At 77.0% G+C, this 115102-nt stretch carries 94 protein-coding genes, 2 pseudogenes and 2 riboswitches (2 of these 98 only partly in view); of the genes and pseudogenes, 50 read left to right on the top strand and 46 right to left on the bottom strand.

Going from position 1 to position 115102, the window contains the following annotated elements:
• Window positions 1-614, top strand: the 3' portion of a protein-coding gene (locus tag LO771_RS12490) for a 2-hydroxyacid dehydrogenase (RefSeq protein ID WP_230651394.1). It extends 358 nt beyond the left edge of the window; the window shows 614 of its 972 coding nt (coding positions 359-972); its start codon lies beyond the left edge, outside the window; its stop codon occupies window positions 612-614.
• Between the two features lie 217 nt (window positions 615-831).
• Here the strand turns inward: LO771_RS12490 and LO771_RS12485 are convergent.
• Together LO771_RS12485 and LO771_RS12480 are read right to left on the bottom strand one after the other, a co-directional pair.
• Window positions 832-1770: pseudogene (locus LO771_RS12485) on the bottom strand (DNA-3-methyladenine glycosylase); the annotation flags it as partial.
• Window positions 1713-2372 (bottom strand): helix-turn-helix domain-containing protein, encoded by a 660-nt coding sequence (locus tag LO771_RS12480; protein ID WP_308188894.1) that lies wholly within the window; start codon window positions 2370-2372, stop codon window positions 1713-1715. The gene LO771_RS12480 and the pseudogene LO771_RS12485, both read right to left, overlap by 58 nt.
• 86 nt (window positions 2373-2458) lie before the next feature.
• Here LO771_RS12480 and LO771_RS12475 point away from each other — a divergent pair, with 86 nt between their 5' ends.
• Window positions 2459-3706: a benzoate/H(+) symporter BenE family transporter gene (locus LO771_RS12475; RefSeq protein WP_230651391.1), complete on the top strand. Its 1248-nt coding sequence runs from the start codon at window positions 2459-2461 to the stop codon at window positions 3704-3706.
• Between the two features lie 120 nt (window positions 3707-3826).
• The gene (locus tag LO771_RS12470) at window positions 3827-4501 is read left to right on the top strand and encodes a hypothetical protein (RefSeq protein ID WP_230651390.1); all 675 of its coding nucleotides are present in this window, start codon (window positions 3827-3829) and stop codon (window positions 4499-4501) included.
• Between the two features lie 53 nt (window positions 4502-4554).
• On the opposite strand, the gene LO771_RS12465 is transcribed toward LO771_RS12470, so the two are convergent.
• The gene (locus LO771_RS12465; RefSeq protein ID WP_230651645.1) at window positions 4555-5085 is read right to left on the bottom strand and encodes an MOSC domain-containing protein; all 531 of its coding nucleotides are present in this window, start codon (window positions 5083-5085) and stop codon (window positions 4555-4557) included.
• 581 nt (window positions 5086-5666) lie between these two features.
• On the opposite strand from LO771_RS12465, the gene LO771_RS12460 reads away from it, so the two are divergent.
• From LO771_RS12460 to LO771_RS12420, 9 genes are all read left to right on the top strand, one after another.
• Complete coding sequence (locus tag LO771_RS12460) at window positions 5667-7442, top strand: 3-hydroxyacyl-CoA dehydrogenase family protein (protein WP_230651387.1); 1776 nt, start codon at window positions 5667-5669, stop codon at window positions 7440-7442.
• A 164-nt stretch (window positions 7443-7606) separates the two neighbouring features.
• Window positions 7607-8542 (top strand): TetR family transcriptional regulator, encoded by a 936-nt coding sequence (locus LO771_RS12455; protein WP_230651384.1) that lies wholly within the window; start codon window positions 7607-7609, stop codon window positions 8540-8542.
• A gap of 346 nt (window positions 8543-8888) precedes the next feature.
• On the top strand, window positions 8889-10226 hold the full coding sequence (gene ccrA / locus LO771_RS12450; RefSeq protein ID WP_230651381.1) for a crotonyl-CoA carboxylase/reductase: 1338 nt from the start codon (window positions 8889-8891) through the stop codon (window positions 10224-10226).
• Between the two features lie 15 nt (window positions 10227-10241).
• The gene (locus LO771_RS12445) at window positions 10242-12299 is read left to right on the top strand and encodes a protein meaA (RefSeq protein WP_230651378.1); all 2058 of its coding nucleotides are present in this window, start codon (window positions 10242-10244) and stop codon (window positions 12297-12299) included.
• A gap of 35 nt (window positions 12300-12334) precedes the next feature.
• A complete protein-coding gene (locus LO771_RS12440) occupies window positions 12335-13297 on the top strand; it encodes a CoA ester lyase (RefSeq protein WP_230651375.1) in 963 nt (320 codons plus the stop codon).
• 32 nt (window positions 13298-13329) lie between these two features.
• On the top strand, window positions 13330-13848 hold the full coding sequence (locus tag LO771_RS12435; RefSeq protein WP_230651372.1) for a MaoC family dehydratase: 519 nt from the start codon (window positions 13330-13332) through the stop codon (window positions 13846-13848).
• 160 nt (window positions 13849-14008) lie between these two features.
• Window positions 14009-15211, top strand: coding sequence for an acyl-CoA dehydrogenase family protein (locus LO771_RS12430; RefSeq protein ID WP_230651368.1), 1203 nt, complete (start codon window positions 14009-14011; stop codon window positions 15209-15211).
• A 496-nt stretch (window positions 15212-15707) separates the two neighbouring features.
• Entirely contained in the window at window positions 15708-16400 is a 693-nt protein-coding gene (locus LO771_RS12425) for a phosphatidylserine decarboxylase (protein WP_230651365.1), read from the top strand.
• A complete protein-coding gene (locus LO771_RS12420; protein ID WP_374228156.1) occupies window positions 16387-17268 on the top strand; it encodes a phosphatidylcholine/phosphatidylserine synthase in 882 nt (293 codons plus the stop codon). Before LO771_RS12425 ends, LO771_RS12420 begins: the two co-directional genes overlap by 14 nt.
• Before the next feature lie 75 nt (window positions 17269-17343).
• Here LO771_RS12420 and LO771_RS12415 read toward each other — a convergent pair whose 3' ends face one another.
• From LO771_RS12415 to LO771_RS12390, 5 genes are all read right to left on the bottom strand, one after another.
• Window positions 17344-18417, bottom strand: coding sequence for a trans-aconitate 2-methyltransferase (locus tag LO771_RS12415; RefSeq protein ID WP_230651362.1), 1074 nt, complete (start codon window positions 18415-18417; stop codon window positions 17344-17346).
• A gap of 126 nt (window positions 18418-18543) precedes the next feature.
• Window positions 18544-19689: an amidohydrolase family protein gene (locus LO771_RS12410; RefSeq protein WP_230651359.1), complete on the bottom strand. Its 1146-nt coding sequence runs from the start codon at window positions 19687-19689 to the stop codon at window positions 18544-18546.
• A 3-nt stretch (window positions 19690-19692) separates the two neighbouring features.
• A complete protein-coding gene (locus LO771_RS12405; protein ID WP_230651357.1) occupies window positions 19693-21093 on the bottom strand; it encodes a glutamine synthetase family protein in 1401 nt (466 codons plus the stop codon).
• Window positions 21094-21465: 372 nt separating this feature from the next.
• Window positions 21466-22803: a hypothetical protein gene (locus tag LO771_RS12395; RefSeq protein ID WP_230651354.1), complete on the bottom strand. Its 1338-nt coding sequence runs from the start codon at window positions 22801-22803 to the stop codon at window positions 21466-21468.
• A 585-nt stretch (window positions 22804-23388) separates the two neighbouring features.
• The gene (locus LO771_RS12390; RefSeq protein WP_230651351.1) at window positions 23389-24501 is read right to left on the bottom strand and encodes an alpha/beta hydrolase; all 1113 of its coding nucleotides are present in this window, start codon (window positions 24499-24501) and stop codon (window positions 23389-23391) included.
• Between the two features lie 332 nt (window positions 24502-24833).
• Here LO771_RS12390 and LO771_RS12385 point away from each other — a divergent pair, with 332 nt between their 5' ends.
• Window positions 24834-26243 carry an FAD-binding oxidoreductase gene (locus LO771_RS12385; RefSeq protein WP_230651348.1) on the top strand — a complete coding sequence of 470 codons (1410 nt, stop codon included), beginning with the start codon at window positions 24834-24836 and terminating at the stop codon, window positions 26241-26243.
• Window positions 26244-26359: 116 nt separating this feature from the next.
• On the opposite strand, the gene LO771_RS12380 is transcribed toward LO771_RS12385, so the two are convergent.
• The 3 genes from LO771_RS12380 to LO771_RS12370 all read right to left on the bottom strand — a co-directional run bounded on the left by LO771_RS12380 (window position 26360) and on the right by LO771_RS12370 (window position 29250).
• Window positions 26360-27421 (bottom strand): trans-acting enoyl reductase family protein, encoded by a 1062-nt coding sequence (locus LO771_RS12380; protein ID WP_230651345.1) that lies wholly within the window; start codon window positions 27419-27421, stop codon window positions 26360-26362.
• Between the two features lie 236 nt (window positions 27422-27657).
• The gene (locus LO771_RS12375) at window positions 27658-28878 is read right to left on the bottom strand and encodes a YihY/virulence factor BrkB family protein (protein WP_230651342.1); all 1221 of its coding nucleotides are present in this window, start codon (window positions 28876-28878) and stop codon (window positions 27658-27660) included.
• Window positions 28879-28980: 102 nt separating this feature from the next.
• On the bottom strand, window positions 28981-29250 hold the full coding sequence (locus LO771_RS12370) for a DUF4235 domain-containing protein (protein ID WP_230651340.1): 270 nt from the start codon (window positions 29248-29250) through the stop codon (window positions 28981-28983).
• 244 nt (window positions 29251-29494) lie between these two features.
• On the opposite strand from LO771_RS12370, the gene LO771_RS12365 reads away from it, so the two are divergent.
• The 7 genes from LO771_RS12365 to LO771_RS12335 all read left to right on the top strand — a co-directional run bounded on the left by LO771_RS12365 (window position 29495) and on the right by LO771_RS12335 (window position 40693).
• Window positions 29495-29770 (top strand): hypothetical protein, encoded by a 276-nt coding sequence (locus LO771_RS12365; RefSeq protein WP_230651338.1) that lies wholly within the window; start codon window positions 29495-29497, stop codon window positions 29768-29770.
• A 141-nt stretch (window positions 29771-29911) separates the two neighbouring features.
• Window positions 29912-30042: riboswitch (cobalamin riboswitch) on the top strand.
• A 116-nt stretch (window positions 30043-30158) separates the two neighbouring features.
• Window positions 30159-31109, top strand: a complete 951-nt coding sequence (locus tag LO771_RS12360) for a cobalamin biosynthesis protein (RefSeq protein ID WP_230651335.1) — start codon at window positions 30159-30161, stop codon at window positions 31107-31109.
• Window positions 31106-32611 (top strand): cobyric acid synthase, encoded by a 1506-nt coding sequence (locus LO771_RS12355; protein ID WP_230651332.1) that lies wholly within the window; start codon window positions 31106-31108, stop codon window positions 32609-32611. Before LO771_RS12360 ends, LO771_RS12355 begins: the two co-directional genes overlap by 4 nt.
• Window positions 32612-32802: 191 nt before the next feature.
• The gene (gene cobN, locus LO771_RS12350; RefSeq protein ID WP_230651639.1) at window positions 32803-36525 is read left to right on the top strand and encodes a cobaltochelatase subunit CobN; all 3723 of its coding nucleotides are present in this window, start codon (window positions 32803-32805) and stop codon (window positions 36523-36525) included.
• The gene (locus tag LO771_RS12345; protein WP_230651328.1) at window positions 36522-38696 is read left to right on the top strand and encodes a putative cobaltochelatase; all 2175 of its coding nucleotides are present in this window, start codon (window positions 36522-36524) and stop codon (window positions 38694-38696) included. Before cobN ends, LO771_RS12345 begins: the two co-directional genes overlap by 4 nt.
• A gap of 4 nt (window positions 38697-38700) precedes the next feature.
• The gene (cobO, locus tag LO771_RS12340) at window positions 38701-39297 is read left to right on the top strand and encodes a cob(I)yrinic acid a,c-diamide adenosyltransferase (protein WP_230651324.1); all 597 of its coding nucleotides are present in this window, start codon (window positions 38701-38703) and stop codon (window positions 39295-39297) included.
• 10 nt (window positions 39298-39307) lie between these two features.
• Window positions 39308-40693, top strand: coding sequence for a cobyrinate a,c-diamide synthase (locus tag LO771_RS12335; protein ID WP_230651321.1), 1386 nt, complete (start codon window positions 39308-39310; stop codon window positions 40691-40693).
• Window positions 40694-40772: 79 nt separating this feature from the next.
• On the opposite strand, the gene LO771_RS12330 is transcribed toward LO771_RS12335, so the two are convergent.
• The gene (locus tag LO771_RS12330) at window positions 40773-42011 is read right to left on the bottom strand and encodes an esterase family protein (RefSeq protein WP_230651318.1); all 1239 of its coding nucleotides are present in this window, start codon (window positions 42009-42011) and stop codon (window positions 40773-40775) included.
• A gap of 379 nt (window positions 42012-42390) precedes the next feature.
• Window positions 42391-42540, top strand: a riboswitch (cobalamin riboswitch).
• A 178-nt stretch (window positions 42541-42718) separates the two neighbouring features.
• Here LO771_RS12330 and cobI point away from each other — a divergent pair.
• From cobI to cobC, 6 genes are all read left to right on the top strand, one after another.
• The gene (cobI, locus tag LO771_RS12325; protein ID WP_230651315.1) at window positions 42719-43456 is read left to right on the top strand and encodes a precorrin-2 C(20)-methyltransferase; all 738 of its coding nucleotides are present in this window, start codon (window positions 42719-42721) and stop codon (window positions 43454-43456) included.
• The gene (cobM, locus tag LO771_RS12320) at window positions 43453-44319 is read left to right on the top strand and encodes a precorrin-4 C(11)-methyltransferase (protein ID WP_230651312.1); all 867 of its coding nucleotides are present in this window, start codon (window positions 43453-43455) and stop codon (window positions 44317-44319) included. Before cobI ends, cobM begins: the two co-directional genes overlap by 4 nt.
• A gap of 54 nt (window positions 44320-44373) precedes the next feature.
• A complete protein-coding gene (gene cbiE, locus LO771_RS12315) occupies window positions 44374-45702 on the top strand; it encodes a precorrin-6y C5,15-methyltransferase (decarboxylating) subunit CbiE (RefSeq protein ID WP_230651310.1) in 1329 nt (442 codons plus the stop codon).
• Window positions 45703-45881: 179 nt separating this feature from the next.
• Window positions 45882-47684, top strand: coding sequence for a precorrin-3B C(17)-methyltransferase (gene cobJ, locus LO771_RS12310; protein WP_230651307.1), 1803 nt, complete (start codon window positions 45882-45884; stop codon window positions 47682-47684).
• A 46-nt stretch (window positions 47685-47730) separates the two neighbouring features.
• Window positions 47731-48699 carry a sirohydrochlorin chelatase gene (locus LO771_RS12305; protein ID WP_230651305.1) on the top strand — a complete coding sequence of 323 codons (969 nt, stop codon included), beginning with the start codon at window positions 47731-47733 and terminating at the stop codon, window positions 48697-48699.
• Window positions 48689-49744, top strand: coding sequence for an Rv2231c family pyridoxal phosphate-dependent protein CobC (gene cobC, locus LO771_RS12300; RefSeq protein ID WP_230651302.1), 1056 nt, complete (start codon window positions 48689-48691; stop codon window positions 49742-49744). The genes LO771_RS12305 and cobC overlap by 11 nt, the downstream gene beginning before the upstream one ends.
• A gap of 200 nt (window positions 49745-49944) precedes the next feature.
• Here cobC and glnII read toward each other — a convergent pair whose 3' ends face one another.
• From glnII to LO771_RS12270, 6 genes are all read right to left on the bottom strand, one after another.
• On the bottom strand, window positions 49945-50964 hold the full coding sequence (gene glnII, locus LO771_RS12295; protein ID WP_230651299.1) for a glutamine synthetase: 1020 nt from the start codon (window positions 50962-50964) through the stop codon (window positions 49945-49947).
• 245 nt (window positions 50965-51209) lie between these two features.
• Window positions 51210-52220 carry an SCO1860 family LAETG-anchored protein gene (locus LO771_RS12290; protein ID WP_230651636.1) on the bottom strand — a complete coding sequence of 337 codons (1011 nt, stop codon included), beginning with the start codon at window positions 52218-52220 and terminating at the stop codon, window positions 51210-51212.
• A gap of 262 nt (window positions 52221-52482) precedes the next feature.
• A complete protein-coding gene (locus LO771_RS12285; protein WP_230651296.1) occupies window positions 52483-53160 on the bottom strand; it encodes a uracil-DNA glycosylase in 678 nt (225 codons plus the stop codon).
• Between the two features lie 165 nt (window positions 53161-53325).
• The gene (locus tag LO771_RS12280) at window positions 53326-54414 is read right to left on the bottom strand and encodes an amidohydrolase family protein (protein ID WP_230651294.1); all 1089 of its coding nucleotides are present in this window, start codon (window positions 54412-54414) and stop codon (window positions 53326-53328) included.
• Between the two features lie 87 nt (window positions 54415-54501).
• Window positions 54502-55815, bottom strand: coding sequence for an SGNH/GDSL hydrolase family protein (locus tag LO771_RS12275; protein WP_230651291.1), 1314 nt, complete (start codon window positions 55813-55815; stop codon window positions 54502-54504).
• A 118-nt stretch (window positions 55816-55933) separates the two neighbouring features.
• The gene (locus LO771_RS12270; protein WP_230651288.1) at window positions 55934-57286 is read right to left on the bottom strand and encodes a GDSL-type esterase/lipase family protein; all 1353 of its coding nucleotides are present in this window, start codon (window positions 57284-57286) and stop codon (window positions 55934-55936) included.
• Between the two features lie 385 nt (window positions 57287-57671).
• Here LO771_RS12270 and LO771_RS12265 point away from each other — a divergent pair, with 385 nt between their 5' ends.
• A complete protein-coding gene (locus LO771_RS12265) occupies window positions 57672-58772 on the top strand; it encodes an alanine--glyoxylate aminotransferase family protein (RefSeq protein ID WP_230651633.1) in 1101 nt (366 codons plus the stop codon).
• 63 nt (window positions 58773-58835) lie between these two features.
• Here the strand turns inward: LO771_RS12265 and LO771_RS31635 are convergent.
• The 3 genes and pseudogenes from LO771_RS31635 to LO771_RS12250 all read right to left on the bottom strand — a co-directional run bounded on the left by LO771_RS31635 (window position 58836) and on the right by LO771_RS12250 (window position 61207).
• Window positions 58836-59778, bottom strand: a pseudogene (locus LO771_RS31635) (phosphorothioated DNA-binding restriction endonuclease).
• A gap of 131 nt (window positions 59779-59909) precedes the next feature.
• Window positions 59910-60536: a phosphatase PAP2 family protein gene (locus tag LO771_RS12255; RefSeq protein WP_230651282.1), complete on the bottom strand. Its 627-nt coding sequence runs from the start codon at window positions 60534-60536 to the stop codon at window positions 59910-59912.
• Window positions 60533-61207, bottom strand: a complete 675-nt coding sequence (locus LO771_RS12250) for a DedA family protein (protein ID WP_230651280.1) — start codon at window positions 61205-61207, stop codon at window positions 60533-60535. Before LO771_RS12250 ends, LO771_RS12255 begins: the two co-directional genes overlap by 4 nt.
• A gap of 111 nt (window positions 61208-61318) precedes the next feature.
• Here LO771_RS12250 and LO771_RS12245 point away from each other — a divergent pair, with 111 nt between their 5' ends.
• From LO771_RS12245 to LO771_RS12195, 11 genes are all read left to right on the top strand, one after another.
• Complete coding sequence (locus LO771_RS12245; protein WP_230651277.1) at window positions 61319-61756, top strand: BlaI/MecI/CopY family transcriptional regulator; 438 nt, start codon at window positions 61319-61321, stop codon at window positions 61754-61756.
• Window positions 61753-62718 carry a M48 family metalloprotease gene (locus LO771_RS12240; RefSeq protein WP_230651274.1) on the top strand — a complete coding sequence of 322 codons (966 nt, stop codon included), beginning with the start codon at window positions 61753-61755 and terminating at the stop codon, window positions 62716-62718. The genes LO771_RS12245 and LO771_RS12240 overlap by 4 nt, the downstream gene beginning before the upstream one ends.
• 88 nt (window positions 62719-62806) lie before the next feature.
• Entirely contained in the window at window positions 62807-63901 is a 1095-nt protein-coding gene (locus LO771_RS12235) for a carbohydrate kinase (protein ID WP_230651272.1), read from the top strand.
• A gap of 471 nt (window positions 63902-64372) precedes the next feature.
• The gene (locus tag LO771_RS12230; protein ID WP_230651268.1) at window positions 64373-65359 is read left to right on the top strand and encodes a hypothetical protein; all 987 of its coding nucleotides are present in this window, start codon (window positions 64373-64375) and stop codon (window positions 65357-65359) included.
• Window positions 65360-65540: 181 nt separating this feature from the next.
• Complete coding sequence (locus LO771_RS12225; RefSeq protein WP_230651630.1) at window positions 65541-66836, top strand: TerD family protein; 1296 nt, start codon at window positions 65541-65543, stop codon at window positions 66834-66836.
• Window positions 66837-66959: 123 nt separating this feature from the next.
• Window positions 66960-67526, top strand: a complete 567-nt coding sequence (locus LO771_RS12220; RefSeq protein WP_230651628.1) for a Uma2 family endonuclease — start codon at window positions 66960-66962, stop codon at window positions 67524-67526.
• Window positions 67527-67568: 42 nt separating this feature from the next.
• The gene (locus LO771_RS12215) at window positions 67569-68120 is read left to right on the top strand and encodes an RNA polymerase sigma factor (protein ID WP_230651265.1); all 552 of its coding nucleotides are present in this window, start codon (window positions 67569-67571) and stop codon (window positions 68118-68120) included.
• Window positions 68117-68992 carry a zf-HC2 domain-containing protein gene (locus LO771_RS12210; RefSeq protein ID WP_230651263.1) on the top strand — a complete coding sequence of 292 codons (876 nt, stop codon included), beginning with the start codon at window positions 68117-68119 and terminating at the stop codon, window positions 68990-68992. Before LO771_RS12215 ends, LO771_RS12210 begins: the two co-directional genes overlap by 4 nt.
• Window positions 68989-69852, top strand: a complete 864-nt coding sequence (locus LO771_RS12205) for an ABC transporter ATP-binding protein (protein ID WP_230651260.1) — start codon at window positions 68989-68991, stop codon at window positions 69850-69852. The genes LO771_RS12210 and LO771_RS12205 overlap by 4 nt, the downstream gene beginning before the upstream one ends.
• Window positions 69849-70829, top strand: a complete 981-nt coding sequence (locus tag LO771_RS12200; protein WP_230651258.1) for a hypothetical protein — start codon at window positions 69849-69851, stop codon at window positions 70827-70829. Before LO771_RS12205 ends, LO771_RS12200 begins: the two co-directional genes overlap by 4 nt.
• Complete coding sequence (locus LO771_RS12195) at window positions 70826-71587, top strand: ABC transporter (RefSeq protein ID WP_230651255.1); 762 nt, start codon at window positions 70826-70828, stop codon at window positions 71585-71587. The genes LO771_RS12200 and LO771_RS12195 overlap by 4 nt, the downstream gene beginning before the upstream one ends.
• Here the strand turns inward: LO771_RS12195 and LO771_RS12190 are convergent.
• On the bottom strand, window positions 71473-72534 hold the full coding sequence (locus LO771_RS12190; protein WP_230651252.1) for a helix-turn-helix domain-containing protein: 1062 nt from the start codon (window positions 72532-72534) through the stop codon (window positions 71473-71475). The two genes, LO771_RS12195 and LO771_RS12190, sit on opposite strands and share 115 nt — an antisense overlap.
• Before the next feature lie 273 nt (window positions 72535-72807).
• On the opposite strand from LO771_RS12190, the gene LO771_RS12185 reads away from it, so the two are divergent.
• Window positions 72808-73437 carry a hypothetical protein gene (locus LO771_RS12185; RefSeq protein WP_230651249.1) on the top strand — a complete coding sequence of 210 codons (630 nt, stop codon included), beginning with the start codon at window positions 72808-72810 and terminating at the stop codon, window positions 73435-73437.
• Between the two features lie 117 nt (window positions 73438-73554).
• Here the strand turns inward: LO771_RS12185 and LO771_RS12180 are convergent, their stop codons facing one another.
• Together LO771_RS12180 and pruA are read right to left on the bottom strand one after the other, a co-directional pair.
• A complete protein-coding gene (locus LO771_RS12180; protein WP_230651247.1) occupies window positions 73555-74484 on the bottom strand; it encodes a proline dehydrogenase family protein in 930 nt (309 codons plus the stop codon).
• 342 nt (window positions 74485-74826) lie between these two features.
• A complete protein-coding gene (pruA, locus tag LO771_RS12175; RefSeq protein ID WP_230651244.1) occupies window positions 74827-76452 on the bottom strand; it encodes an L-glutamate gamma-semialdehyde dehydrogenase in 1626 nt (541 codons plus the stop codon).
• Between the two features lie 277 nt (window positions 76453-76729).
• Between pruA and LO771_RS12170 the strand changes: the two genes are divergently transcribed.
• Window positions 76730-78403, top strand: coding sequence for a CdaR family transcriptional regulator (locus LO771_RS12170; protein ID WP_230651242.1), 1674 nt, complete (start codon window positions 76730-76732; stop codon window positions 78401-78403).
• 36 nt (window positions 78404-78439) lie between these two features.
• Here LO771_RS12170 and LO771_RS12165 read toward each other — a convergent pair whose 3' ends face one another.
• The 4 genes from LO771_RS12165 to LO771_RS12150 form a co-directional block, all read right to left on the bottom strand.
• Complete coding sequence (locus LO771_RS12165; RefSeq protein WP_230651240.1) at window positions 78440-79900, bottom strand: alkaline phosphatase PhoX; 1461 nt, start codon at window positions 79898-79900, stop codon at window positions 78440-78442.
• 301 nt (window positions 79901-80201) lie between these two features.
• Window positions 80202-81326, bottom strand: a complete 1125-nt coding sequence (locus tag LO771_RS12160; RefSeq protein WP_230651238.1) for a hypothetical protein — start codon at window positions 81324-81326, stop codon at window positions 80202-80204.
• 262 nt (window positions 81327-81588) lie between these two features.
• On the bottom strand, window positions 81589-83268 hold the full coding sequence (locus LO771_RS12155; protein WP_230651236.1) for a hypothetical protein: 1680 nt from the start codon (window positions 83266-83268) through the stop codon (window positions 81589-81591).
• Window positions 83269-83514: 246 nt separating this feature from the next.
• Window positions 83515-84948 carry an alkaline phosphatase family protein gene (locus tag LO771_RS12150; protein ID WP_230651232.1) on the bottom strand — a complete coding sequence of 478 codons (1434 nt, stop codon included), beginning with the start codon at window positions 84946-84948 and terminating at the stop codon, window positions 83515-83517.
• A 462-nt stretch (window positions 84949-85410) separates the two neighbouring features.
• Here LO771_RS12150 and LO771_RS12145 point away from each other — a divergent pair, with 462 nt between their 5' ends.
• Window positions 85411-86712, top strand: coding sequence for an MFS transporter (locus tag LO771_RS12145; RefSeq protein WP_230651229.1), 1302 nt, complete (start codon window positions 85411-85413; stop codon window positions 86710-86712).
• A 125-nt stretch (window positions 86713-86837) separates the two neighbouring features.
• Here LO771_RS12145 and LO771_RS12140 read toward each other — a convergent pair whose 3' ends face one another.
• From LO771_RS12140 to LO771_RS12100, 9 genes are all read right to left on the bottom strand, one after another.
• Window positions 86838-87374: a DUF4870 domain-containing protein gene (locus tag LO771_RS12140; RefSeq protein ID WP_230651226.1), complete on the bottom strand. Its 537-nt coding sequence runs from the start codon at window positions 87372-87374 to the stop codon at window positions 86838-86840.
• Between the two features lie 208 nt (window positions 87375-87582).
• The gene (locus LO771_RS12135) at window positions 87583-88023 is read right to left on the bottom strand and encodes a metal-sulfur cluster assembly factor (protein WP_374228154.1); all 441 of its coding nucleotides are present in this window, start codon (window positions 88021-88023) and stop codon (window positions 87583-87585) included.
• 19 nt (window positions 88024-88042) lie between these two features.
• The gene (gene sufU, locus LO771_RS12130; RefSeq protein ID WP_230651224.1) at window positions 88043-88486 is read right to left on the bottom strand and encodes a Fe-S cluster assembly sulfur transfer protein SufU; all 444 of its coding nucleotides are present in this window, start codon (window positions 88484-88486) and stop codon (window positions 88043-88045) included.
• A gap of 24 nt (window positions 88487-88510) precedes the next feature.
• The gene (locus tag LO771_RS12125) at window positions 88511-89770 is read right to left on the bottom strand and encodes a cysteine desulfurase (RefSeq protein ID WP_230651222.1); all 1260 of its coding nucleotides are present in this window, start codon (window positions 89768-89770) and stop codon (window positions 88511-88513) included.
• The gene (gene sufC, locus LO771_RS12120) at window positions 89767-90531 is read right to left on the bottom strand and encodes a Fe-S cluster assembly ATPase SufC (protein ID WP_230651219.1); all 765 of its coding nucleotides are present in this window, start codon (window positions 90529-90531) and stop codon (window positions 89767-89769) included. The genes LO771_RS12125 and sufC overlap by 4 nt, the downstream gene beginning before the upstream one ends.
• Window positions 90532-90537: 6 nt before the next feature.
• Window positions 90538-90870: a bifunctional 3-phenylpropionate/cinnamic acid dioxygenase ferredoxin subunit gene (locus LO771_RS12115; protein ID WP_230651216.1), complete on the bottom strand. Its 333-nt coding sequence runs from the start codon at window positions 90868-90870 to the stop codon at window positions 90538-90540.
• Window positions 90867-92099 carry a Fe-S cluster assembly protein SufD gene (gene sufD / locus LO771_RS12110; RefSeq protein WP_230651213.1) on the bottom strand — a complete coding sequence of 411 codons (1233 nt, stop codon included), beginning with the start codon at window positions 92097-92099 and terminating at the stop codon, window positions 90867-90869. Before sufD ends, LO771_RS12115 begins: the two co-directional genes overlap by 4 nt.
• Window positions 92100-92155: 56 nt before the next feature.
• Window positions 92156-93568, bottom strand: coding sequence for a Fe-S cluster assembly protein SufB (sufB, locus tag LO771_RS12105; RefSeq protein WP_230651209.1), 1413 nt, complete (start codon window positions 93566-93568; stop codon window positions 92156-92158).
• Complete coding sequence (locus LO771_RS12100; protein ID WP_230651206.1) at window positions 93565-94377, bottom strand: metalloregulator ArsR/SmtB family transcription factor; 813 nt, start codon at window positions 94375-94377, stop codon at window positions 93565-93567. Before LO771_RS12100 ends, sufB begins: the two co-directional genes overlap by 4 nt.
• A 230-nt stretch (window positions 94378-94607) precedes the next feature.
• Here LO771_RS12100 and LO771_RS12095 point away from each other — a divergent pair, with 230 nt between their 5' ends.
• From LO771_RS12095 to LO771_RS12085, 3 genes are read left to right on the top strand one after another with little or no spacing between them, the layout of a single operon-like run.
• On the top strand, window positions 94608-95546 hold the full coding sequence (locus LO771_RS12095) for an ABC transporter ATP-binding protein (RefSeq protein WP_230651203.1): 939 nt from the start codon (window positions 94608-94610) through the stop codon (window positions 95544-95546).
• 56 nt (window positions 95547-95602) lie between these two features.
• Window positions 95603-96322, top strand: a complete 720-nt coding sequence (locus LO771_RS12090) for an ABC transporter permease (protein WP_230651622.1) — start codon at window positions 95603-95605, stop codon at window positions 96320-96322.
• A gap of 57 nt (window positions 96323-96379) precedes the next feature.
• Window positions 96380-97381 (top strand): heme A synthase, encoded by a 1002-nt coding sequence (locus tag LO771_RS12085; RefSeq protein WP_230651200.1) that lies wholly within the window; start codon window positions 96380-96382, stop codon window positions 97379-97381.
• Window positions 97382-97531: 150 nt separating this feature from the next.
• On the opposite strand, the gene LO771_RS12080 is transcribed toward LO771_RS12085, so the two are convergent.
• Both LO771_RS12080 and LO771_RS12075 read right to left on the bottom strand, forming a co-directional pair.
• On the bottom strand, window positions 97532-97876 hold the full coding sequence (locus LO771_RS12080) for a hypothetical protein (protein WP_230651197.1): 345 nt from the start codon (window positions 97874-97876) through the stop codon (window positions 97532-97534).
• A 259-nt stretch (window positions 97877-98135) separates the two neighbouring features.
• Window positions 98136-99083 (bottom strand): heme o synthase, encoded by a 948-nt coding sequence (locus LO771_RS12075; protein ID WP_230651195.1) that lies wholly within the window; start codon window positions 99081-99083, stop codon window positions 98136-98138.
• Between the two features lie 421 nt (window positions 99084-99504).
• Between LO771_RS12075 and tkt the strand changes: the two genes are divergently transcribed.
• The 5 genes from tkt (at window position 99505) to pgl (ending at window position 106388) form a co-directional block, all read left to right on the top strand.
• Window positions 99505-101604, top strand: a complete 2100-nt coding sequence (tkt, locus tag LO771_RS12070; protein WP_230651193.1) for a transketolase — start codon at window positions 99505-99507, stop codon at window positions 101602-101604.
• Window positions 101605-101740: 136 nt separating this feature from the next.
• Complete coding sequence (gene tal / locus LO771_RS12065; protein ID WP_230651190.1) at window positions 101741-102862, top strand: transaldolase; 1122 nt, start codon at window positions 101741-101743, stop codon at window positions 102860-102862.
• Window positions 102863-102904: 42 nt separating this feature from the next.
• Window positions 102905-104452: a glucose-6-phosphate dehydrogenase gene (gene zwf, locus LO771_RS12060; RefSeq protein ID WP_230651188.1), complete on the top strand. Its 1548-nt coding sequence runs from the start codon at window positions 102905-102907 to the stop codon at window positions 104450-104452.
• Complete coding sequence (opcA, locus tag LO771_RS12055) at window positions 104449-105612, top strand: glucose-6-phosphate dehydrogenase assembly protein OpcA (protein WP_230651185.1); 1164 nt, start codon at window positions 104449-104451, stop codon at window positions 105610-105612. Before zwf ends, opcA begins: the two co-directional genes overlap by 4 nt.
• On the top strand, window positions 105609-106388 hold the full coding sequence (pgl, locus tag LO771_RS12050) for a 6-phosphogluconolactonase (RefSeq protein ID WP_230651182.1): 780 nt from the start codon (window positions 105609-105611) through the stop codon (window positions 106386-106388). Before opcA ends, pgl begins: the two co-directional genes overlap by 4 nt.
• A gap of 175 nt (window positions 106389-106563) precedes the next feature.
• Here the strand turns inward: pgl and pgi are convergent, their stop codons facing one another.
• The 4 genes from pgi to LO771_RS12030 all read right to left on the bottom strand — a co-directional run bounded on the left by pgi (window position 106564) and on the right by LO771_RS12030 (window position 111958).
• The gene (gene pgi, locus LO771_RS12045) at window positions 106564-108222 is read right to left on the bottom strand and encodes a glucose-6-phosphate isomerase (RefSeq protein WP_230651179.1); all 1659 of its coding nucleotides are present in this window, start codon (window positions 108220-108222) and stop codon (window positions 106564-106566) included.
• 354 nt (window positions 108223-108576) lie between these two features.
• The gene (locus tag LO771_RS12040; RefSeq protein ID WP_230651176.1) at window positions 108577-108969 is read right to left on the bottom strand and encodes a DUF742 domain-containing protein; all 393 of its coding nucleotides are present in this window, start codon (window positions 108967-108969) and stop codon (window positions 108577-108579) included.
• Window positions 108966-109394, bottom strand: coding sequence for a roadblock/LC7 domain-containing protein (locus LO771_RS12035; RefSeq protein ID WP_230651173.1), 429 nt, complete (start codon window positions 109392-109394; stop codon window positions 108966-108968). The genes LO771_RS12040 and LO771_RS12035 overlap by 4 nt, the downstream gene beginning before the upstream one ends.
• Window positions 109391-111958: an ATP-binding protein gene (locus LO771_RS12030; protein WP_230651170.1), complete on the bottom strand. Its 2568-nt coding sequence runs from the start codon at window positions 111956-111958 to the stop codon at window positions 109391-109393. Before LO771_RS12030 ends, LO771_RS12035 begins: the two co-directional genes overlap by 4 nt.
• 482 nt (window positions 111959-112440) lie before the next feature.
• Here LO771_RS12030 and LO771_RS12025 point away from each other — a divergent pair, with 482 nt between their 5' ends.
• Window positions 112441-113859, top strand: a complete 1419-nt coding sequence (locus LO771_RS12025; protein WP_230651167.1) for a histidinol-phosphate transaminase — start codon at window positions 112441-112443, stop codon at window positions 113857-113859.
• A gap of 230 nt (window positions 113860-114089) precedes the next feature.
• On the opposite strand, the gene LO771_RS12020 is transcribed toward LO771_RS12025, so the two are convergent.
• From LO771_RS12020 to tpiA, 3 genes are all read right to left on the bottom strand, one after another.
• Entirely contained in the window at window positions 114090-114377 is a 288-nt protein-coding gene (locus tag LO771_RS12020; RefSeq protein WP_230651620.1) for an RNA polymerase-binding protein RbpA, read from the bottom strand.
• 284 nt (window positions 114378-114661) lie between these two features.
• Window positions 114662-114895 carry a preprotein translocase subunit SecG gene (secG, locus tag LO771_RS12015; protein ID WP_230651165.1) on the bottom strand — a complete coding sequence of 78 codons (234 nt, stop codon included), beginning with the start codon at window positions 114893-114895 and terminating at the stop codon, window positions 114662-114664.
• A 98-nt stretch (window positions 114896-114993) separates the two neighbouring features.
• A protein-coding gene (gene tpiA / locus LO771_RS12010) for a triose-phosphate isomerase (protein ID WP_230651162.1) crosses the window boundary here: on the bottom strand, window positions 114994-115102 show its 3' portion. Its footprint extends 686 nt past the window's final position; the window shows 109 of its 795 coding nt (coding positions 687-795); its start codon lies beyond the right edge, outside the window — the gene reads right to left on this strand; it ends in the stop codon at window positions 114994-114996.

Raw genomic sequence — 115102 nt, 5'->3', positions numbered from 1 at the left:
TGGCCAAGCAGGTCGTCCCCGCGCACACCGCCCTGGCCGCCGGCGAGTGGGCCGCCCGCCGGCTGCAGCCCGCCCTCACCGAACTGACCGGCAGGACCCTCGGCCTGGTCGGCTTCGGGGAGATCGGGCAGCAGGTCGCCCGCCGGGCCGCCGCCTTCGACATGACCGTGCTGTACACGGCCCGCACCGCCCGGCCGGAGGCCGAGCAGCGGTACGGCGCCCGGCGGGTGGGGCTGGAGGAGCTGCTGCGCAGCGCCGACTACGTCTCCCTCCACCTGCCGCTGACCCCCGGGACCCGGCACCTGCTGGACGCGGGGCGGCTGGCGATGCTCAGGCCCACCGCGTTCCTGGTGAACACCTCCCGCGGGGCGCTGGTGGACCAGGAGGCACTGGCCGACGCCCTGGAGGCGGGCCGCCTCGCCGGGGCCGGCCTGGACGTCTTCGACCCGGAGCCGCCCGCCGCCGGCCTGCGGCTGCTGCGGGCGCCGAACACCGTCCTCACCCCGCACATCGCCGGGGTGACCCGCGAGACGCTGGTCCGCATCGCCCTGGCGGCGATCGGCAACGCCGCGGCCTGGCTGGAGGGCCGCACGCCGCGCGACGTGGTTTCCTGATGGACCGTCGGATCCCCGCCGGCGCGTCACCGCCGGCCGCGCCCCGGCCCCCGGCCCCCGCCCGCCGGTGCAGGCCCGGGGCGCGCGCCGGACGCACCGGCGCGGGCACCGCCGTCCCGGCGGCGCGTCACTCCGCGGACGCCCCGCGCCCGCGCCGGGCGCGGCGCCCTTCCGGGGCGGGCCGGGCGGCGGGCGCCGCCCCGTCCGGCGCGGGTCCGGGGAGGCGGGTGGCCGCGTGGCCGCCGGTCGCCCAGAGGTACTGCACGGCGTAGGCCCGCCACGGCCGCCAGGCCTCGGCCCGCGCCGCGAGGGCCGCGGGCGTGGCGGGGAGGCCGAGCCGGACGGCCGCCTGCCGCACGCCGAGGTCGCCGGGGAGGAACGCGTCCGGGTCGCCGAGCGCCCGCATCGCGACGGTCTCCACCGTCCACGGCCCCACGCCGGGCAGGTCGGCGAGCTGCTGCCGGGCCCGCCGCCGGTCGGCCCCCGGCGACAGGTCCAGCCGCCCCCCGGCCAGGGCCGCCGCCAGGGCGGCCAGCGTGGCGCGCCGGGCACGCGGCAGCGCGAGGTGCTCCGGGTCCAGGGCGGCCAGCGCCGCGGGCGCGGGGAACAGGCGGGTGAGCCCGCCCTCCGGGTCCTCGACCGGCTCTCCGTACCGGTCCGCGAGGCGGCCCGCGTGGGTGCGCGCCGCCGCCGTGGAGACCTGCTGCCCGAGGACCGTGCGGACGGCGAGTTCGGCGCCGTCCACCGCGCCGGGCACGCGCCGGCCCGGGGCCGCGCGCACGACCGGGGCCAGGACGCCGTCCCGGAGCAGGAGGCCGTCCACGGCCGCGGGGTCGGCGTCCAGGTCGAGGAGCCGGCGGCACAGGGCGGCCGCGGCGGGCAGGTCGCGCGGGTCGGCCAGGAGGAGCCGGCAGCCGACGCGGCCGGGCTCCGGGCGGAGCGCGGCGACGGCCGGGCCGCCCGGCAGGCGCAGCGTCCGCCGGTAGGCGCCGTCGCGCCACTCCTCCACGCCGGGGACGGCGGTGGCCGCCAGGTGGCCGAAGAGGCTGCCGGGGTGAAGGGGGGCCCGGAAGGGGAGCCCGAGGGAGAACGCGTGCCTCACCGGCCCCGCTCCTCCCCCGCCGGGCCGCCGGGCCGGGCCGGACCGCCGGGGCCGGTCGGACCGTCCGGGCCGCCGGGGCCGGCCGGGCCGTCCGCGGGCGGGGCGTGGTGGCGGATCAGCAGGGAGGCGGCGACCTCCTCGCCGCCCAGGGCCTCGTAGACGTGCGGCACGTCCGAGACCCAGCGCGCGTGGCCGCCGGGCGGGACCGTGACGGGCGCGCCGGCCGGGCCGACGCGGGCCGTGCCGGAGAAGACGGTGAGGTGCTCGGTGGCGCCGAGCGGGTGGGCGGGCGAGGTCTGCACGCGGCCGGGGCGGATACGCAGCCGGTACAGCTCGGTGGTGACCGGGCCGTCGGCGAAGGTCTCCAGCAGGACGGCGGAGACGGCCGCGCCGTGGACGGGGGCGGGGGGCTCCGGGGCGCCGCCGGGGCCGCCGGGGCCCGTGAGGACGGCGGCGAGCGGGACGTGCAGCTGGGCCGTGACCGCGTAGAGGGTCTCGATGGTCGGGTTGCGGGTGCCCGCCTCCAGTCCGGAGAGGGTGGCCTTGCCGACGCCCGCACGCAGGGCAAGCTCCGACAGGGACAGGCCGCGTTCGGCGCGCAGCCGCCGCACGCGGCGGCCGACCTGGGCGGCGAAGGGCTCCGGGTTCTCCTCCACGGGACCAGTATCCGTGATGGCGTTCCGTTTTCGGAACGGCCCGCCTAGACTTCCGTTCCGTTTACGGAACGAAGGAGGGGTGCGGAGTGGAACGCGTCCTGCAGCCCGTCCTCGCGGGCACCGTCCTCGCCGTGGTGGGCTTCGCGAGCTCGTTCGCCGTGGTGCTCGCCGGGCTGCGGGCCGTCGGCGCCGACGAGGAGCAGGCGGCGTCCGGCCTGCTGGCGCTCTGCCTGGCGATGGGCGCCACCGCGATCGTCCTCGGCCTGCGGTACCGGATGCCGCTCAGCATCGCCTGGTCCACGCCGGGCGCCGCCCTGCTGGCCGCGTCGGGCCACCGGCAGCACGGCTACCGCGAGGCCCTGGGCGCCTTCCTCGTCACCGGCCTGCTGCTGCTCCTGGCCGGGCTGTCGCGGCGCTTCACGCGGCTGCTGGAGGCGATCCCCGCCCCGCTGGCCTCCGCCATGCTCGCCGGGGTGCTGCTGCCGCTCTGCCTGGCACCGGTCCGGGCCGTCGTGGAACTGCCCGCCGCGGCGGCCCCGGTGGTCGCCGTCTGGGCCGTCCTGCACCGCCTCGCCCGCCGCTGGGCCGTACCGGGCGCCCTGGCCGCCTGCGCCGCGGTCCTCCTGCTCACCCGGCACCACCCGGCGCACGGGACACCGCTGCTCCCCTCCCTCACGGCGACGGCGCCCGCCCTCTCCGCGGGCGCCGTCGCCGGCATCGCGGTCCCGCTCTTCGTCGTCACCATGGCCTCGCAGAACATCGCCGGGGTGAGCATGCTCGCCTCCTTCGGCTACCGGGCGCCGCTGCGGCCGGTCCTCGCCACCACCGGGCTCGCCACCATGGCCGGCGCGCCCTTCGGCGCGCACGCCGTCAACCTGGCCGCCATCACCGCCGCACTCGCCGCCGGGCCCGACGCCCACCCGGACCCGGACCGGCGCTGGATCGCGTCCGTCACCGGCGGCGCCGTCCACCTGCTGCTCGGCCTCGGCGCCGGGGTGACCGTGTCGCTGGCGGCCTCCTCGCCGCCGCTGCTCGTCGAGACCGTCGCGGGCCTGGCCCTGCTGGGCACCCTGGGCTCGGCGCTCCGGGCCGCCGTCGCGGACCCGGCGGTGCGGGACGCCTCGGTGGCCGCCCTGGTGGTGACCGCCTCCGGCGTCGCCCCCCTCGGCGCCGGGTCCGCCCTGTGGGGGCTGCTGGCCGGACTCGCCTTCCACGCCCTCCTCGGCGGCGGGCGGCGGCGGGCCGCGCCCCCGGAGGAGGGGGCGGCGGAGGGGAGGGCGACGGAGAAGGGGAGGACGGAGGAGGGGACGACGGAGCTCGGCGCCAGGCCGTGAGGGGTTCGCCGGGGCCGCCGGCCCGCGGCTCGCACGGGCACCCGGGACCGCCGCGCACACGGAACCCGGCGGCCCCGGCCCCCGTCCCATGCGCACGCCGTCGAGACAGGGGTTCCCCACATGACGCTCCGCCGCTCCGCAGCCGCCGGCCTCCTCGCGCTCGCCCTCGCGCTCTGCGCGGGCTGCACCTCCGGACCCGACCTGCTCCGGACCCGCACCTCGCCGGGCCCGCTGCCGGTCGACCCGCCCCGGTCCGCCCCGCCTTTGCCCGGCAGCCCATTGCCGGTCGACCCGCCCCGGTCCGGCGCACCCGGGACCGGCCCCACGCCGGCCGATCCGCCCGGCCTGGACGCGGCCGCCGCGGCCCTCGACGAGGAGGGCCGAGTCCGCTTCGCCGACACCTACGGCTCGGTGGCCGTGGACGCTCCGCACCGCCGGGTCGTGCTGTACGCCGTCGACGCGGAGCGCGGGCGGCAGCTCGTCGCGGCCGTCCGGCGGGCGCACCCCGCCACGGCCCGCACGGCGGTCGCGGTGCGGCCGTGCCGGTACGCGGAGCGGCGGCTGGAGGCGGCCGTCGACGCGCTGCTCGCGGCGGCGAAGGCCCACCGGCTGCCCTACGACCTGTACACGATCGCCCCGGCGCCCGACGCCTCCGGCCTGCGGGTGGAGGCGCCCGCCGCGGCCGCGGCGTCGGACTCCTTCGCCCGGGCGCTGCGCGCCGCGGCCGGCGGGGTGCCGGTGGCGGTGGCCGCGGGGCGGCAGCCGGAGGCGGCCGCCGCGTCCGCCGGCGGCTGACGCGGCGGGCCGCGGGGGCCGCGGGGGCCGGGCCGCCGCGGACCGGCGACGGCTCAGACCGGCGCGAGGGGCCGGCGGGGCTCCGGCGGGAGCTCGACGGCGACGGGGTCGCCGGGGCGGACCTCGCCCCCGGCGAGGACGACGGCCATCACACCGGCCCGGCGGACCGGGCGGCCCCGCTCGTCGCGGCCGAGGACGGCCCTGAGCAGCCCAGGCCGGTAGCCGTCGATCTGCGGGCAGGGGTTGCGCAGGCCGGTGACCTCGACGACGGCGTCCGCGCCGAGGCGCAGCCGGGTGCCGGCGGGCAGGCCGAGCAGGTCGACGCCGAGGGTGGTGACGTTCTCGCCCATCCCGCCGGGCGGCACGTCGAAACCGGCCTCCCGCAGCTCGGCGTGGAGCTCGGCGTGGAGGAGGTGGACCTGGCGGAGGTTGGGCTGCGAGGGGTCCCGGGCGACCCGGGAGCGGTGCTGCACGGTGGTGCCGAGGTGGGCGTCGCCCTCCACGCCGAGCCCGGCGAGCAGCCGGATGCGGTCGCGGGACGGCTTGCTGAAGGCGTGCCCGGCACCGCTGCTCACGGCGGTCACGGTCGGGGCTGCGGTCGGGGCTGAGGTCGGGGCTGCGGCTGCGGTCACCGGGGACGGCCTCCCTGCGCGGACGGTACGGGCGGTCCCCGCATCGTCCCGGCCCGGCGGGGGCCGGAGCAGGGGGACGGCCGTCCCTGGCCCCGCCCCCCGGGTTCGGAACCGGGCCGGGGACGGGACCGGGGGGTGCGCTGCGGCCCGCCGCGGATCGCCGCGCACCTCTTCCTACCGGGCGGTAACCGGGGCTACAGTGGCGGGAGCACCACCGCCGGGCCTCGGGAGCCGCACCGGCGGGGTCCCGTCCGCCGCGCCACCGCGCGGCCCAGGGCGGGTCGGCGTGCCTGCTCCCGTCACCGCCTCCGCGGTCCACCGGGGGCCCCGCCCCCGGCCCCGCCTGTTCGCGGGCTTCCTGCGGCGGGACGACAGCACCGCCCCCGCACCACGTCACCACCGGGTTCCGGCCGGAGCGGAACGGCCTCCCGGTGGGGTGCGGCAGCCGTCACCCTCCCCTTCCCCCGTCGCCCGCGACCCTCCTCCCCGTGCCGGGGAGCGCGCCGCGCGGGGCCACCCCGAGGAGCCAGGACATGGACCGTCCCTTCCCCACCGTCGCCGTCGTCGGCCTGGGCACCATGGGTGCCGGCATCGCCGTGGCGGCGGCCCGCAGCGGCCGCCGGGTCGTCGGCATCGAGCTGGACGGCGCCGCCGCCGAGGCCGCCCGGACCCGCATCGAGGAGTCCACGGCCCGCGCGGTGGCCCGCGAGCGGATCACCGCGGAGGAGCGCACCGCGCTGCTGGGGCGCATCGCGTACACCGACCGGCTGGCGGACGCCGCCGCCGCCGACCTGGTGGTGGAGGAGGTGCCGGAGGACCTGGAGCTGAAGCGGGAGGTCTTCGCCGAGCTGGACCGGGTCTGCCCGCCGGGGACGGTGCTGGCGACCGGGACGACCGCGCTGTCGGTGACCCGGATCGCCTCGGCCACGGCCCGCCCGGAGCGGGTGCTGGGCCTGCACTTCTTCAACCCGGTGCACTCCATGAAGCTGGTGGAGGTGGTCCGCACGGTGCTGACCTCGCCGCAGGTCGCCGAGGAGGTCGCGGAGTTCGCCCGGGACCTGGGGAAGACGCCGGTGGCGGCGGGCGACCGGGCCGGGTTCATCGTCAACGGGCTGCTCTTCGCGTACCTCAACCAGGCCGCCGCGATGTACGAGTCCCGGTACGCCACCCGCGAGGACATCGACGCGGCGATGCGGCTGGGCTGCGGCCTGCCGATGGGCCCGCTGGCGCTGCTGGACCTGATCGGGATCGACACGGCCCGCACGGTGCTGGAGGCGATGTACGCGCAGTCCCACGACCGGCTGCACGCGCCCGCGCCGATCCTGGGCCAGCTGGCGGCGGCGGGGCTGCTGGGCCGCAAGACCGGCCGCGGCTTCTACACCTACGAGGCGCCCGGCTCCTCCCACCTGGCGGCGGGGTCCTCGCCGGCCGCCGCGGCGCGCGTGCCGGGCCGCGGGGTGCGGTCGGTCGGCGTCTGCGGCTCGGGGACGATGGCGACGGGCATCGCCGAGGTGTTCGCCAAGGCCGGGTACGACGTGGTGCTGGTGGCGCGCAGCCAGGAGAAGGCGGACCGGGCGAAGGCCGCCCTGGCGCGGTCGCTGGACCGCTCGGTGGCCAAGGGCCGCCTGGACGAGGCGGCCCGCGACGCGGCGCTCGGCCGGGTGGTCCCCACCGGGCTGCTCACCGACCTGGACGCGGTGGACCTGGTGCTGGAGGCCGTCGCGGAGGACCTGGCGGTCAAGCGGGAGCTCTTCGCCTCGCTGGACAAGATCTGCCGGCCGGGCGCGGTGCTGGCCACCACCACCTCCAGCCTGCCGGTGGTGGAGTGCGCCACCGCCACCTCCCGGCCGCAGGACGTGGTCGGCATGCACTTCTTCAACCCGGCCCCGGCGATGAAGCTGGTGGAGGTGGTCTCCACGGTGCTGACCGCCGACGACGTCACCGCGACCGTGCTGGAGGTGTGCGGGAAGGTCCGCAAGCACGCGGTGGAGTGCGGCGACCGGGCCGGGTTCATCGTCAACGCCCTGCTCTTCCCGTACCTGAACGACGCGGTGCGGATGCTGGAGGAGCACTACGCGACGGTCGACGACATCGACACCGCGATGAAGCTGGGCTGCGGCTACCCGATGGGGCCGTTCGAGCTGCTGGACGTGGTGGGCCTCGACGTGTCGCTGACCATCGAGAAGGTGCTGCACCAGGAGTTCCGCGAGCCGGGCCTGGCGCCGGCGCCGCTGCTGGAGCACCTGGTGGCGGCGGGCTGCCTGGGCCGCAAGACCGGCCGCGGGTTCCGCGACCACGCGCGCCGGTGACCGGGACCGGGGGCGGCCGGCCGTCCGTCGGCGCCGGGGCGGTGGCGTCCCGGTGGCCGCGGCCGGCCGTCCGGCCCGACCAGCGGGTTCCGGCCGCCGGACGGGACGCCGGGCGGCCCACCGGGCCGGACGCCGGGCGCGCCGGGGCGTGTAGCGTTCCACACATGGATCGGGAGCGTGCCGCGGGGCAGCAGGAGACGGGTGGGGGCGGGGCCGCCGGGGGCGGCCACGGGACCGGCGGCCACGCGACGGGCGGGCGCCGGGCGACCGCCCAGCGGCAGCAGATGCGGCAGGACCTGGCGGGCGCGGCGATGGAGCTGTTCGCGAACCAGGGGTACGAGGAGACGACGGTCGACCAGATCGCCGCCGCGGCCGGTGTGGCGCGGCGGACCTTCTTCCGCTACTTCCGGTCCAAGGAGGAGGCGATCTTCCCGGACCACGACGACACCCTGGTCCGGGTGGCCGACCTGCTGGCCAGCGCCGACCCCGAGGAGCACCCGCTGGACGTGGTGTGCCGCGGGATCAAGGAGGTGCTGCGGATGTACGCCTCCACCCCGGCGGTGTCGGTGGCCCGCTACCGGCTGATCCGCCAGGTGCCGACGCTGCGGGAGCGGGAGATCGCGGTGGTGGCCCGCTACGAGCGGCTCTTCACCCGCTACCTGCTGGGCCGCTTCGACGCGGCGGCCGAGCTGTCGCCGACGTGGGAGCGCGGCGGGGACGACGACCCGATGCTGGCCGAGGTGTCGGCGGCGGCGGTGGTCGCGGCCCACAACCACGTGCTGCGGCGCTGGCTGCGGGCCGGCGGTCGGGGCGACGTGGAGGCGCAGCTGGACCACGCCTTCGACGTGATCCGGGAGACCTTCTGGGCGCAGGCCCCGGCGGCCGCCCGCCGCCGGGGAACCCCGCTGGCACCCAGTGCCATGCAGGAGTCCCAGGCGGCACTGGAGCACGCGGTGGGGAGCACGGTCAGTGCCACGCCCGGGGGTGAGGTGCTCATCACAGTGGCGCGCACGGACGCCCCGCTGGAGCAGGTGCTGGACGCCGTCCGGACCGCGCTCGGCCGCCCGGCCGAGGGGCGCCAGGACGCACAGTCCCACTGAAAGACCAGGTCGGAGCCTTACCAGGGGCCCGTTCCGCAACCGCGGGACGGGCCCCTGCGCGTGCGTGCGGCGGGGACGCCCGGGGCCCGTGTTGCGGGGGCGTGTCCGCGGGGTGACGCTGGACGAAACTGATGGCACGCGGTGTCTTTACGAGTGGCACAGCGTGCCAGTACGGTGAGTCCACCGGTCGCGGCGCCGCGGCTCCCCACCTCGGCGCGCCGTTCCCGGACGCCGTCCCCGCAACCCGGGGACGACAGCTCCACCCCGACCACGAACAAGCCGGTGTCCGCTCCCGGCTCCCCCAGACGCCCTGCGCCCTCACGCAGGTACGCCTTCGGAGGCAGCCTTGAAGGAAATCCTCGACGCGATCCTCAACCCCGGCACCACGGCCGCGGACTTCGCCGCACTGCCGCTGCCGGAGTCCTACCGGGCGGTGACGCTCCACAAGGACGAGGAGGAGATGTTCGACGGCCTCGACAGCCGGGACAAGGACCCGCGCAAGTCCCTGCACGTGGACGAGGTCGCGGTCCCCGAACTCGGCCCGGGCGAGGCCCTGGTCGCCGTCATGGCCAGCGCGGTCAACTACAACACGGTGTGGAGCTCGATCTACGAGCCGGTCTCCACCTTCTCCTTCCTGCGCCGGTACGGGAAGCTCTCCCCCCTGACGGCCCGTCACGACCTGCCGTACCACATCCTGGGCTCCGACCTGGCCGGCGTGGTGCTGCGGACCGGACCCGGCGTCAACGCCTGGAAGCCCGGCGACGAGGTCGTCGCCCACTGCCTGTCGGTGGAGCTGGAGAGCGCCGACGGCCACAACGACACCATGCTCGACCCCGAGCAGCGCATCTGGGGCTTCGAGACCAACTTCGGCGGCCTCGCCGAGATCGCCCTGGTGAAGACCAACCAGCTCATGCCCAAGCCGAAGCACCTCAGCTGGGAGGAGGCCGCCTCCCCGGGCCTGGTCAACTCCACCGCCTACCGCCAGCTGGTCTCGCGCAACGGCGCCGGCATGAAGCAGGGCGACAACGTCCTCATCTGGGGCGCCAGCGGCGGCCTCGGCAGCTACGCCACCCAGTACGCCCTGGCCGGCGGCGCCACCCCGATCTGCGTGGTCTCCAACGACCAGAAGGCCGACATCTGCCGCGCCATGGGCGCCGAGGCGATCATCGACCGCAGCGCCGAGGACTACCGGTTCTGGAAGGACGAGCACACCCAGGACCCCAAGGAGTGGAAGCGCCTCGGCGCCCGCATCCGCGAGCTGACGGGCGGCGAGGACGTCGACATCGTCTTCGAGCACCCCGGCCGCGAGACCTTCGGCGCCTCGGTCTACGTCACCCGCAAGGGCGGCACCGTCGTCACCTGCGCCTCCACCTCCGGCTACATGCACCAGTACGACAACCGCTACCTGTGGATGTCGCTCAAGCGCATCGTCGGCTCGCACTTCGCCAACTACCGCGAGGCGTGGGAGGCCAACCGCCTGATCGCCAAGGGGAAGATCCACCCGACCGTCTCCAAGGTGTACTCCCTGGACGAGACCGGCCAGGCGGCGCTGGACGTGCACCGCAACGTCCACCAGGGCAAGGTCGGCGTGCTCTGCCTGGCCCCGCAGGAGGGCCTGGGCGTGCGCGACGCGGAGCTGCGCGAGAAGCACCTGCCCGCCATCAACCGCTTCCGGAACGTCTGAGCGGGGGCCGCCGACATGACCGAGTCGAACGGGCAGCAGCCCAGGCCGCAGCGGGACCGGCCGTGGCTCATGCGGACCTACGCGGGGCACTCCTCCGCGAAGGAGTCCAACGCGCTCTACCGCCGCAACCTCGCCAAGGGCCAGACCGGCCTGTCGGTGGCCTTCGACCTGCCCACGCAGACCGGGTACGACGCCGACCACGTCCTCGCCCGCGGCGAGGTCGGCCGGGTCGGCGTCCCGGTCGGGCACCTGGGCGACATGCGCACCCTCTTCGACGGCATCCCGCTGGAGAAGACGAACACCTCCATGACGATCAACGCCACCGCCATGTGGCTGCTGGCGCTGTACCAGGTGGTCGCCGAGGAGCAGGGCGCGGACATCGCCCTGCTCACCGGCACCACCCAGAACGACATCGTCAAGGAGTACCTGTCGCGCGGGACGCACGTCTTCCCGCCCGGCCCGTCGGTGCGGCTCACCACCGACATGATCGCCTACACGGTCGCGCACATCCCCAAGTGGAACCCGATCAACATCTGCAGCTACCACCTGCAGGAGGCCGGGGCGACCCCGGTGCAGGAGATCGCGTACGCGATGTGCACGGCGGTCTCGGTCCTGGACGCCGTCCGCGACTCCGGCCAGGTGCCGCAGGAGCGGATGGGCGAGGTGGTCGCCCGCATCTCCTTCTTCGTGAACGCGGGCGTCCGCTTCGTCGAGGAGATGTGCAAGATGCGGGCCTTCGCCCGCCTCTGGGACACGGTGACCCGCGAGCGGTACGGCATCGCCGACCCGAGGCAGCGCCGCTTCCGGTACGGCGTGCAGGTCAACTCGCTGGGCCTGACCGAGGCCCAGCCGGAGAACAACGTCCAGCGGATCGTCATGGAGATGCTGGCCGTCACCCTCTCCAAGGACGCCAGGGCCAGGGCGGTGCAGCTGCCGGCCTGGAACGAGGCACTCGGCCTGCCCCGGCCCTGGGACCAGCAGTGGTCGCTGCGCATCCAGCAGGTGCTCGCCTACGAGTCGGACCTCCTGGAGTACGGCGACCTCTTCGACGGCTCGCACGTCGTCGAGGCCAAGACCGCCGAGCTGCTCGCCGGCGCCGAGGCGGAGATCGCCAAGGTGCTGGGGATGGGCGGCGTGATCCCGGCGGTCGAGTCCGGCTACCTCAAGGCGCAGCTGGTGGCCTCGCACGCCGCCCGCCGGGCCCGCATCGAGTCCGGCGAGGACAGGGTGGTCGGCGTCAACTGCTTCGAGACCACCGAGCCCAACCCGCTCACCGCCGACCTCGACGCCGCGATCCAGCAGGTCGACCCGGCCGCCGAGCGGGCCGTGCTGGCCTCGTTGGAGGCCTGGCGCGGGCAGCGCGACGAGGCCGCCGTCAAGGCGTCCCTGGAGCGGCTGAAGGCCGACGCGGCGGCCGAGGGCGTCAACCTCATGGCGGCGACCCTGGAGTGCGCCCGCGCCGGGGTCACCACCGGCGAGTGGTCCTTCGCCCTGCGGGACGTCTTCGGCGAGTACCGGGCGCCCACCGGTGTCGGCGGCGCCCCGGTGGCGGTCGCCGCCGAGCCGGGCGGCGAGCTGGCCGCCGTGCGCGAGGCCGTGGCGGCCACCGCCGAGGAGCTGGGCGCGGGCAAGCTGCGGATGCTGGTCGGCAAGCCGGGCCTGGACGGCCACTCCAACGGCGCCGAGCAGATCGCGGTCCGCGCCCGCGACGCCGGCTTCGAGGTGGTCTACCAGGGCATCCGGCTGACCCCCGAGCAGATCGTGGCCGCCGCGGTCGCGGAGGACGTCCACTGCGTGGGACTGTCGATCCTGTCGGGCGCGCACGCCGAGCTCGTCCCCGACGTGCTGCGGCGGCTGCGCCGGGCCGGGGTGGAGGACGTGCCGGTGATCGCCGGTGGGATCATCCCGGCAGCGGACGGCGAGGCGCTGAGGGCCGCCGGGGTGGCCGCGGTGTTCACCCCGAAGGACTTCTCCATCACCACCATCATCGGCCGCATCGTCGACGAGATCCGCCTCGCCAACCGGCTCCGGCCCTGGCGGGAGGCGGCGGACCCCGCACCCGCCGCCCGCTGACGACCCCACCCTCCGGGAAGGACGAACCGAACCCCATGACCGCTGTCAACCGCCTGCGCCCCCGCCGCTCCTGCCTGGCCGTGCCCGGCAGCAACCCGCGCTTCCTGGAGAAGGCGCAGGGCCTGCCCGCCGACCAGGTCTTCCTGGACCTCGAGGACGCCTGCGCGCCGCTGGTCAAGGAGAGCGCCCGCCACACCGTCGTCGACGCCCTGAACAACGGCGACTGGAGCGGCAAGACCCGCGTCGTGCGGGTCAACGACTGGACGACCCACTGGACCTACCGCGACGTGGTCACCGTCGTCGAGGGCGCCGGCCCCAACCTGGACTGCATCATGCTCCCCAAGGTCCAGGACGCCACCCAGGTGAAGGCGCTGGACCTGCTCCTCACCCAGATCGAGAAGACGATGGGCTTCGAGGTCGGCCGGATCGGCATCGAGGCCCAGATCGAGAACGCCAAGGGCCTGGTGAACGTCGACGAGATCGCGGCCTCCTCGCCCCGCCTGGAGACGATCATCTTCGGCCCGGCCGACTTCATGGCCTCCATCAACATGAAGTCGCTGGTCGTCGGGGAGCAGCCGCCCGGCTACCCGGCCGACGCCTACCACTACATCCTGATGCGCATCCTCATGGCGGCCCGCACCCACGACCTGCAGGCGATCGACGGCCCCTACCTGCAGATCCGCAACCAGGAGGGCTACCGGGAGGTCGCGCAGCGCGCCGCCGCCCTCGGCTTCGACGGCAAGTGGGTGCTCCACCCGGACCAGGTCGCCGCGGCGAACGAGGTCTTCTCGCCGACGCAGGACGACTACGACCACGCCGAGCTGATCCTGGACGCCTACGACTGGTGCACCTCGGAGGCCGGCGGCGCCAAGGGCTCGGCCATGCTCGGCGACGAGATGATCGACGAGGCGTCCCGCAAGATGGCCCTGGTCATCGCGGGCAAGGGCCGTGCCGCGGGCATGCAGCGGACGTCCAAGTTCGAGCCCCCGCAGTCCTGACCCCGGCCCTCCCACCCCCCGAGGACACCACCATGCAGTTCGGACGCACCTACGAGGAGTTCGAGGTCGGGGCCGTCTACCGGCACTGGCCCGGCAAGACGGTCACCGAGTACGACGACCACCTCTTCTGCCTCCTCACCATGAACCACCACCCGCTCCACATGGACGCGAACTACGCGGAGCGGACCACCGACTTCGGCCGGAACGTGGTGGTGGGCAACTACGTCTACTCCCTGCTGCTCGGCATGTCGGTCCCCGACGTCTCGGGCAAGGCCATCGCCAACCTGGAGATCGAGTCGCTGCGGCACGTGGCGCCGACCTTCCACGGCGACACGGTCTACGGCGAGACGACCGTGCTCGACAAGTGGCCGTCGAAGTCCAAGGACGACCGCGGCATCGTGCACGTGGAGACCAAGGGATACAAGCAGGACGGCACGCTGGTCTGCGTCTTCCGCCGCAAGGTGATGGTGCCGACGGAGAAGTACACCGCGGCGCGCGGCGGCGAGCAGCCCGGCCGCCCGGAGCTCCGCGAGCCGGAGCCCCGCGCCTAAGCCGTCCGACGCCGCCCGGAGCCGCTCCGGGCCGCCCGGACCCCGGCAGGGGCGGCCGCCGTCATCGGCCGCCCGCCGCCGGACCCCGGGGCCCCGCGGAGACCACGCCCGCGGGGCCCCGCCCCCTCACCACCCTCTTCACGTGATTCGGAGCCGCGCCATGGGACGCCTCGCACAGACCGACGGCCTCACCGAGATCCAGCGGGACATCCTCGCCACGGTGCGGGACTTCGTCGACAAGGAGATCATCCCGGTCGCCACCGAGCTGGAGCACCGGGACGAGTACCCGGCCGAGATCGTCGAGGGCATGAAGCAGCTCGGCCTTTTCGGCCTCACCATCCCCGAGGAGTACGGGGGCCTCGGGGAGTCGCTGCTGACCTACGCCCTGGTGGTGGAGGAGATCGCCCGCGGCTGGATGTCGGTGTCCGGCATCGTCAACACCCACTTCATCGTCGCGCACATGATCAACGCGCACGGCACCCAGGAGCAGAAGGACTACTTCCTGCCCCGGATGGCGGCCGGCGAGGTCCGCGGCGCCTTCTCGATGTCGGAGCCGGGCCTGGGCTCGGACGTCTCCGCGATCCGGACGAAGGCGGTCAGGGACGGCGACGACTACGTCATCAACGGCCAGAAGATGTGGCTGACCAACGGCGGCACCTCCACCCTGGTCGCGGTGCTGTGCCGCAGCGACGAGGGCCACGACGCCCCGCACCGCAACATGACCACCTTCCTGATCGAGAAGGAGCCGGGCTTCGGCCCCAACCCCAAGGTCCCCGGCCTCACCGTGCCGGGCAAGATCGAGAAGATGGGCTACAAGGGCGTCGACACCACCGAGCTGGTGCTGGAGGACGTCCGCGTCCCCGCCGACCGGGTGCTCGGCGGGACCACCGGCCGCGGCTTCTACCAGATGATGGACGGCGTCGAGGTGGGCCGGGTCAACGTCGCCGCCCGCGGGTGCGGCGTGGCACGCCGCGCCTTCGAGCTGGGCATCCGGTACGCGCAGCAGCGCCACACCTTCGGCAAGCAGATCGCCCAGCACCAGGCGATCCAGTTCAAGCTGGCCGAGATGGCGACCAAGGTCGAGGCGGCCCACCAGATGATGGTGATGGCGGCCCGCAAGAAGGACTCCGGGGAGCGCAACGACCTGGAGGCCGGCATGGCGAAGTACCTGGCCTCCGAGTACTGCAAGGAGGTCGTGGAGGACTCCTTCCGCATCCACGGCGGCTACGGCTTCTCCAAGGAGTACGAGATCGAGCGGCTGTACCGGGAGGCCCCGATGCTGCTGATCGGTGAAGGCACTGCGGAGATCCAGAAGATGATCGTGGGCCGCCGGCTGCTGGAGGAGTACCGCATCGCCGACTGACCCCCGGGCGGCCCCGGGCGCCGCAGGCGCGCCACCGGGGTGCCGCGGTCGGCGGTCGGCTGACCGCCGACTGGTCGAATTAAGCCTGATTGCGAAGATTTCCAGCCACCGGAAGAGCCGGCCGGGACGTGCGGGTCCCGGCCGGACGGCCCCCCTCCCGACACCGGCGGGAGGGGGCCGCGGCGGCCGCAGGAGCGCACGTCGCACCGCCGGGGCTCCCGGCGCGGTGCCCGCGCCCTGCGGCCGCCGCCACACCCCCGCACACCCGCCGGAACACCCCTGAGACGCGCCTCACGCCCTTTCACCTCCCACTTGGGGAACCGGCGGGGCACCCGCTACGGTCGTACACAGAGCAGGGGTAGCGCAGCGAGGGGCAGGCGGGTTCCGGATTCCGGCGCTTGCCCACTCACCACCTGCTGCCGATAGCATCCACCGGGACAGCTGCCGTCCCCCGTACCACTCGTCCCCGCGGTGCCCCCCGCGACAAAGGTCTTCGATGCCCTACAGCCCGTCCCCCCAGCCCTCCGCAGCGGACCGCGATGCCCACGGCTCCCCGGAGAACGCCCGGCGTCCCCGCGCGACCCTCGCGCGCGGCGCCTCGCCCTGGCTCCTCCCCACCGTGGCCTCCGCCGCCGCCACCGCCGCCCTCACCCGGCGCAGCGGCCGCTGGGCCCTGGCGGCGGTGCCGCTGTCCGCGCTGAGCGCGGGCATGCTGTGGTTCTTCCGCGACCCCGAGCGCGAGATCGGCGCCGGACGCGTGATCTCCCCTGCCGACGGCGTGGTGCAGTCCATCGACGCCTGGCCGGACGGCCGCACCCGCGTGGCGATCTTCATGAGCCCGCTCAACGTCCACGTGAACCGCGCCCCGCTGCCCGGCACGGTCACCTCCGTCGACCACGTCCCCGGCGGGTACGTGCCGGCGTTCAACAAGGACAGCGACCGCAACGAGCGCGTGGTGTGGCACTTCGACACCGAGCTCGGCGACATCGAGATGGTGCAGATCGCGGGCGCCGTCGCCCGCCGCATCGTCCCCTACCTGGAGCCCGGCGCCAAGGTCGAGCAGGGGGAGCGGGTCGGCCTGATCCGCTTCGGCTCGCGCGTCGACACGTACCTGCCGGCCGGCGTCGAGGTCGGCGTCGAGGTCGGCCAGAAGACGACTGCCGGGGTGACACGCCTTGACCGTGACTGATCCTGAGACACTGGGCCTGGAAGAGGACGCCGAGACGGCGATCCGCCGCCGCCGCTGGGCGCGCGACCGCGAACTGCGGGCGCCCCGCTCGCCGCAGACGCTCTCCACCGCGGACTTCCTCACGCTGGGCAACGCCGTCTGCGGCTTCCTGGCCATCTACTCCATGACCACCGGCGTGCTGATCCCGCACATCACCGGGGACGGCTCCGCGCCCACCAACCGGCACAGCGCCGCCATGGCGGTCACGCTGCTGCTGCTCGGCTCGATGTGCGACCTGTTCGACGGACTGGTCGCGCGGAAGCTGCGCAGCTCCGCGCTGGGCGCCGAGCTGGACAACCTCGCGGACCTCACCAGCTTCGGCATCGCGCCGGCGTACTTCGTCGCGGTGTGGGGCATGGTGTCGCCCGACGGCGACCAGCGGGTGTCGGCGTTCATCGCGCTGACCGTGCTGCTGGCCGTGGTGCTGCGCCTCGCCCGCTTCTCGGCGGTCAAGATGCGGCCGGGCGTCTTCCAGGGCATGCCGTGCCCGATGGGCGCCATGACGGTGATCGCCATCGTGCTGCTGGACCCGCCGTTCATCCCCGCGATGATCGCGATCTTCGGCGTGGCGTACCTCATGGTCAGCCGCATCGAGTACCCGAAGCCGCAGGGCCTGCTCGCCACCGCGACGCTCTGCTGGATCGTGGTCTCCATCGGCTGCCTGGGTGCCTGGGCGGCCGGGGTCCCCGGCGGCGACGTGCTGCTGCACGTGGGCGCCACCGCGCAGATCGGCCTGGCGGCCATGGCGCCGCTGCTGGTCATCCGCCGCAAGGTCAACCAGAAGGTGTGCGACGTGCGGGCCCGCCGCGCGGAGTCCCGCCTCGGCTGAGCACGGCAGACGCCCCGGAGGGGCCCGGTCCACCGCGGACCGGGCCCCTCCGGCGTTCCCGGCCGGCGCCCCGGCTCAGACCCGGACCTCGTACACCAGGTTGGTCGGCGTCCCGGCGGCGCGCCGGAACCGGCGGAACCCGGCCTCCTCCGCGACCGCCCGGGTGGCCGTCTCGCCCGCCTGCGCGCCCAGCGCCAGGCCGACCTCCTGGGCCTGCGACACCGGGGTGCAGATCAGCGTGGAGGCCGTGTACATGAGGCGGCCGAGCGGGTTCAGGTTCTCCTCCAGCGTGTCCTCCGCGTACGGCTCGACCAGCATCACCGTGCCGCCGGGGGCCAGCAGCCCCCGGGCGTGGCGCAGCGCGCCCACCGGGTCGCCCATGTCGTGCAGGCAGTCGAAGTACGCCACCAGGTCGTAGGGGCCGCCGTCGAAGTCCAGGGCCGCCGCCGGCCGGAAGGCGACCCGGTCGCCCAGACCGGCCGCGGCGGCCTGCCTGCGGGCCGCGTCCACCGACGGGGCGTGGGAGTCGAACCCGGTGAGGCGGGCGGCGGGGAACGCCTGCGCCATGAGGAGCGTGGACAGGCCCAGGCCGCACCCGACGTCGGCGACCGCGCCGCCCGCCTCCAGGCGCTCCACCACGCCCTCCAGGGCGGGCAGCCAGTCCTGCACGAGGTGCGCGGCGTACCCGGGCCGGAAGAACCGGGCGGTGCCCGTGAACAGGTCGGGGTGGTGCTCCCCCCAGTCGAGGCCGCGGCCGTCCCTGAAGGCCCGCTCCAGCAGGCCGCGGGTGTCGGGGCGCGCGGCGGCCGTCAGCAGCTGGAAGCCGCCGGCGACGAAGGCCGGGCCCTGCTCGTCGGCGAAGGCCGCCTCCTGCTCCGGGTCGAGCCGGAAGACGCCGCCGTCGTGCGCCACGTAGCCGCTCGCGGCCATCGCCGCGAGCCACTCCCGGACGTTCCGCTCCACCGTGCCGGTGCGCCGCGCCAGCTCCGCCGGGGTGGCGGGGCCGCCGTCGGCCAGGGCCCGGAAGAGGCCGAGCCGCTCCCCCAGCACCACCAGGGTCCCGGCGCCGACCGCGCCCAGGTCCGCGACCACCCTGCCGAGCAGCTCCTCCAGCCGGGCCTGGTCCACCGTGGTCATGTCGACAGTCATCCCGCACCTCCGCGTCGGTGCCCGGCCCCCTGTCCCCCTTGCCGCCCGTCCCCCTGCCGGCTGTCCCCCGCCCCCAGCATCCCGCGGGGCGCGGACCCCCACAAGGCGGGAGGGGCGCCGCACCGGTCAGGGCGCGCGGAGGCCGTAGAGGCGCCGGGCGTTGCCCGCGGAGACCATCGCTGCCACCCGGTCGGCGTCGGCGGCGCACCAGGAGCCGTCCGCGGTCCAGCCGTCCAGCAGGGACGCCAGCGCCCCGCGGAAGAGCGCGGCCCCGACCAGGTACAGCTCGGGCAGGCCGTAGGCGTCGGTGGAGAAGAGCACCTTGCCGAAGGGCACCGTCTCCAGGACCTCCGCCAGCACGGCGCCGGCCCGCGCGCCGGTGTGGGCGAGGGCGAGGCCGACGTCCGCGTACACGTGCGGGTACACCGCGGCCAGGTGCGCCGCCTGGCGGTGGTACGGGTAGGCGTGCAGCAGCACCAGCGGCACCCCGTACGGCTCGGCCGCCCGGACGAAGCCGGTGAGCAGCGACGGGTCGGCGCGGTGCAGGGTCAGGTCGGGGTCGCCGAAGCCGGTGTGCAGCTGGAGGGGCAGCCGCAGCTCGACGGCCGCCCACAGCAGGTGGCGCAGCAGGACGGGGTGGGTGAGCCGGGGCGGGCCGCCGTGCCGGTCCAGGCGGGCCAGCCACTCCCCCGCGGCGCGGGCCGTCTCGGCGGCGGACGGCGGGCGGGGGTCGACGTCGAGGCCGTGGCGGTAGGCGAGGACGGACTTCACGGCCACCGCGTCGCGGTCGCGGACCGCCTCGGCGAGGGCCCGGACGCAGTCGTCCGGGTAGGAGCGGGCGGAGACCCGCCCGGCGGCCACGCGCTCCGCGACGGACTCCAGCCGCACCACCTCGCGGACGGCGGCGCCGGCCGCCGCCGCGAGGTCGGGCAGCGGCAGCAGCGGCCCGGCGCCGGGGATGGCCTCCAGCCCGGTGTCGACCAGCAGGGTCTCCAGGCCGGCGGCGCGCAGCAGGCGGCGGACGGCCTCGGGCGCGCCCAGGTCGCGGCGGCGGGCCAGGTACTCCCCGGGCGGGCAGTGCGGCTCCAGGCCGAGGACGGGGGCGCAGTGGCGGCGGACGGCGAAGCCGAGCTGGCTGTCGAGGAAGGAGGTGCCGGGGGCGGCCGGGCGGTCGGACTCGGTGAGCAGCGCGGCGAAGGCGCCCGCGTCGAGGTCGCGGCCGAGCACGCTGTGGCAGTGGTGGTCGACGAGGGCGTGCCCGGCGGCGGCCACCGGTCAGTACCGCCAGCGGGTGGCGGCGGCGACCTGATCGGGGGCGGCGCCGGCGAAGAGGCGGGCCTCGGCCTGCCGGACCGCGCGGAAGGTGTCGTGCAGGACCTCGCCCATGGCCTCCCGCAGCACGGCGGAGTCCTCGAAGCGGGCGAGCGCCTCGGCCGCGGTCTGCGGCAGGCGTTCGGGGGCCGGTCCGGAGCCCGGCTCCGGCGGTGCGGCCGGGTCGCCGCGGACCTCCGGCGGCAGGGTGAGCCCGGCGTCGGCCCCGGCGAGGCCGGCGGCGATCACCGCGCCGACCGCGAGGTAGGGGTTGGCCGAGCCGTCGAAGCACTTGACCTCGGCGTTGGCCGCCTCCGCCTCCTCGCCCGCCGAGCCGGTGACCAGGCGCAGCGCGGCCTCGCGGTTCTCCCGGCCCCAGCAGCGGTAGGCGCCCGCCCAGCGGTCGGGGACCAGCCGCAGCGGGCTCGCCGGGCCGGGTGCGCCGACCGCGGTGAGGGCGGGCAGCTCGGCGAGGACCCCGGCGAGGAACGCCTCCCCCTCGGCGGTGAGCCCGTACGGCCCGGGGCCGCCGTGGCAGAGGTTCGCACCGTCGCGCCAGGGCGAGAGGTGCAGGTGGCCGCCGTTGCCGACCCGGCCGGCCTCCACCGCGGGGGCGAAGGAGACCCGCAGGCCGTGCCGGGCGGAGACGGCCCGCACGGTCTGCCGGACCAGCACGCAGGTGTCGGCGGCGGCCACCGGGTCCTCCGCGGCCACCGACAGCTCGTACTGGCCGGCGGCGTACTCGGGGTGGAGCTGGTGGACGGCGACGCCCTGCTCGTCCAGGGCCCGCAGCAGGTCCCGCAGGCAGTCGGAGAGGCCGATGACCCGGTCCATGCCGTAGGCGGCGCCGGGGACGGGGGGCACCGGGTCCTCGTCGGGCGCGCCGGCGAGGGCGGCGACCCACTCGACCTCGAAGGCGCAGCGGAGCTCCAGGCCGCGGGCCCGTGCCCGCTCCGCCATGCGGCGGGCGAAGAGGCGCTGGCAGCCGGGGTGCGGGGTGCCGTCCTGGTCGTACCGGTCGACGGGCGCCCAGGCCCAGCCGGGCTGGGCGGCGAGCGGCACGGCGCGGTCGAGGTCGGGGAGGAGCCGCAGGTCGCCGACGGGGCCGCCGAGGAAGCGTCCCGAGGTGGCGGAGTCGTCGACGAGGAAGACGTCGAAGACCGGGGAGGCGCCGACGCCCCAGGCGGCCGCGTGCTCCAGCCGGAGGGTGGGCACGCCCTTGACCCGGGTGACACCCGCGTTGTCGACCCAGGTCAGCAGCACCCCGCCGGCGCCCTCGGCGTGCAGCCGCGCGGCGGTCTGCCGCGCCTCCTCGGCCCGGGCTGCCCGGTCGCGCGGGCGGAGCTCCTCGTCCACGGCATCCATGGCACCCGGTGTCCCTTCGCCGGTTCGGGGGTCCCTGCCATGGTTTCCCGCCGGGCCGGGTTCCGGAACCCGCCCAGCGGGTGATCACGCGGACCGGCGGGGTGCGGCCGCCGGGGCCCGGCAGGCCGGCCCCTGCCGGACGGGACCACTGGCGGACGGGACCACCGAGGGACGGGACCGCGGAGCGGCGGGGTGCGGCTGCGCGGGGCCCGCGCTCGGCCGGGTGGCCCCGGCGGGCACCGCGGGGGCGGCCGGGGCCGGGCGGACCTGCCCGGCCCGGCCGTCGGGCGGTCCCGGCGGTCGGTTGTCCCGGGCGGTCCGGGCGGCCTGGGTTGTCCGGGCACCCCGGGCGGCCTGGGCGGGTCCGGGTGGTCAGGCGCCGCCGTCGTGGACGCTGAAGGCGGAGCGGCGGGCGGCGCGGGCGACCGCCGGGTCGGGGTGGGTGGCGGCGACGGCGGTCAGCACCGACGCGGCCCGCGGGTGCCCGGACTGGCGGGCCCGGGCGAAGAGCCGCACCGGGTCGCCGGCCGCGGCGGCCTCCACGTGCCCGGCGAGCAGCGCCGTGTCGGCGTGGTCCAGCACGGCGGCGCCGGTGTCCACCCACAGCCAGGCGGCGTCCTCGCGGCTGAGCACGTCGGCGGGGACCACGCCGCCCTCGTCCGACTGCTCGGCCAGCCACAGCAGGGCGTACGGGCGCAGCACCGGCTCCTCCGCGGCGGCCCGCACGGCCTGCTCGGCGGTGCCGCCCGCCACCCGCAGCGCCTCGAAGGCGAGGCCGCGCAGCAGGGCGTCGTCGCCGCGGGCGGCCTCCAGCAGCTCGGAGACGGCACGGTCGGCGGGACGGGCCGCGACCCAGGCCCGGTACTCGGCGCGGGCCGGGCCGGGCGAGTAGCGGGAGCAGGCGGTGAGGAGCTCCCGGGCGCTCTGCTCGATGTGCCCGGCGGCGGTCTGCGCGACCGTGCAGATCTCCTCCAGCTTCGCCCGCACGGCCCAGTGGCCGAGCGGGGAGAGCCGCACGGACGGCTCGGCGGCGCCGGGCTCGCGGACGACCGCGCCGACCGCGAGCAGCCCGTCGACCATCCACTCCAGGACGGCGGCGACGTCGGACGGCGCGGGGGGCGGGCTGTCGGCCTCCGGACCGTCGGCGGTGCGCGGCCCGCTGCCGCGCACGGCGGAGACGGCGGAGGCGGCGTGCGGCACCGGGGAGAGGGCGGCCAGGCCGGCGCCGGCGCCGTGGCGGCGCTCGTCCAGGCCCCGGCGCAGCAGCTCCATGAGCTCGCCGTCGGGCACCGGCCCGTCCACCAGGTGAAGGAAGGAGAGCAGCTGCGGCGCCTGGTCGACGGCCTGCCCGGCGAGGACGGCGAAGACGCCGCGCAGGGCGGCGGGCGGCACCGGGGCCAGCAGGGTCCAGGCGTCGAAGAGCGCGGCCCAGCCGCGGACCACGGCCTCGTCGTCGTGCTCCCAGGCGTGGAGGCGCCAGCCGGGTCCGGCGCCGCCGTCGCGGAGTTCGACGAGGCCGGTGAGCAGGGCCTGGCCCCAGGCCTTGGCGGCGGCGCCGACGGTCATCGCCAGGGCGCGGCCGGCGGCGCGGGCGTCCTCGGGCAGCAGCTCGCCGCGCTTGCCGACGCGGCCGAGCTCGCCGGCCCAGCGGGCGACGCGGACGGCGTCGGCCAGTATCCGGCGGGCCAGGGGGGCGAGTTCGGCGGGCACCGGGAAGCCCTCGGGGACGGGGGCGCGGGTGCGGCCCCCGGGGCGGCGGGCGGGGGCCTGGCGCCCGGGCCGGTCCGGGGGGCCGGCGACGGGGCGGCGGGGCCCGGCGGCGCCGGGGAGGCGGGTGACGGTGGCGCCGGTGCGGCGTCCGGGGGCGGACGCGCCGGGGCGCCCGGCGGGGGCGGGGGACGCGGCCGGCCGGGCCGGTCCGTCGCCGGCCGCACCGGGGCGGACGGCGGCCCGGTCGCCGGCGGCCGGTCCCCCCGCGGGTTCCGCGGCGGGGCGTTCGGGCCGGCGTGCTGGGGGAAGCGAAGCATCACGGTCGCGCGGGTTCCGAGACGTCACGCCGTGCAGTCTTCCCCGTGGACACGCCTTCTGTCACATCGCCCGCGTCGCACCGCCGCCGGGGGGCGGCGTCCCGGTAGGCAAAGGATGACGTGTAGGGACATATCAACCACTCCTGGGCGGTGTCGCGCCTGCGGACGGCCCGGCCGGGCGGACCGTGCGGGCAGGACGGGCGGGCCGGACGGGCAGACCCGGCCGACGGGGGAACCGTTCGGGCGCGCGGGACGGGCCGGGCCGCCCCTACACGAGCGGGGTGAGGAACCGGCGCAGGGCCTCCTCGTACCCGCGCGGGTCGGCGTTCCACAGGACGGCGTGCTCGGCGCCCGGCACGGTGTGCAGGGTGACCAGGTCATCGCGGGCGTCGGCCAGCCGCTGGGAGGCCCGCAGCGGCGCCGCGGTGTCGTCCGGGCCGTGCAGGACCAGGGCGGGCACCTCCAGGCCCTCGCCGCGGCCCAGCCGGGCGAACGCGTCGAGGTCCACGCCCGAGCGCCCGGCGGCGGCGCGCACGCCGAGCTCGGCGAGGGGCGAGGGCACGCCGCGCCGGACGGCCTGACCGCGGACGGTGGCGTGCCAGTCCAGGACCGGGGAGTCGAGGACCAGGCCGCGCACCGCGTCGCGCCAGGAGGAGCGGTCCGCCGCCTGCAGGCACATGGTGGCGCCGAGCGACCAGCCGTAGAGCAGGACGTGGGCGGCGCCGGCCTGCAGGGCCAGCCGGATGGCCGCCTCCACGTCGCGCCACTCGGTCTCGCCGAAGTGCCCGATGCCGTCCGGCGAGCGCGGGGCGCCCTCGTCGTTGCGGTAGGTGACCGCGAGCACCGGGAGCTTGAAGGAGTGCAGCAGCGGCAGGACGGGCAGCACCTGCTGCCGGTCGGCGCCGGGGCCGTGGACGGCGACCACCCACAGGTCGCGCACGCCGGGCAGGTACCAGGCGGGCATCGGGCCCAGCTCGCCGCGCACCCACGCCTCGGTGAAGTCCAGGCCGAGGGCGGTGCGGGGGTCCCCGGTGAGGACCCGCGGGGTGAGGGCGACGCGCTCGCCCGGGACGGGCGGGGTGCCGTCGACCCGCTCCAGGCGGCGCACGACCGTCTGCGGGGTGGTCTCCAGCACCTCCCCGACCACGGCGTGGCCGCCCGGCCACTCCAGGCCGTAGGTGCCCCGCCGGGCGGTCTCGGTCGCGCGGGTCAGCGCCACCCGGCCGGCCGCGGTGGAGTGCACCCGCAGCCCCCCGGTCCCGGCGCCCGGCCCGCGGGGGCGGACCGCCAGGTCGGACACCACGCGCCCGGCGGCCAGCGCGGCCGCTCCGGCGCCCACCGCGGTGGCGGCCGCCACGGCCGCCAGGGTTCCCCATCGCATGTCGCTCCCCGGTCTCGTGCCTCGCCGACTCCTCTTGTCGTCAGTCCACTACCCGCGGCGGGGCCCGGCCATCGGTGCGGGTTCTTCCGGACGAACGGCGGGCCGGGGCGGGAGGCCTGCGGACGGCGGGCGGCGGGCGGCGGGCGGCGGGCGGCGGGCGGCGGGCGGCGGGCGGCGGGCGGCGGGCGGCGGGCCGACGGTGTGCAGGGCGCGCTCCCGCATGCCTGCCACTGTGTCCGTTGCCCGGCCCCCGGGGCGGGGATAGCCTCCCGGCACCGGCGCGCACGGACGCGCGGCGGGCACGCAGGCAGCACGAGGCAAGGCAGGTACCCGTGGTCCCCACCGGCTCCGGTCCGCTCCGCAACGGCGGGGTCTCCTTCTGGTACTCCGAGGCCGGGCTCCCCGAGCCGCGGCCCGCCCTGCCGGGCCCGGCCGACGCCGACGTCTGCGTGGTCGGCGGCGGCTTCACCGGGCTGTGGACGGCGTACTACCTGAAGAAGGCCGACCCCGGGCTGCGGATCACCGTGCTGGAGCGCCGCTTCTGCGGGTACGGCGCCTCCGGCCGCAACGGCGGCTGGCTGTACAACGGCTTCGCCGGCCGCGGCGCCTTCGCCCGCCGGTACGGGCACGAGCGGGCGCAGGCCATGCAGCGGGCCATGGACGGGACCGTGCGGGAGGTCGTCCGGGCCGCCGCCGCGGAGGGCATCGACGCGGACGTGGCCGAGGGCGGCGTCCTGGAGGTGGCCCGCACCCCGGCGCAGCTGGCCCGGCTGGCGGCCCTCGTCGAGGAGGAGCGGGCCTTCGGGGACACGGAGCGGCTGCTCCTCACCGCGGAGGCGACGGCGGCCCGGATCCGCGTCGCGGGCGCGCTCGGCGGCACCTGGACGCCGCACGGCGCCCGGATCCAGCCCGCCAAGCTGGTCCGGGGGCTGGCGGCGGCCGTGGAGGCGCTGGGCGTGCGGATCCACGAGGGGACGCCGGTGACGGGGATCCGGCCCGCGGCGGGCGGCGCCCCGGCCCGGGCGGTCACCCCGCACGGGGCGGTGTCGGCGCGGTTCGTGCTGCGGGCCACCGAGGGCTTCACGGCCGGGCTGCACGGCGAGCGGCGCACCTGGCTGCCCATGAACTCCGCCATGGTCGCCACCGAGCCGCTCCCCGCCTCGTTCTGGGCGGAGGTCGGCTGGGAGGGCCGCGAGACACTGGGCGACCTCGCCCACGCCTACATGTACGCGCAGCGCACGGCGGACGACCGGATCGCGCTCGGCGGGCGCGGCGTGCCGTACCGGTTCGGCTCCCGCACGGACGCCGACGGCGGCACGCAGGAGCGGACCGTGCGGCAGCTCCGCCGGATCCTGGCCCGGTTCTTCCCCGCGGCGGCGGACGCCCGGATCGAGCAGGCGTGGGCGGGCGTGCTGGGGGTGCCGCGCGACTGGTGCTCCACGGTGGAGCTGGACCGCGCCTCCGGGCTCGGCTGGGCCGGCGGGTACGTCGGCAGCGGCGTCGCCACCGCCAACCTGGCCGGGCGCACCCTGCGCGACCTGGTCCTGGGCGAGGACACCGAGCTGACCCGGCTGCCCTGGGTCGGCCACACCGTGCGCCGCTGGGAGCCCGAGCCGCTGCGCTGGCTGGGCGTGCACGGCCTGTACGCCGCGTACCACGCCGCCGACCGGCAGGAGGCCGGCGGCCGGTCCTCGACCTCGCCGCTGGCCCGCGCCGCCGACCTGGTCGCCGGGCGGCACTGAGGCGGTCGGCACCGGGGCGGGCGGCACGGAGAAGGGCGGCACCGGGGCCGGGGCCCGGCCCGGGGCGCGCGGGCGTGGTCGGGCCGTCCGGACCGGGTCGGGCCGTCCGGGCGGGGTCAGGCCGTCCGGGCGGGCCCGGTGAGGACGACGCCGTCGAGGTCGGCGACGTAGCGGGGGCCGAAGGCGGTGGAGGGGGTGTGGGCGCCCGGCTTCACCTCGTCGGCGAGGAGGCGGGCCACGGCGCGCACGACGCTGTCGGCGGTGAGGTCGTAGGGGTCCGGGCAGGTCAGTGCGGCGGTGGCGGACGCCCCGGAGGGAGCGGTGGCCCGCGCCCACACCTCGGCGCGGGCCCCGGCGCGGCGGGCGGCGTCCGCGCCGGGCACCAGCCGGTCGATCACCCGTCCGGCGGCGCGGCGGACGGCGGGGCGGCGCAGCAGCGGCCCGGCGAGGGCCTGGAGGCCGCGGACGGCGGCGCCGCCGGGCAGGACGGTGTAGGTGGTGACGCCGGGGACGCCGGTGGAGTGGTACGCGGTGGAGACGTCGCCCCAGGGGATGGAGGTGACGGTGCGCGGGCCGGAGGGGAAGCCCGCGCTCAGGGTGCGCCAGCCGGCCGGTACGGGCACGATGCGGCCGCCGACGCGGGCGCGGCCGCCGAGGGCGAGGCCCTCCAGGGCGGTCTTGGCGGTGCCGGGGCTGAGGTTGCGGCCGGGCATGATGGCGAGGTCCAGGCGGTCGGCGCCCGGGACCTCGGCGGCGACCAGGGCGGCGAGGCAGTCGGTGGGCACCACGTCGAAGCCGGCACCGGGCAGCAGAACCGTTCCTGCAGCGCGGGCCTCGGCGTCGCGGGCGTGGATCCGCTCGAAGACGTCGATCTCGCCGGTGATGTCGAGGTAGTGGGTGCCGGTCGCCAGGCAGGCGTCGACCATGAGCGCGGCGGTCGTGGAGAACGGCCCGGCGCAGTGGGCGACCGCGCCGACGCCGTGGAGGGCGGCGCGCACGGCCCCGGGGTCGGCGAGGTCGAAGGCCCGGTGCTCCAGGCCGAGTTCGGCGGCGAGGGCGGCGACGGGGGCCGCGGACCGCCCGGCGAGGACCGGGCGCTGCCCGCGGGCGGCGGCGAGGTGCGCGATGAGGCGGCCGGTGTAGCCGTTGGCCCCGTACAGCATCCAGGTCGTGTCCATGCCGCACAGCATGCCGGGCGGCGGTCCGCCCGGCCACCCCGGGGGACGGCGCGGGACGGAACGGGGCCGGGGCTCCCCCGCCGGGTCCGGACGGGTCCGGACGGGTCCGGGCGGGTCCGCACACGGCGGTCCCGCCGGGCGGGGGCCGGTGCCGGCCCGCCCGGCGGGAGTCGGTGGCCCGCGCGGTGCGCTCCCGGTGCCGCCCCGGCGTCACGCCGCGGGCGGCACCGGCGGCGTCACGCCGTCGGGCGCCGCGCGGCCTCGCGGGGGAACTTCCGGGTGTCGCGCGGCTCGACGTACGGCTCCTCGTCCACCGGCAGGCCGCCCAGCACGGCGCGCTGCCGCGCCGTCTCGGCGTCGAACTCCAGGCCCAGCAGGATCGCCAGGTTGGAGATCCACAGCCACACCAGGAAGACGATCACACCGGCCAGGGTGCCGTAGGTCTTGTTGTACGAGCCGAAGTTGGCGACGTACAGCGCGAAGCCCGCCGAGGCCAGCAGCCACAGCGCCACCGCGATGAAGCCGCCGGGCGAGATCCAGCGGAAGCCCGGCTGCCGGGCGTTGGGGGCGGCCCAGTACAGCAGGGCCACCATCAGCACGACCAGCAGCACCAGCACCGGCCACTTGGCGATCGACCAGGCGGTGACGCCGGCCGAGCCGATGCCGAGCGCCTGGCCCGCCCGGTCGGCCAGCGAGCCGGTGAAGACGACGATGACCGCGCTCACGCAGAGCATCACCATGAGGACGAAGGTGACCGCGAGGCGGATCGGGAGGATCTTCCAGACCGGTCGGCCCTCGGGGATGTCGTAGACCGCGTTGGACGCGCGGATGAAGGCGGCGACGTAGCCGGAGGCCGACCAGAAGGCTCCGGCCAGGCCGACGACCGCGAGCACGCCGCCGGTGCCGGCGGTGCCGCCCAGCTGCGTGACGGCGTTCCTCAGGATGTCGCGGGCGGCGCCGGGGGCCAGCTGCTGGACGTTGTCCAGGATGCTCCGGGTCGCGGACTCGCCGACCACCCCGAGCAGCGACACCAGCACCAGCAGGCCGGGGAAGACCGCGAGGACGCCGTAGTAGGTGAGGGCGGCGGCGCGGTCGGCCAGCTCGTCGTCGGTGAACTCCTTGAGGGTGCGCCGCATCACGGCCCACCAGGAGCGGGCGCGCAGGGCGGTCAGCTCGTCGGGTGCCGCCTCCTGCACGGCCGGGGACGGGCCGACCCGGGGCGCGTCCTCCTCCTGCCGCTCCGGGGGGCCGGGCCGGGCGCCGCGGGCCTCGTCCGCGGAGGAGCGCCCCGTCCGGGCCTTGTCCGTCCGGGCCTTGTCCGTCCGGGCCTCGTCCGTACGCGACGGGCCGACGCCGGACCCTTCCGTCCCGTCCGCGCCGTCCGTCCCGTCCGCGCCGACCGGGTGTCCGCCTGTACGCCCTCTGCCCGCCACGCCCTCGTCCGGGGTCGCCGCCATGCCCTCACTCCTCCGCTCGATCGGTCGGGTCGTCCCCCGGGTACGCCCTCCGGCCCGTCCACCGGGGCACGCCCGCGTGCAGGGCCCTCACGGGCCCGCCGCTCAGTCCCCGGGCCAGCTGCCGGTGACCCGGCTCCAGCCCTCGGCGCCGCCGCGCTCGACGACGGCCCGCACGAGGCCGAAGACGGCCCCCTGGAGCGCCGCGGCGAGCAGCACCTCGCCCCAGCCGCGGTCGCGCTGCAGCGGCTCGGGGGCCTCGTCGCCGGACCCCACCCGCCCCCAGATCCGGCTGAACACCGCCGTCGCCAGAGCGCCGCCGGCCATGCCGACCACGACGCCGACCGGCTTGTAGACCACCTTCGCCTTGTTCACCGCATCCACTCCTCGCTTCCGTCCCCCGCCCCGCTCGCCTGCCCCCGCCCCCCGCCCGGCGAAACCCCGGACCCCGGGGCGGGACGCACTGCGGGACCCGCCGTCCGGAGGGGTTTGCGGGGGCGGCGGGCGGCAAGCCGCAGAGAAGGCCGCGCTGCGGGGCGTGGGGCTCCCGGAGCGGCCTACGGCCGACGGCGGCGCAGGTACGCGGCGGCCGTACGCTCCCCGAGCCCAGGCGGTACCCATGATCATCATCCTCGGACTGCTCGTCCCTCCCCTGCTGATGCTCCTTCTGCTGGGCATGTCCTGGCTGGAGGACCGGACGTTCGCCCCCGCCGCCGGCGCGCCGCGCGAGGCGGCGCCCGCCGGCCGCCCGACCTCCGTCGGGGCGCCCTCCGTGCAGGCCCCCTCGGTGCAGGCCTCCTCCGTGCAGGCGCCCTCCGTCAAGGCTCCCGGGCCGGTGCTCCGCGCCGTCCCCGGCCCGCTGCCGGGCCCGGCGGCCGTCCGGCAGGCCGCCTGACCCTCCCTCACCCGGACCCCGTCCGGCGCGGCGCCCCCACCACGGGCCCGGCCGCAGCGTGTGACCCGCCCCTCCCCCGGGCCGTGTTGACGCTGCGACCGGGCCCGTGGTGGGATCCTTGCGCCACCAACGGAGGCATGGAGAGGAAGCCGGTGCGAATCCGGCGCGGTCCCGCCACTGTCACCGGGGAGCGCCCTCGACCGATGGCCACGGCAGCCGGGAACGGCCGCTGGAAGGCCCGGGGGTGCGTCGATCCGGGAGCCAGGAGACTCTCGCCCCCGTCTCGTCGACCCGGGGCGCGGACCCCGAGTGAGGACACGCACGCCATGCAGGCAGCTCCCCCGCCCCTCCCCCCGAAGCCGACCTCCGCGCGCCTCGGCTGACCGGGGTGCGCCCGCACACCGCCTGGGCGGTGGGCGCGGCCGCCGGGTACGCCGCGGACGCGCTGCTCGCCGACCCCCGCCGCGGCCATCCCGTCGCCGCCTTCGGCTCGGCCGCCGCCGCCCTGGAGCGCCGCCTGTGGCGCGACCACCGGGGCGCCGGCACCGTCTTCACCGCCCTGTGCACCGGGGCGGTCGCCGCCGGGGCCGCCGCCGCCGACCGCGCCCTGGGCCGCGGCCCGGCGGGCCGGGCGCTGCTGGCCGCCGCCGCGACCTGGACCGTGCTGGGGGGCGCCTCCCTGGTCCGCGAGGCCCGCACGGTCGCCGCCGCCCTGGAGGCCGGCGACCTCGCGGCCGCCCGGGCCCGGCTGCCGCACCTGTGCGGCCGCGACCCACGGCACCTGGACCGCGACCAGCTGGCCCGCGCCGTGGTGGAGTCGGTCGCCGAGAACACCGCGGACGCCGTCGTCAACGCCCTCGTCTGGGGCGCGCTGGCGGGCACCCCCGGCCTGCTGGCCTTCCGCGCGGTCAACACCCTGGACGCCATGGTCGGCCACCGCTCACCGCGCCACCTGCGCTTCGGCTGGGCCTCCGCCCGCCTCGACGACGCCGCCGGGTGGCCCGGCGCGCGGCTCACCGCGCTGCTGGCGGTCGCCGCGGCGCCGCGGCCGCGCCGGGCGTGGCGGGTGTGGCGGCGCGACGGCTCGGCGCACCCGAGCCCCAACGCGGGCCAGGCCGAGGCCGCGTTCGCGGGCGCGCTCGGGGTGCGGCTCGGCGGCACCCTCGCGTACGGGAGCCGGGTGGAGCACCGCCCGGTGCTCGGCGCGGAGCTGCGGCCGCCGGCGCCCGCCGACGTCGAACGGGCCTGCCGCCTGTCGCGCCGGGTGGGGCTGCTGGCCCTGGGCACGGTCGCCGCCGCCCGGTGGACGGCGGGGGCGCTCGCGGGGAGGCGGGCGTGAGCGGGGCGCTGCTGGTCGCGGGGACGGCCTCCGACGCGGGCAAGAGCGTGGTGACGGCCGGGATCTGCCGCTGGCTGGTCCGGCAGGGGGTGCGGGTGGCGCCGTTCAAGGCGCAGAACATGTCGCTGAACTCCTTCGTGACCGCCGACGGCGCCGAGATCGGCCGCGCCCAGGCGATGCAGGCCGCCGCCGCCCGGGTGGAGCCCGAGGCGGCGATGAACCCGGTGCTGCTCAAGCCCGGCGGCGACGGCCGCAGCCAGGTGGTGCTGCTGGGCCGCCCGGTCGCCGAGGTGGGCGCGCTGGACTACCGGGAGCGCAAGCCGCTGCTGCTGGAGCAGGCCCTGGCGTGCCTGGCCGACCTGCGGCGCCGCTTCGACGTGGTCGTCTGCGAGGGGGCCGGCTCCCCCGCCGAGGTCAACCTGCGCGACCGCGACATCGCCAACATGGGCCTGGCCACCGCCGCCGGGCTGCCGGTGGTGGTCGTCGGCGACATCGACCGCGGCGGGGTCTTCGCGTCCCTGTACGGGACGCTGGCGCTGCTCTCCGCCGAGGACCAGCGGCACGTGGCGGGCTGGCTCGTCAACCGGTTCCGCGGCGACGTCCGCCTGCTGCAGCCGGGGCTGGAGATGCTGGAGCGGCTGACGTCCCGTCCGGTCCTCGGCGTGCTGCCGATGCTGTCCGGCCTGCACCTGGACGCCGAGGACTCCCTCGACCTGGACCGGGCCGCCGACCGCGGCGCCGTCGGCACCCCCGGCCCGTACGGGGCGGAGGTGCTGCGGGTCGCCGTGGTGCGCCTGCCGCGGCTGTCGAACTTCACCGACCTGGACGCGCTGGCGCAGGAGCCCGGCGTGCTGGTGCGCTGGGCGTCACGGCCGGAGGAGGTGGCCGACGCGGACCTGGTGGTGCTGCCCGGCACCCGGGCGACGGTGGCCGACCTGGCCTGGCTGCGCGAGCGGGGCCTGGCCGGCGCCGTCGTGGAGCGGGCGCGGTCCGGGCTGCCCGTGCTGGGCGTCTGCGGCGGCTTCCAGATGCTGGGGCGGCTGATCACGGACACGGTGGAGTCGCGGGCCGGGGAGGTGCCGGGGCTGGGGCTGCTGCCGGCGCGGGTGGCGTTCGCCCGGGAGAAGACGCTGGGCCGGCCGGTCGGCGAGGCGTACGGGGAGCGGGTGGAGGCGTACGAGATCCACCACGGCGTGGTCGCGGTGGAGGGCGGCGAGCCGTTCCTCGACGGCTGCCGGGCCGGGTCGGTGTGGGGGACGACCTGGCACGGCGCACTGGAGAACGACGGCTTCCGCCGCGCCTTCCTGCGGGACGTGGCGCGCCTGGCGAACCGCGCCTTCACCCCCGCCCCGGACACCTGCTTCGCCACCGCCCGCGAGGCGCGGCTGGACCGGCTCGGCGACCTGGTCGAGGAGCACGCCGACACGGACGCGCTGTGGCGGATCGTCGAGGAGGGGCTGCCCGCCGTGGCGCCGCCCTTCGTGCCGCCGGGCGCCCCGTGAGCACCGGGCCCGACCGCCCCGCCCCCGCCGCCGGCCACGGCGGCACCGCCCGCACCGCCGGACCCGCCCGCACCGCCGGACCCGCCCGCACCGCCCGGCCCGGCCGCACCGCCGACACGGCCGGCACCGCTGATCCCGCTGCGACCCGAGACCCTGGGGAGGCCGCCGTGCCCGGCGCCACCGTGCTGCTGCTGTCCACCGCGGACACCGACCTGCTGGCGGCCCGCGCCTCCGGCGCCCCGTACCGGCTCGGCAACCCGGTCCGGACGGACCCGGAGGCCGACCTTCCGGCGCTGCTCGACGGCGCCGACGTGGCGGTCGTCCGGCTGCTCGGCGGCCGCCGCGCCTGGGAGGAGGGGCTGGCCGCCGTCGCCGCCTCCGGCGTGCCCGCCGTGCTGCTGGGCGGCGAGTCGGTGCCCGACGCCGAGCTGATGGCCCTGTCGTCGCTCCCGGCGGGCGTGGTCGCCGAGGCGCTCGCGTACCTGGTGGAGGGCGGGCCGGGCAACCTCGCCGAGCTGGCCCGGTTCCTCTCCGACACGGTCCTGCTGACGGGCGAGGGCTTCGCGCCGCCGCGGCCCATGCCGCAGTACGGCGTGCACGTCCGCGCCGGTGCGGAGGGGGGCCGGAAGGGGCGGGAGGAGCAGGAGGGGCGGGAAGGACAGGGGGAGCAGGAAAGGCAGGAGGGGCGGGGGGAGCTGCCGCGGGAGGGGCGGCCCACGGTGGGCGTGCTCTTCTACCGGGCGCACGAGCTGTCCGGCAACACCGCCTTCGTCGACGTGCTCTGCGACGCGGTGGAGGCGGCGGGCGGCGAGGCGCTGCCGGTCTTCTGCGGGTCGCTGCGGAGCGCCGACCCCGGCCTGTACGGCCTGCTGGGCCGCTGCGACGCGCTGGTGGCGACCGTGCTCGCGGCGGGCGGCACGGTGGCGTCGGACGCGTCGGCGGGCGGCGCGGACGAGGCGTGGGACGTGGGGGCGCTCGCGGAGCTGGACGTGCCCGTCGTGCAGGGCCTGTGCCTGACCGGGAGCCGGGCCGCGTGGGAGGCGTCCGACGCGGCGCTGTCGCCGATGGACGCGGCGATGCAGGTGGCGATCCCGGAGTTCGACGGCCGGATCGTGGGCGTGCCGTTCTCCTTCAAGGAGGCCGGCGAGGACGGCGTCCCGGTGTACGCGGCCGACCCGGAGCGGTCCGCGCGGCTCGCCGGGATCGCCGTGCGGCAGGCCGCGCTGCGGCACCGGGCGAACGCGGACAAGCGGATCTGCCTGATGTTCACCGCCTACCCTACGAAGCACTCCCGGGTCGGCAACGCCGTCGGCCTGGACACCCCCGCCTCGGCGGTGCGGCTGCTGGACGCACTGCGCGCGGCCGGGTACACGGTCGACGGGTACCCGGACGACGGCGACGGGCTGATCCACCGTCTGATCGCGGCGGGCGGGCACGACGTGGAGTGGCTGACGGAGGAGCAGCTGCGGGCCGCGACCGCCCGGGTGCCGCTCGCCGACTACCGGGAGTGGTTCGGGGCGCTGGAGCCGGGGCTGCGGGAGGCCGTGCGGGAGCACTGGGGCGAGCCGCCGGGCTCCCTGTACGTGGACGGCGACGAGATCGTGCTCGCCTCCCTGCGGTTCGGCAACGTCGTCGTCATGATCCAGCCGCCGCGCGGCTTCGGCGAGAACCCGGTCGCGATCTACCACGACCCCGACCTGCCGCCCTCCCACCACTACCTGGCGGCCTACCGCTGGCTGGACCGCTCCTTCGGCGCCGACGCCGTCGTCCACCTGGGGAAGCACGGCACCCTGGAGTGGCTCCCCGGCAAGGGCCTCGGCCTGTCCGCCGGCTGCGCCCCGGACGCGGCCCTGGGCGACCTGCCGCTGGTCTACCCGTTCATCGTCAACGACCCCGGCGAGGGCACCCAGGCCAAGCGGCGCGGCCACGCCGTCGTCGTCGACCACCTGGTGCCGCCGATGGCCCGCGCCGACACCTACGGCGACCTGGCGAAGCTGGAGCAGCTGCTCGACGAGTACGCGCTGGTCAGCGACCTGGACCCGGCGAAGGCGCCCGCGGTGCGGGCGCAGGTCTGGGCCCTGGTGAAGGCCGCCGAGCTCCACCACGACCTGCACGTGGACGAGCAGCCGGCCGACGACGACTTCGACGCGTTCGTCATGCACGTCGACGGCTACCTGTGCGAGATCAAGGACGTGCAGATCCGCGACGGCCTGCACGTGCTGGGCGGCGGCCCGGTGGGCGCGGCCCGGGTCAACCTGGTGCTGGCCGTGCTGCGCGCCTCCCAGGTGTGGGGCGGCCGGGCCGACGCGCTGCCGGGCCTGCGGGCGGCGCTGGCGGCGGAGTTCGGCCTGGACGAGCGGGCGCTGCTGGCCGCGCCGGGCGCGGCGGTGGAGGTCCCGGCGGGGCTGGCCCGGCTGGTCGACGGCCCGGCCCGGACCGCCGCCGACACGGTCGACCTGCTGGAGCACCTGTGCCGCCGCCTCGCCGAGGGCATGGAGGAGCGCGGGTGGGCGCCGGAGGCCGCCGCCGGACTGGTCGGGGAGGTCCTGGGGCGCACGGTGCCGGACGCGGTGCGGGTGCTGGAGTTCGCCGCCGCCGAGGTGGTGCCCCGGCTGGAGCGCACCACCGACGAGATCGCCCACGTGCTGCGGGCGCTGCGCGGCGGGTACGTCCCCGCCGGGCCGTCCGGCTCGCCGACCCGCGGCCTGGTCAACGTGCTGCCGACCGGCCGCAACTTCTACTCCGTGGACCCGAAGGCCATTCCCTCCCGGCTGGCCTGGGAGGTCGGGCAGGCGCTCGCCGACTCGCTGGTGGAGCGGCACGTCCGCGACACCGGCCACGTCCCCCGGTCGGTGGGCCTGACCGTGTGGGGCACCTCCTGCATGCGCACCCAGGGCGACGACATCGCCGAGATCCTGGCCCTGCTGGGCTGCCGGCCGGTCTGGGACGACGCCTCGCGGCGGGTCACCGGCTTCGAGGTCGTCCCCGCGGAGGAGCTGGGGCGGCCCCGCATCGACGTCACCGTCCGCATCTCCGGGTTCTTCCGGGACGCCTTCCCGCACGTGGTGGCGCTGGTCGACGACGCGGTGCGGGCCGTGGCCGAGCTGGACGAGCCCGCCGACCGCAACTTCGTCCGGGCCCACGCCGACGAGGACACCGCCGCCCACGGCGACCGGCGCCGCGCCACCGCCCGCATCTTCGGCTCCAAGCCGGGCGCGTACGGCGCGGGCCTGCTGCCGCTCGTCGACGCCCGCAACTGGCGCTCCGACGCCGACCTGGCGGAGGTGTACGCGGTGTGGGGCGGCTACGCCTACGGGCGCGGCCTGGACGGGCGGGCGGCGCGCGGCGACATGGAGCGGGCGTTCCGCCGGATCGCGGTGGCGGCGAAGAACGTCGACACGCGCGAGCACGACCTCGTGGACGCCGACGACTACTTCCAGTACCACGGCGGCATGGTGGCCGTGGTCCGCCACCTGACCGGCTCCTCCCCGGAGGCGTACGTCGGCGACAGCGCCCTGCCCGACCAGGTGCGCACCCGCACCCTGGGCGAGGAGACCCGCCGGGTCTTCCGCGCCCGGGTGGTCAACCCGCGGTGGATGGGTGCCATGCGCCGCCACGGCTACAAGGGCGCCTTCGAGATGGCCGCCACCGTCGACTACCTCTTCGGCTACGACGCCACGGCGGGCGTGGTCGACGACTGGATGTACGAGCGGCTCGCCGCCGCGTACGTCTTCGACCCGGTCAACCGGGACTTCATGGAGCGGTCCAACCCCTGGGCGCTGCGGGGCATCGCCGAGCGCCTGCTGGAGGCCGCCGAGCGGCGGCTGTGGGCCGAGCCCGACCCGGGGACCCTGGACCGGCTCCGCGCGACCTACCTCGAACTCGAGGGCGACCTGGAGGGGGACGACCGATGAGCGACGCGAGGTACCCGTTCACCGCGATCGCCGGCCTGGACGACCTGCGGCTGGCGCTGCTGCTCAACGCGGTGTCCCCGGCCGTCGGCGGCGTGCTGGTGCGCGGCGAGAAGGGCACGGCCAAGTCGACGGCGGTGCGGGCGCTGGCCGCGCTGCTGCCGCCGGTCGCCGTCGTGGCGGGCTGCCGGTTCGCCTGCGACCCGGCGGCGCCGGACCCGCGGTGCCCGGACGGGCCGCACGGCCCGGGGGCGGCCGCCGAGGTGCGCCCGACGCCCCTGGTGGAGCTGCCGGTCGGCGTCTCCGAGGACCGCATCGTCGGCTCGCTCGACCTGGAGCGGGCGCTGGCCGACGGCGTGAAGGCGTACGAGCCGGGCCTGCTGGCCGCGGCCCACCGCGGCGTCCTCTACGTCGACGAGGTCAACCTGCTCCAGGACCACGTCGTGGACCTGCTGCTGGACGCCGCCGCCATGGGCCGCTCCCACGTGGAGCGGGAGGGCGTCTCCGTCCAGCACGCGGCGCGCTTCCTGCCGGTCGGCACGATGAACCCGGAGGAGGGCGAGCTGCGGCCGCAGCTGCTGGACCGCTTCGGCCTCACCGTGGAGGTGGCCGCCACCCGCGACCCGGCCGAGCGGGCCGAGGTGGTGCGGCGGCGGCTGGCGTACGACGCCGACCCGGAGGGGTTCGCCGCCCGCTGGGAGCAGGAGGAGCGGGCCCTGGCCGGGCGGATCACCGCCGCCCGGGAGCTGCTGCCGCGGGTGGTGCTGACCGACGCGGCGCTGCGCCAGGTCACGGCCGTGTGCGCCGCCTTCGAGGTGGACGGGCTGCGGGCCGACATCGTGACGGCCCGCACCGCGGTCGCGCTGGCCGCCTGGGCGGGCCGCACCCGGGTGGCCGCCGAGGACGTCCGCACCGCCGCCCGGCTGGCGCTCCCGCACCGGCGCCGCCGCAACCCCTTCGACGCGCCGGGGCTGGACGAGGAGAGGCTCGACGAGACCCTGCGGCAGCACGCAGACGGGGACGACGAGCCGGACCCGGACCCCGACGGGCCCGGCGGACCGGGCGGCGGACCTGACGGGCCGGACGGGTCGGGCGGCGGGCCGGACGGGCCGGTCGGCGGGTCGGACGGCGGACCTGGCGGCGGGGAGCGGGACGGCGGCCCGCAGGACGGGGCGCCCGCGGAGTCCCCGGCCGGCGCCTCCGCCCTCGGCGGCACCCCCGCCGGGGCCGGCACCCCCGCCGAGGGCGGGCGGGGCCCGGGCCACGCCCCGCGGGAGGCGTCCCCCGCCCCCGCCGGGGAGCCCTACCGCACCCGGGTGCTGCGCGTGCCCGGCCTGGGCCGGGGGACGCAGGGCCGCCGCTCCCGCGCCGAGACCGGCGGCGGCCGCACCGTGCGGGCCCGGCGGCCCGCCGGGCCGCTCGCCGGCCTGCACCTGGACGCGACGCTGCGGGCCGCCGCCCCGCACCAGCGCGCCCGGGGCCGCACCGGCACGGCCCTGGTGCTGCGCCGCGGCGACCTGCGGGAGCCGGTGCGCGAGGGCCGGGAGTCCAACCTCGTCCTCTTCGTGCTGGACGCCTCCGGCTCCATGGCGGCCCGGCAGCGGACGGCCGCCGTCAGGGGCGCCGTGCTCTCCCTCCTGACCGACGCCTACCAGCGCCGCGACAAGGTCGGCCTGGTGGTCTTCCGGGGCTCCGGGGCCGAGCTGGCACTGCCGCCGACCTCGTCGGTGGAGGCGGGTGCGGCGCGGCTGGAGGCGCTGCCGACCGGCGGCCGCACCCCGCTGGCGGCCGGGCTGCTGCGCGCCCGCGAGGTGCTGCGGCTGGAGCGCCTGCGCGACCCGAGGCGGCGCCCGCTGCTGGTCGTGGTCACCGACGGCCGCGCCACCGGCGGCGCCGACCCGCTGGGCGACGCCCTCCGGGCCGCCGGGCTGCTGGCGGCGCAGGGCACCGCGGCCGTGGTGCTGGACTGCGAGTCCGGGCCGGTGCGGCTCGGGCTGGCGGCGGTGGTCGCCGCGGCCCTGGGCGCGCCCGTCGTGGCCCTGGAGGAGCTGCGGGCCGAGGGCGTGGCCGCCCTGGTCCGCTCGGCCCGCGCCGCCTCCGCCGGACTGCCCGCCTCCCCCGGCCGGACCGGGCTCCCCGACCTCCCCACCCCTCCGAGCAGGAAGGCGGCCTGAGACGATGCCGCAGGGACAGCCGTCCGCCGTGCCCGACGACGGGATGACGACCCGTCAGCGCCGCACCCTCCCCGTCCTCGCCGTCCACACCGGCCCCGGCAAGGGCAAGTCCACCGCCGCGTTCGGCCTGGCGCTGCGCGCCTGGAACCAGGGATGGCCCATCGGGGTGTTCCAGTTCGTCAAGTCCGCCAAGTGGCGGGTGGGCGAGGAGCGCGCCCTGCGTGTCCTCGGCGCCTCCGGCGAGGGCGGCCCGGTCGCGTGGCACAAGATGGGCGAGGGCTGGTCCTGGGTGCAGCGCGACCCGGGGTCGAGCGAGGAGGCCGCCCGGGAGGGCTGGGCGCAGGTCCGGCGGGACCTGGCCGCGCAGACCTACCGGCTGTACGTGCTGGACGAGTTCACCTACCCCCTGCACTGGGGGTGGATCGACACCGAGGAGGTGGTCCGCGTGCTGCACGGCCGTCCGGGCTCACAGCACGTCGTCGTCACCGGCCGGCACGCCCCGCAGGCGCTGCTGGACGCCGCCGACCTGGTCACCGAGATGGCGAAGGTCAGGCACCCCATGGACGCGGGCCGCAAGGGCCAGCCCGGCATCGAGTGGTGACCGCGGAGCCGTGGACGTCCCCCGCATCGTCGTCGCCGCCCCGGCCTCCGGGTCGGGCAAGACCACCGTCGCCACCGGCCTGATGGCCGCGCTCGCCGCGCGCGGCCTGGCCGTCTCCCCGCACAAGGCCGGCCCGGACTACATCGACCCCGGCTACCACGCCCTGGCCACCGGGCGGCCCGGCCGCAACCTGGACGCCTTCCTGTGCGGGCCGGAGCGGATCGCCCCGCTGCTCCTGCACGGCGCCGCCGGGGCCGACGTCGCCGTGGTCGAGGGGGTGATGGGGCTCTTCGACGGCGCGGCGGGCCACGGCGAGCTGGCCTCCACCGCGCATGTCGCCAAGCTGCTGCGGGCCCCGGTGGTGCTGGTGGTGGACGCCTCCGCGCAGAGCCGGTCGGTGGCGGCGCTGGTGCACGGCTTCGCCTCCTGGGACCCGGAGGTGCGCCTCGGCGGGGTGGTCCTCAACCGGGTGGCCTCCGACCGGCACGAGGAGCTGCTGCGGGAGGCCCTGGAGGAGGGCTCGGGGGTGCCGGTGCTGGGCGCGGTGCGGCGCAGCGGCGCGGTGGCGACGCCCTCGCGGCACCTCGGCCTGGTCCCGGCCGCCGAGCGGGACGCGGAGGCGGTGCGCGCGGTGCGGGACATGGGCGCCCTGGTCGCCGCCGGGGTGGACCTGGACGCGGTGCTGGCGCTGGCCCGGTCCGCCCCGCCGCTGCCCGACGCGCCGTGGGACCCGGCGGCGGAGACCGCGGCGGCGGGCGGCCCGGTCGCCGGGCGGCCCCGGATCGCGCTGGCCGGCGGCGCGGCGTTCTCGTTCTCGTACGCGGAGAACGCGGAGCTGCTGGCCGCCGCCGGGGCGGAGGTGGTGCCCGTGGACCCGCTGCGCGACGAGGCGCTGCCGGAGGGCACCGCGGGCCTGGTGGTCGGAGGGGGCTTCCCCGAGGTGTACGCGGCGGAGCTGTCGGCCAACGGGCCGCTGCGGCGGGCCGTGGCGGCGCTGGCCGCGTCGGGGGCGCCGGTGGCGGCGGAGTGCGCGGGGCTGCTGTACCTCGCCCGGTCGCTGGACGGGCTGCCGATGTGCGGCGTGCTGGACGCCGAGGCGCGGATGGGCGGAAGGCTGGTGCTGGGCTACCGGGAGGCGGTGGCGCTGGGCGACGGGCCGCTGGCGGAGACGGGGACGCGGGTGCGGGGGCACGAGTTCCACCGCACGGTCTGCACGCCGGCGGCCGGGCCCTCCCCCGCCTGGGGGTGGCGGACCCGGTCCGGGCCGTCCACCGAGGGGTTCACCGGGCCCTCGGTGCACGCCTCCTACCTCCACCTGCACTGGGCGGGGGTGCCCGGCGCGGCGCTGCGGCTGGCCCGGCACGCGGCGGCCCGCCCGGCGCACGGGCCCGGCTGAGGGCCTGCGGCGGGGCGGCGGACCGGTCCGTCCCCGCCGAGGGGCCGGCCCGCGCCGCCGGACGGGCCGCCGGCCCGCCTCAGTGGCGGCGGGGGGCGGCGGCGGCGGGGGGCGGCGCCGTGGTGACCTGACCGGGGGCGGGGGCCGCGTGGACCTCCTTGCGCAGCGGCCGGGCGTGCAGGGGCGGCGGCGCGGGGGGACCGCCCGCGACGGGCACGGGGCCGGCCGTGTTGCGGGTCAGCCACTCCAGGGCGGTGGGCAGCATCGCCTGCCACACCGAGGTGTTGTGGCCGCCGCGGGCGACGGTGAGCGTGGTCCCGTGGGCGGGGAGGGACAGCTGCGCCAGCAGCGCCCGGCCGTCGGCGACCGTCCGGCCGTCCTGGAGGCTGCCCGCCATCAGCAGGGCGATGTCGGGCTGCACGGCCATGCGCCGCAGGCGCAGCAGCGGGCTGTTGGCGGCGCGCAGCGCCGGGTCGCGGACGACGAAGGGCGACTCGGGGGCGTTGTAGCCGGAGAGGCTGACCGCGGCGTGGAAGACGCCGGGGTGCTTGACGGTGAGGTCGACCGCGCAGTAGGCGCCCGCGGAGTACCCCATCACGGCCCAGTGCCGGGGGCCGTGGGCGGCGCGCAGGCTGTGCTCGACCAGCCAGGGGACGTCCTTCGACAGCCAGGTGTCGACCCTGGGCCCGTGCGGGACGTCCACGCACCCGGTGTCCTTGGTGCCGGTGTAGTTCATGGTGGCCGAGACGAGGATGAACGGGCGGGCCCGCTGGGCGGCGATCAGGCCGGCGAGCGTGCGGTCGGCGGCCATGGCCCCGAACCAGGTGCGCGGCGAACCGGGCTGGCCGGGCAGCAGTTCGACGACCGGGAAGGCCGTGTTCCGGTAGGCGGGCTCGCGGTACTGCGGCGGCAGCCACACGTACAGCTCGCCGCGCAGGCGGGAGCGCGGCCCGACCGCCGTCGCCGCCATCACGTCGCGGGTGAACGGGCCGAAGGTCAGGACCGGGCGCGGCCCGCCCGGCCGTCCGGCGAGGGAGGCGGGCAGGGGCCGGCCGCCGCCGTCCGGGCCGAGGGCGACCTGGTTGCCGTTGTTGCCGAGGAGGTCGTCCCAGTTCTCGTAGAAGGCGTAGGTGTTGTTCAGCCACACCAGGGCGACCAGGACGGCCGCGGCCTGGTTGAGCAGGAGCAGGCCGAGTCTGCCGCCGTGGCGGACGGCCCGTGGTCCCGGTATCCGGTTCCACGTGGCCAGGACCAGCGCGGTGAGCAGCACCAGCACCGCCGTGATGAGCGCGAGGAACGCCCCGCTCGTCAGCTCCATCCCCACAGGCCCTTCCGGCGGAGGCCCCCGCCGTCCTTCGACGTACCGGTTCGGGGCCGCGCCTGAGGAGAGGACGCCCGAGGGGGCATCCGGGTTCCGACCGGGAGGAACGGGACACCCGGACGGGTTACCGGATTCACCCGTGCGGCCCAACCGCCCGTCAACCCCCCGCACCCCCGGGACCCCGCGCACGCTGGGCTTCCGCGCCGCCCGGCGGCCCCGGTGCGGATCGCGGGCGCCCCCGCCCGGCGGGCCCCGGTGTGCCGCACGTCACGCGCCCGGCCGGGCGGCGCGGCGGGCCGCGGTGCGGGCGGCGGGGGCGCTGTTGACCGGGCGGGCGGGGCGTGATGGGATTCCCGGGCCACACACGGCGGCAATGACGAGGAAGTCCGGTGCGAATCCGGCGCGGTCCCGCCACTGTCACCGGGGAGTGCCCCCGACCCCGCGGTCCGTCCGCGGGAGCCGGCCACGGCCGCGAACGCGCGGCTGGAAGGCCCGGGGGTGCGTCGATCCGGGAGCCAGGAGACTCCGGCCGCCGTCACGTCGACCGGGGCGAGGACCCCGAGTGAGGACTCCGCCATGCGTGTTCCGCATGCCGCCGCGCAGCGGCCCCCCGCGCCCGGACGCACCCCGGGCTCCCCCCTCCCCGCGGGGCACCTCCCCGCGGCACGGCGGCCCGCCGCCCCCTCCCCCGTCGGCCCGCGCCGGTGAGCCCCCGCCTGGTCGGGGTGGGCATGGGGCCGGGCGACCCGGAGCTGGTCACCGTCAAGGGCGTGCGCGTGCTGCGCGAGGCCCGGTACGTGGTGGTGCCGGTCATGGACGGCGGCGGCGCGGGCCGCGCCGAGGCCACCGTGCTCCACCACACCGGCCCGGAGAAGGTCGTCCGGGTGGTCTTCGCCCTGAACGAGCGCGAGGACCGCGCCCGCCGCGAGGCGGCCTGGGACGCCGCCGGGGAGCGCGTCGCCGCCCTGCTGCGCGCGGCCGGCGACGGCGGCACCGTCGCCTTCGCCACCCTCGGCGACCCCGGCGTCTACTCCACCTTCACCTACCTGGCCCTGACGGTGCGGCAGGCCGTGCCCGGCACGGTCGTGGAGACCGTCCCCGGGATCACCGCCATGCAGGACCTCGCCGCGCGCAGCGGCACCGTCCTGGCCGAGGGGGCCGAGCCGCTGACGCTGGTGCCGGTCACCGCGGGCGCCGCCGTGCTGCGGCAGGCCCTGGCGGGGACCGGCACGGTGGTGGCCTACAAGTTCGGCCGGGTCGCGGACGAGGTGGCGGCGGTGCTGCGGGAGACCGGGCGCACGGACGGCGCCGTGTGGGGGTCCTCGCTCGGACTGCCGGGCGAGTCGATCCGCCCGGCCGCCGAGCTCGGCTCCGGCCCGCAGCCGTACCTCTCCACCCTGATCTGCCCCGCCCGCCGCGGCACCCGGGGAGGGAAGCTGTGAGCGCGCAGGACGGGACGGCGGGGGCGGCGGCCGGACGGACCGGCGGGAAGGTGGTCTTCGTGGGCGCCGGGCCGGGCGCCGCGGACCTGCTGACCTTCCGGGCCGCCCGGGCGATCGCCGCGGCCGACGTGGTGGTGTGGGCGGCGAGCCTGGTGCAGGAGGAGGTGCTGGAGCACGCCCGCGGGGACGCCCGGATCGTGGACTCCTCGCTGGTGCCCATGGAGGACGTCCTCGCCGTGTACGGGGAGGCCGCCCGCGACAGCCTGCGGGTGGCCCGGATCCACTCCGGCGACCCGTCGCTGTGGGGCGCCGTCCAGGAGCAGCTGGAGCGGTGCCGGGCGCTGGGCCTGGAGACGGAGGTCGTGCCCGGCGTGTCGTCCTTCTCGGCGGCGGCGGCGGCCGTGCAGCGGGAGCTGACGGTCCCGGAGGTCGCCCAGTCGGTCGTCCTCACCCGGCTCGGCGGCGGGAGGACCCCGATGCCGCCCGGCGAGGAGGTGCGGGAGTTCGCCCGGCACGGCACCACCATGGCCGTCTTCCTGTCGGCGGCCCGCAGCGGGCAGCTGGCGGCCGAGCTGCGGGAGGGCGGGTACGCCGAGGACACCCCCGTGGTGGTCGCCCACCAGGTGACCTGGCCCGAGGAGCTGGTGGTGCACTGCACGGTCGGCACCCTGGAGGCCACCGTCAAAGCGCACCGGCTGTGGAAGCACACCCTGTTCCTGGTGGGTCCGGCCCTCGCCGCCGAGGGCACCCGCTCGCACCTCTACCACCCCGGGCACTTCCACACCTTCCGCCGGGCCGACCGGCGGGCGCGGCGCGCGCTGCGCGCCGGGGGCACGGGCGCCCCGCCGCCGTCCGACGGCTGACCGCCCCTCCCCCCTGACGCCCGCCGCACCCTCGGAGAGGAGAGACGCCCCCGCATGACCCCGCACACCCCGCCGGCCCCCCCGGAGGGCCCGCCGGCCCCCCCGCACGGGCCGGCGCCGATCACGGTGCTCGGCCGGGGCCCGCACCCGCTGCCGCCCGGCGACGCCGCCCTGCTGGCCGCCGCCACCCTGGTGGCCGGCGCCCGCCGCCACCTGGAGGCCGCGCCGGTCCCGGCCCGGGCCCGCCGCGTCGTCCTCGGACCGCTCGCCCCCGCCCTGGACGCCGTCGCCGCGGAGGCCGCCCGCGACGGCGGCCGGGTCGTGGTGCTGGCCTCCGGCGACCCCGGGTTCTTCGGCGTCGTCCGGGCCCTCGGGGAGCGGTTCGGCCCGCGCCGGCTGGAGGTGCGGCCCGACGTCCCCTCGGTCGCCGCGGCGTTCGCCCGGCTCGGCCTGCCCTGGGACGACGCCGTGGTGGTGAGCGCCCACGGCCGGGCGCCGCACACCGCGTACAACGTCTGCCGCGCCCACCGGAAGGCCGCCGTGCTCACCGCGCCCGGCGCCGGGCCCGCCGAGATCGGCGCGGCGCTGCTGCGCACCCCGGGCGTCGAGCGGCGGCTGGTCGTCGCCTCCGACCTCGGCGGCCCGGACGAGCGGGTCGAGGAGGTCCCGCCCGCCGAGGCGGCGGCCCGCACCTGGCCCGGCGTCAACCTGGTGCTCTGCCTGGGCCCGGGGAGCGGCCCGGAGGGCGGTCCGGGCGGGATGCGGACCCTCGCGGGGGCGCCGCCCGCGCCGGCCGGGTGGGCGCTGCCGGAGGACGCGTTCGAGCACCGCGACTCGATGGTCACCAAGGCCGAGGTCCGCGCCCTGGCCCTGGCCAGGCTGGGGCCGCACCCGGGCGCGCTGGTGTGGGACGTCGGCGCGGGCAGCGGCTCGGTGGCCGTGGAGTGCGCCCGCCTCGGCGCGGCGGCGGTCGCGGTGGAGCGGACCGCGGACGGCGCCGCCCGGATCGCCGCGAACGCCCGCGCCCACGGCGTGGACGTCTCCGTGGTGCACGGCGAGGCGCCGCGGGCACTGGCCGCGCTCCCCGACCCCGACGCGGTCTTCGTGGGCGGGGGCGGCGCAGCCCTGCCCGCCGTCGTCGCCGCCTGCGCCGCCCGCGCCCGCCGCACCGTGGTCGTCACCCTCGCCGCGGTCGACCGGGTCCCCGCCGTGCGGGCCGCGCTGCGCGCCGCCGGGCTGGAGGACGGCGGCGTCCTGCTGCAGTCCTCCCGGCTCGCGCCGCTGCCCGGCGACGTGGTGCGGCTCGCCGCGGCCAACCCCGTCTTCGTCCTGTGGGGGCACCGGCCGGGCGCCCCGCGGCGGCAGGACGGGGTCCTGCCGTGACCCGTGCCGCACCGGGGGCGCAGCCCGCGCCCTCCGGGCCCGGCGCGACCGGCCCGACCCCGCCCGCGCCACCCGGGACTGCCGTGCCCGACCCGTTCGCGACCGACCGCGCCGCGACCGACCGCGCCGCGCCCCGACCCGCCACCGGGGCGCCGCCCCACCCGAGGAGGACCCCTGCCGTGATCGGCATCGTCGCCGCCACCGCCGCCGGCCGCCGCGCCGCCGCCGACCTGGCCGCCGCCTGGCCCGGCCGCACCGCCGTGTACGACGGGCCGGTGGCCGAGGCCGTGCGCCGGGCGTTCGCCGAGTGCGGGCAGCTGGTGTGCTTCCTGGCCACCGGCGCCACCGTCCGCCTCGTCGCCCCGCTGCTCGCCGGCAAGGCCGAGGACCCCGGCGTGGTCTGCGTCGACGAGGCCCGGCGCTTCGCGGTGGCCCTGCTGGGCGGCCACGCGGGCGGCGCCAACGCGCTGGCCGCCGAGGTGGCGGACGTCCTGGGCGCGCAGCCGGTCGTCACCACCGCCACCGACGCCGCCGGGATCCCCGGCCTCGACGCCCTGGGCCTGCCCGTGGAGGGCGACGTCGCGGCCGTCACCCGGGCCGTCCTCGACGGGTCCCCGGTCCGCCTGGACGCCGACCGCACCCGGCCGCTGCCCGCCCTGCCGCCGTGCGTCCGCGCCGACGCGCCCGCCGGCTCCCCCGTCCTGCGGATCAGCGACCGGACCGGCGGACCGGACCGCGCCACCGGCGGCGGCCCCGACGGCGCCTCCGACGGGCCGCCGGCCGGCGGTCCGGACGGCGGTCCGGACGGCGGCGCCGCCGCCCCCGCGGCCGTCCTGCGCCCCGCCTCCCTCGTCGTCGGCGTCGGCGCCAGCCGCGGCGCGCCCGCCGCCGAGGTGCTGGCCCTGGTCCGGGCGGCCCTGGCCGACGCCGGACTGTCCGCCGCCTCCGTCGCCGAGCTCTCCACCGTGGACGCCAAGGCGGACGAGCCCGGCCTCGTGGAGGCCGCCCGCACGCTCGGCGTCCCGCTCACCACCCACCCGGCCGGGGTGCTGGCGGCCGTCCCCGTCCCCAACCCCTCCGCCGCGCCGCTGGCCGCCGTCGGCACCCCCAGCGTCGCCGAGGCCGCCGCGCTCGCCTCCGCCCCCGGCGGCGAACTGCTCGTCCCCAAGCGGCTGTCGACGTCGGTGCCCGGTGCCGTCCCCGACGGCCGGGCGGCCATGTGCACCGCCGCCGTCGCCCGCCGCGCCGTGCGCGGCAGGCTCGCCCTGGTCGGGCTCGGACCCGGCGCCCGCGACCTGCTCACGCCCCGCGCCCGCGCCGAGCTGCGCCGCGCCTCCGTCGTCGTCGGCCTCGACCAGTACGTCGACCAGGTCCGCGACCTGCTGCGCCCCGGCACCCGCACCGAGGAGTCGGGCCTGGGCGCCGAGGAGGAGCGGGCCCGCACCGCGGTCCGCCTCGCCCGGGAGGGCCTGGCCGTGGCGCTGGTCGGCAGCGGCGACGCGGGCGTGTACGCCATGGCCTCCCCCGCCCTCGCGGAGGCGGGCGAGGACATCGACGTGGTGGGCGTGCCCGGCGTCACCGCCGCCCTCGCCGCGGCCGCGCTGCTGGGCGCGCCGCTGGGGCACGACCACGTCGCGATCTCCCTGTCCGACCTGCACACCCCGTGGGAGGTCATCGAGCGGCGGGTGCGGGCGGCCGCCGAGTCCGACCTGGTCGTCACCTTCTACAACCCGCGCAGCCGCGGCCGCGACCGGCAGCTGCCCGCCGCCCTGGGGATCCTGGCCGCCCACCGCGCCCCCGGCACCCCCGTCGGCGTCGCCCGCGCGGTCTCCCGCCCCGGCGAGTGGCACACCGTCACCACCCTCGCCGACGTGGACGTCACCACCGTCGACATGACCACCGTCGTCACCGTCGGCAACACCGCCACGCGCCGCGTCGCGGGCCGCATGGTCACGCCGCGCGGCTACCGCTGGCAGCAGTGACCCCCTCCCTCCCCCACGCACTCCCCCGCACCCCTGGAGGCACGACGTGACCCCGTCCCAGCCCCCCGCGCTGCTCGTCGTCGGGCACGGCACCCGCGACGAGGCCGGCGCCGAGGCGTTCCGCAGCTTCGTCGACGGCCTGCGCGGCCGGCTCCCCGGCACACCGGTCGGGGGCGGCTTCATCGAGCTGTCCCCGCCGCCGCTCGCCGACGCCGTCGCGGCCCTCGCGGCGGACGGCGTCCGGCGGTTCGCCGCCGTGCCGCTGGTCCTCGTCGCCGCCGGGCACGCCAAGGGCGACATCCCGGCGGCGCTGGCCCGGGAGCGGGAGCGCCACCCCGGCACCTCGTACGCCTACGGCCGGCCGCTCGGCCCGCACCCGGCGCTGCTGGCCGTGCTGGAGCGGCGGCTGGACGAGGTGCTGGACCCGGCCGACCGCGCCTCGACGACCGTGCTGCTGGTGGGACGCGGCTCCACCGACCCCGACGCCAACGCCGAGGTCTGCAAGGTCGGCCGCCTGCTGTGGGAGGGGCGCGGCCTGGCCGGGGTGGAGACCGCGTTCGTCTCCCTCGCCGCGCCGGACGTGGCCGCAGGGCTGGAGCGGTGCCGGCGGCTGGGCGCCCGGCGGGTCGTGGTGCTGCCGTACTTCCTGTTCACGGGGGTGCTGCCGGAGCGGGTGGACCGGCAGGCCGCCGCGTGGGCGGCGGCGCACCCTGGCGTCGAGGTGCGGCGGGCCACCGTGATGGGCGCCGCCGAGGAGCTGGCCGGCCTGGTCGTGGAGCGCTACCGCGAGGCCCTCGCCGGCGACCTGCGGATGAACTGCGACACCTGCGTGTACCGGGTCGCCATGCCCGGCTTCGAGGGGAAGGTCGGCGCCGCCCAGCGGCCCCACCACCACCCGGACGACCCCGCCCACCACCACGACGGGCACGGGCACCACGACGGGCACGGACACCATGACAGGCACGGGCACCACGACGGGCACGGCGGGCACGGGGACGGCCGGCATGCGCACTGACGCCCCGTCACGGAGCGGCCCGGACCTGCGGCACCACGGCGACGCCGAGGTCCGCGGCGCCGGGCTGGTCGACCTCGCCGTCAACGTCCGCGCCGGCACGCCGCCCCCCTGGCTGCGCGACCGGATCGCCGCCTCCCTCACCGGCCTCGCCGCCTACCCCGACGGCGCGGCGGCCCGTGCCGCCGTCGCCGCCCGGCATGGCAGGCCGGAGGAGGAGGTGCTGCTCACCTCCGGCGCGGCCGAGGCGTTCGTGCTGCTCGCCCGCACCCTGCGGCCGCGCCGGGCCGTGGTGGTCCACCCCCAGTTCACCGAGCCGGAGGCGGCGCTGCGCGACGCCGGGCACGCCGTCGAGCGGGTGCTGCTGCGACCGGAGGACGGCTTCCGGCTGGACCCGGCCGCCGTGCCGGAGGACGCCGACCTCGTCGTGGCGGGCAACCCCACCAACCCGACCTCCGTCCTCCACCCGGCCGCCGGGCTCGCCGCCCTGGCCCGGCCCGGACGGGTCCTGGTGGTCGACGAGGCGTTCGCGGACACGGTCCCGGGCGAACCGGAGAGCCTGGCCGCCCGCCGGGACCTGCCCGGCCTGGTGGTGCTGCGCAGCCTCACCAAGACGTGGGGCCTGGCCGGGCTGCGGGTCGGCTACCTGCTCGCCGCCGCCCCGCAGGCCGCCGCGCTCGCCCGCAGCCAGCCGCTGTGGCCGGTCTCCTCCCCCGCGCTGGCCGCCGCCGAGGCGTGCTGCACGCCGCGCGCCCTCGCCGAGGCCGAGGAGGCCGCCCGCACCACCGCCGTCCACCGCGCCCGGCTGCTGGCGGGCCTGGCCGCCGTGCCGGGCGTCCGGGTGCACGGCGAGCCCGCCGCCTCCTTCGTCCTGCTGGAGCTGCCCGGCGCCGCCGCCGTGCGGGAGCGGCTGCGCGCGGCGGGCTTCGCCGTCCGCCGCGGCGACACCTTCCCGGGCCTCGGCCCGGACTTCCTGCGGGTCGCCGTCCGCGACCCGGACACGACCGACGCCTTCCTGGCCGCCCTCGCCGGCTGCCGGGAGGGCTGAGGGCACGGCGCCCGGCCACGGGGGCGCGGGCGGGGCGCGGCGGAGGGCGCCGAGGGCGGCGGCGCAGGCCGCCGGGCGCGCGACGGGCCGCGGACACGGTGCCCGGACACGGCGGTGCCCGTCCCGCGCGCGGCGGCGGGACGGGCACCGGGTCCGGGTCCGCGGACGGCCGCCCGCGGGCGGCCGGTCCTGCGGGGGCGTCAGACCTGCTCGGCCTTCTCCAGGGCGGAGCAGCAGGTGCCGACGATCAGGCGGGTGACGACATAGGGGTCGACGTTGGCGTTGGGGCGCCGGTCCTCGATGTAGCCCTTCTTCTCCACCTCGACCTGCCACGGGATGCGCACCGAGGCGCCGCGGTCGGAGACGCCGTAGCTGTACTCGTCCCACGGGGCGGTCTCGTGCAGGCCCGTCAGGCGGCTCTCGATGCCGAAGCCGTACTGCTTGACGTGCTCCAGCGGCTTGCCCTCGGCGCCGAGCGCCTCGCAGGCGGTGACGATGGCGTCGTAGCCCTCGCGCATGGCCCGGGTGGAGAAGTTGGTGTGGGCGCCGGCGCCGTTCCAGTCGCCCTGGGCGGGCTTGGCGTCGAGGGTGGCGGAGACGCCGAACTCCTCGGCGGTGCGGTAGAGCAGCCAGCGGGCCACCCACAGCTGGTCGGCGACGTCCAGCGGGGAGAGCGGGCCGACCTGGAACTCCCACTGGCCGGGCATGACCTCGGCGTTGATGCCGGAGATGCCGAGGCCGGCGGCGAGGCAGTTGTCGAGGTGCTTCTCGACGATCTCGCGGCCGAAGATCTCGTCGGCGCCGACGCCGCAGTAGTAGCCGCCCTGCGGGGCCGGGAAGCCGTTCTCGGGGAAGCCGAGCGGGCGGCTGCCCTGGAAGAAGGTGTACTCCTGCTCGATGCCGAAGAGGGACTCCTGGGCGGCGAACCGCTCGGCGACCGGGCGCAGCAGGGCGCGGGTGTTGCTCTCGTGCGGGGTGCCGTCGGTGTTGTACACCTCGCACAGCACGAGCTTGTGGTCGCCGCCGCGGATCGGGTCGGGGCAGGAGAAGACCGGCTTGAGGACGCGGTCGGAGGCGTGGCCCTCGGCCTGGTTGGTGCTGGAGCCGTCGAAGCCCCAGTCCGGCAGGGGGGCGCCGTCGGCGAGGATCCTGGTCTTGGAGCGCAGCTTGGCGGTCGGCTGGGTGCCGTCGATCCAGATGTACTCGGCCTTGTAGCTCACCGGCGGGCTTCCTTGCGGGGTGGGTGGCGGGGACGCCCCGCAGCCTCGCAGGACGCCGTTTCCCGGTTGTTCCCCTCGTGTGAACGCCAGGTGAACCGGCCGGCCGCGTCACCCCGGGCCTGTTATCGGACACGCGTCCGCAGCCGGACGCGGGAGGCCCGCCGCCGTCCCCTCCACGGCGGCGGGCCTCCGGACCTGTCCGGACCGGTCGGGGCCGGGGCGCGTCGGGCCCCGACCGGTCCCGGTCAGCCCCGGCGGGTGCGGGCGCTGCGGCGGCGGGCCGCCACCAGGGCGGCGGCCCCGGCGGCGGTGGACAGGGCGGCCCCGCCGAGGAGCAGCGGGGAGCCGCTGCTGCCGGTCTCGGCCAGGTCGGCGGGTCCCGCCTGCGGCGCCGGGGACACGGCCCCGGCGGGAACGGCGGCCGGGGGCGCGGCGGCCGGCGGCGTGCTCCCCGCCGGCGCCGGGGCCGGCTGCGCGGAGTCCGCGGGCTCCGGCACCGCGGGGGCCTGCGGCGTGCCGTCGGAGCCGCCCGCCGTGCCGCCGGGCGCAGCGGGCGCACCGCAGGCCGCCACGCCCAGGGTGACCCGGCCCGCGACCCTGGCGACCCCCAGCGCCGCCGGGTCGACCGCCACGTCGAGCTCCAGCGCGGTGGCGGCGGCGCCGGCGGAGGTGACCGCCCTGCGGGACAGCTCGGCCGACACCTCGCCGACGCCGGGCACGGCGACGCGGGTGGGGCCGCCGGCGGACAGCTCGACGGTGCGGCCGAGCACCCGGACCGTACCGAGCAGGTTGACCCGGGCGGTGGGCTCGCCGTGGGCCGGGCAGGAGACGCGGGCCTCCAGGGTGTCCACGTGCAGCAGCGCGGTGAGGGGCAGCCCCGGCAGGTGCACGTCGGCGCCGACCAGCTGGACCGAGGCGCGGGAGCCGTCGGCGTCCACCACGGCGCGGGAGTGGGCGATGTCGGCCTTGAGGAGGGTGAGCGGGGCGCCCTGGGCCACGCCGTCGACGCGGGCGGTGAGCACGGTGCCGCCGCTCTCCCCGGGTGCCCGCACCTCGCCGAGCGAGGCGTCGACCGGCACGTGGACGGTCCGGTGGAGCAGGCCGACGTCCAGGGCGACGTCGGCGACGGCGGCGGTGGCCCGGCCCTCGGCGGCGGCACCGGTGGCGTGCGCGTCGGCGGGCAGTCCGGCGACGGCGAGGCCGGCGGTCAGCGCGGCGACCGCGGCCGGCCGGAGCCGGGGCAGGACGGAGAACACGGATGACAAGAGGAAACTCCCCCACAGGGCTGATGGAAACCCCGGCGGGCGGTGGGCACCGCTCCTCGGCCGGGGTTCACCCATCCTGCCGAACGGGGCGTCACCGTGTTGACACGGAGGGTCAGTTCACCCGTAAGGGTGATTCAGCCCCGGACGTGCACTCCCGCCGCGGCGGCCCCACCCGCCCCTCCGGTCCCCTCAGCCCCCTCAGCCCCCTCGGCCCCGGCAGCGGCAGCGGCAGCGGCAGCGGCAGCGGCGGCCGTCACGGCAGCCGCCAGTCCACCGGCTCGGCGCCCTGCTGCACGAGCAGCTCGTTGGCGCGGCTGAACGGCCTCGACCCGAAGAACCCCCGGTCCGCCGACATCGGGCTCGGGTGCGCGGACTCGATCGCGGGCAGCTGCCCGAGCAGGGGGCGCAGGTTGCGGGCGTCGCGCCCCCACAGGATCGACACCAACGGCGTGCCGCGGGCCGCGAGCGCCCGGATCGCCTGGTCGGTGACCTCCTCCCAGCCCTTGCCGCGGTGGGCCGCGGGCTTGCGGGGGGCGGTGGTCAGCGCCCGGTTGAGCAGCAGCACGCCCTGCCGGGTCCAGGGGGTGAGGTCGCCGTTGGTCGGCGGCGGGAAACCCAGGTCGCGGCCGTACTCCTGGTAGATGTTCACCAGGCTCGCGGGCAGCGGCCGCACCTCCGGCGCCACCGAGAACGACAGGCCCACGGCGTGGCCGGGGGTCGGGTACGGGTCCTGACCCACGATCAGGACCCTGACCTGGTCGAAGGGCTGCTGGAAGGCGCGCAGCACGGCCGGGCCCGGCGGCAGGTAGGTGCGGCCGGCGGCGATCTCCGCCCGCAGGAAGTCCCCCATGGCGGCGACCCGCCCGGCCACCGGTTCCAGGGCCTTCGCCCAGCCGGCCTCGACGATCTCACTCAGCGGACGTGGAGCCATGGGCTCACCCTAACGGCCCCCTCCGACAGCGGGGCAGGACGGGCCCGGTCCGGCCCCGCGCCCCACGTCCCGCACCCGCCCGGCAGCCCCGCACCCGCCCGGCGCCCCGGCAGGCACCCCGGCCGCCCGGCACCCCGCCCGCCCGGCGGACGGCCGGGCCGGCGGTCACACCACCCGGCCGCGCAGCACCACCGTCCGCGGGTCGGCCAGCACCCGCACGTCGGCGCGCGGGTCCTCCGCGTACACCACCAGGTCGGCGGGGGCGCCCTCCTCCAGCCCGGGGCGGCCCAGCCACGCCCGCGCGCCCCAGCTGGCCGCCGAGAGCGCCGCGGCGGGCGGCAGGCCCGCCCGGACCAGCTCGGCGACCTCCTCGGCGACCAGCCCGTGCGGCAGCGACCCGCCCGCGTCGGTGCCGACGTACACCGGCACCCCCGCCTCGTACGCGGCGCCCACCGTCGCGTACCGGCGCTCGTGCAGCCGCCGCAGGTGCGCCGCCCAGGCCGGGAACTTGCCCTCCCCGCCCGCCGCGAGCCGCGGGAAGGTAGCGATGTTGACGAGGGTGGGCACGATCGCGACGCCGCGCGCGGCGAAGAGCGGCAGCAGGTCCTCGGTGAGGCCGGTGGCGTGCTCGACGCAGTCGATGCCGGCCGCGACCAGGTCAGGCAGGGAGTCCTCGGCGAAGCAGTGCGCGGTGACGCGGGCCCCCTGCGCGTGGGCGGCGGCGATCGCGGCCTCCAGGGCCTCGCGCGGCCAGCACGGGGCGAGGTCGCCGCGGTCGCGGTCGATCCAGTCGCCGACCAGCTTCACCCAGCCGTCGCCGCGCCGGGCCTCGCGGGCGGTGTACTCGGCGAGCAGCTCCGGCTCGATCTCGTGGGCGTAGTTGCGGATGTAGCGGCGGGTGCGGGCGATGTGCCGGCCGGCGCGCACGATCCGGGGCAGGTCCTCGCGGTCGTCGATCCAGCGGGTGTCGGCGGGCGAGCCCGCGTCGCGGATCAGCAGGGTGCCGGCGTCGCGGTCGGCCGCCGCCTGCTTCTCGCTGGTGGCCTCGTCGACGGCGCCGTGGGCGTCCAGGCCCACGTGGCAGTGGGCGTCGACCAGGCCGGGCAGCGCCCAGCCGGCCACCGTCCGCACGTCGCGGGCGAGGGCGGGGCGGTCGAAGGTGACCCGCCCGTCCACCACCCACAGCTCGTCCCGGACGTCCTCCGGCCCGACCAGCACCCGCCCCGTGACGTGCAGCACCGCGCGCTCTCCCATGCCCGCAGCCTACGGCCGGCGGCCCCCAGTGCGCCGCCCCCCTGCGGCACGCTCCTGCGGCCCGCCCCCGCAGCGCGTCCCGGCGGGTCAGCCGCGCAGCGCGGAGAGGTCCACGGCGGCGCCCATCGCCGTGTAGCCCGCGTCGTTGGGGTGGAGGTGGTCGCCGAGGTCGTAGGCGGCGTTGTACCGGCCCGGGTACTGCGGGTCGCGGACGGTCCGTTCGAGGTCGACGACGCTGTCGAACGCGCCGCCGGTGCGGATCCAGCGGTTGACCTCCTGCCGCACCGCGTCCCCGAAGTCGCTGTAGTAGGCGGCCCCCTGGAAGGGCATCAGCGTGCAGCCGTGCACCGCCGCGCCGGCCGCGCGCGCCTGCCCGATCAGCGTGCGGTAGGCGGCGACGAGCTCGGCGGCGGTGAGCGGGGCGCCGCCGGCGCCCCGGCGGGAGCCGATGTCGTTGATGCCCTCCAGCAGGAAGACGTCCGTCAGCCCCGGCTGGGTCAGGGCGTCCGCGCGGAATCGGCCGAGCCCGGAGGGCCCGGCGTCGTTCCGCTCGTCGGTGAGCACCTTGTTGCCCGCGATGCCGAGGTCGACGACGCCCAGCGGCCGGTCGGGGCGGGTCTCGGCGATCCGGGCCGCGAGCACGTCGGGCCAGCGGCCGCCGACCCGCCCGACGACGGGCGCGGCGCCGTCGGTGATCGAGTCGCCGAAGCAGACGACCGTGCCGGTCGCGGTGGACGACAGCACGTCGACGCCGGTCAGGTAGTACCAGCCGTTGACCCGGTGGGCGAAGTGGCGGCCGCGGCCGTCGGTCGTGCGGTCGCCGGCGGCCAGGTACGTGGCGTCCTGCGAGCGGGGGTGCCAGGCGGCGGGCCCGGTCGGGCCGGGCAGGTGGAGGCTGACGAGCAGCGCGTCGCGGGCGGCGACGGGCCGGCGCAGCGCCACCGGGTCGCTCAGCAGCTCGCCGCCGGGCGGGACCACCGCCTGCGGCCTGCCGCCGAACAGCACCCGGGCCAGGCTTCCGGGCACCGTCGCGGCGTCCTGCAGCTGCACCCCGAGGGTGGCGGACCCGACCAGCAGCGGCGCGCGGCCGTACCGGTTGGAGAGCCGGATGCGGGGCCGGACCCCGCCGACGGAGGCGCGCACCACCATCCGCAGGGTGGCCCGGGCGAAGCCGTGCCCGGGCAGCCCGGTGCGGCCCTCCACGGGCGCGGCGGCCCAGGCGCCGACCCGCAGCGGCCCGGTGACCGCGCCCTGGGAGGCACTGCGCAGCCCGACGGCGGCGACGCCCCCGACACCGTCGGACCCGGTCGCGGCGAAGCGGCCGAGGGCGGTGGCCGACCCCAGCGCGACGGCGCCCGCGGCCAGCTTCAGCGCCTGCCGCCGTGGCAGCGGTGCGGGCATGGCTGTTCCCCCTGGGTTCAGGACCGTGGACGGCCGGCCCGGCGCGTTCCGCGCGGCGGCCGGGCACAGGATACGGACGGGCCCCGCCGTGTGCGGCGGCGGCCCGGCACGGACGCGGTCAGACCCGCGGGGCCTGCAGGGCCCGCAGGTCGACGGCCGCGGCGAGGGCGGCCTGACCGGCGTCGCTCGGGTGCAGGTGGTCGCCGGAGTCGTACGGGACGGCGTACCGGGTGGGCTGCCGGAGGTCCCGCACGGCGCGGTCGAAGTCGACGACGCTGTCGTACTCGCCGCCGGTCCTGATCCACTGGTTGAGCTGCTGCCGCACGCGCTCGCCCTGGAGGGTGTAGTACTTGGCGCCCTCGAAGGGGAGCAGGGTGGCGCCGTGGACGGCGAGGCCCGCGCTCCGCGCCTGCCCGATCAGCCGCCGCTGGGCGTCGATCAGCTCGGAGGCGGTGACGGGCCGGCCGTAGCTGTCGGTGCCGGCGCCGATGTCGTTGATGCCCTCCAGCAGGATCACGTCGGTGGCGCCCTGCTGGGCCAGGACGTCCGTCCCGAAGCGGTCCAGGGCCGCCGCCCCCGCCGGCTTGGCGCTCCGGAGCAGCCGGTTGCCGGCGATGCCGAGGTCGACGACGCCGTACGGGGAGCGCGGCCGGGCGCGGGCGATCCGGTCGGCGAGCAGGTCGGGCCAGCGGACGCTGCTGGCACCGCGGGGGGTGGGCGGCCCGTCGGTGATGGAGTCGCCGAAGCAGACGACGGTGCCCGCCGCCGAGCCGGAGAGGAGGTCGAGGCCGCAGAGCCAGAACCAGCCGTCGAGCCGGCTCCAGCGGCGCGTGGCGGTCCGCGGCAGCCGGGCGCCGCGGGCGAGGCGCGCCGCGCCGTCCATGACGTAGCCGGCGTCCCGGGAGCGGGCGTGCCAGGTGGTGGGGCCGGTGGCGCCGGCGACCTGCAGGGTCACCAGCAGCGCCGCCTCGGGGACGACCGCGAACGGGACGGCCACCGCGTCGCTGACCAGGTCCGACCCGGCCGGGACCACCGCTCCGGCCCGGCCGCCGAAGGTGACCGCGGTCCGGGTTCCGGGCTCCTCCTCGGGCCCCTCGGCCCGGACCGAGATCCAGGCGTGGGAGACGTGCAGCGGCGCGGTCCCGTACCGGTTGGAGAGCCGGATGCGCGGCCGGGTGCCCCCGAGCGTGGGCCGCACCACCATGCGCACCAGGGCGTCGTGGAAGCCGGTGGCCGAGCGGCCGGACGCGTCCGGGAACGAGGGCGCGGCGGACCAGGCGGAGAACCGCCGCACGGTGGTGGCGGCCCGGGAGGCGGCGGACGCGCCCGCCCGGGCGGGCACGGCGCTCCGCGCGGGCGCGGCGGTGGCCTCGCCGAGGGCGTCCCGGTCGGCCGCGGCCGCCACCCCCAGCGCGGCGGCGGCGCCTCCGGCCAGCTTGAGCAGGCGGCGGCGGGACACGGCTGCGGACATGCTTCCCCCCTGGTACTGGCCCGGTCGGGCCGCCGGTCCGCCCCGTCGGGGCGGCGCGGTGCGCGACCGGGGGCGCGGTGCGACTGCGCCCCGGGCGGCGGCGGCCGAGTACAGGATACGGATCAAGGACGGCCGTCCGTACGCGGCCCTCCCCCGTACGCCCTCCGGCCCCCGGACGGCGGGCCCGTCGGCTGCCCGCGGCGGCGTCCGGCAGACTGGCCGTCGGCGGCGCGGCCGCACGCGCCGCCGGCACCACCCCCGCACCGGAAGGCCCCCTGTGACCGCGAACCGCCCCCTGTCCGCCGACGGCCCCCTGTCCGCCGGGGGTCCCGCCCCGTCGGGCTCCGACCGCCCCCGCGAGGAGACCGCGCCGGGCGGGCACCCGCTGCTCGACCTGCCGCCGCTCACCGCACGGCGCTTCGCGGAGATCGAGGACCGCGTCGCCGCCCTGCTGCGCACCGGCAACGACGTGGTGGTCACCCAGGGCGAGGCGCTGCTGCCGCTGGAGGCGTGCATCCGCGGCGCGGTGCGGCCCGGCAGCACCGCCCTCAACGTGGTCACCGGCCCCTACGGCGAGACCTTCGGCGGCTGGCTGCGCTCGTGCGGCGCCGAGGTGGTGGACCTGGCGGTGCCGTTCCAGACCGCCGTCTCCGCCGAGCAGGTCGCCGAGGCGCTGCGGGAGCGGCCGGAGACCGACTTCGTCAGCCTCGTGCACGCCGAGGCCGCGACCGGCAACACCAACCCGGTGGCGGAGATCGGCGCCGTCGTCCGCGGGCACGGCGCGCTGCTCATGCTGGACGCGGTGGCGTCGGTGGCGGCCGAGCCGCTGCTCACCGACGCGTGGGGCGTCGACCTGTGCGTGATCGGCGGCCAGAAGGCGATGGGCGGACCTGCGGGCGTCTCCGCCGCCGCGGTGAGCCCCCGGGCGTGGGAGCGCATCGCCGCCAACCCGCAGGCGCCCCGCCGCTCCTACCTCTCGCTGCTGGACTGGAAGGAGCGCTGGACGGACGCCGGGCGCACCGCCCTGCCGCACGCCCCCGCGCAGCTGGAGATGCTCGCCCTGGAGGCGTCCCTGGACCGCATCGACGCCGAGGGCCTGGACGCGGTGACGGGGCGCCACCGGGCCGCGGCCGCCGCCGTCCGGGCCGGTGTGCGGGCGCTGGGCACGCTCTCCTGCTACGTGGTCCGCGACGAGGACGCGGCCCCCGTCGCCACCACGCTGCGCACCCCGGACGGCGTGGACGCCCGCGAGGTGGCCGCGGCGGCGCTGCGCTGCGACCCGGCGGTGCCGGTGCAGGGCGCGGGCGGCGCCCTGGCACGGGAGGTGCTGCGGGTCAACCACTACGGCCCGGCGGCCTCGCGGGGGACGGTCCTGGCCTCGCTGCGCGCCCTCGCGGCGGCGCTGGACGGCCTCGGCCTGAAGGCCGACGCCGCGGCGGCGGAGGCGGCCGCGCAGGCCGCCTGGCAGGCGGCGTCCGGGGCCTGACGGGCCGGCCTCGCGCGTCCCGCGTCCCGTCGGCGACGGCGGCGGGACCGGGACGCGTGCCGATCAGGCCGCCGGGGCCGCCGTGTGCTTGAAGACCTGGGCGGTGTGCCAGCGCACGAAGGTCTCCGCCGTACGGGGCAGACCGGGCCGGGGCCGGGCGAGGGGACGGTCCTGGAGGATGTCGACGGCACGCCCGGCCCCGCTGCGGGCCGTGTAGAGGCCGGAGACGCGGACGCGCAGGTCCTCGGTGAGGCCCAGTACGCCCAGGTCGAACAGCCAGTACGCCCAGGTCGAACAGGGCGTGGTGGAGGGCGCAGAGGGCCAGGGCGTTGTCCAGCGTGTCGGGCCCGTCCTGGCTGTGCCAGCGGACGTGGGCGGCCTCCAGTCCGACGGGGTGGTGGCCGAGCGCCCCGTCGTAGCCGCATATGGCGCAGGAGTACGCGTAGGCACGCAGGACCTCCTCGGCGAAGCCCGATCGGCGAGACCGGCGGGTTCGCTGTCCTGGCAGGAGCTGGACGGCGGCCTCCAGTTCCAGGGCGGACAGGTCAAGCCCGGCGGCTTCGCAGACCGGTCCCTCCAAGGCATGGGTGAAGTGCTGGTCCAGCAGAAGCCGGGCAGCTGCTGCCAGAGTGCCCCGTTCGGCGAGCAGCCGCTCGGCCTCGGGTCGCAGCCGGCCGACGGCACCGCTGCGGCGCAGCGCGGCGCCGCTCTCCGGGGCCGTCGGTGGGATGGGCTCCCCCCGGGCATCGCGCAGGTCCCACAGGCGGCGTTCCAGGTGGACGAAAGGCATCGCCGCCCGCTGCCGGGTCCGCGCTGGCGGCCCGAAGTCGTCGATGAGACGGCTGACGGGCACATCGGCCTCGTCGTACGTAACGGCCGTGCTGCCCGTCCCGGCGTACCGGCCCAGCAGCCAGAGCACCAGCAGCGGTTTGTGCGGCGCGCGCCGTCCCTGCACCGGCGCCCGCCGCATCCTGGCCAGGGCCGCCATCAACTCGTCCCGCGTCACGGCGCACCACCCTGCCACAGGGACCGGGGCGGCTGGCGGCCTCCTGGCGGACGGCGGGTGCCGTCCGTGCCGCAGGACGGGGGTGGGGCCGCGGGCGCCGTCCGCCTCGCGTCGGGACGGCGCCCGCGGGATCAGGGGGTGCCGAGGAGCGGTGCCAGGGCGGTGCCGCGGGCCCGCTCGACCAGGGGCGCGGCACGGCGGGCGGCCAGGGTGAGGGGCAGCCCCACCGCGACGCCGACCAGGGCGCCGGCCAGCACGTCGTGCGGGTAGTGGACGCCGATCCAGACCCGGGAGGCGCCCATGGCGACCGCGGCGAGCACAGCGACCGCGCCGATCCTGCGGTCGACGACCAGCAGTGCGGCGGCCGCGGCGAAGGCGACCACGGTGTGGTTGCTGGGGAAGGACCAGTCGCCGGCCCCCGGGCACGCCTCCAGGGTGGGGGTGTGCGGGAGGGAGATGCAGGGCCGGTCCTCGGCGACCAGGGCCTTGACCACGGAGTTCACGCCGTACGCGAGGACCGTGGCCACGGGGACGGCGAGGGCCCGGGCGGTGTCGGCGGCGCCGCGGCGGCGGGCGGCCCACCAGCCGGCGAGCATCAGCACGGCGAAGACGGCGAGGCCGTAGTCGGACCAGAGCAGGACCGCGTGGTCGAGCCAGTGCGGGGTGCGGTGGGCGGCGTCGGTGACGTCGGTGTACAGGCCGCCGTCGATGCCGCTGCCGTCGAAGGCGAGCAGGGAGGGGGCGGGGGCGGGGGTCATCGGGCCTCCTCGCGGGCCTGGCGGGCGCGGCGGGAGCGCAGCAGTTCGAGGGCGAGCGGCAGCAGGGAGACGGCGACCACGAGCGCGACCAGCGGGAGCAGGTAGCGGTCGACGTTCGGCACGGTGGAGCCGAGGGCGTACCCGGCGAGCACCAGGCCGACCGTCCAGACGGTGCCGCCCACGACCTGCCAGAGGGTGAAGGTGCGGGCGGGGACGTCGAGGGCGCCGGCGAGCGGGTTGAGGACGGTGCGCACGACGGGGACGAAGCGGGCCAGGACGACGGCGCGGGCGTGTCCGTAGCGGGCGAGCAGCTCCTCGGCGCGGACGGCCCCGTCGTGCAGCCGCCGGTTGCGGGAGCGTTCGAGCAGGGCGCGGCCGCCGCGGCGGCCGATGAGGTAGCCGCACTGGGCGCCGGCGAGCGCGCCGGCGACGGAGGCCGCGAGGACCTGGGGCAGGTGCAGGTGGGGGCCGCCGTGGCCGCCGGGGACGCAGAGCAGGCCCGCGGTGAACAGGAGGGAGTCGCCGGGGAGGAAGAAGCCGACCAGCAGGCCGGTCTCGGCGAAGAGGACGACCGCGATGCCGAGCGCGCCGAAGGCGGAGAGCAGCGACGAGGCGTCGAGCACGTTGACCGCCAGATGGGCGGGGAGCGCGGAGACGGGGGATGAGGACACTGCGGGCGGGGCCTCCCATACTGGTGCGTGGCGGTGCTGCGGACCGCCCGAACGTCTACAATCATGTAGACGTTCTCTCGATGGTAGAGGATCCCGGGAGGAACCGCCGACATGTCCGAGCTGCCCGCCCCCCGCCGCCCCCACGGCGAGCTGGAGGCCGAGGTGCTGGCCGCGCTCTGGGCCGCGGGGCGCCCCCTCACCCCGCAGGACGTCCAGCAGGCGCTCGGCGGCGGACTGGCCCGCACCACCGTCGCGACGATCCTCGGCCGGCTCCACGAGAAGGGCACCCTGCTGCGCACCCGCGCCGGGCGTGCCTACGCCTACGTCCCCGCCGTGCAGGACACCGCCGGGCTCGCCGCCCGCCGGATGCGCTCCGAGCTCGACCGCGAGCCCGACCGCTCCACCGTCCTGGCCCGCTTCGTCTCCGACCTCTCCGCCGACGACGAGCGGCTGCTGCGGGAACTGCTCGGCGACAGCCCGGAGGGCGGCCTCCCGGAGGGCGGCTCCGCGGGGACCGGCGGCACGCCGGCGCGCGAGGAGCCCGCATGATCGTCGCCGTCTGGATCCCGCTGCTGCTGCCGCTGCTCGCCGTGCCCGCCGCCCGCCGGCTGTCCGGCTGGCTGCCGCCGCGCGCCGCGGCCTGGACGCTGGCGGCCACCGGCGTCCTGCTCGCCGCCGCCGCGGGCGCCTCGCTGGGCCTGCTCGCCGCCGCCGGACTGCTGCGGCTGCCCCCCGTCGCCGCACTCGGCCACCTCTCCCTCCCGTGGCTGGAGCGCATCTCCCCCGCCGCCGGGTACGTCGCCGTCCCCGCGGCCGCCGCCCTCGCGGCGGGCGCGGCGCGGCTGCTGCACGCCGCCGCCCGCCACCGGCGCGACCTGCGCGCCGCGCGGACCGCCGCCCTGGCCGCCGCGGGCGCCGGGGACGGCCTGGCCGTCCTCCCCGAGGAGCGGGCCGACGCCTACGCCCTGCCCGGCCGCCCCGGCCGCGTCGTGGTGACCGCCGGGATGCTGCGGGCGCTCGGCGCCGACGAGCGCGCCGCGCTGCTCGCGCACGAGCGGGCCCACCTCGCGGCGCGCCACCACCTCTTCCTCGCCGCCGCCGAGTACGCGGCCGCGGTCCACCCCGCGCTGCGCCTGCTGCGGGAGCCGCTGGCGTACCACCTGGAGCGCTGGGCCGACGAGGCCGCGGCCGCCTGCGTGGGCAGCCGCGCCCTCACCGCCCGGGCGGTCGGCCGGGCCGCCCTGGCGGCCGCGGCCCCCGCGCGGACCGGCGGACCGCGGCGGCCCGGCCTGGCCCCGGCCGCCCACGCCGGACCGGTGCCGCGGCGGGTCGCCGCCCTGCTCTCCCCCGGGCCGCAGCCCGCACCCGCGCGCCGCCGGACCGCGGCGGCCCTGCTGCTCGCCGCCTGCCTGTGCACGGCCGCCGGGACGGTCCTGGAGGCCACGCACGACCTGCAGGAGACCGTCGAGACCGCCCAGGCCGTCCCGGCCCCCGCGACCGCGCCCCGCTGACCGGCGGCCCCGCCGGCCGGACGGTCCGCCGGCCGCGGCCCGGCCCCGGGGATCGCCCGGCCCCGGCCGCCCCTGGCAGCATGGGGCGGTGACCAGCAGCGAGAGCCCCGTCCAGGCCGGCGCCCGGCGCCGGATCACCGTCCTCGGCGAGAACGTCGCGGACGCCTTCCCCGTCCCCGGGAGCGGTCCGGGAAGCGCCCCCGGGGACGGCCCCGGGGACGCGGGGGACGGCCTGTCCCTGCGGGTGCTGCCCGGCGGCGGCCCCGCCAACACCGCCGTCGCCCTGGCCCGGCTCGGGACATCGGTCCGCTTCCTGGGCCGCCTGTCGGACGACGTCTTCGGCCGGCTCTTCCGCGCCCGGCTGGAGGCCTCCGGCGTGGACCTGGCCGGCAGCCCCGCCGCGGCCGAGCCCAGCACCCTGGCGGTGGCCGACCTCGACGCCGCCGGGCAGGCGTCCTGGTCCTTCCACGCCGAGGGCACCGCCGACTGGCAGTGGACGGCGGAGGAGCTGGCCGCCGCCCCGCTCGACGGCACCGCGTGCGTCCACACCGGTTCGCTCGCCCTCGTCCGGCGGCCCGGCGGCCCCCGGGTCGAGGAGTGGCTGGAGGGGCTGCGCGACCGCGCCACCGTCTCGATCGACCCCAACGTCCGGCCCCTGCTGGTGCCGCCCGCCGACTACCGGGCCGGGCTGCCGCGCTGGTGCGCCCTGGCCGACCTGCTGCGGCTCAGCGAGGACGACCTGGCGCACCTCGCGCCCGGCACCGCCCCCGGGCAGGCCTGCGACGACTGGCACGCCGCCGGGGTGCGGCTGGTCGTGGTCACCCTCGGCGCCCGGGGCGTGCTCGCCTCCCTGGACGGCCGGCGGGTGTCCGTGCCCGCCGCACCCGCCACCGTGGTGGACACCGTCGCGGCGGGCGACTCCTTCACCGCCGGACTGCTGCACCTGCTGGACGGGCGCGGCCTGCTCGGCGGCCGGCTGGACCGGGTGACCGCCGACGACGTCGCCGACGCCTGCCGGTACGCCGCCCGGGTCGCGGCCCTGACCTGCTCGGTCGCGGGCCCCAACCCGCCCTGGGCGGCGGACCTGGCGGCCCAGGCGCCCCCGGCGGACGGCGGGGGCGCACACGCTCCGGCGGACGGCGGGAGCGCCGGGGGCCCGAGGGGCGCGGCCGGCCGCGCGTGATCCGGGGCGGCCCGGGTCCCGCGGGGGCCGCCCGCGCCCGTGGAGCGGCCGCGGACCGGGCCTCCGGCGGAGCCGGGCGGCCCCTCCCACCAGGGGTTTCCGGAGGCCCGGGGCGGGGTCGGCGGAGCCGGTGAACCCGTTCCGCAGTCGGCCGGTCACAGAATCGGCCCCCGCTGGTACTCTCGTGCCTCTGCCGACGCAGGCGTGTGCCCGTCCCGACCCGTCACGGGGGGAGCGGAGTCGGCGCGCAGCCACGTCGGCCGGTACGGAGGGAGATCGGTGGTTCCCCACGAGGACACCGTCCAGGCGCGTCCGCGCGCCGGAGCGGGACGGCACCGCGGCGGGCGGCCGGTTCCGGAGCACCCGGGGGGCGTGCGCCCCGGACCGGCCGCAGCACGCGGACGCCACGGATCGCGCCGCCGGCGCGCCACACCCCTGGGCCTGCCCGCCTTCCGGGTGTCCGGCGCGGCGATGGCGATGTCGACCGTGGTGGGCATCAGCGTCGCCACCACCTGGATCGTCAGCCTGGAGGGCGGCCTGCCGCCCTCCGTCCGCGTCTCGGACGTCGACGGCGCGTCGTCCACCCCCGACGGCGGCTCCGCGCGCACCGGCGCACCGGCCACCGACGGCACCGGCACTCCCCCGGCCCTGGCCGGACGCGGCAGCCCGCAGCAGTCGGCCGCCTCGCGCGACCGGTCCCCGGCCCGGCCCGGCCCCTCGGTGACGGCCTCCGTCCGCCGGGCGCCGTCCGCGGGCGCCACCCCCCTCGCCCCGACCGGCCCGGCGCCCTCGGCGGGCCGTCCGTCGTGGCCGCCGGCGGGAACGGCACGGACCGGCGGCACGGGGACGGGCGGCTCCCCGGCGGCGGACGGCACGGCGGATGCGGACGGCACGGCTGATGCGGACGGCGCGACGACGGCCCCGGGCGGCGGGGCGACGGCGGACGGCGTGCCCGGCGCCGGCTCCCCCGCACCGGCCGGCACCGGAGGACTCACGGGCGGCACGGCCCCCGCCCCCGCGGCCGGCGGGGAGACCCCCGACAGCACCCCCCTGGTGACGGGGCTCGCCCCCGCCGGCGACGACGAGGGCCTGCACGGCAGCGCGTCCGCGGACACCGCCGACCCCTATGCGTCCCGCGACTCGCTGGTGCTGACGGTGGACGAGAACGTGACCGCGCTCGAGGTCGAGGTCCGGGTCGAGCGCACGGGCGGGACCGAGGACGGCGGGGCGTGGACGACCATGCCGGGCGTCTCCGCCACCGTCGAGCGGTCCGGGAACGCGCTGGTGTACCGGTTCACGCTGCAGCCCCGCGCGACGGTGCCGCCGGGCCGGTACTCCTTCACCGTGCAGTACGCCCACCGGGGCGGCCGGCACGACCCGTCCGGCGACACCTGGCTCGCCTCCGCCTTCGGCGTGGACCACCCGCGCGCGGTGGCGGTGCGCGGCAGCTTCGGCTGACGGCGGTCCCGGGGCCGGCCCCGCACGCGCGCGCCCCGGCCGCCCGGCGGACCGGAAACGCGGGCCCGCCCTGCTTCGTTAGGGTGTGCGGGGCCGCCGGCCGCCGGAGCCCCGCAGGCGGGCCCGGCGGGCCGGACGCCCCGTGCCGGACGCACCGAGGAGGACCACCTTGACCACGGCCCTGACGCAGGGCGGCAACGCCCCGCTCCCCGCCCCCCGGGTGACGGTGGAGGTGACGGCGCCCAAGCGGCTGGACGTCTCCGGGCTGCTGCTCGCCGGGAACGGCAAGGTCCGCTCGGACGCCGACTTCGTCTTCTTCAACGCCCCGCAGGGCCCCGGCGTGACCCACCGGCCCGCCTCGGCGGGCGTCCCCGACGCCATCACCGTGGACACCGCGGCCGTGCCGGACGGCATCCACAAGGTGCTCGTCACCGCCAGCCTGGACGAGGCCGGCGCCACCTTCGCCGGCACCGAGCCCACGGCCACCGTGCGGGACGCGGACACCGGCGAGGAGCTCGTCACCTTCACCCCGCCGCGGCTGACCGTGGAGACCGCCCTGGTCGTGGTCGAGGTGTACCGGCGGAACGGCGCGTGGAAGGTCCGCGCGGTGGGCCAGGGGTACGCCGACGGGCTGGCGGGCATCGCCACCGACTTCGGGGTCGCCGTGGACGACCCGGGCCCGACCGCCGCCCCGGCGGCGCAGGCCCCCGCCGCCCCGGCCCCCGCCCCGGCCGCGGCCCCTGCCCCGGCACCGGCACCGGTCCCGCCGTCGGAGCACGACGCGGACTGGACCCTCACGCCCCCGGCCGCGTCCGCCCCGCCGGTCCCGCCCGCTGCTCCCCCGGCGCCCGCCGCCCCGCCCGCGCCGCCGACCCCGCCCGCGGCTGCGCCCGCGCCCGGCAAGGTCACGCTGGACAAGGGCCGGGTCAACCTGGTCAAGGGCGGCTCCGTCTCCCTGGAGAAGAACGGCCGCCCCTTCCTGTCCGCCGTCCGCATGGGCCTGGGCTGGGAGCCCGCCCACCGCGGCCGCAGCATCGACCTGGACGCCTCCTGCATCGCCTTCGACGCCCAGCGCAAGAAGCTGGAGACGGCCTGGTTCATGAAGCTGTCCGTCTTCAACGGGGCGGTCCAGCACTCCGGCGACAACCTCACCGGCAGGGGCGACGGCGACGACGAGCAGATCACCGTCCACCTGGACGGCCTGCCGCCCGAGGTCTGCGGCCTGGTCTTCACGGTGAACTCCTTCTCCGGCCAGAAGTTCAGCGACGTCGCCAAGGCGTACTGCCGCCTGACCGACGCCGCCACCGGGGAGGAGCTCGTCCGCTTCGACCTCACCGGCGCCGAGCCCCGCACCGGCGTGCTGATGTGCAAGCTGGTCCGGCAGTTCTCCGGCGAGTGGGTGATGACCGCGCTGGGCGAGTACGCCGACGCCAAGACCGCCCGCAAGATGGTCGAGCCGGCGGCCGCCGCCCTCTGACCCCGGCACTCCCCGCCCCGGCGTGACACGATCGTGTGAGGCCGCCCCGGTTCCCGGCCGCGGCGGCCCCACCGGTCTCCTACCTTGATCGCGACAAGAGGAAGGGGTTGCGCCGTGAGCGCGATGGCACACGAGCCGGAAGCGGTGGAGGACAGCCTCCTGGAGAGCTTCCTGGGCCTGCAGACCCCCGAGGGCACCCGTGCCGAGCTGATCGAGGGGGAGATCGTCGTGACACCGCCGCCGGACGGGGACCACGAGGACTGCATCGGGAGGGTGGTCGAGCAGGTCGTCCTCCACTCGGCCGTGCGGATGAGGTTCGCGGGGAACAAGGGGCTGCGGCTGTCCGGCGGAGGGCGCTGCCCGCGGGACCACGCGATCCCGGACGCCGCCTTCGCGCCTGCGGACAAGGACGTCTTCCGCGGCGCCCCGCCCTGGATGCCGCCCGACGGACTCGCCCTGGTCGTCGAGGTCACCTCCACCCGTCCGGAGCGCGACCGCACCGCCAAGCGCCACTGCTACGCCCGCGCCGGCATCCCCCTCTACCTGCTGGTCGACCGCGACCTCTCCCGCACCACCCTCTTCGCCCTCCCCGAGGACGACGAGTACACCGAGGTGCACCTCGCGCCCTTCGGGAAACCGCTGGAGCTCCCGGCGCCGTTCTCCTTCACGCTGGAGACCGAAGGTTTCTGACGGCGCGTGAACCGTTCGGACCGTCCCGTCCGATGAAGGGGCGTGACCGAGACGAACGGCAGGGAGCCGAGCGACGCCGAGCTGCTGCTCGCGGCCGCGGACGGCGACCGCCGCGCCTTCGAGGAGTTCTACCGCCGGTACGCGCCGTGGCTGGTGCTGCGGCTGCGCGCCCGGTGCGCCGACCCCGCGCTCGTCGACGACGTGGTGCAGGAGGCGTTCCTCGACGTGTGGCGCGGCGCGGCCCGCTACCGGCGCGAGGGCGACCCCGCGGGCTGGCTGTGGCGGATCGGCTCGCGGCGGCTGGTGGACGCCCTGCGCGGCGACGGCGCCCGGGGCCGGCTGCGCCAGTCCCTGGCCCGGCTGCGCCACCGTGACGAGCCGTCAGCCGAGGAGCGCGTGTTCACCGGGGTGGAGCACGGCGACCTGGGTGGCTCGCTGGCCCGGCTCTCCCCCGAACTGCGGGCGGTGCTGCAGGCCACCGTCGTCGACGGGCTGACGACCCGCGAGGCGGCGGCACTGCTGGGCATCCCGCACGGCACGGTCAAGACCCGGGCCATGCGGGCCCGCAGGCAGCTGCGAGAGGAGCTCGCATGAGCGCCGACCGGCAGGACCGCTGGCACCTCCCGGCGGACGACCTGGAGGAGTACGCCCGCGGCGCCCTGGAGGCACCCCGGCTCTGGTCGGCGGACGCGCACCTGGCGGCCTGCCCGGCCTGCCGGGACCGGCTGAACGGCCTCGTCGACCCGGCGGTCGCCGACCTCGGCTGGGCGCGGCTCGACGCGGAGCTGGACGCCCCCCGGCCGGGACCGCTGGAGCGGGTGCTGGTCCGGGCGGGGGTGGCCGACCACACGGCGCGGCTGCTCGCCGCGACCCCGCTGCTGCGCCGGTCGTGGCTGGGCGCGGTGGCGGTGGTGCTGCTCTGCGCGGTGGCGGCCGGCCGGGCGGTGCGGGGCACGGGCGAGCCGCTGCTCCTCCTCGGCGTGGCACCGCTGCTGCCGCTGGCCGGCGTCGCGTTCTCCTTCGGCCCGCGGCTGGACCCGATGTACGAGACGGCGGTGGTGGCGCCGCTGCACTCCTTCCGGCTGCTGATGGTGCGGACGGCGGCGGTGCTGGCCGTGACCGTCCCGCTCAGCGGCCTGGCGGCCCTGGCGCTGCCCTCCTTCGGGCCCGACGCGTTCGGCTGGCTGCTGCCCGCCCTGGCGCTGACGGCGGCCGGGCTGGCGCTGACACCGCGGCTGGGACCAGTGGCCGCGTCGGCGCTGGTCGGCGGCGGCTGGGTGGCGCTGCTGGTGGCGGAGCGGCTGCTGTCGGACGCCCGTCCCCTGCCGCTGACCGCGGCCGGGCAGCTCACGGCGGCGGCGTTGGCCGCGGCCGCCGGGGCCCTGCTGTTCGCCCTCCGAGACCGCTTCGACAGCGGCCGCGTGCACGACTCCGTCCGTCCCCTCACAGCCGGGAGGCTGACATGACCGCACCGCCGACCGTGACGGCCTCCGGGCTGGCCCTGCACCACCGGGGGGTGCGCGCCGTGGACGGCGTCTCCCTGGAACTGGGCCGGGGCGTCACCGGGCTGCTCGGCCCGAACGGCGCCGGGAAGACCACCCTGCTGCGGATCCTGGCGACCGCGACCCCGCCCGACTCCGGGGCGCTGTCGGTGCTGGGCCACGACCCCGGCACGGTCCGGGGGCGCCGGGAGGCCCGCCGGGCCCTGGGGTACCTGCCGCAGGACCCGGGCTTCCACGCGGGCTTCACGGCCTTCGAGTTCGTCGACTACGTGGCGGTCCTCAAGGAGCTGACCGACCGCCGGACCCGGCACGCGGAGGTGCGGCGGGTGCTGGACGCGGTGGGCCTCGCGGAGGTGCGGGGGCGCCGGATCCGGAGGCTGTCGGGCGGCATGCGGCAGCGGGTGGCACTGGCCGCGGCCCTGCTCGGCGACCCGGCGTTCCTGGTGCTGGACGAGCCGACGGTGGGGCTCGACCCGGAGCAGCGGATCCGCTTCCGGGAGCTGGTCGCGGAGGCGGGCGAGGGCCGCACGGTCCTGCTGTCGACCCATCAGACGGAGGACGTGGCGATGCTGTGCGGGCGGGTGCTGGTCATGGACCGGGGCCGGGTGCGGTTCGACGGCACCCCGGCGGAGCTGACCGCCGCCGCGCGCGGGCGGGTGTGGAGCAGCGCGGCCAGGTCTCCGGGGGTGCTGGCGGGCTTCCGCACGGGCAGCGGCGAGTTCCGCAACATCGGGGACCCGCCGGCCGGGGCCGCACTGCTGGAGCCCACCCTGGAGGACGGCTACCTGCTGGCCCTCGACGGCGCCGGGGCGGTGACGGCGTGAGCGCGGTGACGGCCCCCCGGAGGGCGGCCGCCGCGCGGGACGACGGCACGCGCGGAGCCGTCCTGGCACTGGCCCGGATCGAGGCCGTGCGGCTGCTGCGGTTCCCGGCGGTCGCGGCGGCGCTGCTGGGCCACGCGGCGTGGCTGCTGTGGCCGGGCGGCCCGTCGGACCGCCACCCCGTCCTGCGGGACGTGGCCCTCTCGACGCAGCTGCCGCTCCTGCTGGCCGGCCTGGCGGCGCTGCTGGGGGCGAACAGCGCGGTCCTGCGGGCCCGCCGCCACGGCGCGGAGGGCTGGTTCGGGACGCTGCTGCTGCGGCCCGGGGGGCGCACCCTCGCCCACGTCCTGTCGGTGCTCCCGACGGCGGCGGTGTCGGCCCTCCTGGCGGTCTGGCGCCTCGGCTGGGCGGCGTCGCGGCCGGGGGCGTCCGGGCACGCCTCCGCCGCGGAGCTGGCGGCCGGCCCGGCGGCGGTGCTGCTGCTGGGAGCGGCGGGCGTGCTGCTGGGGCGGCTGACGGCGTCCGCGTTCGCGGCGCCGCTCGCGGTGGTGGTGGTGATCACCTTCGACTTCGTGCTGGTGACGCCCCCCGACGGCCCGGCGTGGCTCCGGTGGCTGGTGCCGGTCGTGTCGGACGTCGGGCGGCAGCCGCTGCCGGGCCGCCCCGCCGGTGCGCACGTGCTCTACCTGGTCTCGCTGGCGGTGCTCGCCGGGGCCGCCGCCGTGCTGGCCGCGGGCGGGCGCTCGGCGGCCGTGCGGACGGTGGCGGGGGTGTCGCTGGCGGCGGCGGTGGCGGGCGCCGTGCTCCAGGGGCTGCCGATGCCGGGGGCGGAGCAGGCCCGTACGGCCGCCGCCGGACCCCGGCCGGCCGCCCCGGAGACCTCGGCCGCCGCGGCGGCCCGGCCGCACGAGGCCGCGCCGGCCCGGATCGCCCCGACCGTCCGGACCGTCCGGACCGTCGGCGTCCAACGGTGGGGGTGACCGTGGTCCGGACGCTGTTCGTCCCGGTCGGGCGGGCGGTCCCGCGGGCGCCGCTCACGGCGGGCGGCGGGCTCGGGCTGCTCCTCGTGCTCGCGTCCCGGCTGACGGCCCACCCGGATCCGCAGCTCGGCCTCTGGCTGCTGCGGGCGGCGGCGCTGTCCGGGGCGCTCGGCGCCTCGTCCGCCCTGGACGACCCGGCTCGGCGCACCACCGCCGTGGTGCCGGTGCCCCGGCCGCTGCGCGACGGGCTGCGGCTGGTCCTGGTGCTGCCCGTGACGGCCGCGTGGTGGGCGGCGGCGGTGCTGGCCGCCCCCGCCGGCACACCGGTGGGGGCGGCGACCGTCGAGGCGGCTGCGCTGGCCGCCGTCGCGGTGGCGTCGGCCTGCGCGGCCGTGCGGTTCGCCGGGGCCGCCGTCCCGGGGGCACCGGCGGCCGGGGGGCTGCTGGTGCTGGTGGCGGCGGCCGCGGTGCTGCCGGACCGGGCCGCGCTGCTCGTGGCGGCGGGCGCCCCCGGCTGGCGGGAGGCGCACCTTCGCTGGGCGGCGCTGCTGGCGGCGGCGGTCGCGGTCGCGGTGCTGTGCCTGCCCGAGCCGGTGGGCAGGCGCCGGCCGGCGGCCCGCCGGGCCGGGCGGGTCCCCGGGGTTCAGCGGCCGGGGGCGGGACGCCCGGTGCTCCCCGGGCGGTCCCGGTCCGCCGCCGGGGTCCCCGGGGACCCCGCGGACCCCGGGGCCCCCGCGGACCGCGCCAGCTCCCGGTAGTCGGTGGGCGTCATGCCGCAGGCGGCGCGGAAGGTGCGGCTGAAGTGGGCGGCGTCGGCGAAGCCCCAGCGGCGGGCGACGGCGTGGACGGGCAGGTCGTGCAGCAGGGGGTCCGCGAGGTCGCGGCGGCAGCGTTCGAGCCGGCGGGCGCGGATCCACGCCGCCACGCCGAGTTCCTCGTGCTGGAAGAGGCGGTGCAGGAGGCGGAGGGAGACGTTGTGGTCGGCGGCGACCGCCGCGGGGGTGAGCCCGGGGTCGCCCAGGTGCTCCTCGATGAAGGCGTGGACGCGCAGGCGCAGGACCCGTTCGCGGCAGCCGGGGTCCTGCGCGGGTCCGGTGCGCAGGTGCCGGGCGAGGACGGCGGCGAGCAGGTCGAGCGAGACGGTGCCCAGACGGACGGCGTCGGCCGCCGTCCAGTCGGCCGCGCCGGACGCCAGCCGCACCAGGTGCCCGGAGAGCAGGGAGCCGAGGGTGTCGCCGCCGGGGACGCGCAGGCAGGGGAGCCGCCCGGACCGGTCCCCGGGGAAGGGCAGCAGGGCGCGCGGGAACTGCATCAGCACGCCCTCGACCGCGTCCCGCCGCCCGCCGGCCCAGCCCTCCCACGGGCGGGCGCAGTCGTAGAGGAGCAGGTCGCCCGCACCGGCCGTGACGTCGCGGCCGGCCTGGACGATCCGGTGGCCGCCGCGCAGGGTCAGCATCACCTGGCAGTACTCCGCCCCCGCCCGGGCGATCAGCCGGGACGTCCGCCGGGTCTCCAGCGGCGGGTAGGCGAGCGAGGTCACCCGGACCGCGCCGAGGTCGACCAGGCGGGCGCGGGCCAGGAAGTCGCCGTGGTCGGCGGGGCGGAGGAGGTTGGGGATCAGGGCCTCCGCGGTCATGTCGTGCCACCGGCCGAACCGCTCGGCCCGCGGCAGCCGGTCGGTCCGGAACTCCACCACCGTCGTCATGCTTCCCCCCGGTCCGGTCGTCGTGTCCTTCCCCCTTGGAGGACGCGGGCCGCCGCGCCGGGGTTGCCCGGTGCGGACGGGACAGCGGCGGGAACGGGGGGCGGGGACAGGACGGGGCGCGGGGGGCCGCGGCGGATCGTGTCCGCACCGCCGGGAGGGGGGCGCGGGAGGTCAAGGGCGGTGCGCGGAACGTCAAGGACACGGCCCTCCCGGTCGGGAAGGCTCGGTCCCGCCACAGCCGTGGCCCGACACCACGACAACGGGGAGACCACCATGCACGCAGAGCACCGCCGCCGGACCGCCCTCCGGCTGGGCGCGGCGACGACGGCCCTGGCGGGCCTGGCCGTCGCCGCGGCGGCCGCGCCCGCCTCGGGCGCCCAGGCGTCGCCGCACGCGTCCTACGGCTACACGACCCGGATGGTCTTCGACAAGAACCCCTCCGACCCGACGAACAGCAGGCTGTACTGGCGGGTCTACCGGGTGGAGGACTCGGGCCGGCAGCGGCTGGTCGTCAACGCCTCCTGGCGCGCCGGCTCGGGGATCGGCGTGAAGGACGACTGCGCGAGCAACCGGGGCTGGCTGCCCAACGGCTCCTACGACGTCACGCTGTACACGGCCTACAACGGCAGCGCGATCAAGGGGGTGGCGTTCCGGCTGAGCGACAAGCGCTGCCACAACGGCACCGGCCGCTGGCGCACCGAGCTGTTCGTCCACAGTGAGATGACCCGCACGGGGGGCCAGAACTCGCGCGTCGAGTCGCAGCGCTGGGACGGCAACGGCGACTACCGGTCCAACGGCTGCATCAAGCTCAAGCCTGCGGACATCAAGGCCCTGGCCTCGTACTTCCAGAAGTACCACCGGGCCGGCACCAGGGTCGCGGGCAAGCTGACCGTCGTCTCCTGAGCCGGCGCCCCCGGCGGCCCGGTGCCCGGCGGGGCACCGGGCCGCCGCGGGACGGGCCGCCGCGGGACGGGCCGCCGCGAGGAGGCAGGGGGGCGGCCGGAGGCGGGGACGGCCGGTTCAGCCGCGGGTGGCCATGGCGCGCAGGAAGAACGCCAGGTTGGCGGGGCGCTCGGCGAGGCGGCGCATGAAGTAGCCGTACCACTCCTGGCCGTAGGGCAGGTAGACGCGCATGGTGGCGCCGGAGCGGGCGAGCCGCAGCTGCTCCTCGGGGCGGATGCCGTACAGCATCTGGTACTCGAAGGAGTCGGCCTTGCGGCCGTTCCACTCGGCGAGCTGTCCGGCGATCCGCACCATGCGGGGGTCGTGGGAGGCGACCATCGGGTAGCCCTCGCCGCCCATGAGGACCTTGAGGCAGCGGACGTAGTTGCGGTCGACCTCCTCCTTCTTCTGGAAGGCGACCGAGGCGGGCTCCTGGTAGGCGCCCTTGCAGAGCCGCACGCGCGAGCCGGCGCCGGACAGGTCGCGGCAGTCGGCCTCGGTGCGGTGCAGGTAGGCCTGGAGGACGACGCCCAGCCACGGGAAGTCGGCGCGCAGCTCGCGGGCGATGCCCAGGGTGGAGTCGGTGGTGGTGTGGTCCTCCATGTCGAGGGTGACCGTGGTGCCCGCGGCGGCGGCGGCCTCGCAGATGCGGCGCGCGTTCTCCAGGGCGACCTTCTCGCCGTCCTGCGGGAGGAACTGCCCGACGGCGGAGAGCTTGACGGAGACCTCGGCGCTCCCGGCCAGGCCGGTCTCCTTCAGGGCCTCCAGCAGCAGCTCGTACGCCTCGGCGGTGGCGGCGGCCTGGACGGCGTCGCGGGTGTCCTCGCCGAGGTGGTCGAGGGTGGTGCGGCGCCCGGTGGCGGCCAGCTCGCCGCAGGCGGCGAGGGCGGCGTCGAGCGGCTCGCCGGCGACGAAGCGGTCCACGATGGCCCGGGTCGGCGGCAGCTTCTCCACCACGGTGCGCACCTGCGGGGAGCGGGAGGCGGCGAGGATCGCGGAACGGAGCACGGTTACTCCTGGGGTCACGGGCCGCGCCGGGGTGGCCGGGAGGCGGCTGCGAGGAGGGGTGTGGGGTGGGACAGGGCGGACGCGCCACCGGGGGGAGTGGGCGGCGCGCCCGCCGGACGCGCCCGCGCGGGCCGGCCGGGGGGAGTGGCCGGCTGCGCCTGGCGCGCCGGGTGCCGCGCGGGGGGAGTGCGCGGCACGTGCGGTGGCCGGACCGGGTGGGGTCCGGCAGGGTGACCCGAGGGGCGCTTGCCCGGCGCCGCCGGACCCAAACACGGGTCCGGCGGGCGCACGGGCGTCCGCCCCGGCGGGACGCCGGCCGGGGGCCGGGATCCCGACGGTCCGTCAGCCCATGTGGGGGTAGCGGTAGTCCGTCGGCGGGACGAAGGTCTCCTTGATGGAGCGGGTGGAGGTCCAGCGCAGCAGGTTCTGGGCGGCGCCGGCCTTGTCGTTGGTGCCGGAGGCGCGGCCGCCGCCGAAGGGCTGCTGGCCGACGACGGCGCCCGTGGGCTTGTCGTTGACGTAGAAGTTGCCGGCGGCGAACCGCAGCTTCTCCATGGCGTGGGCGACGGCGGCCCGGTCCCGGGCGATGACGGCGCCGGTCAGCGCGTAGGGGGCGACGGACTCCATCTGGTCCAGCACCTCCTCGTACCGGTCGTCCTCGTAGACGTGGACGGCGAGGATCGGGCCGAAGTACTCCTCGCGGAAGTACTCGCTCTCCGGGTCGGAGCAGACCAGGACGGTCGGGCGGACGAAGTAGCCGACCGAGTCGTCGCAGGTGCCGCCGGCGAGGACCTCGACCGTCGGGTCGGCCTGGGCGCGGTCCAGGGCGGCCTTGTTCTTCGCGAAGGAGCGGGCGTCGATGACGGCGCCCATGAAGTGGGACAGGTCGGTGACGTCGCCCATGGTGAGGCCCTCGACCTCGTCGCGCAGGCCGTCCCTGATCCGCTCCCAGACCGAGGCGGGGACGTAGGCGCGGGAGGCCGCGGAGCACTTCTGGCCCTGGAACTCGAAGGCGCCGCGGACCATCGCGGTCCTCAGCACGGCCGGGTCGGCGGAGGGGTGGGCGACGATGAAGTCCTTGCCGCCGGTCTCGCCGACCAGGCGCGGGTAGCTGCGGTAGGTGGCGATGTTCTCGCCGACCGTGCGCCACAGGTGCTGGAAGGTGGCGGTGGAGCCGGTGAAGTGGATGCCGGCCAGCTCGGGGTGGGCGAGGGCGACCTCGGAGACGGCCAGGCCGTCGCCGGTCACCATGTTGATGACGCCGGCGGGCAGGCCGGCCTCCTCCAGCAGCTGCATGAGCAGGTGGGCGGAGAACTGCTGGGTGGGGGACGGCTTCCAGACCACCGTGTTGCCCATGAGGGCGGGGGCGGTGGGCAGGTTGCCGGCGATGGCGGTGAAGTTGAACGGGGTGATCGCGTAGACGAAGCCCTCGAGGGGGCGGTGGTCGGCGCGGTTCCACACCCCGGGGGAGGACACCGGCTGCTCGGCGAGGATCTGCCGGGCGAAGTGCACGTTGAAGCGCCAGAAGTCGACGAGCTCGCAGGGGCTGTCGATCTCGGCCTGCTGGGCGGTCTTGGACTGGCCCAGCATGGTCGCGGCGGCGATCGTCTCCCGCCACGGGCCGGCCAGCAGGTCGGCGGCCCTCAGGAAGACCGCGGCGCGGTCGTCGAAGGAGAGCGCGCGCCAGGCGGGGGCCGCGGCGAGGGCGGCGTCCACCGCGGCCTGCGCGTCCTCGCGGGTGGCGTTGCGCAGGGTGCCGAGCCGTGCGGCGTGGTTGTGCGGCTGCACGACGTCGATCGGCTCGCCGCCGCCCATGCGGCGCTCGCCGCCGACGGCCATGGTCAGCTCGACCGGCTCCGCCGCGAGCCGCTTGAGCTCGGCCTCCAGCCGGGCCCGCTCCGGGGTGCCGGGGGCGTAGCTGTGGACCGGCTCGTTCACCGGCGCGGGGACCTGGGTCACAGCATCCATGCGCACGCTCTCCTTCGAATCGCCTCTGGCCGCGGGTCTCGCGTCCCTGCCCACGGTAGGAGCTGATATGCGTCCCACCGTTGTCGCCGCGGCTAACATCGGGGGCGACGGCTTGTCCGTCCGTACGAAGGCCGGCCCGGCGCGAGCGGGCCGTGCGCAAGCGGGCCGCAACGGGAGCGGGGTGGGCACGGTGGCCGAGCGGACGCCGACCCCGGGCGCGCCGGGGCAGGGGCCGCAGCAGGGGCCCCGGCCGGGTGCGCTGCAGGGTCCTCCGGCCGTGCCGCGGCCGGGCCCTCCCCCGGCTCCGGAGGAGGGCATCAGCCTGCGCCAGCTGCTGATGTCGCTGGGCGAGCCCCTGGTGGAGCTGCAGGCCGCCCCGGCGGGCCTGGACGTCGAGGTGCGGGACGTGGCGATCCTCGACCCGGAGGACCCGCCCCAGGCGCTGCCCGGCGAGCTGGTCCTCGCCATCGGCGCCCGCGGCCGGGCGGCGCTGCCCGCGCTGCGGGCGGCGGGCGCGGCGGGCGCGGCGGCGGTCGCGGTGAAGCTGGACGCGCCCGGCCAGGCGGCACCGCTCAGCGAGGCGGCCGCCGAGGCCGGGGTGGCGCTGCTGTCGGTGCGCCGCGAGGCCCGCTGGGAGCACCTGGACGCGCTGGCCCGCGCGGTCATCGGCAGCGGCCGCCAGGAGACGGGGGCGGGCGGCGGGGAGGCCAGCGGCGACCTGTTCTCGCTGGCGCAGACCACGGCGGTGCTGACCGGCGGCATCGTCTCCGTCGAGGACACCTCCAGCCGGGTGCTGGCCTACTCGCGCTCCTCCGACGAGGTGGACGACCTGCGGCGGCTGTCCATCCTGGGCTGGCAGGGCCCGGAGCCGTACCTGTCGAAGCTGCGGGAGTGGGGCGTCTTCCAGCACCTGCGGACCTCCGGCGCGGTGATCGCCATCGAGGAGCACCCGGAGCTGGGCATCCGGCGGCGCCTCGCGGTGGGCATCCGGGCGGGCACGCAGCCGCTGGGCACCATCTGGGTGCAGGAGGGGTCACGGCCGCTGGACCCGCGCTCCGAGCAGGTGCTGCTGGGCGCCGCCCGGGTCGCGGCGCTGCACCTGGTGCGCCGCCGCCGGGAGGTCTCGGCGGACCTGCGGCTCACCCAGTCGCTCCTGGCCGGGCTGCTCGACGGCTCCACCGGCCCGCAGTCGCTCGCCACCCACCTGGGGCTGGACGCCCGCCGCCCGGCGCTGGTCGTCGGCTTCGCCCTGCACGCGGACGGGGCCGGCGCGGAGGCCGCCGGGGCGGACGCCTCGCCGGTGGAGCTCACCCGGGCCGAGCTGACCGCCCTGATCTCGGTGCACGCCGCCGCGCGGCACCACAGCGCCCTGGTCTCCCCCGCCGAGTCGCGGGTGTACGTGCTGCTGCCGGAGCTGCCCGCGGGCCTCTCCCCCGCCACGGTGCGCGGCTGGGTGGTGGAGATCGCCGAGGCGGCCGGCCGCCACCTGGGGGTGCGGCTGCGGGCGGCGGTGGGGCCGGTGGCGCCGCACCTCGGCGGGGCGCACGGCTCGCGGCGGGAGGCGGACCGGGTGCTGGCGGCGATGGAGCGCGGCACGGTCGGCGCGGCCGTGGCGGCGCTGGAGGAGGTGCGGGCCGAGGTGGTGCTGGGCGAGGTGCTGGACCTGCTCGCGGAGCGCCCGGCGATGCGCGACCCCCGGCTGTCGGCGCTGACGGCGCGCGACGCCCGCCAGGGGACCCGGCTGGCCGAGTCGGTCCTGGCGTACCTGGACGCCTTCGGCGACGTGCGGGCCGCGGCGGAGCGGCTGCACGTCCACCCCAACACGCTGCGGTACCGGGTCCGCCGGGCGGAGGAGCTGGCGGGCCTGGACCTGGCGAGCCCGCAGCAGCGGCTGCTGGCCATGCTCCAGCTGCGGCTGGACGCGGCGCCCGGCCCGGGGGACGGCGCGTAGCGCCCCGGGGCCGGACCCGGACGGGGCCGGGAGGGGTCAGGCGCGGCCCTCGGCCTGCTTCCTGATGCGGCTCCACCTGCCGGTGATCGCCAGCATGATGCCGGGGGTCTGGATGTTGGCGAAGAGGGTGTCGCCGTCGGCGGAGAAGGTGACTCCGGTGAACTCGCTGTACTCGGGCGCCTCGGCGGTGCCGATGTTCAGCTCGTTGCGGGCGACCGGGTAGGTCCGGCCGTCGGGCAGGGTGCCGAACAGGTGCGAGACGCCCTCGCCGTCCTCGGCGATGACCAGGCCGCCGTGGGGCGAGACGGTGATGTTGTCCGGGCCGTCGTAGTTGCCGTCGTCGGCCCACACGTCGGCGTTGACGCCGAGCAGGACCTTGAGGGTGATGGTGCGGCGGGCCGGGCTGTAGAACCAGACCTGGCCGTCGTGCTGCACCGGGGACTCGGTGCGGGCGAAGCTGGCGACGAAGTAGAAGCCGCCGTCGCCCCACCACATGCCCTCCAGCTTGCGGGAGCGGGTGACCTCGCCGTCCGCGAACTGCTTGCGGACGGGGACGGTCCGGGCGTCGCGGTCGGGCACCCTCACCCAGTCGACGCCGTAGACGGTGCCGACCTCGGTGGCGCGGGAGAGGTCGTCGACGTGCTTGCCGCGGCTGTCGAAGACCTTGAAGGCCTCCAGGACGCCGGCGTCGTCGGCGAGGGTGCGCAGCCTCCCGCGGCCGTGCTCGAAGCCGGCCGGCGGGGTCCAGCGGTAGAGCAGGCCGTTGGGGCCGGCGGCGTCCTCGGTGAGGTAGGCGTGGCCGCGCCCCTCGTCGACGACGACGGCCTCGTGGGCGTACCGGCCGAAGGCCTTGACCGGCCTGGGGTCGCGGTTGGCGTCACGGTCGTACGGGTCGACCTCGAACACGTAGCCGTGGTCCTTGGTCATGCCCTTCTCGCCGGCCTTGAGCTCGGTCTCCTCGCAGGTCAGCCAGGTGCCCCAGGGGGTGCGGCCGCCGGCGCAGTTGGTGGCGGTGCCGGCGATGCCGACCCGCTCGGAGACCCGGGCGCCGTGCTTGTGGACGTCGACGACGGTGCAGCCGCCGGCCGCCGCCGGGTCGTAGACGTGGCCCTCCAGGTGGGGCACGGGGGCCTTGGCGGCGGCGAGGGTGCCGCTGATCTCGTGGTTGTTGACCAGCAGGGTGCCGCCGCCGGGGCGGGGGAAGGCGGCGGTGCCGTCGTGGTTCGACGGGGTGGTCTCGCCGGTCTCCAGCCGGGTCTTCCCGCTGTACGTGATGATCCGGTAGCTGAAGCCCTCGGGCAGGGCGAGGATGCCGGCCGGGTCGGGGACGAGCGGGCCGTAGCCGAGCGCGGTGGCGGCGCCGGCGGGGGCGGCGCCGCCCTGCGGGGCGGCGATCGCGCCGGGGGCGGTGGCCAGCACGTCGGCGCTGCCGGCGATGAGGACCCCGGCGCCGGTGAGCGCCGAGCGGTTGACGAAGTCCCTGCGGGACAGCGGCATGGGTGTCACTCCCTGGCTGGGGCGGAGCCGGCCCCTGCGGCCGACGCGCAGCAGGCTCCTGCCGCCCGCTGAACGGGGGGCGAACCGGGGGGCGCGCCGAGATGGACGCTTGACCATCTCTTTGCACCCGCTTGCCTCCCCCTTGCCCCGGGGCGGGAGGACGGGCCGCGGCGCGGGGCCGGGGTCCCGCGGTCCCCGGGCCGGGCGGAGGGCCCGGCCCGGGGCGGCCGGCGGAGGTCCGCGGCGGCCGGTACCGCCGGTCGGTGCCCCCGGCCGGTGCCGGGGGCGGCCGGTGCGCCGGTCAGTGGCGGCGGCGCCGCGCGCGGCGCCAGCGCTCCCAGGCCGCCAGCCAGTCCTCCAGCGCCGACTCGTGGGCCCGCAGGTCGCTCCAGACGGCGTGCCACGCCTGCTGGGCGCGCAGGCTCGGCACCTCGCTGCCGAAGACGGCGTGGCGGACCGTCTCCTCCACCGCCTGCCGCCCGTCCTCGGTGCCGATCGCCCAGTCGGCCCGCTCCGCGAGCCATCCGAGGTGGTTGACCATCGAGGTGACGGACTCGTCGGCCTCCTGCCGGCTCTCCGAGGCGAGCCGCATCTGCTGGCGGACGGCCTCCTCCCACAGGTCCCGGTCGTCGTCGGCCCGCAGCCGCCGCGGGGTGCGCGGGACGCGGCCCGAGCTGAGCTGCTCGGCCAGGATCCGGGAGCGCTCCATGGAGCCGAACGCCAGCCTGCGGTGGGCCTCCAGACCCACCGGCGCGGCGGCCTCCGCTCCCCCGGCGCCGGCTCCGTCGCGCGCCGCGGCCCGGCGGGCCTCCTGGTCCTCCAGCAGGAGGGCGCGTCCGGCCAGGTACGGGCCGAGGTCCCCGGTGGCGGCCAGGGCGGCGGAACCGGCGGGCAGTCCGCGCGCGGTGACGGTCAGTCCGACCTCGCCGCGCGGGCGGTGGAGCGTCAGCTGGGCGGCCCACAGCTCCGCGCCGCCGGCCTCACCGGGCTCCTCCACCCGCAGGCGGGCGGGGACGGGCACGCCGTCGACCAGCAGGGTCCGCTCGGCGAGCCGGGCGCGGCGCGGGCCGTCGCCCTCGTCGAGGCCGGTCAGGTCGAAGAGGCGGTCGCGCTCGTCCTCGATGACCTCGTCGAGGCCGCTGAGCACCTCGCCGCGCAGGTCGTCGCCGGTGAGGGCGGTGCGGACGGAGACGTAGGGGCCGCCCGGGGCGTAGGGATCGCCCGTGCAGAGGGTGAACGAGAGCAGTTCGCCGTTGACGCTGTGCCAGCCGCCGAGCAGCCGCATCCCCGGCAGCCCGGGGGCCGCCGTGTAGGGCAGCCGCCCCGCGCGCCGCCAGGAGGCGAGCGCCGCCGCCACCTCCTCGGCGCCCGGCTGCCGCCCGCCGCGGCCCCCGGCCGCCCCCGACCCGTCCCTGCCGTACTGCACGTCGCCGTGCCCCCTGCCTCCGCCGGTCCGCCGTTGCGTCCTCGCCCTCACGATACGTTGGTACGACTTCGGGAGTGCACCATTTGCGTGCGCCGGTGCGGACGCTGCGTGACGGCGGCGCCGGGGAGGCGGCGGGGGGCGCCGGAATGGCCGTCAGCAGCGCCGCCGCGCACGGGCACCGGCGGGCACGCCGCAGCCCGGCCGGGGCGGGTGCGGCTCCTGCCGGGCTGCGGCTGCGGCTGTGCGGTGGTGCGGGGGGGCGCTACGGGCGGCGGGAGCGGGCCTTGTAGGCGGCCTTGCGGGCCTCCTTGGCGACCTGCCTGTCCCCGTGGTGCTCGCCGATGGCGTCCAGCACCTCGGCCGTGCAGGGGTGCTCGACCCGCCACAGCTCGCCGAGGAAGGCGGTCGGGTCGGGGGCGAGCGGCAGGCCGCCGACCAGCTCGGCGAGGAGCTCGGGGTCGACGTCGGGGTCCATCAGCTGGGCGGCGAGGGTGTCGACGGTGGTCCACAGGGCCATGGCGCGGTCCGGCTCGGGAACGTCGGTCGCGCCCCGCTCGACCAGCCACGCGCGGGCGAAGCCGCCCAGCTCGGGGTCGTCCAGCACCTCGCGCAGCGCGGGCCCGGGGTCGGCGGCGAGCTGGTTGAGGGCCAGCTGGCAGAGCATCCGGCGGAGCGGGCCGAGGGTGTCGGAGCCGCGCGCGGCCGCCAGCAGCTCGCGGGCGGCGGGCAGCGGGTCGCGGCCCGCCAGCCACTCGCGGATCTCCTCCTCGGGCAGCACGTTGACCGCCTCCGAGACGCCGCGCAGCAGGGCGGCGGCGTCGCCCTGCGCGTGCTCCCCGACGAGCGGGGCGTCGTACCCGTCCTCCAGCAGCCACTGCCGCACCCCGTACTGGCCGAGCGGGGTGAGCCGCACGAGGCCGAACCGGGCCGCCTCCTCGTCGTCGACGGGCGCCTCGGACAGCGTCTGCGCCTCGCCCTCGCCGTCCTCGGGCTCCTCGAAGAGGTCCGGGTCGATGGGCCGGTACTCGACCATGCCGATCTCGGCGAGGTCGGCCAGCATGGGGTCGAGGGCGACCATCACGGTGGTGATGTCGCCGAGCATCTCCTCGGTGGGCTCCTCGCCGTCCGGGACGACCAGCAGCGCGGCCAGCACGCCCAGCGGCACGGTCTCGGCGCCCTCCTCGGCGAAGGCGGTCGACTCGTACAGCACCTGGAGGGCCTGGTCCAGCAGCTCCCGGGCCTCCTCGCGGGCCTCCTCGAACTCCTCCAGGGCGGCCGCCGCGGCCTCCTCGTCCAGCTCGTCGGCGTCCTCGCCGGCCAGCTCGGTGGGGTCGGGGAACGGCGCGTCGGCCTCGACGGCGGTGTCGAGCACCACGTCGGCGGCGCTCAGCCACGCCTCCAGCACGGCCTCCGGGTCGCCGGACTCGACGGCCTCCAGCTCCTCGCCGGGCCGGGCGACACTGCCCTCGCCCTCCCCCGGGCCGGCGTCGCCGACCGCGATCAGGTCCAGGTCGACCGCCAGCGACCAGGCCCGCATGACGGCGGCGGCCGTGCTGTCGGCGTCCTCGCCCCCGCCGTCCCCGCCGGCCCCCTCCCCCGCGGGGAGGCCGAGCGCGGCGGCGGCCTCGGCCTCCAGCTCGGGGCCGGGCTCGCCGAACTCGTCGACCGGGCGGTGGGGGGCGGTCCAGCGGGCGAGGCGCACGGCGCGCTCCAGCAGCGGCACCGCCATCGCGGCGGCGGCCAGCTCGGCCTCGGGGAGCAGGCGCACCGGGGGGACGAACACGGGCGCGTCGTCCGGGTCGGGGTCGTCGTCGAAGCCGCCGGCGGGACGGGCCCCGTACAGCTCCTCGACGCCCAGGTCGGCGGGGAGCCTGCCGACCGGCTCCGCGTCCGGGCCGGTCGCCGACGGGCTGTCAGGGGTGTTGCGGCGTCGTCCGGCCATGGTGGCACGTTCTCCTCGGACTGGCACGGGTGAGGTGGTCGGGGCGGGCCCGGCGCGGGCGCGGGGCCCGGCCGCCTGGCCCGGGGCCAGCCTAGCCGTCCGGCGACCGCCCGGGCCGCCACGCACGGCCCGCACCCGGGGTGTGCCGCGGGGCTGCGCCGACGGGCGGTCCCGGCGTGCGGGACCGCCCGGTTCCCCGCTCCGGGAGCCGCCCCGGGGCACGTGCCCCGGGCGGCGGGGCGGCGCTCAGCGGGGCGGCGCCTGGCGGCGCGGCCGCAGGCCCGGCTCCTGGCGCGGGGGCTGCTGGGCGCCGCGGGGGAACGACGGGGGCGGCAGGGTCTCGACGGCGGTCTCGGCCGCCAGGAGGTGCCCCGCGGTCTCCGGCAGCCGGGGCGGCCGGGCCAGGCCGCCGTCGAAGCGGAAGACCGAGGTGAGGTCGCCGAAGGCGGACCGGCGCCAGTCCGAGATGTTGGGCTCCCGCACGCCCGTGACGCGCTCCAGGAAGCGCAGCTGCGAGGTGTGGTCGAAGGGCTCGGACGCCACCCAGCCGCCGACCGTCCACGGCGAGACGACCACGCAGGGCACCCGGAAGCCCGCGCCGATCGGCAGGCCGCCGACGACCTCGTCCGGCGTGTCCGGGCGCGGCACGGGCGGGGGGACGTGGTCGAAGAGGCCGTCGTTCTCGTCGTAGCTGAGGACGAAGGCGGTCTTGGCCCAGACCTCGGGGTTGGCCGCGATCGCCTCGATCTTGGAGGCGATGTAGTCGGCGCCGGCGGCCGGCAGGTAGTCGGGGTGCTCGCACTGGTAGCTGGTCGGGATGATCCAGGAGACGGCCGGCAGCCGGTCGTTGAGGGCGTCCTCCTCGAAGGAGCCGGCCGGCAGGGCCGCCAGCCCCCGCTCGTACAGGGGGTCGCCGGGCCGGGAGCGGCGGAAGGAGGCGAAGCGGGTCAGCAGGTTGCAGCCGTAGTTGTCCTCCTGCTGGTAGACCCGCCAGCTGACGCCCGCCGCCTGCAGCCGCTCCGCGTAGGTGGTCCAGCGGTACGGCTCGGGCGCCTTGTTGGCGATGACCGGTCCGCCGAGGGTGCCGCCGGGGTCGATGGTGCCCGTCATCCAGTAGAGGCGGTTGGGCCAGGTGGGGCCCATTACCGAGGAGAAGTAGTGGTCGCAGACGGTGAAGGACTCCGCGAGCGCGTAGTGGAAGGGGATGTCGTCGCGGGTGTAGTACCCCATGGTGAACGGGCCGTTGTCGCCGTCGGCCCGGCGGTGGGCGCGCACCCAGCGGTCCATGCGGCCGTAGTTCCAGGACTCGTGCTGGACCTCCCAGGCGTGGCCGGTGGAGGGGATGGCCTGGGCGCTGGTGCGGTGGGTGTCGAGGTGGAAGGGGAGCAGGAAGCCGTCGGGGCTCCCGGGGTCGGGCTGGTGGAAGACGTCGCGCCCCGAGGAGAGGACCAGCGCGGCGGGGTCCCCGAAGCCCCGGACCCCGGCGAGCGTGCCGAAGTAGTGGTCGAAGGAGCGGTTCTCCTGCATGAGCAGGACGACGTGCTCGACGTCGCGCAGCGAGCCGGGCAGCGGCCCCGCGGCCACCGCCTTGCGCACGCTGGGCGGCAGCACGGCCGCCGCCGCGCCCGCGGCCGTCGCGGCCGCGGCACCGAGCAGTCTCCGTCGGGTCGTCCCGGACATGTGCCGCGCCTTTCCGCCGTGCCGCCGGCAGGTCGAGGGGGTCGCGGCCGGGCGGGGCCGCACTCGACTCTCACCGGCGGACGGCCCGGGGAGCGGCAGGCGCCGGGCGGCGCACGGGCGGTTTCAGGGGTACGGGGGAACCCGGCTGCTCCGACCGGGGGAGCCCCGGGGGGCGACCGGTATGCCGAACCGACTGTCCGACCGCAGGGCCCGGCCGCAGGAACCGGCCGTCCGCTCACCGGGCCCGGCCGTCCGGAAGCCGGTCGCGGGGACGTATCCTTCGCAGTGGTCCTGCACGCACGACGTCAGGCATCCGGGGCGACGGAGCCCCACGCACCCGCAACCCGGCTCCCCCGGATGCCCGCCGGACGGCCCCCCACCCACGGGGCCGCCCTCCACGGGCGCGTCGGCACACCCCGCCGGCCCGGTCACGGAGCCCAGGCCCACAGGAGACCCACGACCGTGGTGGACCTCGGGTCGGCCGGAACCCGGCTGACGGAATCCCTTCTGCCGCGCGAGCTCGCCCCCCGCGAGCTGCTGCGCCTCTCGGCGGTGAGCCGCTGGAACGCCGCCCGCGGCGTCCGTGTCGGCCTGTCGGCCGCCGTGCTGCTCGCCCTGCTCATCGGCGCCAACCTGGCCACGCCGGTCTACCCGCTGCTCCAGCAGCGGCTCTCCCTGACGGCGCTGGACACCACCCTCCTCTTCACGGTGTACGTCTTCGCGCTGATCCCCGTGCTCGCCGCGGTCGGCCACTGGTCGGACCACCTGGGCCGCCGGGCGCTGCTGCTGCCCGCCGTCGCGCTCTCCGCCGCCGGGGACGCGCTCTTCGCGACCGCCGGCACCTTCACCCAGCTCGCAGCGGGCCGCGCCGTCCAGGGCGTCGCCGTCGGCATGGCCACCGGCGCCGCCGGGGCGGCGCTGACCGACCTGCTGCCCGACCGGCCGGGACTGGCCGCCAGGCTGACCCTGGCCTGCTCGGCGGGCGGCGTGGCCGCCGGCCCGGTGGTCGGCGCGGCGCTGGCGCACGGCGAGCACCCGGTCCACGTGCCGTTCCTCGCGCACGCCGTGCTCCTGCTGGCCCTGTGCGTGCCGCTGGCGCTGCTGCACCCCCGCAGCCCCGGGCACCAGACGCCCGACCGGCGGGCCTCGGCCCCGGAGGGGCGGCCGGCCCGGGCCGCGCTGCGGCCGCGGGCGCTGGCCCTGCCGTCGGCCGGACGCCGGACGTTCCTGCTGGCGGCGGGCACCGGCTTCGTCAGCTACGCGGTCTTCGGCGTCTACCTGAGCCTGGCACCCGGGTACAGCCGGGCGCTGCTGCACACCGACTCCCGGATGACCGGCGCGGTGGTCGCCGCGCTGCTGCTGGCCGCCTCGGGCGCCGCCCAGCTGGCGGTCCCTGCCGCGCCGGGCCGGCTGGTGCCGGTGCTGGGCATGGCGGGGCTCGCGGCGGGGCTGGGCACGGTGGTGGCGGCCGGGCCGCTGCACGCCCCCGCCCTGCTGGTCGCGGGCAGCCTGGTGGGCGGCGCCTGCCAGGGCGTGGCGTTCCGCTCCCTGTTCACGGCGGCCTGCGCCGCGATGGACCCGGAGCGGCGGGGCAGCCAGCTCAGCGCCTTCTGGGTGATCGTCTACCTGGGCAGCTCGCTGCCGATCGTGGCGGTGGGCGCCGCCGCGCAGCACGTCGGGCTGCAGGCCGCGTTCAGCGGCTTCGCCGCGGTGGCCTGCGCCGCGTGCCTGGCCCTGTCGGCGGCGGCGGCCCGCCGGACCTGAGGCCGGTCCGGCCCTCCGGAACCGGCGCCCGCCGCCCGCAGACCCCGCCGCCCGCCCGGGCGGCGGGGTCGTGCCCGCCCGCGGCGTGCCGCGGACGGGCGGGCGGTGCGACCGGGCCTACCGGCTCACTTCACGAACCGGTACGTGAAGGGGTAGCGGTAGTCGACCCCGTTGTGGGCCTGCAGCGCCGCGACCACGCTGAGGACCGTGCCGGCGGCGAGCGCGGCGAAGAAGGTGAGGAACCCGACGAGCACCAGCATCAGCGGGAAGCTCACCACCACGGCGATCAGCACCATGAGGTGGAAGTTCAGCGCCTCGGCCGCCTGCCTGCGGACGAACTCCGAGCGCTTGCCCATCGTCAGCATGATGACCACCGGCCCCAGGATGCTGAGCACGAAGAAGCTGAGGTGGCCGAGGAGCGCCCACATCCGCTCCTCGTCGGGGCGCAGCGGCGGGCCGGGGGGCACGGGCTGGGCCGGCGGGTACCCCGGCTGCCACGGGCCGGCCGGGTGCCCCTGGGGCGGCGGGCCGGACGGAGCGCCGACGGGCGGCGGCGGAACGGAGCCGGAGGGCTGCGGCGGGACGGAGCCGGAGGGCGGCGCGGGCTTGACGAAGGGGTCGCCGTCGGGTGCGGGCGTCTGCGCGGACTGGTCCGAGGTCATAGCCGTACTGTCGGGGCGCCGGCCCCCGCCGTCCAGGGCCCGGGCACGCCCGCCCCGACCTGGGACCCGCCCGTTGCACGTCCGTCACGAACGGGTGACCCCGCCCCGGCGGCCGACGGGCCCGGCACCGCCCCCGCACGCCGCCGCCCCGCCGCCCGGGGCGGGCGGCGGGGCGGCGGGGTGCCGGGGGACGGCGGGGACCAGGGGGTCAGACGTTGAAGCCGAGGGCGCGGAGCTGCTCGCGGCCATCGTCGGTGATCTTGTCGGGGCCCCACGGCGGCATCCAGACCCAGTTGATGCGCAGGTCCTTCACCAGGCCGTCGGTGGCGCTCCTGGCCTGGTCCTCGATGACGTCGGTGAGCGGGCAGGCCGCCGACGTCAGGGTCATGTCGATCGTGGCCACGTCGGCCTCGTCGATGTGGACGCCGTAGATCAGGCCCAGGTTGACGACGTCGATGCCCAGCTCGGGGTCGACGACGTCCATCAGGGCCTCGGTCAGGTCCTCCACCGAGACGGTGCCGGCGGTGGTGCCGACGATGCCGTTCTGCTCGGCGGGGGCGGCCGGGGCGGCGGCCCCGGACCCCTGCGGCTCGGTCCCGGCGGCCGGGGAGGCCGCGGGTGCCGAGGTGGTGCTCTCGGTCTCGCTCATGCTGCGTCCTCCTTCGGACTCACTCGGGGCGCTGGGCCAGGGCCTGGGCGGTGGCGTCCTTCCAGGCCATCCAGCTCAGCAGGGCGCACTTCACGCGGGCGGGGTACTTGGAGACGCCGGCGAACGCCACCGCGTCCTCCAGCACCTCCTCGTCGCCCTCGCCCTGGCCCTTGCTCTGCATCAGCTCCAGGAACGCCTCCTGGACCTGCTGCGCGTCGCCGACGGACTTCCCGACCAGCAGGTCGTTCAGCACCGAGGCGCTGGCCTGGCTGATGGAGCAGCCCTGCGACTCGTACGACACGTCGGCGACCACCGGGCCGTCGAGCCTCACCCGCAGGGTGATCTCGTCGCCGCACGTCGGGTTGACGTGGTGGACCTCGGCGTCGCCGTCCCGCAGCCCCTTGCCGTGGGGGTTGCGGTAGTGGTCCAGGATGATCTCCTGGTACATCGAATCGAGCTTCACGGTGTGCGGGTCCTCCTACCCCTGTCAGCCCGCCCCGAAGAAGCGCCGCACGTGGTGCAGCCCCTCGACGAGCGCGTCGACCTCGGCCGGTGTCGAGTACAGGTAGAACGACGCCCGCGTGGTCGCGGGAATTCCGTACCGCAGGCAGACCGGCCGGGCGCAGTGGTGGCCGACCCGGACGGCGATGCCCTGCTCGTCGAGGACCTGGCCCACGTCGTGCGGGTGGATGTCGCCGAGCGTGAAGGAGATCGCCGCGCCGCGGTCCTGGGCCGTGCCCGGGCCGATGATCCGCAGGTCGGGGACCTCCAGCAGCCGCTCCACGGCGTACGCGGTGATCGCGTGCTCGTGGGCCGCGATCGCGTCCATGCCGATGCCGTTCAGGTAGTCCACGGCGGCGCCGAGGCCGACGGCCTGGGCGATCGGCGGGGTGCCGGCCTCGAACTTGTGGGGCGCGGGCGCGTACGTGGAGGAGGACATCGAGACGGTCTCGATCATCTCGCCGCCGCCGAGGAAGGGCGGCAGGTCCTCCAGCAGCTCGTGGCGGCCCCACAGCACGCCGATGCCGGTCGGGCCGAGCATCTTGTGGCCGGTGAAGGCCACGAAGTCGGCGCCGAGCGCCTGGACGTCCAGCACCATGTGCGGGGCGGCCTGCGAGGCGTCGACCACCACGATCGCGCCGACGTCCTGGGCGCGGCGGACGATCGCCTCGACCGGGTTGACGGTGCCGAGGATGTTGGACACCAGGACGAAGGAGACGACCTTGGTCTTCTCCGTGATGACCCGCTCGATGTCCGACAGGTCGAGCCGGCCGTCGTCGGTGAGGCCGAACCACTTCAGCGTCGCGCCGGTGCGCTGCGCGAGCAGCTGCCACGGGACGATGTTGGAGTGGTGCTCCATCTCGGTGATGACGATCTCGGCGTCCCGGTCCACGCGGTAGGGCTCGTCGGCCCAGCCGAGCATGTTGGCGACCAGGTTCAGCGACTCCGAGGCGTTCTTGGTGAAGACCACCTCGTCGCGGCTGGGGGCGTTGACGAAGGCCGCGACCTTGTCGCGGGCGCCCTCGTACAGCGCCGTGGCCTCCTCGGCCAGCACGTGCACGCCGCGGTGCACGTTGGCGTTGTGCCGCTCGTAGTAGGAGGTGAGGGCGTCCAGGACCTGCTGCGGCTTCTGGGAGGTCGCGGCGTTGTCGAGGTACACCAGGGGCTGCCCGTCGTGCAGCAGCCGCTGCAGGATCGGGAAGTCCTTGCGGATCGCGTCGGTGTCGAGCAGACCGGGGAGGGTCACTCGGAAGCGCCTCCCTTCACGTACGCCTCGTAGCCCTCGTCCTCCAGCTTGTCGGCGAGCTCGGCGCCGCCGGACTCGACGATGCGGCCGTTCGCGAAGACGTGGACGTAGTCGGGCTTGATGTAGCGCAGGATGCGCGTGTAGTGCGTGACCAGCAGGGTGCCGACCTCGCCGGACTCGCGGACCCGGTTGATGCCCTCGGAGACGATCCGCAGGGCGTCGACGTCGAGGCCGGAGTCGGTCTCGTCGAGGATCGCGATGCTCGGCTTGAGCAGCTCCAGCTGGAGGATCTCGTGGCGCTTCTTCTCGCCGCCGGAGAAGCCCTCGTTGACGTTGCGCTCGGCGAAGGCCGGGTCCATGTGGAGCGCCGCCATGGCCTCCTTGACCTCCTTCACCCAGGTGCGCAGCTTGGGGGCCTCGCCGCGGACCGCGGTGGCGGCGGTGCGCAGGAAGTTGGAGACGGAGACGCCGGGGACCTCGACCGGGTACTGCATGGCGAGGAAGACGCCGGCGCGGGCGCGCTCGTCGACCGACATCGCGAGGACGTCCTCGCCGTCGAGGGTGACGCTGCCGCTGGTGACGGTGTACTTGGGGTGCCCGGCGAGGGAGTAGGCGAGGGTGGACTTGCCGGAGCCGTTGGGGCCCATGATGGCGTGCGTCTCGCCCTGCTTCACGGTGAGGTCGACACCGCGGAGGATCTCGCGGGGACCGTTCTCGGCCTCGACGGAGACGTGCAGGTCGCGGATTTCAAGCGTGGCCATGGGGACTCAGGACTCCTGGGTGACGGAGACGAGAACCTCGTCCCCTTCGATCGTGACGGGGTACACCGGGACGGGCCTGGTGGCGGGCAGCCCGGAGGGCTTCCCGGTGCGCAGGTCGAAGCTGGAGCCGTGCAGCCAGCACTCGATCATGCAGTCCTCGACCTCGCCCTCGGAGAGGGAGACGTTGGCGTGGGAGCAGATGTCGTTGATCGCGAACACCTCGCCCCCGGTGCGGACCAGCGCCACCGGCACGCCGTCGATCTCGACGCGGCGGGGGCTGTCCTCGGCGAGGTCGGCGAGGGAGCAGGCGCGGACGAAGCCCTGGGGAGCGGCGGTCATGAGAGCGTGGCCTCCAGCTCGGCGTCGATCCTCTCCAGCAGGCGCTCCTGGACGTCCGGCAGGCCGATCTGCTGGACCAGCTCGGCGAAGAAGCCGCGGACCACCAGGCGGCGGGCCTCGTCGGCGGGGATGCCGCGGGCCTGCAGGTAGAAGAGCTGCTCGTCGTCGAAGCGGCCGGTCGCCGAGGCGTGGCCGGCGCCGACGATCTCGCCGGTCTCGATCTCCAGGTTGGGGACCGAGTCGACGCGGGCGCCGTCGGTGAGCACCAGGTTGCGGTTGAGCTCGTAGGTGTCGGTGCCCTCGGCGGCGGCCCGGATCAGCACGTCGCCGATCCACACCGCGTGCGACTCCGCGCCCTGCAGCGCGCCCTTGTAGGCGACGTTGCTGCGGCAGTGCGGGGTGTCGTGGTCGATGAAGAGGCGGTGCTCCAGGTGCTGGCCGGCGTCGGCGAAGTACAGGCCGTACAGCTCGGCCTCGCCCCCGGGGGCGCCGTAGACCACGCGGGGGTGGAGGCGCACCAGGTCGCCGCCGAAGGTGACGACGACGGACTTGAAGGAGGCGTCGCGGCCGATCAGCGCGGTGTGCTGGGCGGCGTGCACGGCGGTGTCGTCCCAGTCCTGCACGGAGACGACGGTCAGCTTGGCGCCGTCGCCGACCAGGTACTCGACGTTGGCGGCCAGGACGGCGTCGCCGGTGTGCTCGATGACGACGACGGCCTCGGCGAACGCGCCGAGCTCGACGACCTGGTGGCCGTAGGCGGTGCCGCCCTCGCCGTGGACCGAGATCCGGACCGGCTCGGTGAGCACGGTGTCCTTCGGGACGGAGACCACGGAGGCCTTCTCGAAGGAGGAGAACGCCTGGGCGGCGATCCGGTCCACCGGCTTGCCGGTCCTGCCGACGCGCGGGTCGGTGCGGTCCACGGTCTCCTGGGAGACGCCCGCGGGCGCGGTGACCTCGACCCGGACGCGGCCGCCCGCCTCGGCGGTGCCGTCGTGCAGGCCGCGCAGGCGGTGCAGCGGGGTGAACCGCCAGTTCTCCTCGCGTCCGGTGGGCACCGGGAAGTCGGCCACGTCGTAGGAGGCGACGGCCTCCGCGCGGGCGTCGACCGGCTGGGCGGCCGCGGTCGCGCGGCCGGTGCCGGGGCCGGCGAGCTGCGCGCCGGCGCCGGCCGTGCCGACCTCGATGGACCCGGCCGTCGTCGCGCCGGGGGTGTTCTGGACATCAGCCATGGCTGAGGCTGCTCTCGCTTCCTGGTGGTCCGGGTGGGTCTTCGCTGCGGCCGGCGTCAGCCGACGGAGCCTTCCATCTGCAGCTCGATCAGCCGGTTGAGCTCCAGCGCGTACTCCATCGGGAGCTCGCGGGCGATCGGCTCCACGAAGCCGCGGACGATCATCGCCATGGCCTCGTTCTCCGACATGCCGCGGCTCATCAGGTAGAAGAGCTGGTCCTCGCTGACCTTGGAGACGGTCGCCTCGTGGCCCATGGACACGTCGTCCTCGCGGACGTCCACGTACGGGTAGGTGTCCGAGCGGGAGATCGTGTCCACCAGCAGGGCGTCGCAGAGGACGTTGGACTTCGAGCCCTCGGCGCCCTCGCCGATCTCGATCAGGCCGCGGTAGGAGGTGCGGCCGCCGCCGCGCGCCACCGACTTGGAGACGATGGACGAGGAGGTGTGCGGGGCCATGTGGACCATCTTGGCGCCGGCGTCCTGGTGCTGGCCCTCGCCCGCGAAGGCGATGGACAGGGTCTCGCCCTTGGCGTGCTCGCCCATGAGGTAGACGGCCGGGTACTTCATGGTCACCTTGGAGCCGATGTTGCCGTCGACCCACTCCATGGTGGCGCCCTCGTAGGCGACGGCGCGCTTGGTGACCAGGTTGTAGACGTTGTTCGACCAGTTCTGGATGGTCGTGTAGCGGCAGCGGGCGCCCTTCTTGACGATGATCTCGACGACCGCGGAGTGCAGCGAGTCCGACTTGTAGATCGGCGCGGTGCAGCCCTCGACGTAGTGGACGTAGGCGTCCTCGTCGACGATGATCAGCGTCCGCTCGAACTGGCCCATGTTCTCGGTGTTGATCCGGAAGTAGGCCTGGAGCGGGATCTCCACGTGCACGCCCTTCGGCACGTAGATGAAGGAGCCGCCGGACCACACGGCGGTGTTCAGCGCGGCGAACTTGTTGTCGCCGGCCGGGATCACCGTGCCGAAGTACTCCTGGAAGAGCTCCGGGTGCTCCTTGAGCGCGGTGTCGGTGTCCAGGAAGATGACGCCCTGCTGCTCCAGGTCCTCGCGGATCTGGTGGTAGACGACCTCGGACTCGTACTGGGCGGCGACGCCGGCGACCAGGCGCTGCTTCTCCGCCTCCGGGATGCCGAGCTTGTCGTAGGTGTTCTTGATGTCCTCGGGCAGCTCGTCCCAGGACGCGGCCTGCTTCTCGGTGGACCGCACGAAGTACTTGATGTTGTCGAAGTCGATCCCCGACAGGTCCGAGCCCCAGGTCGGCATCGGCTTCTTGTCGAACAGCCGCAGGCCCTTGAGCCGCAGCTTGAGCATCCACTCCGGCTCGGACTTCTTCGCGGAGATGTCGCGGACGACCTCCTCGCTCAGGCCCCGCTTCGCGGCGGCGCCGGCGGCGTCGGGGTCGGCCCAGCCGTACTCGTAGTTGCCCAGACCCTCGAGCTCCGGGTGAGCGGTCGTGGTCATACGGGGTTCCTCCCGGAGACAGTCTCTGTCGTCGTGGTTCGGCGTTCGGTTCCGGTGGCGGCACCGGCCGCCGGCACATGGGTGGTGCAGACCCCGTCGCCGTGGGCGATGGTGGCCAGGCGCTGCACATGGGTGCCCAGCAGACGGGAGAAGACCTCGGTCTCCGCGTCGCACAGCTGGGGGAACTGCTCGGCGATGTGCGCCACCGGGCAGTGGTGCTGGCACAGCTGCGCGCCGGCGGCGGCCTTCGGGGCGGCGGGCATGCGCCGCACCGTGGCAGCGTACCCGTCGGCGCTGAGGGCACGCGCGAGCGCCTCGGTGCGCTCCTCGGGGCCGGTCCCGTCCAGGGCCGCGCCGTAGCGTTCGGCGTCGCGGCCGAGCCGGGCGCGGGCGAAGGCGGCGACCGCCTCGGCGCCGGCCGCGCCGCCGCCCGCGGACTCCGCGATCCACCGCAGGGCGTCCGCGGCGAGCTTGTCGTAGGCCTGGTAGAAGACGTCGCGCCCGCAGTCGGTGAGCGCGAAGACCTTCGCGGGGCGGCCGCGTCCGCGGTGGCCGTGGACCCGCTGCTCGCGGGACTCGACCAGGCCGGCGGCGGCGAGCGCGTCGAGGTGGCGGCGGACGGCGGCGGCCGTGAGGCCGAGGCGGTCCGCCAGGTCGGCGGCGGTGGAGGGGCCGTGGTCGAGGATGGAGCGGGCGACCCGGTCGCGGGTGGCCTGGTGGCCGCCCGGGGCGGCGGCCTCGCCGCCGGGCGCGGGCACCGCTGCGGGGGCGGCCGGCTGGGCCGCCTCCTGCTCCGGGTGCTCGCGCATGTTTTTCACAACACCATTGTTGCGTAATTCCTTCCGCGGCGACAAGCCGCCCCGCCCCCGCGCACCGGTGGACTCCGTCACGCAGGTAAGCCTCACCTGGCCTGCGGCGACGTCCCGGGCCGCCCTCCCGCCCGGGACGCCGTCCGGCCCGGCGGGAGGTTCCCCGGCGGCCGGCGCCCCGGCGGGGGCGGCGGCCGGGCGGCGGCCGCGGGGTCCATAGACTCGACGGCATGGAAGCAGAACCCGCGGTCCGGGTGTCCGGTCTGGTCAAGCGGTACGGGTCGAAGACCGCCGTGGACGGGCTGGACCTGTCCGTCGGCCGGAACACCGTCACCGCCGTCCTCGGCCCCAACGGCGCCGGGAAGACCACAACCGTCGAGACCTGCGAGGGCTACCGCCGGCCCGACGCGGGCACGGTCCGCGTCCTCGGGATGGACCCGGTGGCCGACGCCGCCCGGCTGCGGCCCCGCGTCGGCGTGATGCTCCAGTCGGGCGGCGTGTACCCCGGCGCGCGCGCCGTGGAGATGCTGCGGCACACCGCAAGGCTGCACGCGCACCCCCTCGACGTGGACGCCCTGGTCGAGCGCCTCGGCCTCGGCTCCTGCGGCCGCACCGCGTACCGGCGGCTCTCCGGCGGCCAGCAGCAGCGCCTCGCGCTCGCCATGGCCGTGGTGGGCCGCCCCGAGCTGGTCTTCCTCGACGAGCCGACCGCCGGCCTGGACCCGCAGGCCCGGCACGCCACCTGGGACCTGGTGCGCGACCTGCGGTCCGACGGCGTCACCGTCGTCCTCACCACCCACGCCATGGACGAGGCCGAGGAACTGGCCGACGACGTGGCGATCGTGGACCGGGGGAAGGTCATCGCCCAGGGCAGCCCCGAGGAGCTGCGCCGGGCGGGCGACGGGCGCCCCGAGCAGGAGGCGCTGCGCTTCCGCGGCCGCGCCGGCCTGGACCTCGGCGCCCTGCTGAAGGCGCTGCCCGACGGCACCGCCGCCGCCGAGCTCACCCCCGGCAGCTACCGGGTGCAGGGCCCCCTGGACCCGCAGCTGCTGGCCACCGTCGCCGCCTGGTGCGCCCAGGTCGGCGTCATGCCCGACCGCCTCACCGTGGAGCGGCGGACGCTCGAGGACGTCTTCCTCGACCTGACCGGACGGGACCTGCGCTCGTGACCACCACCGCCCCGGGCACGTACACGCCCGCCCCCGGAGCCGCCCCGGTCGGCCGGATGCTGCTGGCCCAGACCGCGCTGGAGACGCGGATGCTGCTGCGCAACGGCGAGCAGCTGCTGCTGACCGCGGTCATCCCCACCGTCCTGCTGGTGCTCTTCAGCGCCGTGGACGTGGTGGACACCACCGGTCCGGGCCGGCGGGTGGACTTCCTCGCGCCGGGCCTGCTGGCGCTGGCCGTGATGTCCACCGCCTTCACCGGGCAGGCCATCGCCACCGGCTTCGAGCGCCGGTACGGGGTGCTCAAGCGGCTGGGCGCCTCCCCGCTGCCGCGCTGGGCGCTGCTGACCGCCAAGACCGGCTGCGTGCTGGTCACCGAGGTGCTGCAGGTGGCGCTGCTGTCGGTGGTCGCCCTGGCGCTGGGCTGGTCGCCGCACGGGAACCCGTTCGCGGTGGCGGCCCTGCTGGTGCTGGGCACCGCGGCCTTCTCGGGCCTGGGCCTGCTGATGGCGGGCACCCTGCGGGCCGAGGCGACGCTGGCGGCGGCCAACCTGGTCTTCGTCCTGCTGCTGCTGGCCGGCGGCGTGGTGGTGCCGCTGGAGAAGTTCCCGTCCGCCGTGCGCGGCGTGCTGGAGCTGCTGCCGATCAGCGCGCTCTCCGACGGCCTGCGGGCGGTGCTCCAGCACGGCGCGGCCCTGCCGGCCGGCGACCTGGCGGTGCTCGCGGTCTGGGCGGTGCTGGGGCTCGGGGCGGCGGCCCGCTTCTTCCGCTGGGAGTAGGCGCTCGGGGCGGGGGCCCGTCCAAGATCGGCCCCGGGGCCGACCTACGATGGGACGGTGCGTACCCCCTTGTCCTACCTCGCCGAGCGGCTGACGCCCACGGCGAGGGTCGTGCGAGCGGCCTGCCTCTCGGCGCTGGTGATGAGCGTGGTCATCGTGGTGACCGGCGCCGCCGTGCGGCTCACCTCCTCCGGCCTGGGCTGCCCCACGTGGCCCCGCTGCACCGCTGAGACCCTGGCGCCCACACAGGCGATGGGCGTCCACGGGGTGATCGAGTTCGCCAACCGGCTGCTCACCTACGTGCTGTGCGCGGCCGTGGGCGCCGCGATCGTCGCGGCGCGCTGCGCGAAGCCGTGGCGGCGCCGGCTGACCCGGCTGGGCTGGGCCCAGTTCGGGATCGTGCTGAGCAACGCCGTGATCGGCGGGGTGACCGTCCTCACCGGCCTGAACCCGTACTCGGTGGCGGTGCACCTGGTCGCGTCGATGGCGCTGATCTGGGTCGCGCTGCTCATGTGGGAGCGGTCGCGGGAGGGCGACGGGGAGCCCGAGCCGGCCGTCTCCCGGCCGCTGGTGCAGCTGTCGTACGTGCTGGTCGCGGCGACCACCTGCCTGGTGCTGGCGGGCACCGTCGTCACCGGCGCGGGCAAGCACTCCGGCGACTCCAGCGACGTGCCGCGGATCCCGCTGGACTACGACCGGGTGACGCAGTTCCACGCCGACTTCGCGTTCGTCACGATGGGCCTGTCGCTGGCGATGCTCTTCGCGCTGCGGGCCGTCAAGGCCCCGGCGCCGGCCCGGGCGCGCGCCCGGGACCTGCTGGTGGTGCTGCTGGCGCAGGGCGCGGTGGGCTTCGTGCAGTTCTTCACCGGGTCCCCGGAGGTCCTGGTCGGCGCGCACCTGCTGGGCTCGACGCTGGTGTGGATCGCGGCGCTGCGGATCCCGCTCGCGCTGCGGGTGCGGCCGGAGCTCCCGGCGGACGGCGGGCGGCCCGGCGGCGCGACCCCCGCGGTCCGGGGCGGCGGCGCGGACGACTCCTCGGGACTGGTGGCCGCCGGCTGAGCCGGACGGGGCATTCGCGACGGGGCAACCGCGACGGGGCGGCCCCGGCAGGTGTGGCACCTGCCGGGGCCGCCCCGTCGTCGTCCCCGTCCCGTCGCCGTCCCCGCCCCGTCGCCGTCCCGTCGTCCGAGGGGGTGCGGCCGCGGGCCGTCAGGCCCGGCCGCCGCCGAGCTGGAGGCCGGCCATCCGGGACCACTCGTAGGAGGAGGTCCGCACCCGGGCGGCCAGCTCGCCGTCGAAGGCGTCGTGCAGGGTGATCCCGGCCAGCTCGGCGGCCTGCTTCGCGACCTCGTAGCGGGGGGCGACCTGGTCGCCCCAGGCCCCGTCGGCGCCCACGAGCACGATGCGGGTGGCGTTGCGGCCGACGTACTCCACGACGCCGTCGGCGCTCCCGCCGTGGCGGCCGGCGAAGGAGGCGATGTTCTTGGCGATGCGCCGGGCGCGGCGCTGGTCGCGGGAGGCGGCGCGGGCCGCGGTGGTCTCTTCGCTGCTCATGTCCGCATGCTACCCACCGGTAGCCCCGGGGGCGACGGGTGGACCGTGTGCGGCGGCGCACAGGACGGCGCGCGACCGGCGGCCGCACGCCCCCGCGTGCCGCGGGCATCGGAGCGCCGCACGCCCCGGGACGCACGCCCGGCCCGGGTGCGGCGCGCCCCGGCCGCGCCCCGGACGCGCCGCGGCCCCGCCGCCCGTCGGAGGGGCTGCGGGGCCGTTGAACGGAGCGCGGGGCCGGCGCGTTGTGCGGGCGCGGGCGTCAGCGGAGGAAGGGGTCCACCGCGACGGCGACGAAGAGCAGCGTCAGGTAGGTGATGGACCAGTGGAAGAGGCGCATCTCCTTCAGCGCCGCGCCCACCGCGCCCGCCTTCGCCCTGCGGTACAGGCCGTGTGCCTCCTTGAGCCAGAAGGCGCCGAGGAGCAGGGCGGCCGCCGGGTAGAGCCAGCCGGTGTGCCCGAGCGGCCACAGGGCCATCGAGACGGCGACCATCACCCAGGAGTAGACGACGATCTGCCGGGCCACGACGGTGTTGGAGGCCACGACCGGCAGCATCGGCACGCCGACGTTGGCGTAGTCCTCGCGGACCTTCATGGAGAGCGGCCAGTAGTGCGGCGGGGTCCAGAAGAAGATGACGAGGAAGAGCACGACGGCGGCCCAGGAGAGGCTGCCCGTCACCGCCGCCCAGCCGATGAAGACCGGCATGCAGCCGGCGATGCCGCCCCAGACGATGTTCTGCGAGGTGCGGCGCTTCAGGCCCAGCGTGTAGGCGAAGACGTAGAAGAGCAGGGCGCCGAGGGCCAGCGCCGAGGAGAGCCAGTTGACGAAGAGGCCCAGCCAGAGCGTGGACACCGCCGCGAGGGTGATGCCGAAGACCAGGGCCTCGCGCGGCGAGACCATCCCGGTCACCAGCGGCCGCTGCTCGGTGCGGCGCATCCGGGCGTCGATGTCCCGGTCGATGTACATGTTCAGCGTGTTGGCGCCGCCCGCGGAGAGGAAGCCTCCGACGACGACGTTCACCACCAGCAGCAGGTCGGGCACGCCGCGCTGGGCGAGGAACATCACCGGGACCGTGGAGATCAGCAGCAGTTCGATGATGCGTGGCTTGGTCAGCGCGACAAAGGCCCCGACACGGGCCCCGAACGGCCGGTGCCCGGGGGTCGCCCCGACGACCCCGGCCGGGCGGGATTCGACGGCGGTCACGGACACCCCTGGTCTATGGAACTTCGCCGGCGCGGGACCAACCCGGACGCCGTGCGCGTACCACGCCACTTTAGACGCTGTGCGGTCGCCGCCCGCGCCGGGGGTCCCCGTGTCAGCCGTCCCCGGGCGCCCCCGGGCGTCCGCGGCACCGCCCCGCCGCCGCGCCGCCGTCCCCCGTTCGCCGGGCGGGCGCGTCGTATCCGGGAGAGGGTGGGAGAACGGGGGGAAGGTGGGAATGCGAGAGCCCCGTCCGGGGTTGCCGGAGCCCGGGGGGCGGGCAGGAGCCCGAACGGTAGGCTCGCACGTAGAAGCGGGATGAGCCCTCCGTGACACAGACCGCCGAGATGTCAGGACCGCAGCGTCGCGGCCGGCCGGCGAGGTCCGCATCACGGGGTCGAGTGAACGACGGAAGGAGCCCTGAACCAGGGTGAGCACCAAGCCGACTAACGCTTTCGAGTGGACCGATCTGGACAGGCGCGCGGTGGACACGGCCCGTGTCCTCGCCATGGACGCGGTGCAGAAGGTCGGCAACGGCCACCCGGGCACGGCGATGAGCCTGGCCCCGGCGGCCTACCTGATCTTCCAGCGCTTCCTGCGCCACGACCCGACCGACCCGGCGTGGACCGGCCGCGACCGCTTCGTCCTCTCCCCCGGCCACACGAGCCTGACGCTGTACACGCAGCTGTACATGTCGGGCTACGGACTGACGCTGGAGGACCTCAAGTCCTTCCGCAAGTGGGGCAGCAAGACCCCCGGCCACCCCGAGCACGGCCACACCGCGGGCGTGGAGACCACGACCGGTCCGCTGGGCCAGGGCATCGCCAACGCGGTGGGCATGGCGATGGCCGCCCGCTTCGAGCGCGGCCTGTTCGACCCGCAGGCCGCGGCCGGCGAGTCCCCCTTCGACCACACCGTCTGGGCGATCGTCTCCGACGGCGACCTGGAGGAGGGCGTCTCCGCCGAGGCGTCCTCGCTGGCCGGCCACCAGAGGCTGGGCAACCTGGTCGCGCTCTACGACGACAACCACATCTCGATCGAGGGCGACACCGAGACCGCCTTCTCCGAGGACGTCCTCAAGCGGTACGAGGCCTACGGCTGGCACGTGCAGCGGGTGGCGCCCAAGGAGGACGGCGACATCGACGTCGAGGCGCTGCACGCGGCGCTGGCGGCGGCGAAGGCCGAGACCGGCCGCCCGTCGATGATCGCGATGCGGACGATCATCGCCTGGCCGGCGCCCAACGCGCAGAACACCGGCAAGGCGCACGGCTCGGCGCTGGGCGCCGACGAGGTCGCCGCCACCAAGCGGGTGCTGGGCTTCGACCCGTCCAAGGACTTCGAGGTCACCGACGAGGTGCTGGCCCACGTCCGCAGGGTCGCCGACCGCGGCCGCGAGGCGCACGCCGCGTGGGAGAAGCGCTTCTCCGCCTGGCGCGAGGCCAACCCGGAGCGGGCGGCGGAGTTCGACCGCATCACGGCCGGCAGGCTGCCCGAGGGCTGGGAGAAGGCGGTCCCGTCCTTCCCCGCCAGCGAGAAGGGCGTCGCCACCCGCAAGGCCTCCGGCGAGGTGCTGCAGGCGCTCGGCCCGGTCATTCCGGAGCTGTGGGGCGGCTCGGCCGACCTGGCGGAGTCCAACCTCACCACCATCGACGAGGGCTCGTCCTTCCTGCCCGCGGGCAACCCGCTGCCGGGTGCCGACCCGTACGGCCGCACGGTGCACTTCGGCATCCGCGAGCACGCCATGGGCTCGACGATGAACGGCATCGCGCTGCACGGCAACACCCGCGTCTTCGGCGGCACCTTCCTGGTGTTCTCCGACTACATGCGGCCCGCCGTGCGCCTCGCGGCGCTGATGAAGCTGCCGGTCACCTACGTGTGGACGCACGACTCCATCGGCCTGGGCGAGGACGGCCCGACCCACCAGCCGATCGAGCACCTGGCCGCGCTGCGCGCCATCCCCGGCCTCTCGGTGGTCCGCCCCGGCGACGCCAACGAGACCGCGGTGGTGTGGCGGACCGTCCTGGAGCGCCACGCCTCGAAGCCCGGCCCGACCGGCCTGGCCCTGACCCGGCAGAACGTGCCGACCTTCGACCGGGAGAGCGGCGAGTTCGCCTCCGCCGAGGGCGCCGCGAAGGGCGGGTACGTCCTCCAGGAGGCCTCCGCCGGCCGCCCGCAGGTGATCCTGATCGGCACCGGCTCCGAGCTGCAGACGGCCGTCCGGGCCCGCGCCGTGCTGGAGGCCGACGGCATCCCCACCCGCGTGGTGTCGATGCCGTCGATCGAGTGGTTCAACGAGCAGGACGAGTCGTACCGCGACTCCGTGCTGCTGCCCGACGTGAGGGCCCGGGTCTCGGTGGAGGCCGGCATCGCGCAGGGCTGGCGGGAGATCGTGGGCGACAGCGGCCGCATCGTCTCGCTGGAGCACTACGGCGCCTCCGCCGACTACCAGATCCTGTTCGAGCAGTTCGGCATGACGGCCGAGGCCGTGGTCGCCGCAGCGCACGACTCGATCACCGCGGCGACCCGCTGAACCCGCGGGGGCGCGGGCCGCGTACCGACCGCACTCGGGACGCGCGGCCCCGCCCCCCGGCCCCGGCGGGACCACCCTCCGCCGGGGCCGCCGCCGACGAAGACCGACGAAGACGAAGAGGAAGAAGAAGCAGACCATGACGGACGCACTCAAGCGCCTCAGCGACGAAGGCGTGGCCATCTGGCTGGACGACCTCAGCCGCACCCGGCTGAGGACGGGCAACCTGGCCGAGCTGGTGCGCGACAAGCACGTGGTGGGCGTCACCACCAACCCGACGATCTTCCAGAAGGCCATCGGCGGCAAGGACGACTCCTACGACGAGCAGCTCCGCGACCTCGCGGTGCGCGGCGTCACCACGGAGGAGGCCGTCCGCATGATCACGACGGCGGACGTCCGCGAGGCCGCCGACGTGCTGCGCCCGGTGTACGACGCCAGCAACGGCCGCGACGGCCGCGTCTCCATCGAGGTGGACCCGCGCCTGGCGCACCGCGCCGACGCCACCCTGGCCGAGGCCCGCCAGCTGTGGTGGCTGGTGGACCGCCCCAACGTCTTCATCAAGATCCCCGCCACCAGGGCCGGCCTGCCCGCCATCACGGAGACCCTGGGCCAGGGGATCAGCGTCAACGTCACGCTGATCTTCTCCCTGGAGCGCTACCGGGCCGTCATGGACGCCTTCCTCGCCGGCCTGGAGAAGGCGAAGGCGAACGGCCACGACCTCTCCACCATCGAGTCGGTGGCGTCGTTCTTCGTCTCCCGCGTCGACACCGAGATCGACAAGCGGCTGGACAAGATCGGCGGCGAGGCGAAGCAGCTGCGCTCCAAGGCCGCGATCGCCAACGCCCGCCTCGCCTACCAGGCGTACGAGGAGGTGTTCGGCTCCGAGCGCTGGAAGGCCCTGGAGGCCGCCGGCGCCAAGCCGCAGCGCCCGCTGTGGGCGTCCACCGGCGTGAAGGACCCGGCGCTGCCGGACACCCTGTACGTCACCGAGCTGGTCGCCCCCGGCACCGTCAACACCATGCCGCAGGCCACCCTGGACGCGACCGGCGACCACGGGAAGGTCACCGGTGACACCGTCACCGGCGCCTACGCGCAGGCCAAGGCCGACATGGACGCCATCGCGGCGGCCGGCGTGGACTACGACGACGTCGTGCAGGTGCTCGAGGACGAGGGCGTCGAGAAGTTCGAGGCGTCCTGGAACGAGCTCCTGGACACCATCACCGCCGCGCTCGAGGACTTCGCGAAGAAGTCCGGCAAGTGACCCCGGTCCCCACAGCCGTCTGACGAAACGGGGCAACCCCAAGTGAGCAAGTCAGATTCAGCCGGGCTCCCGCAGCGCAACCCGCTGCGGGACCCCGCGGACCGGCGGCTCCCCCGCATCGCGGGCCCGTCCGGTCTGGTCATCTTCGGCGTCACCGGCGACCTGTCGCGCAAGAAGCTCATGCCCGCGGTCTACGACCTGGCGAACCGGGGGCTGCTGCCCCCGGGCTTCTCCCTGGTCGGCTTCGCCCGCCGCGACTGGGCGGACGAGGACTTCGCGCAGGTCGTCCACGACGCCGTGAAGGAGCACGCCCGCACCCCCTTCCGCGAGGAGGTCTGGCAGCAGCTGGCCAAGGGCATGCGGTTCGTGCCCGGCGAGTTCGACGACGACGAGGCGTTCGACACGCTGCGCTCCACCATCGAGGACCTGGACAAGGCGCAGGGCACGGGCGGCAACTTCGCCTTCTACCTGTCCGTGCCGCCGAAGTTCTTCCCCAAGGTCGTCGAGCAGCTCAAGAAGCACGGGCTGGCCGACCCGCCGGAGGGCTCCTGGCGCCGCGCGGTCATCGAGAAGCCGTTCGGCCACGACCTCGCCTCCGCCCAGGAGCTGAACAAGGTCGTCCACGAGGTCTTCCCGCCGCACGAGGTCTTCCGGATCGACCACTACCTGGGCAAGGAGACGGTCCAGAACATCCTGGCGCTGCGCTTCGCCAACACGATGTTCGAGCCGATCTGGAACCGGTCGTACGTCGACCACGTGCAGATCACCATGGCGGAGGACATCGGCATCGGCGGCCGCGCCGGGTACTACGACGGCATCGGCTCCGCCCGCGACGTCATCCAGAACCACCTGCTGCAGCTGCTCGCCCTCACCGCCATCGAGGAGCCGGCCTCCTTCGAGGCCGACGCCCTGGTGGCGGAGAAGATCAAGGTCCTGGGCGCGGTCAGGCTCCCCGAGGACCTGGGCAAGCACACCGTGCGCGGCCAGTACACGCACGGCTGGCAGGGCGGCGAGGAGGTGATCGGGTACCTGGAGGAGGACGGCATCGACCCCTCGTCCAAGACCGACACCTACGCCGCGGTCAAGCTGGAGGTCAACACCCGGCGCTGGGCCGGGGTCCCCTTCTACCTGCGGACCGGCAAGCGGCTGGGCCGCCGCGTCACCGAGATCGCGGTGGTCTTCCAACGCGCCCCCTACCTGCCGTTCGACTCCTACGCCACGGAGGAGCTGGGCGAGAACGCCCTGGTCATCCGGGTGCAGCCGGACGAGGGCGTCACGGTGCGGTTCGGCTCCAAGGTGCCGGGCACCGCGATGGAGGTCCGCGACGTCACCATGGACTTCGCCTACGGCGAGTCCTTCACCGAGTCCAGCCCCGAGGCGTACGAGCGGCTGATCCTGGACGTGCTGCTCGGCGACGCCAACCTCTTCCCCCGCCACCAGGAGGTCGAGCTCTCCTGGAAGATCCTCGACCCGATCGAGGAGTACTGGGAGAAGCACGGCAGGCCGGCCGAGTACGCGGCCGGCACCTGGGGGCCGGCCGAGGCGGACCAGATGCTCGCACGAGACGGCAGGAGCTGGCGCCGGCCATGAAGACCGACCTGACGGACACCACGTCCAGCAAGATCAACAGCGCCCTGACGGAGGCCCGCCGCTCCATCGGCACCGCCGCCATCGGCATGGTCCTCACCCTCGTCGTCGTCACCGACGAGGGCAGCGCCTACGACGCCCTCAAGGCGGCCGGCGACGCCTCCCGCGAGCACCCCTCCCGGATCCTCGCGGTCATCAAGCGCCCCGGCCGCTCGCCGCGGGCCCGCGCCGAGACCCGGCTCGACGCCGAGATCCGGGTCGGCTCCGACGCGGGCACCGGCGAGACCGTCCTGCTGCGCCTCCACGGCGAGCTGGCCAACCACGCCCAGTCCGTCGTGCTGCCGCTGCTGCTGCCGGACGCCCCCGTGGTGGTCTGGTGGCCGGAGAACTCCCCGGAGAACCCGGCGGCCGACCCGCTGGGCGCGCTCGCCCAGCGGCGGATCACCGACGCCCTCACCGCGGAGTCCCCGGTGGAGGCCCTCGACGTGCGGGCCGCCCACTACGCCCCCGGCGACACCGACCTGGCCTGGACCCGCATCACGCCCTGGCGCAGCATGCTCGCGGCCGCCATGGACCAGCGGCGGGCCTGGGTCACCTCGGCCGTCGTCGAGGGCGAGTCCTACAACCCGAGCGTCGAGCTGCTCGGGATGTGGCTCGCCAGCCGGCTGAAGATCCCGGTGGAGCGGGTGGTCAGCAACGGCCCCGGCCTCACCGCGGTGCGGCTGCGCACCGACGGCGGCGACGTGGTCCTCGACCGCGGCGACGGCCTGATGGCGACGCTCTCCATGCCCGACCAGCCGAACCGCCAGGTGGCGCTCAAGCGGCGGGAGACCGCCGAGCTGATCGCCGAGGAGCTGCGCCGGCTCGACCCGGACGACATCTACGCCTCCGCGGTCCGCACCGGCGTGGCGACGCTGCTGGCGCCCGGCGAGAGCGAGCGGGCCGCCGGGGGGAAGGACGGGTCCTCCGGGGACGCCTCCGAGGGCAAGGAGAAGGCGGCGAAGCCGAAGGCGGCCACCACCGTCGCCAAGGCCGCGTCCCGCTCCCGGGTGACGGCGAAGGTCTCCACCCCGGCCAGGAGGACGGCCTCCGCGAAGCGCACCACGCGCTCGGACAGGCCGGACGGCTCCGGCTCCGGCTCCGGGAAGCAGGGCGGGTCGTGACCCTCCCGCCGCAGCTCGTGGTGCACCGCGACAAGGAGCTGATGGCCGAGGCCGCCGCGGCCCGGCTGATCACCCGGATCGTGGACGTGCAGGCCGCCCGCGGCACCGCCTCGGTGGTGCTGACGGGCGGCCGGAACGGCAACGCCCTGCTCGCCGCGATCGCCGCCTCCCCGGCGCGCGACGCGGTGGACTGGTCGCGGCTGGACCTGTGGTGGGGCGACGAGCGGTTCCTGCCCGAGGGCGACCCGGAGCGCAACGTCGTCCAGGCCCGGGAGGCGCTGCTGGACCGGGTGCCGCTGGACCCGGAGCGGGTGCACGCCATGCCCGCCTCCGACGGCCAGGCCGGGGACGACGTCGAGGCCGCCGCGGAGCAGTACGCCGCGGACCTCGCGAAGGCCGCCGGACCGGAGGACCACGCCGGGGTGCCGTCGTTCGACGTGCTGCTGCTGGGGATGGGGCCGGACACCCACGTGGCGTCGCTCTTCCCCGAGCACCCCGGGGTGCGGGAGACCGGCCGGACGGTGGTGGGCGTGCACGGCTCGCCCAAGCCGCCGCCGACCCGGGTCTCGCTCACCCTGCCCGCGATCCGCGCCGCGCACGAGGTGTGGGTGCTGGCCGCGGGCGAGGACAAGGCCGACGCGGTGGCGCTGGCCCTGTCCGGCCCGGGCGAGGTGCAGGCCCCGGCCTCCGGCGCGTACGGGACGAACCGCACCCTGTGGCTGCTGGACCGCGCCGCGGCCTCGGCCATCCCGGCGGACCTCTACCCGCCGGCCTGAGGGACGCCCCCTCGGGGACCGCACGGGGAACGGCCCCGGACCGCGCCGCGAGGCGGGGTCCGGGGCCGTCCGTCCTCCCGGGGGCTCTCCCGGCGGTTGCCTCCCGGGGGTTCCCTCCCGGGGCTCTCCCGCCGGTGTGCCACCGCCCCTCCCGAGGAGGGGCGGTGGCGGTCCGTCAGCGGCCGCGCAGGGACCGGTAGCGGGCGACGAGGGCCGCGGTGGAGGCGTCCAGGCCGGGCACCTCGGCGCCCTCGGTCAGGGCGGGCTCGACGCGCTTGGCGAGCACCTTGCCCAGCTCCACGCCCCACTGGTCGAAGGAGTCGATGCCCCAGACCGCGCCCTGGACGAACACCTTGTGCTCGTAGAGCGCGACCAGCTGGCCCAGCACCGACGGGCTGAGCTCCGCGGCCAGGACCGTGGTCGAGGGGTGGTTGCCGCGGAAGGTGCGGTGCGGGACCTGCTCGGCGGGCACGCCCTCGGCGGCGACCTCCTCCGCGGTCCTCCCGAACGCCAGGGCCTGGCCCTGGGCGAAGAGGTTGGCCATCAGCAGGTCGTGCTGGCCGCCCAGGGAGCCGAGCTCGGCGACGGGGCGGGCGAAGCCGACGAAGTCCACCGGAATCATTTTGGTGCCCTGGTGGAGCAGCTGGTAGTACGCGTGCTGGCCGTTGGTGCCGGGCGTGCCCCAGACCACCGGGCCGGTCTGCCACGCCACCGGCTCGCCGTCGCGGTCCACCGACTTGCCGTTGGACTCCATGTCCAGCTGCTGGAGGTAGGCGGTGAAGCGGGAGAGGTAGTGGCTGTACGGCAGCACGGCGTGCGACTGCGCGTCGAAGAACTGCCCGTACCAGACGCCGAGCAGGCCCATGAGCAGCGGGGCGTTGGCCTCGGGCGGCGCGGTGCGGAAGTGCTCGTCGACCAGGTGGAAGCCGTCGAGCATCTCGCGGAAGCGCTCCGGGCCGATCGCGATCATCAGCGAGAGGCCGATGGCGGAGTCGTAGGAGTAGCGGCCGCCCACCCAGTCCCAGAACCCGAACATGTTGGTGGTGTCGATGCCGAACCTCGCCACCTCGTCGGCGTTGGTGGAGACCGCCACGAAGTGCATGGCCACCGCGCTGCCGTCGCCGCCGAGGCCGTCCAGCAGCCACTGCCGGGCGGCGGTGGCGTTGGTGATGGTCTCGATGGTGGTGAAGGTCTTGGAGGAGACGATGAAGAGGGTCTCCTCCGGGTCGAGGTCGCGGACCGCCTCGTGGAGGTCGGCGCCGTCCACGTTCGAGACGAAGCGGAACGTCAGGGAGCGGTCGGTGAAGGGGCGCAGCACCTCGTAGGCCATGGCCGGGCCGAGGTCGGAGCCCCCGATGCCGATGTTGACGACGTTCCTGATGCGCCGTCCGGTGTGGCCGACCCACATGCCGCCGCGCACGGCGTCGGCGAAGGAGGACATCCGGTCCAGCACCTCGTGGACGGCGGGGACGACGTTCTCGCCGTCGACCTCCACCACGGCGTCGCGCGGGGCGCGCAGCGCGGTGTGGAGCACGGCGCGGTCCTCGGTGGTGTTGATGCGCTCGCCGCGGAACATCGCGTCCCGCAGCTCCGCGACCCCGCGGGCCCGGGCCAGCGCGCGCAGCAGCTCCAGGGTCTCGTCGGTCACCAGGTGCTTGGAGTAGTCCAGGTGCAGGTCGCCGACCTGCACCGTGTACCGCTCGGCGCGCCCGGGGTCGTCCGCGAAGAGGCGGCGCAGGTGTGCGTCCCCCAGCTCCTCGCGGTGCTTCGCCAGGGCGGCCCACTCGGGCGTCCGGTCGAGCCGGGTGCCGCCGTACGTGTTCTTCTCGGACATCCGTCCACTTCTCCTCGTCATCGGCTCTACCGCGCAGGGGCGGGCCGGAGCGGGGGCGCAGGCCCGTGGTGTGCGGGCCAGCGACGCCGTCGTCCCTGGTCAGCCCGGTCGGCCTGCTGACATCAGAAGACAAACTAATCGATCCCGATCCCTCCCGGACCGCCTGCCCGGCCGCGCGCGGCCGAACCGGCGACGCGCGGCCCCCCTTCGTACACCGTCCGGCTCCCCGGGCGGTTTGCGGGAACCTCGACGGCGGCTGACATCCGGGTGCGGGTGCGGGGCGGGCGGGCGCGTGGGAGCGGCCGTGGGCAGGCGGCCGGGACCGGCGGACGGCCGGGGGCGGGCGCCGCCGGGTCAGAGGCGGCGCAGGCCCTCGACCACCTCGCGCAGCAGCGCCGCGTCCGGGCGGCCGGTCCGCGGCGGCGGCGGGGCCACCCGGACGAGGCCCGCGTCCAGCAGGTCGCCGAGCAGCACCCGGACCACCCCCAGCGGGAGGTCCGCGTCGGCCGCCAGCTCGGCGACCGGGCGCGGCGTGCCGCCGAGCAGGCGGAGCAGCGAGCTGCGGGCGTGGTCCAGCACCGGCGCCGCGGCGCCGGGGACCGGCGTGACGACGGACATCAGCTCCAGCTCGTGCTCGCGGGCCGGCCGGGTGCGGCCCCGGGTGAAGGTGTAGGGGCGGACCAGCGGCCCCGCCTCCTCCTCGAACCAGTGCGCGCCGGGCCCGTCGGCGCCGCGGGCCGCGGTCACGGCGTCCGTTCGGCGGCCGCCCCGGCGGAGGCGGCCCGCGCCGGGGTCTGCAGGTGCTGGCCGGTCCGCTTGACCAGGAGCGCCGTCTCGTAGGCGAGCTGGCCCACGTCGGCGCCCGGGTCGGCGAGGACGGCGAGGCAGCTGCCGTTCCCCGCCGGGACGACGAAGAGGTACGCGTCGTCGAGCACCACCATGGTCTGCCGGACGGCGCCCGCCTCGAACTGGGTGCCGACGCCCTTGGCCAGGCTGTGGAAGCCGGCGCAGAGGGCCGCGAGGTGCTCCACGTCGTCCTGGGCGAGGCCCGTGGACGCCGCCGTGGCGAGGCCGTCGGCGGAGAGCAGGACGGCCTGGCGGACGGCGCCCGTCCGGGTGACCAGGTCCTCCAGCAGCCAGTCGAGGCCGCGGTCGGGGCGTGCTGCGCTCATCTGTGGTCCTCCTCGGCGGTGGCGTCGGCTGCGGCCGTGCCGGGGGCGCCGGTCGCGCCGGGGCGCGGCGGGGCGTCGTCGGCGCGGGCGAGGGCCAGTCCGTGCTGGAAGGCGCCGAAGACGGCGCGCACCTGCTCCGGGGTCGCGGTCCCGGCGGAACTGCGGGGGGACGGTCGGGCGGGCTCCTCGCGCAGCCCGGGGGCGAGGTTGGCCTGCCGCACCCGGCGGGGCAGTCCCGCGGCGGGGGCGGGGGCGGGGGTGCGGGCGGGGGCGTCTGCGGTGCCGGCCGGGACCAGGTCCGGTTCCGGCCCAGGGTCGGGGTCGGGGTGCGGGGCCGCGCCGGGGCGGCCGGCCGGGGCGGCGCCCTCCCGGACGCGCCGGGGCAGTGCCGTCGCCGGGGCCTCCGCGGCGGCGGGCTCCTCCGCCGCACCGGGGGCGCGGGCGGGGACGGCGGGGACCGCCGCCAGGGCGCGGACCGGCCGGGCGGCCGGTGCGGGTGCGGCCCCGGCGGGCGCCCCCGCGGCCGCCAGGGGGCGGAGCGCGTCCGGGCGGGGCCGGGACGGCACCGCGGCCAGGCCGGCGCCCGCCCCGGCCGGGACCGGGCCGGCGGTGTCCGCGGGGACGGGCGCGGCGGCCGGGTCGTCCGGGCCGGCGGGGTCGGCGGGGTCCGCCAGGACGGCCTTCGGCAGGAAGACCACGGCCGTGGTCCCCCCGTACGGCGAGCGGCAGAGCGTGACCTCGATGCCGTGGCGGCCGGCGAGGCGGCCCACCACGAAGAGGCCCAGTCGCTCGGTGCGGGTGAGGTCGACGTCGGCGTCGGGCCGGGCGAGCGCGCGGTTGGCCTCGGCCATCTCCCGGGCGTCCATGCCGAGACCGCGGTCGTCGATCTCCAGGACGAACCCGTGGGCCACCGATCCCGTCCGCAGGGTGACCTGGGTGTCCGGGGGCGAGAAGGCGGTCGCGTTCTCCACCAGCTCGGCCAGCAGGTGGACGACGTCGGCGACGGCCTCCCCGACGACGGCCGCGGGGGCCATCGACGGCACCACGACGCGGGCGTAGTCCTCCACCTCGCCGGCGGCCGCGGCGACCACGTCCACCAGGGGGACCGGCCGGCGCCACATCCGGCCGGGCGTCGCGCCGGAGAGGATGATCAGGTTCTCGGCGTGGCGGCGCATGCGGGTGGTGAGGTGGTCGATGCGGAAGAGGGCCTCCAGCTCGTCCGGGTCGGTGGTGCGGCGCTCCAGGGCGTCGACCAGCTTGAGCTGGCGGTGCACCAGCGCCTGGCTGCGCCGGGCGATGTTGAGGAAGACCGCGGAGACGCCGCGGCGGAGCCGGGCCTGCTCGACGGCGGCCTCCACCGCCGCGCGGCGGGCCTCGTTGAAGGCCCGTCCGACCTGGCCCGCCTCGTCGTCGCCGAAGGGCAGCGGCGGCGCCTCCACGGCGGCGTCGACCTGCTCGCCGGCGCTCAGCCGGCGCACCACGTCGGGCAGCTGGCGGGAGGCCAGCAGGTCGGCGGAGTCGCGCAGGCCGGCCAGGCTGCGGGAGATGCCGCGGCCGGTGCGGACCGAGAACCACACGGAGAGGACGACGGCGAGCAGGCCGAGGCCGCCGGCGATCCCGGCGTGGAGGAGCTGGCCGTCGGCGTAGGACCGGCCGCGGACGGCGAAGTTGTGGCCGGCGTCCTTCGCCAGGTGCTCGTAGCGGCCCAGGGCGTGCTCCATGGTGGGGCGCCAGTCGGAGCGGGCCACGGCGGGGCGGACCCCCTGCGGTCCGCCTGCGAGCACCGCGTCCTCCGCGCGCTCCAGGGCCGCGTACTCGGGGCTGCGGGAGAAGGCGTCGAAGGCGGCGCGGGAGTCGGCGGGGAGCGTCGGGACGTAGGTGCGGTAGAAGATCCGGCGGTCCTCCACCGTGGAGGCGAAGGCCCGGTACTGGGCGGGGGTGAAGCGCCCGGCGGCCGCGGCGGCGGAGCCCATGGCGTCGGTGCGGGAGACGAACTCGCGGTCGCGGACCAGTTCGAAGAGGTTCTGCACCTCGCGGGCGAGGTGGCCCGCCTGGAGGGCGGTCAGCGCGGACTCCACGGCGGCCGCGGGCTCGATGACGGCGCTGTAGCCGTCGATCGCGCGGTCCCAGGTGGTCTTCCGGCCGAGCACCTCGGCGCGCAGGGCGGTCAGGCGGTCGGTCGCGGCGACCATGGCGGTGAGGGAGGCCTTCTGACCCGCGGTGAGGTCCCCCCAGTGGCCCCGGTCGGCGACGGCCGTGCGCAGGCCGCGCACCGCCTCGTCGGAGCTGTGCTGCGCGGTGGTCAGGCGGGCGAGCGACGCCGCACTGCCGCCGGAGGCCAGGTACTCGGCGGCGTAGCGCCGCTCGACCTGGACCTCGCCGACGACGTGGTCCACGGAGGCGCCGAACCAGCCGTAGACGCCCTCGACCTTGATCAGCGCCCGCAGGTCGCCGACGGTCGACACCACGGCGAAGGTCCAGAGCGCCAGCAGGGCGACCACGGGGACGAGGACCAGGCGGAAGATCCTGGCACGGATGGTCGGACCCCTGAAAGGCAGATGCATGCTTCCCCCGGACAGCCGCGCACGGCCGCGGCGGCGGGCCGCGGCGTCAGTGCGCAGAACCGTACCCTTTGGCAGGGAAGAAGTGACCATTCGGTAGCTCCCCTTGCCCGAATCGTTTCCTAACGCCTCCGGCGGGGGCCCGGAGGCCGCCCCCGGCCGCCGATCCCGGCCGCAGCCGGGCCGCCCCCGGCCGCCGATCCCGGCCGCAGCCGGGCCGCCCTCCGGACGCCGCACCGCACCGCGCCCGCAGCGCCCGCCGCCCGCACCCCCGGTCCGGTCCGGCGCGGGACCGGCACAGGACCGACGCGGGACCGGCGTGCCGGGGCGGGCCGGGGCGGGCCGGGACGCGCGGCTGAACCGCACCCGGTACCCGCGCGTAGGAAGCGCCGGGCCCCGGTGCCGTTCCCGTCCCGGGGCCCCGCCGCAGCCGCCGACGGGGGCGGGGCGCCGCCGCCCGCCCCCTGGGAGGAGTACCCCGGACCATGTCCCAGGCCCTCGACGTCCCGCCGCCCCAGCAGGGCGCGCCCGGCCCCCCGTGGTCCCCGTCGCCGCCGTCCCCGCACGGCGGGCACGCCGGCTTGGCCGACTTCCGCACACCCGGCAACCCGTACTTCCCCGGCCCCGAGCTGATGGACCGGCTGCGGCAGGGCATGGCCGCCCTCCTGACCCACCACCCCCTGGACGCGGGGGCCGTCACCGCCGAGGCGTGCGCGGCGCTGGGCCTCCACCCGCAGACGGTCGTCCTCGGCAACGGCTCCACCGAGCTGGTCACCTGGATCGACCACCTGCTGCTGCGCGAGAGCGTCGCCGTCCCCGTCCCCACCTCGCGCCGCTGGACCGACCAGCCGCTGGGGACCGGGAAGCGGGTCGACATGTTCCTGCTCCGCGAGGAGGACGGCTTCCGGCTGGACGTCGACGCCTACCTGGCGTTCGTGCGGCAGCGCGGCTCCCGGGCCGCCGTCCTGTGCAACCCGAACAACCCGGACGGCACCCACCTCCCCCGGAGCGAGGTGCTGCGGCTGCTGGACGGCCTCGCCGACCTGGACCTCGTGGTGGTGGACGAGTCGGCCGTGGACTTCGCCGACGCCGAGCAGGAGCCGTCGGTCGCCGACCAGGCCGTGCTGCGGCCCAACGTGGTCGTGCTGCGGAGCCTCGGCCGCAACGCCGGGCTCCCCGGCGTGCGGCTGGGCCACCTGGTGGCCAACCCGGCCCTGGCGCACCGGATCCGCGGCGCCCTGCCGCCGCGCAACCTCAACTCCTTCGCCGAGGCGATGGTGCTGCTGCTCCGCGAGCGCATGGCCGAGTACCGCGAGAGCCTGCGGATCGTGGTCCGCGACCGGCAGGCGATGTTCCGGAACCTGCAGGCGGTGCCGGGGCTCGGGGTGCTGCCCTCGCAGGCCAACTACCTGCTCACGCGGCTGCCGGAGGGCGTGGACGGCGCCCGGATGCGCGAGGCGCTCCTCGACGGGCACGGCGTGTCCGTCGGCGCGTGCGGCGACCGGCTGGGGATGGGGCCCCGGTTCCTGCGGCTGGCGGTGCGCCCGGTCCACGACCAGCAGCGGCTGGTGGCCGGGATGCTCGCGGTGCTGTACGGGACGGGTGCGGCGCCGGGGTGGCCGAGCACGCCGCTTCCGCCGTCCCGCGCGGCGGCGCAGCTGCCCGCCGGCCAGGGGACGGCGCCCGCGCCGCCTGCGGGCGCCGTGCCCCAGCTGCCCGCGGGGCAGGCGTACCCGGCGCAGGTGCAGCAGGTCCCGCTGCCGCAGGCCGGGATCCCGCAGGTGGCCGTGCCGCAGATCGCGGTGCAGCAGATGCACCCGCAGGCGATGCCGCCGGGGTACGGCTACGGCTACCCGGCACAGCAGGGCGGCCCGTACCCGTACGCGGCGGCGCCCCAGGGCTGAGGGGCGCCGCGGGGCCGGGGGCCTCCCCGGGAGGGGAGGGGGAGGAACGGCGCCGCGGGCGCACCGGACACGCCCGGGGGGAGGTGTCCGCGGTGGCGGCCCGCGGCGCCGGCGGCTGCGGACCGGGCCCCGCCGGAGCGGGCACAGAGGCCGGACACCGAAGGACCGGGCCCCGCCGGGGCGGGCCGCACGGGTCCGCACGCGGCGGCCGCCGCCGGCTCGCGGTCGGGTCAGATCTCGCCGCGGAGCTTGGCGAGGGCCTCGGCGAGGATCGCCTCGCCGTCGGCGTCGCTCCGCCGCTCGCGGACGTAGGCGAGGTGGGTCTTGTACGGCTCGGTGCGCGGCGGGGCCGGGGGGTTGTCCTGGTCCTGCCCGGCGGGGAAGCCGCAGCGGGGGCAGTCCCAGGTCTCGGGGACCGCCGCGTCGGAGGCGAAGCTGGGGCGGGTCTCGTGCCGGTTGGCGCACCAGAAGGAGATGCGGATCCGCGGGGCGGACTCGCCGCGCTCCGCCTCACCCATCGGCCCGGCCCCGACCCTGCTGCCACGGATGGCGTTGCCACTTGCCACGGTCTGACTCCCTGCGTGCTGGTGCGATGCGTTCCCGCCCCTCCCCCGCACGACGGGCCCGGCGCGAGGCGCGGGCGGCCGCGGGACGGCGGCAAGGGCGTCCCAGTGTACGGAGGTGCGGGCAGCACGTCCGCACCGCCTCCGGGAAAGCCGGTCCCCGGACGGGGCCGGCCCTCCCCCCAGGATAGGCGGGGCGGCGACGGTGCGTCAGTTCTCCTCCGCAGCCGGGCCGTCGGCTACTTGTACTTCAGCAGCAGCGAGAGCACGACGATGCAGGCGAACCAGCCGAGGCCGACCACGATGGTGATGCGGTCCAGGTTCCGCTCGGCGACGGAGGAGCCGCCGATGGAGGAGGACATGCCGCCGCCGAACATGTCGGAGAGGCCGCCGCCCTTGCCCTTGTGCAGGAGCACGAGCAGGATCATCAGCAGGCTGAAGAGGATCAGGGCGATCGAGAAGCCGAGGATCACGGCGGGACCAACTCTCTCGTTCCGGAGCGAGGGGCCGGACCGCCGTGGCGGTCCGGCCCCTCACAGTGTCACGGCCAGGGTATGACAGCCTGGGGCCGTCAGCCTACCGCCTGCTCGCGGTAGCGCACGATCTTGACGAACTCGTCCGGGTCCAGGGCCGCGCCGCCGATCAGGGCGCCGTCCACGTCGGGCTGCGCCATGATGCCG

The sequence above is a fragment of the Streptacidiphilus sp. ASG 303 genome (assembly GCF_020991365.1).
Classification (GTDB): Bacteria; Actinomycetota; Actinomycetes; order Streptomycetales; family Streptomycetaceae; genus Peterkaempfera.
The sequence above is the reverse complement of the archived record's forward strand: the minus strand, read 5'-3'. Positions and strand labels throughout refer to the sequence as shown.

Bases quoted from the DNA above. Each gene is read 5' to 3' on its own strand.
- LO771_RS12025 (WP_230651167.1), top strand. From the start codon at position 112,441: ATGTCCCAGGCCCTCGACGTCCCGCCGCCCCAGCAGGGCGCGCCCGGC.
- LO771_RS12285 (WP_230651296.1), bottom strand. From the start codon at position 53,160: ATGGCTCCACGTCCGCTGAGTGAGATCGTCGAGGCCGGCTGGGCGAAG.
- LO771_RS12035 (WP_230651173.1), bottom strand. From the start codon at position 109,394: ATGAGCGCAGCACGCCCCGACCGCGGCCTCGACTGGCTGCTGGAGGAC.
- LO771_RS12435 (WP_230651372.1), top strand. From the start codon at position 13,330: ATGCAGTTCGGACGCACCTACGAGGAGTTCGAGGTCGGGGCCGTCTAC.
- LO771_RS12380 (WP_230651345.1), bottom strand. From the start codon at position 27,421: ATGGACACGACCTGGATGCTGTACGGGGCCAACGGCTACACCGGCCGC.
- LO771_RS12210 (WP_230651263.1), top strand. From the start codon at position 68,117: ATGAGCGCCGACCGGCAGGACCGCTGGCACCTCCCGGCGGACGACCTG.
- LO771_RS12140 (WP_230651226.1), bottom strand. From the start codon at position 87,374: ATGACCTCGGACCAGTCCGCGCAGACGCCCGCACCCGACGGCGACCCC.
- cobO (WP_230651324.1), top strand. From the start codon at position 38,701: ATGCCGCAGGGACAGCCGTCCGCCGTGCCCGACGACGGGATGACGACC.
- LO771_RS12415 (WP_230651362.1), bottom strand. From the start codon at position 18,417: ATGACTGTCGACATGACCACGGTGGACCAGGCCCGGCTGGAGGAGCTG.
- LO771_RS12115 (WP_230651216.1), bottom strand. From the start codon at position 90,870: ATGACCGCCGCTCCCCAGGGCTTCGTCCGCGCCTGCTCCCTCGCCGAC.
- LO771_RS12190 (WP_230651252.1), bottom strand. From the start codon at position 72,534: ATGACGACGGTGGTGGAGTTCCGGACCGACCGGCTGCCGCGGGCCGAG.
- LO771_RS12470 (WP_230651390.1), top strand. From the start codon at position 3,827: ATGACGCTCCGCCGCTCCGCAGCCGCCGGCCTCCTCGCGCTCGCCCTC.
- LO771_RS12245 (WP_230651277.1), top strand. From the start codon at position 61,319: ATGTCCGAGCTGCCCGCCCCCCGCCGCCCCCACGGCGAGCTGGAGGCC.
- LO771_RS12375 (WP_230651342.1), bottom strand. From the start codon at position 28,878: ATGGCGGCGACCCCGGACGAGGGCGTGGCGGGCAGAGGGCGTACAGGC.
- LO771_RS12390 (WP_230651351.1), bottom strand. From the start codon at position 24,501: ATGCGATGGGGAACCCTGGCGGCCGTGGCGGCCGCCACCGCGGTGGGC.
- sufD (WP_230651213.1), bottom strand. From the start codon at position 92,099: ATGGCTGATGTCCAGAACACCCCCGGCGCGACGACGGCCGGGTCCATC.
- LO771_RS12405 (WP_230651357.1), bottom strand. From the start codon at position 21,093: ATGGATGCCGTGGACGAGGAGCTCCGCCCGCGCGACCGGGCAGCCCGG.
- pgi (WP_230651179.1), bottom strand. From the start codon at position 108,222: ATGTCCGAGAAGAACACGTACGGCGGCACCCGGCTCGACCGGACGCCC.
- sufB (WP_230651209.1), bottom strand. From the start codon at position 93,568: ATGACCACGACCGCTCACCCGGAGCTCGAGGGTCTGGGCAACTACGAG.
- LO771_RS12430 (WP_230651368.1), top strand. From the start codon at position 14,009: ATGGGACGCCTCGCACAGACCGACGGCCTCACCGAGATCCAGCGGGAC.
- cbiE (WP_230651310.1), top strand. From the start codon at position 44,374: ATGACCCCGCACACCCCGCCGGCCCCCCCGGAGGGCCCGCCGGCCCCC.
- LO771_RS12280 (WP_230651294.1), bottom strand. From the start codon at position 54,414: ATGGGAGAGCGCGCGGTGCTGCACGTCACGGGGCGGGTGCTGGTCGGG.
- LO771_RS12440 (WP_230651375.1), top strand. From the start codon at position 12,335: ATGACCGCTGTCAACCGCCTGCGCCCCCGCCGCTCCTGCCTGGCCGTG.
- LO771_RS12445 (WP_230651378.1), top strand. From the start codon at position 10,242: ATGACCGAGTCGAACGGGCAGCAGCCCAGGCCGCAGCGGGACCGGCCG.
- LO771_RS12100 (WP_230651206.1), bottom strand. From the start codon at position 94,377: ATGCGCGAGCACCCGGAGCAGGAGGCGGCCCAGCCGGCCGCCCCCGCA.
- LO771_RS12345 (WP_230651328.1), top strand. From the start codon at position 36,522: ATGAGCGACGCGAGGTACCCGTTCACCGCGATCGCCGGCCTGGACGAC.
- LO771_RS12330 (WP_230651318.1), bottom strand. From the start codon at position 42,011: ATGGAGCTGACGAGCGGGGCGTTCCTCGCGCTCATCACGGCGGTGCTG.
- LO771_RS12030 (WP_230651170.1), bottom strand. From the start codon at position 111,958: ATGCATCTGCCTTTCAGGGGTCCGACCATCCGTGCCAGGATCTTCCGC.
- LO771_RS12155 (WP_230651236.1), bottom strand. From the start codon at position 83,268: ATGGCCGGACGACGCCGCAACACCCCTGACAGCCCGTCGGCGACCGGC.
- LO771_RS12255 (WP_230651282.1), bottom strand. From the start codon at position 60,536: ATGACCCCCGCCCCCGCCCCCTCCCTGCTCGCCTTCGACGGCAGCGGC.
- cobC (WP_230651302.1), top strand. From the start codon at position 48,689: ATGCGCACTGACGCCCCGTCACGGAGCGGCCCGGACCTGCGGCACCAC.
- LO771_RS12090 (WP_230651622.1), top strand. From the start codon at position 95,603: ATGCTGCTGGCCCAGACCGCGCTGGAGACGCGGATGCTGCTGCGCAAC.
- LO771_RS12425 (WP_230651365.1), top strand. From the start codon at position 15,708: ATGCCCTACAGCCCGTCCCCCCAGCCCTCCGCAGCGGACCGCGATGCC.
- LO771_RS12150 (WP_230651232.1), bottom strand. From the start codon at position 84,948: ATGTCCGGGACGACCCGACGGAGACTGCTCGGTGCCGCGGCCGCGACG.
- LO771_RS12455 (WP_230651384.1), top strand. From the start codon at position 7,607: ATGGATCGGGAGCGTGCCGCGGGGCAGCAGGAGACGGGTGGGGGCGGG.
- LO771_RS12185 (WP_230651249.1), top strand. From the start codon at position 72,808: ATGCACGCAGAGCACCGCCGCCGGACCGCCCTCCGGCTGGGCGCGGCG.
- LO771_RS12275 (WP_230651291.1), bottom strand. From the start codon at position 55,815: ATGCCCGCACCGCTGCCACGGCGGCAGGCGCTGAAGCTGGCCGCGGGC.
- LO771_RS12460 (WP_230651387.1), top strand. From the start codon at position 5,667: ATGGACCGTCCCTTCCCCACCGTCGCCGTCGTCGGCCTGGGCACCATG.
- LO771_RS12220 (WP_230651628.1), top strand. From the start codon at position 66,960: ATGGCACACGAGCCGGAAGCGGTGGAGGACAGCCTCCTGGAGAGCTTC.
- LO771_RS12365 (WP_230651338.1), top strand. From the start codon at position 29,495: ATGATCATCATCCTCGGACTGCTCGTCCCTCCCCTGCTGATGCTCCTT.
- LO771_RS12205 (WP_230651260.1), top strand. From the start codon at position 68,989: ATGACCGCACCGCCGACCGTGACGGCCTCCGGGCTGGCCCTGCACCAC.
- sufC (WP_230651219.1), bottom strand. From the start codon at position 90,531: ATGGCCACGCTTGAAATCCGCGACCTGCACGTCTCCGTCGAGGCCGAG.
- LO771_RS12020 (WP_230651620.1), bottom strand. From the start codon at position 114,377: ATGGGTGAGGCGGAGCGCGGCGAGTCCGCCCCGCGGATCCGCATCTCC.
- pruA (WP_230651244.1), bottom strand. From the start codon at position 76,452: ATGGATGCTGTGACCCAGGTCCCCGCGCCGGTGAACGAGCCGGTCCAC.
- opcA (WP_230651185.1), top strand. From the start codon at position 104,449: ATGAAGACCGACCTGACGGACACCACGTCCAGCAAGATCAACAGCGCC.
- LO771_RS12095 (WP_230651203.1), top strand. From the start codon at position 94,608: ATGGAAGCAGAACCCGCGGTCCGGGTGTCCGGTCTGGTCAAGCGGTAC.
- LO771_RS12270 (WP_230651288.1), bottom strand. From the start codon at position 57,286: ATGTCCGCAGCCGTGTCCCGCCGCCGCCTGCTCAAGCTGGCCGGAGGC.
- LO771_RS12240 (WP_230651274.1), top strand. From the start codon at position 61,753: ATGATCGTCGCCGTCTGGATCCCGCTGCTGCTGCCGCTGCTCGCCGTG.
- LO771_RS12135 (WP_374228154.1), bottom strand. From the start codon at position 88,023: ATGAGCGAGACCGAGAGCACCACCTCGGCACCCGCGGCCTCCCCGGCC.
- LO771_RS12165 (WP_230651240.1), bottom strand. From the start codon at position 79,900: ATGCCGCTGTCCCGCAGGGACTTCGTCAACCGCTCGGCGCTCACCGGC.
- LO771_RS12080 (WP_230651197.1), bottom strand. From the start codon at position 97,876: ATGAGCAGCGAAGAGACCACCGCGGCCCGCGCCGCCTCCCGCGACCAG.
- LO771_RS12230 (WP_230651268.1), top strand. From the start codon at position 64,373: ATGGCGATGTCGACCGTGGTGGGCATCAGCGTCGCCACCACCTGGATC.
- tal (WP_230651190.1), top strand. From the start codon at position 101,741: ATGACGGACGCACTCAAGCGCCTCAGCGACGAAGGCGTGGCCATCTGG.